Source organism: Granulicella paludicola (assembly GCF_025685545.1).
In the GTDB taxonomy this organism is placed as follows: Bacteria; Acidobacteriota; Terriglobia; order Terriglobales; family Acidobacteriaceae; genus Granulicella; species Granulicella paludicola.
Window position 1 is genome coordinate 1 of sequence record NZ_JAGSYC010000021.1, and the last position, 115343, is coordinate 115343.

The 115343-nt window shown below is 57.7% G+C and carries 90 protein-coding genes and 2 tRNA genes (1 of these 92 running past the window's edge); 52 read left to right on the forward strand and 40 right to left on the reverse strand.

Translation table 11 applies throughout. The features are described from left to right. Positions 1 to 843 precede the first annotated feature (843 nt). The 5 genes from OHL14_RS04560 to OHL14_RS04580 form a co-directional block, all read right to left on the reverse strand. Positions 844 to 918 (reverse strand) — tRNA-Glu (locus OHL14_RS04560). Positions 919 to 1012: 94 nt separating this feature from the next. Further along, positions 1013 to 2185: a deoxyguanosinetriphosphate triphosphohydrolase family protein gene (locus tag OHL14_RS04565; protein ID WP_263378141.1), complete on the reverse strand. Its 1173-nt coding sequence runs from the start codon at positions 2183 to 2185 to the stop codon at positions 1013 to 1015. A gap of 38 nt (positions 2186 to 2223) precedes the next feature. Then, positions 2224 to 4341 (reverse strand): tetratricopeptide repeat protein, encoded by a 2118-nt coding sequence (locus tag OHL14_RS04570; protein WP_263378142.1) that lies wholly within the window; start codon positions 4339 to 4341, stop codon positions 2224 to 2226. Positions 4342 to 4459: 118 nt separating this feature from the next. Further along, positions 4460 to 6019: a bifunctional phosphoribosylaminoimidazolecarboxamide formyltransferase/IMP cyclohydrolase gene (purH, locus tag OHL14_RS04575; protein ID WP_263378143.1), complete on the reverse strand. Its 1560-nt coding sequence runs from the start codon at positions 6017 to 6019 to the stop codon at positions 4460 to 4462. A 38-nt stretch (positions 6020 to 6057) separates the two neighbouring features. After that, complete coding sequence (locus tag OHL14_RS04580) at positions 6058 to 7716, reverse strand: alkaline phosphatase family protein (protein ID WP_263378144.1); 1659 nt, start codon at positions 7714 to 7716, stop codon at positions 6058 to 6060. 64 nt (positions 7717 to 7780) lie between these two features. Between OHL14_RS04580 and serS the strand changes: the two genes are divergently transcribed. Genes serS through OHL14_RS04595 form a run of 3 tightly spaced genes read left to right on the forward strand, consistent with a single transcriptional unit; the run spans position 7781 to position 10192 of the window. Then, positions 7781 to 9109: a serine--tRNA ligase gene (serS, locus tag OHL14_RS04585; protein WP_263378145.1), complete on the forward strand. Its 1329-nt coding sequence runs from the start codon at positions 7781 to 7783 to the stop codon at positions 9107 to 9109. Further along, on the forward strand, positions 9106 to 9480 hold the full coding sequence (locus OHL14_RS04590; protein ID WP_263378146.1) for a hypothetical protein: 375 nt from the start codon (positions 9106 to 9108) through the stop codon (positions 9478 to 9480). The genes serS and OHL14_RS04590 overlap by 4 nt, the downstream gene beginning before the upstream one ends. 25 nt (positions 9481 to 9505) lie before the next feature. Further along, positions 9506 to 10192 (forward strand): LolA family protein, encoded by a 687-nt coding sequence (locus OHL14_RS04595; protein WP_263378147.1) that lies wholly within the window; start codon positions 9506 to 9508, stop codon positions 10190 to 10192. A gap of 295 nt (positions 10193 to 10487) precedes the next feature. Here the strand turns inward: OHL14_RS04595 and OHL14_RS04600 are convergent, their stop codons facing one another. Then, complete coding sequence (locus OHL14_RS04600) at positions 10488 to 12017, reverse strand: ArnT family glycosyltransferase (RefSeq protein ID WP_263378148.1); 1530 nt, start codon at positions 12015 to 12017, stop codon at positions 10488 to 10490. Between the two features lie 310 nt (positions 12018 to 12327). Here OHL14_RS04600 and OHL14_RS04605 point away from each other — a divergent pair, with 310 nt between their 5' ends. Together OHL14_RS04605 and pruA are read left to right on the forward strand one after the other, a co-directional pair. Continuing rightward, on the forward strand, positions 12328 to 15873 hold the full coding sequence (locus tag OHL14_RS04605) for a polysaccharide deacetylase family protein (RefSeq protein ID WP_263378149.1): 3546 nt from the start codon (positions 12328 to 12330) through the stop codon (positions 15871 to 15873). Between the two features lie 131 nt (positions 15874 to 16004). Then, the gene (pruA, locus tag OHL14_RS04610) at positions 16005 to 17564 is read left to right on the forward strand and encodes an L-glutamate gamma-semialdehyde dehydrogenase (RefSeq protein ID WP_263378150.1); all 1560 of its coding nucleotides are present in this window, start codon (positions 16005 to 16007) and stop codon (positions 17562 to 17564) included. A gap of 190 nt (positions 17565 to 17754) precedes the next feature. On the opposite strand, the gene OHL14_RS04615 is transcribed toward pruA, so the two are convergent. Further along, the gene (locus tag OHL14_RS04615) at positions 17755 to 18414 is read right to left on the reverse strand and encodes a response regulator transcription factor (protein ID WP_263378151.1); all 660 of its coding nucleotides are present in this window, start codon (positions 18412 to 18414) and stop codon (positions 17755 to 17757) included. A 251-nt stretch (positions 18415 to 18665) separates the two neighbouring features. Between OHL14_RS04615 and OHL14_RS04620 the strand changes: the two genes are divergently transcribed. Then, positions 18666 to 19091: a VOC family protein gene (locus OHL14_RS04620; protein ID WP_263378152.1), complete on the forward strand. Its 426-nt coding sequence runs from the start codon at positions 18666 to 18668 to the stop codon at positions 19089 to 19091. 163 nt (positions 19092 to 19254) lie between these two features. Here OHL14_RS04620 and OHL14_RS04625 read toward each other — a convergent pair whose 3' ends face one another. Then, positions 19255 to 19944 (reverse strand): FadR/GntR family transcriptional regulator, encoded by a 690-nt coding sequence (locus OHL14_RS04625; protein ID WP_263378153.1) that lies wholly within the window; start codon positions 19942 to 19944, stop codon positions 19255 to 19257. Between the two features lie 191 nt (positions 19945 to 20135). Here OHL14_RS04625 and OHL14_RS04630 point away from each other — a divergent pair, with 191 nt between their 5' ends. From OHL14_RS04630 to OHL14_RS04700, 15 genes are all read left to right on the forward strand, one after another. Next, on the forward strand, positions 20136 to 20504 hold the full coding sequence (locus tag OHL14_RS04630) for an NADH-quinone oxidoreductase subunit A (protein ID WP_263378154.1): 369 nt from the start codon (positions 20136 to 20138) through the stop codon (positions 20502 to 20504). Between the two features lie 57 nt (positions 20505 to 20561). Continuing rightward, on the forward strand, positions 20562 to 21209 hold the full coding sequence (locus OHL14_RS04635; RefSeq protein ID WP_263378155.1) for an NADH-quinone oxidoreductase subunit B: 648 nt from the start codon (positions 20562 to 20564) through the stop codon (positions 21207 to 21209). Beyond that, positions 21206 to 21841, forward strand: coding sequence for an NADH-quinone oxidoreductase subunit C (locus OHL14_RS04640; RefSeq protein ID WP_263378156.1), 636 nt, complete (start codon positions 21206 to 21208; stop codon positions 21839 to 21841). Before OHL14_RS04635 ends, OHL14_RS04640 begins: the two co-directional genes overlap by 4 nt. Then, positions 21838 to 22998 (forward strand): NADH-quinone oxidoreductase subunit D, encoded by a 1161-nt coding sequence (locus OHL14_RS04645; protein ID WP_263378157.1) that lies wholly within the window; start codon positions 21838 to 21840, stop codon positions 22996 to 22998. The genes OHL14_RS04640 and OHL14_RS04645 overlap by 4 nt, the downstream gene beginning before the upstream one ends. A 63-nt stretch (positions 22999 to 23061) precedes the next feature. Then, positions 23062 to 23655 carry a 4Fe-4S dicluster domain-containing protein gene (locus OHL14_RS04650; RefSeq protein ID WP_263378158.1) on the forward strand — a complete coding sequence of 198 codons (594 nt, stop codon included), beginning with the start codon at positions 23062 to 23064 and terminating at the stop codon, positions 23653 to 23655. Further along, positions 23655 to 24833 (forward strand): NADH-quinone oxidoreductase subunit NuoH, encoded by a 1179-nt coding sequence (nuoH, locus tag OHL14_RS04655; protein ID WP_263378159.1) that lies wholly within the window; start codon positions 23655 to 23657, stop codon positions 24831 to 24833. Before OHL14_RS04650 ends, nuoH begins: the two co-directional genes overlap by 1 nt. A gap of 27 nt (positions 24834 to 24860) precedes the next feature. After that, entirely contained in the window at positions 24861 to 25373 is a 513-nt protein-coding gene (locus OHL14_RS04660) for an NADH-quinone oxidoreductase subunit J family protein (RefSeq protein ID WP_263378160.1), read from the forward strand. Continuing rightward, complete coding sequence (gene nuoK, locus OHL14_RS04665) at positions 25370 to 25681, forward strand: NADH-quinone oxidoreductase subunit NuoK (RefSeq protein ID WP_263378161.1); 312 nt, start codon at positions 25370 to 25372, stop codon at positions 25679 to 25681. The genes OHL14_RS04660 and nuoK overlap by 4 nt, the downstream gene beginning before the upstream one ends. Positions 25682 to 25693: 12 nt before the next feature. Beyond that, positions 25694 to 27751, forward strand: a complete 2058-nt coding sequence (gene nuoL / locus OHL14_RS04670; protein ID WP_263378162.1) for an NADH-quinone oxidoreductase subunit L — start codon at positions 25694 to 25696, stop codon at positions 27749 to 27751. After that, positions 27748 to 29304, forward strand: a complete 1557-nt coding sequence (locus OHL14_RS04675) for a complex I subunit 4 family protein (RefSeq protein ID WP_263378163.1) — start codon at positions 27748 to 27750, stop codon at positions 29302 to 29304. The genes nuoL and OHL14_RS04675 overlap by 4 nt, the downstream gene beginning before the upstream one ends. A gap of 25 nt (positions 29305 to 29329) precedes the next feature. After that, positions 29330 to 30832 carry a complex I subunit 4 family protein gene (locus OHL14_RS04680; RefSeq protein ID WP_263378164.1) on the forward strand — a complete coding sequence of 501 codons (1503 nt, stop codon included), beginning with the start codon at positions 29330 to 29332 and terminating at the stop codon, positions 30830 to 30832. Further along, entirely contained in the window at positions 30832 to 32307 is a 1476-nt protein-coding gene (locus OHL14_RS04685) for an NADH-quinone oxidoreductase subunit N (RefSeq protein ID WP_263378165.1), read from the forward strand. The genes OHL14_RS04680 and OHL14_RS04685 overlap by 1 nt, the downstream gene beginning before the upstream one ends. Positions 32308 to 32615: 308 nt before the next feature. Further along, positions 32616 to 33791, forward strand: coding sequence for a tyrosine-type recombinase/integrase (locus OHL14_RS04690; RefSeq protein ID WP_263378166.1), 1176 nt, complete (start codon positions 32616 to 32618; stop codon positions 33789 to 33791). 217 nt (positions 33792 to 34008) lie between these two features. After that, a complete protein-coding gene (locus tag OHL14_RS04695) occupies positions 34009 to 34386 on the forward strand; it encodes a type II toxin-antitoxin system RelE/ParE family toxin (RefSeq protein ID WP_263378167.1) in 378 nt (125 codons plus the stop codon). Beyond that, on the forward strand, positions 34376 to 34699 hold the full coding sequence (locus tag OHL14_RS04700) for a helix-turn-helix domain-containing protein (protein WP_263378168.1): 324 nt from the start codon (positions 34376 to 34378) through the stop codon (positions 34697 to 34699). The genes OHL14_RS04695 and OHL14_RS04700 overlap by 11 nt, the downstream gene beginning before the upstream one ends. Positions 34700 to 34728: 29 nt before the next feature. Here the strand turns inward: OHL14_RS04700 and OHL14_RS20180 are convergent, their stop codons facing one another. The 6 genes from OHL14_RS20180 to OHL14_RS04725 all read right to left on the reverse strand — a co-directional run bounded on the left by OHL14_RS20180 (position 34729) and on the right by OHL14_RS04725 (position 43197). Further along, positions 34729 to 35058, reverse strand: a complete 330-nt coding sequence (locus tag OHL14_RS20180; protein ID WP_396270896.1) for a helix-turn-helix domain-containing protein — start codon at positions 35056 to 35058, stop codon at positions 34729 to 34731. A gap of 102 nt (positions 35059 to 35160) precedes the next feature. Beyond that, positions 35161 to 37917, reverse strand: a complete 2757-nt coding sequence (gene mobF / locus OHL14_RS04705) for a MobF family relaxase (RefSeq protein ID WP_263378169.1) — start codon at positions 37915 to 37917, stop codon at positions 35161 to 35163. Positions 37918 to 38374: 457 nt separating this feature from the next. Then, positions 38375 to 39280 (reverse strand): hypothetical protein, encoded by a 906-nt coding sequence (locus OHL14_RS04710; RefSeq protein WP_263378170.1) that lies wholly within the window; start codon positions 39278 to 39280, stop codon positions 38375 to 38377. Beyond that, positions 39280 to 39699 (reverse strand): hypothetical protein, encoded by a 420-nt coding sequence (locus OHL14_RS04715; protein WP_263378171.1) that lies wholly within the window; start codon positions 39697 to 39699, stop codon positions 39280 to 39282. Before OHL14_RS04715 ends, OHL14_RS04710 begins: the two co-directional genes overlap by 1 nt. Positions 39700 to 40950: 1251 nt before the next feature. After that, entirely contained in the window at positions 40951 to 42000 is a 1050-nt protein-coding gene (locus OHL14_RS04720) for a Fic family protein (RefSeq protein ID WP_263378172.1), read from the reverse strand. A gap of 612 nt (positions 42001 to 42612) precedes the next feature. Next, positions 42613 to 43197, reverse strand: a complete 585-nt coding sequence (locus tag OHL14_RS04725) for a carboxymuconolactone decarboxylase family protein (protein WP_263378173.1) — start codon at positions 43195 to 43197, stop codon at positions 42613 to 42615. Positions 43198 to 43405: 208 nt separating this feature from the next. On the opposite strand from OHL14_RS04725, the gene OHL14_RS04730 reads away from it, so the two are divergent. From OHL14_RS04730 to OHL14_RS04745, 4 genes are read left to right on the forward strand one after another with little or no spacing between them, the layout of a single operon-like run. Then, positions 43406 to 46633, forward strand: coding sequence for a TonB-dependent receptor (locus tag OHL14_RS04730; RefSeq protein WP_263378174.1), 3228 nt, complete (start codon positions 43406 to 43408; stop codon positions 46631 to 46633). 12 nt (positions 46634 to 46645) lie between these two features. Continuing rightward, entirely contained in the window at positions 46646 to 47221 is a 576-nt protein-coding gene (locus OHL14_RS04735) for a peroxidase-related enzyme (protein WP_263378175.1), read from the forward strand. Then, positions 47218 to 48495 carry an MFS transporter gene (locus tag OHL14_RS04740; protein ID WP_263378176.1) on the forward strand — a complete coding sequence of 426 codons (1278 nt, stop codon included), beginning with the start codon at positions 47218 to 47220 and terminating at the stop codon, positions 48493 to 48495. Before OHL14_RS04735 ends, OHL14_RS04740 begins: the two co-directional genes overlap by 4 nt. Position 48496: 1 nt before the next feature. Further along, positions 48497 to 49054 (forward strand): carboxymuconolactone decarboxylase family protein, encoded by a 558-nt coding sequence (locus OHL14_RS04745; protein WP_263378177.1) that lies wholly within the window; start codon positions 48497 to 48499, stop codon positions 49052 to 49054. A 337-nt stretch (positions 49055 to 49391) separates the two neighbouring features. On the opposite strand, the gene OHL14_RS04750 is transcribed toward OHL14_RS04745, so the two are convergent. From OHL14_RS04750 to OHL14_RS04770, 5 genes are read right to left on the reverse strand one after another with little or no spacing between them, the layout of a single operon-like run. After that, positions 49392 to 49973, reverse strand: coding sequence for a beta-class carbonic anhydrase (locus OHL14_RS04750; protein WP_263378178.1), 582 nt, complete (start codon positions 49971 to 49973; stop codon positions 49392 to 49394). Positions 49974 to 50000: 27 nt separating this feature from the next. After that, complete coding sequence (locus tag OHL14_RS04755) at positions 50001 to 50486, reverse strand: hypothetical protein (protein WP_263378179.1); 486 nt, start codon at positions 50484 to 50486, stop codon at positions 50001 to 50003. A gap of 58 nt (positions 50487 to 50544) precedes the next feature. After that, complete coding sequence (locus tag OHL14_RS04760; protein WP_263378180.1) at positions 50545 to 51027, reverse strand: DUF6644 family protein; 483 nt, start codon at positions 51025 to 51027, stop codon at positions 50545 to 50547. Between the two features lie 21 nt (positions 51028 to 51048). Next, a complete protein-coding gene (locus tag OHL14_RS04765) occupies positions 51049 to 51546 on the reverse strand; it encodes a DUF6644 family protein (RefSeq protein WP_263378181.1) in 498 nt (165 codons plus the stop codon). A gap of 44 nt (positions 51547 to 51590) precedes the next feature. Then, positions 51591 to 52040, reverse strand: coding sequence for a DUF6152 family protein (locus OHL14_RS04770; protein WP_263378182.1), 450 nt, complete (start codon positions 52038 to 52040; stop codon positions 51591 to 51593). A 593-nt stretch (positions 52041 to 52633) separates the two neighbouring features. Between OHL14_RS04770 and OHL14_RS04775 the strand changes: the two genes are divergently transcribed. Then, positions 52634 to 53494 (forward strand): hypothetical protein, encoded by an 861-nt coding sequence (locus OHL14_RS04775; RefSeq protein ID WP_263378183.1) that lies wholly within the window; start codon positions 52634 to 52636, stop codon positions 53492 to 53494. 107 nt (positions 53495 to 53601) lie between these two features. Beyond that, positions 53602 to 54351 (forward strand): OmpA family protein, encoded by a 750-nt coding sequence (locus OHL14_RS04780; protein WP_263378184.1) that lies wholly within the window; start codon positions 53602 to 53604, stop codon positions 54349 to 54351. Between the two features lie 63 nt (positions 54352 to 54414). Here the strand turns inward: OHL14_RS04780 and OHL14_RS04785 are convergent, their stop codons facing one another. The 5 genes from OHL14_RS04785 to OHL14_RS04805 form a co-directional block, all read right to left on the reverse strand. Further along, positions 54415 to 54855, reverse strand: coding sequence for a protein-disulfide reductase DsbD N-terminal domain-containing protein (locus OHL14_RS04785; protein WP_263378185.1), 441 nt, complete (start codon positions 54853 to 54855; stop codon positions 54415 to 54417). 44 nt (positions 54856 to 54899) lie between these two features. Then, entirely contained in the window at positions 54900 to 55337 is a 438-nt protein-coding gene (locus OHL14_RS04790) for a c-type cytochrome (protein ID WP_263378186.1), read from the reverse strand. Then, complete coding sequence (locus OHL14_RS04795; protein WP_263378187.1) at positions 55327 to 55767, reverse strand: CHRD domain-containing protein; 441 nt, start codon at positions 55765 to 55767, stop codon at positions 55327 to 55329. Before OHL14_RS04795 ends, OHL14_RS04790 begins: the two co-directional genes overlap by 11 nt. Before the next feature lie 123 nt (positions 55768 to 55890). Further along, entirely contained in the window at positions 55891 to 57258 is a 1368-nt protein-coding gene (locus OHL14_RS04800; RefSeq protein ID WP_263378188.1) for a TlpA family protein disulfide reductase, read from the reverse strand. 37 nt (positions 57259 to 57295) lie between these two features. After that, positions 57296 to 58756: a hypothetical protein gene (locus OHL14_RS04805; protein WP_263378189.1), complete on the reverse strand. Its 1461-nt coding sequence runs from the start codon at positions 58754 to 58756 to the stop codon at positions 57296 to 57298. A gap of 775 nt (positions 58757 to 59531) precedes the next feature. Here OHL14_RS04805 and OHL14_RS04810 point away from each other — a divergent pair. Together OHL14_RS04810 and OHL14_RS04815 are read left to right on the forward strand one after the other, a co-directional pair. Beyond that, a complete protein-coding gene (locus tag OHL14_RS04810) occupies positions 59532 to 62801 on the forward strand; it encodes a TonB-dependent receptor (protein WP_263378190.1) in 3270 nt (1089 codons plus the stop codon). Positions 62802 to 62982: 181 nt separating this feature from the next. After that, a complete protein-coding gene (locus OHL14_RS04815; RefSeq protein WP_263378191.1) occupies positions 62983 to 66393 on the forward strand; it encodes a TonB-dependent receptor in 3411 nt (1136 codons plus the stop codon). 94 nt (positions 66394 to 66487) lie between these two features. Here OHL14_RS04815 and OHL14_RS04820 read toward each other — a convergent pair whose 3' ends face one another. Both OHL14_RS04820 and OHL14_RS04825 read right to left on the reverse strand, forming a co-directional pair. Then, a complete protein-coding gene (locus OHL14_RS04820; protein WP_317890393.1) occupies positions 66488 to 70165 on the reverse strand; it encodes a TonB-dependent receptor in 3678 nt (1225 codons plus the stop codon). Between the two features lie 347 nt (positions 70166 to 70512). After that, positions 70513 to 71508, reverse strand: coding sequence for a hypothetical protein (locus tag OHL14_RS04825; RefSeq protein WP_263378193.1), 996 nt, complete (start codon positions 71506 to 71508; stop codon positions 70513 to 70515). 580 nt (positions 71509 to 72088) lie between these two features. On the opposite strand from OHL14_RS04825, the gene OHL14_RS04830 reads away from it, so the two are divergent. The 3 genes from OHL14_RS04830 (at position 72089) to OHL14_RS04840 (ending at position 76577) form a co-directional block, all read left to right on the forward strand. Then, positions 72089 to 73207 carry a methionine ABC transporter ATP-binding protein gene (locus OHL14_RS04830; protein WP_263378194.1) on the forward strand — a complete coding sequence of 373 codons (1119 nt, stop codon included), beginning with the start codon at positions 72089 to 72091 and terminating at the stop codon, positions 73205 to 73207. Then, on the forward strand, positions 73204 to 74718 hold the full coding sequence (locus OHL14_RS04835; RefSeq protein WP_263378195.1) for a MetQ/NlpA family ABC transporter substrate-binding protein: 1515 nt from the start codon (positions 73204 to 73206) through the stop codon (positions 74716 to 74718). Before OHL14_RS04830 ends, OHL14_RS04835 begins: the two co-directional genes overlap by 4 nt. Before the next feature lie 566 nt (positions 74719 to 75284). Then, complete coding sequence (locus OHL14_RS04840; RefSeq protein WP_263378196.1) at positions 75285 to 76577, forward strand: TlpA family protein disulfide reductase; 1293 nt, start codon at positions 75285 to 75287, stop codon at positions 76575 to 76577. Between the two features lie 92 nt (positions 76578 to 76669). Here OHL14_RS04840 and OHL14_RS04845 read toward each other — a convergent pair whose 3' ends face one another. From OHL14_RS04845 to OHL14_RS04860, 4 genes are all read right to left on the reverse strand, one after another. After that, positions 76670 to 76828: a hypothetical protein gene (locus tag OHL14_RS04845; protein ID WP_263378197.1), complete on the reverse strand. Its 159-nt coding sequence runs from the start codon at positions 76826 to 76828 to the stop codon at positions 76670 to 76672. Between the two features lie 256 nt (positions 76829 to 77084). Next, positions 77085 to 77161: transfer RNA gene (locus OHL14_RS04850), tRNA-Glu, on the reverse strand. 120 nt (positions 77162 to 77281) lie between these two features. Further along, on the reverse strand, positions 77282 to 77557 hold the full coding sequence (locus OHL14_RS04855; protein WP_263378439.1) for a DUF507 family protein: 276 nt from the start codon (positions 77555 to 77557) through the stop codon (positions 77282 to 77284). A 41-nt stretch (positions 77558 to 77598) separates the two neighbouring features. After that, positions 77599 to 77877 carry a DUF507 family protein gene (locus tag OHL14_RS04860; RefSeq protein ID WP_263378198.1) on the reverse strand — a complete coding sequence of 93 codons (279 nt, stop codon included), beginning with the start codon at positions 77875 to 77877 and terminating at the stop codon, positions 77599 to 77601. A gap of 120 nt (positions 77878 to 77997) precedes the next feature. Here OHL14_RS04860 and OHL14_RS04865 point away from each other — a divergent pair, with 120 nt between their 5' ends. From OHL14_RS04865 to OHL14_RS04900, 8 genes are all read left to right on the forward strand, one after another. After that, positions 77998 to 78459 (forward strand): hypothetical protein, encoded by a 462-nt coding sequence (locus OHL14_RS04865; protein WP_263378199.1) that lies wholly within the window; start codon positions 77998 to 78000, stop codon positions 78457 to 78459. Between the two features lie 12 nt (positions 78460 to 78471). After that, positions 78472 to 80295: a single-stranded-DNA-specific exonuclease RecJ gene (gene recJ, locus OHL14_RS04870; protein ID WP_263378200.1), complete on the forward strand. Its 1824-nt coding sequence runs from the start codon at positions 78472 to 78474 to the stop codon at positions 80293 to 80295. Between the two features lie 233 nt (positions 80296 to 80528). Further along, positions 80529 to 81722, forward strand: a complete 1194-nt coding sequence (locus OHL14_RS04875; RefSeq protein ID WP_263378201.1) for an efflux RND transporter periplasmic adaptor subunit — start codon at positions 80529 to 80531, stop codon at positions 81720 to 81722. 44 nt (positions 81723 to 81766) lie between these two features. Continuing rightward, positions 81767 to 82696 carry a tetratricopeptide repeat protein gene (locus OHL14_RS04880; protein WP_263378202.1) on the forward strand — a complete coding sequence of 310 codons (930 nt, stop codon included), beginning with the start codon at positions 81767 to 81769 and terminating at the stop codon, positions 82694 to 82696. A 17-nt stretch (positions 82697 to 82713) separates the two neighbouring features. Continuing rightward, positions 82714 to 84081: a TolC family protein gene (locus tag OHL14_RS04885; RefSeq protein WP_263378203.1), complete on the forward strand. Its 1368-nt coding sequence runs from the start codon at positions 82714 to 82716 to the stop codon at positions 84079 to 84081. A gap of 124 nt (positions 84082 to 84205) precedes the next feature. Further along, a complete protein-coding gene (gene hpnJ / locus OHL14_RS04890; protein ID WP_263378204.1) occupies positions 84206 to 85684 on the forward strand; it encodes a hopanoid biosynthesis associated radical SAM protein HpnJ in 1479 nt (492 codons plus the stop codon). Positions 85685 to 85870: 186 nt separating this feature from the next. Next, positions 85871 to 86314 (forward strand): DMT family transporter, encoded by a 444-nt coding sequence (locus tag OHL14_RS04895; RefSeq protein ID WP_263378205.1) that lies wholly within the window; start codon positions 85871 to 85873, stop codon positions 86312 to 86314. After that, positions 86311 to 86715 carry an EamA family transporter gene (locus tag OHL14_RS04900; protein WP_263378206.1) on the forward strand — a complete coding sequence of 135 codons (405 nt, stop codon included), beginning with the start codon at positions 86311 to 86313 and terminating at the stop codon, positions 86713 to 86715. The genes OHL14_RS04895 and OHL14_RS04900 overlap by 4 nt, the downstream gene beginning before the upstream one ends. An 8-nt stretch (positions 86716 to 86723) precedes the next feature. Here the strand turns inward: OHL14_RS04900 and OHL14_RS04905 are convergent, their stop codons facing one another. The 6 genes from OHL14_RS04905 to OHL14_RS04930 all read right to left on the reverse strand — a co-directional run bounded on the left by OHL14_RS04905 (position 86724) and on the right by OHL14_RS04930 (position 94879). Further along, on the reverse strand, positions 86724 to 88067 hold the full coding sequence (locus OHL14_RS04905) for a DUF1501 domain-containing protein (protein ID WP_263378207.1): 1344 nt from the start codon (positions 88065 to 88067) through the stop codon (positions 86724 to 86726). A 41-nt stretch (positions 88068 to 88108) separates the two neighbouring features. Further along, positions 88109 to 90265, reverse strand: coding sequence for a DUF1800 domain-containing protein (locus OHL14_RS04910; protein WP_263378208.1), 2157 nt, complete (start codon positions 90263 to 90265; stop codon positions 88109 to 88111). Positions 90266 to 90412: 147 nt separating this feature from the next. Then, positions 90413 to 91831 (reverse strand): hydroxysqualene dehydroxylase HpnE, encoded by a 1419-nt coding sequence (hpnE, locus tag OHL14_RS04915; protein WP_263378209.1) that lies wholly within the window; start codon positions 91829 to 91831, stop codon positions 90413 to 90415. Further along, the gene (locus OHL14_RS04920; protein ID WP_263378210.1) at positions 91828 to 92781 is read right to left on the reverse strand and encodes a phytoene/squalene synthase family protein; all 954 of its coding nucleotides are present in this window, start codon (positions 92779 to 92781) and stop codon (positions 91828 to 91830) included. The genes hpnE and OHL14_RS04920 overlap by 4 nt, the downstream gene beginning before the upstream one ends. Beyond that, a complete protein-coding gene (gene hpnC / locus OHL14_RS04925; protein WP_263378211.1) occupies positions 92778 to 93734 on the reverse strand; it encodes a squalene synthase HpnC in 957 nt (318 codons plus the stop codon). The genes OHL14_RS04920 and hpnC overlap by 4 nt, the downstream gene beginning before the upstream one ends. Then, the gene (locus tag OHL14_RS04930) at positions 93731 to 94879 is read right to left on the reverse strand and encodes a zinc-dependent alcohol dehydrogenase (RefSeq protein ID WP_263378212.1); all 1149 of its coding nucleotides are present in this window, start codon (positions 94877 to 94879) and stop codon (positions 93731 to 93733) included. The genes hpnC and OHL14_RS04930 overlap by 4 nt, the downstream gene beginning before the upstream one ends. Before the next feature lie 82 nt (positions 94880 to 94961). Between OHL14_RS04930 and OHL14_RS04935 the strand changes: the two genes are divergently transcribed. Both OHL14_RS04935 and OHL14_RS04940 read left to right on the forward strand, forming a co-directional pair. After that, positions 94962 to 95741 (forward strand): MlaE family ABC transporter permease, encoded by a 780-nt coding sequence (locus OHL14_RS04935; RefSeq protein ID WP_263378213.1) that lies wholly within the window; start codon positions 94962 to 94964, stop codon positions 95739 to 95741. After that, positions 95738 to 96541 carry an ABC transporter ATP-binding protein gene (locus OHL14_RS04940; RefSeq protein ID WP_263378214.1) on the forward strand — a complete coding sequence of 268 codons (804 nt, stop codon included), beginning with the start codon at positions 95738 to 95740 and terminating at the stop codon, positions 96539 to 96541. Before OHL14_RS04935 ends, OHL14_RS04940 begins: the two co-directional genes overlap by 4 nt. 231 nt (positions 96542 to 96772) lie before the next feature. On the opposite strand, the gene OHL14_RS04945 is transcribed toward OHL14_RS04940, so the two are convergent. The 4 genes from OHL14_RS04945 to OHL14_RS04960 all read right to left on the reverse strand — a co-directional run bounded on the left by OHL14_RS04945 (position 96773) and on the right by OHL14_RS04960 (position 103169). Continuing rightward, the gene (locus OHL14_RS04945) at positions 96773 to 97519 is read right to left on the reverse strand and encodes a dienelactone hydrolase family protein (RefSeq protein WP_263378215.1); all 747 of its coding nucleotides are present in this window, start codon (positions 97517 to 97519) and stop codon (positions 96773 to 96775) included. 95 nt (positions 97520 to 97614) lie between these two features. Next, on the reverse strand, positions 97615 to 99864 hold the full coding sequence (gene katG / locus OHL14_RS04950) for a catalase/peroxidase HPI (protein WP_263378216.1): 2250 nt from the start codon (positions 99862 to 99864) through the stop codon (positions 97615 to 97617). A 759-nt stretch (positions 99865 to 100623) separates the two neighbouring features. Further along, positions 100624 to 101385, reverse strand: a complete 762-nt coding sequence (locus OHL14_RS04955) for a PP2C family protein-serine/threonine phosphatase (protein WP_263378217.1) — start codon at positions 101383 to 101385, stop codon at positions 100624 to 100626. 257 nt (positions 101386 to 101642) lie between these two features. Next, entirely contained in the window at positions 101643 to 103169 is a 1527-nt protein-coding gene (locus OHL14_RS04960) for a sensor histidine kinase (RefSeq protein WP_263378218.1), read from the reverse strand. Between the two features lie 18 nt (positions 103170 to 103187). Here OHL14_RS04960 and OHL14_RS04965 point away from each other — a divergent pair, with 18 nt between their 5' ends. The 10 genes from OHL14_RS04965 to OHL14_RS05005 all read left to right on the forward strand — a co-directional run. Then, the gene (locus OHL14_RS04965) at positions 103188 to 104327 is read left to right on the forward strand and encodes a histidine kinase (RefSeq protein ID WP_263378219.1); all 1140 of its coding nucleotides are present in this window, start codon (positions 103188 to 103190) and stop codon (positions 104325 to 104327) included. Positions 104328 to 104346: 19 nt separating this feature from the next. After that, on the forward strand, positions 104347 to 105033 hold the full coding sequence (locus OHL14_RS04970; RefSeq protein WP_263378220.1) for a response regulator transcription factor: 687 nt from the start codon (positions 104347 to 104349) through the stop codon (positions 105031 to 105033). A 326-nt stretch (positions 105034 to 105359) separates the two neighbouring features. Next, positions 105360 to 107048 carry a porin gene (locus tag OHL14_RS04975; RefSeq protein ID WP_263378221.1) on the forward strand — a complete coding sequence of 563 codons (1689 nt, stop codon included), beginning with the start codon at positions 105360 to 105362 and terminating at the stop codon, positions 107046 to 107048. A gap of 151 nt (positions 107049 to 107199) precedes the next feature. Next, positions 107200 to 107286, forward strand: a complete 87-nt coding sequence (kdpF, locus tag OHL14_RS20185) for a K(+)-transporting ATPase subunit F (protein WP_396270978.1) — start codon at positions 107200 to 107202, stop codon at positions 107284 to 107286. Beyond that, a complete protein-coding gene (gene kdpA, locus OHL14_RS04980) occupies positions 107287 to 109077 on the forward strand; it encodes a potassium-transporting ATPase subunit KdpA (protein ID WP_263378222.1) in 1791 nt (596 codons plus the stop codon). Positions 109078 to 109095: 18 nt separating this feature from the next. Further along, positions 109096 to 111147: a potassium-transporting ATPase subunit KdpB gene (gene kdpB, locus OHL14_RS04985; protein ID WP_263378223.1), complete on the forward strand. Its 2052-nt coding sequence runs from the start codon at positions 109096 to 109098 to the stop codon at positions 111145 to 111147. 135 nt (positions 111148 to 111282) lie between these two features. Beyond that, positions 111283 to 111846, forward strand: coding sequence for a potassium-transporting ATPase subunit KdpC (gene kdpC / locus OHL14_RS04990; protein ID WP_263378224.1), 564 nt, complete (start codon positions 111283 to 111285; stop codon positions 111844 to 111846). A gap of 103 nt (positions 111847 to 111949) precedes the next feature. Then, positions 111950 to 112618 carry a (2Fe-2S)-binding protein gene (locus tag OHL14_RS04995; protein ID WP_263378225.1) on the forward strand — a complete coding sequence of 223 codons (669 nt, stop codon included), beginning with the start codon at positions 111950 to 111952 and terminating at the stop codon, positions 112616 to 112618. 85 nt (positions 112619 to 112703) lie between these two features. Further along, complete coding sequence (locus OHL14_RS05000) at positions 112704 to 113696, forward strand: FAD binding domain-containing protein (RefSeq protein ID WP_263378226.1); 993 nt, start codon at positions 112704 to 112706, stop codon at positions 113694 to 113696. Positions 113697 to 113805: 109 nt separating this feature from the next. Beyond that, positions 113806 to 115343, forward strand: the 5' portion of a protein-coding gene (locus tag OHL14_RS05005) for a xanthine dehydrogenase family protein molybdopterin-binding subunit (RefSeq protein WP_263378227.1). The gene runs 769 nt beyond the window's last position; the window shows 1538 of its 2307 coding nt (coding positions 1-1538); it begins with the start codon at positions 113806 to 113808; its stop codon lies beyond the right edge, outside the window.

The following is a 115343-nucleotide window of genomic DNA, read 5'->3' on the forward strand; positions in this document are numbered from 1 at the left end:
CACTTCTATCTGCCGCAGCAGGTTCACTACCTGCTCAGGCGTATGCTTCTTCCGCCGTGCCATCGTTCGCTCCTTGATTGCCAGTTTCTATCAAAGCAACTGGTTCAAAAAACGCCGGGCACTCCAATATGAATTGAACTCGGCTTTCCACTGAGTCTCATTGATGAGCTGCCCATGTCCCAGCTTTGCCTTTAGGTGCTCGATGTCTTTATCAACGTCGCCCCTAATGTTGGCAATCTCAGTGGCGTGATCGTTCGTCCTACTGGTGTTCCATAGTGTGAATCCACCGGAAACCACTGCCACGATCAATGATGCGCTTGCAGCTATTCCTGCGTCCGTCATATCCGAGCCTCGAACCTGATCATGCTCTACTCCATTCATTCTTGATGATCTTCGGCCTAGATGATTACCTTCGAAGGTTGTCATACCTTGAAGATGATCATGCTAAGTCCTTTATTTATCGAAGATCATCATTATATGAAGAGTAGAGAAGGTTCGGATGATTTCCTTCTGAAGATGATCATTGGGGATCGCAAAAATTCCAACGCACCTGATCGTTGGCCGGGCCTAAAAAGCTGCTGGAATGGGCAAACATCACCTGCATTGATGGCGCACGCATTGCATTGTTGCTGACATTGACGCACAGCGAGAGCAGCGATTGATCCAGGCAGCTAAGATATTGCAACCACACATAGTTAGATGGGAAGACAACGAATCGAGCTGCTTTGCGCGCACCATCGAGCGTTGTCAGATGAAAGCGCCGATCTCACAAGCTCTATGACGTGCCTATGACGTGTGAACATCTGTAACGTGTCACCATTTGCGCTAAGTTGTTGATTTGATTGGCGTCCCCGACGGGATTCGAACCCGTGTTACCGCCGTGAAAGGGCGATGTCCTGACCACTGGACGACGGGGACGCTGGTGTGGAAGCCGCATGGCTGCGACTCTTCTAAGGTTATCCTCTGCGAGCCATGATGTCAAAGACCCGGACAACGCAATGGAGCGGCGAACTTAACGCGGTATAGAACGCATAGGCAAACGTCCGGAGCGCACGCGTCGACGAACGTCTGCGTACTGCAGCAGGATGAAGCTGTCCGTCATACCTGCAATGTAGTCAGCTATCACTCGAGCCAGCCCTTCGGACTCGACCTCAGGTTGGTAGGCTTCAGGCAGTTCGTCCGGTTCCGCAATCCAGAAATCGAAGAGCTCCGTTACAACCTCCTCAGCCTTGGAGTGCTCCAGTTCGAGCGCCGGGCAGGTGTACAGCGTGTCGTAGAGATACTTCTTTTCCTGCAGCCGCTCAGACTCAGCCTGCTGCGAGAAGACCGCGACGCGATAGTCCAGGACTCGGATATCCGCGAGTGTCGCAGCAGCGGCAGTCGCGACGTTTTGCGCAGTCGTCTGGATCAAGTCGAGCGTCAACGCCTTCTGCATGCCCTGCAGTGCGTCGTGGAAGATATACTTCTCCTCAGCTCCCGGATTCAGCGCTGCGACGGCCTCGAAGCTGCGACGAAGGATATCGACATGCGCGCAGATGTGACGGATGTCGAGCAGGCCTGACTCGACGCCATCGTCCAGATCAGCCGTCAGATAAGCAATCTCATCGGCGAGATCAATGATCTGAGCCTCCAACGGTGGGCGCTCGCCGAGGAAGTACTCGGACAGCCACGGATAGTCTGCGGGACGGTAGTCGCGTGAGTGCTTGATAATCCCCTCTCGCGTGCCGAGCGTGAGGTTGAGGCCACGATGCCCTGCATAGCGCTGCTCAAAACGCTCGACGATACGGAGGGCGTGCAGGTTGTGATCGAAGCGCAGACCGTGAGCCTGGAGACAGCGATCAAGAGCTCGCTCACCGGCGTGACCAAAGGGGGGATGACCTATGTCGTGTACCAGCGCGAGGGTCTCGGCGAGGTCCTCGTTGAGACCAAGCGCAGAGGCGACATGGCGAGCCACCTGAGCAACCTCGATGGTGTGCGTCAGGCGACTGCGAAAATGGTCGGAAGCTCTGCTTGTGAAAACCTGGGTTTTACCCGCGAGGCGCCGAAATGCGCGCGATTGCACAACGCGATCGCGGTCTCGCTCGAAGGCAAGTCGATCGTCCCCAGATGGCGCTGGATAGGCACGCACTGCGAGGAGATGCTGCTCTTCGCCAAAGACACCGCAGGCATGAAGATCAAGGTTCATTGCCTTCGAGTGTAGCGTGACTCGATCAGAATTATGCACTACGGCTTCGCGGTAGAGGTTGGAGCGGTAGGTCCATGCGCAAGCCGTACGCGCGTCGTTTCGAGCTTGCGCTGCACCTTGGCCACGTCTGCCGGGTCAGCCTCAGGCAGAAGCGATGTCTGATACGAAGCAAGCGACTTTTGCCACTCCTCCACGGCCTGCTGCAGCTTGCCGTTGCGCGCGAAGATCTCCCCGCTATGGTCCAGCACCGCTGGATCGTTGGGCATACGAAGAACAGCCTTACGTGAATAGTCATCAGCAAGCGCATACTGTCCCTGTTTGTAGTAAGCCCAGGCGAGCGAATCTAGGTAAGCACCATTCTGCGGATCAAAGGCAACGGCCTTCTTCAACAGAGTTACGGCCTCATCGAGATGCGTTCCACGGTCCGCGAAGAGATAGCCCATGTAATTCTGCAGCGCAGCATTGTCAGGCTCGAGAGCAAGCCCCTTGCGGAGCAGCGCTTCAGCCTGATCGTAAAGTTTCTGGCTTTCAGCAAGCGTTGCGCGCGAGTAATAAACGAAGACCTTCTGCTCAGGCTTGGTCGAGATCGCCTCAGCCTTATCGAGCGTCAGAGCTGCATCCTTCCAGCGCTTAGCTCGGACCTGGATGTCAGAGATGGTGAAGAGAGCATCGCGATCATCAGCGGTCCCCTTTAGCTGCGCATTCGCAATCTTTAGGCCTTCGTCCACCTTGCCATTATCGGCTAGTTGACTGGCGTAGCTTAACTGCACATCATGGTTGGCAGGCATTGCCTTCGCAGCATCTGTGGCGACCTGTAACGCAGCCTTCCAATTGTGCGCATCACGGTAGGACTGCACCTGGCCATCGATACCGCGGTAGGCATAGTCTCCACCAAGAGCGGCGAGTTGCTTGTACGCTTCAACGGCCTCGTCGGTGCGACCCGCCTCGCGGCAAACGATGCCGAGGCGATCGAGGAAGATCGAACGGTTGGTGAGTTCGCCGTCGGAATACTTGCCATCGGTGGATGCGGTTGCTGTGAGGATTGCGCGCAACGTCTGAATGGAGTCGTTGTAACGGCCAAGCGCGTCGTAATCGAGCGCTTGGTTGAAGCTCAACTCAGGATTTTCTGCCACAAGCGATTGAGCAACCTTCAAGGTCGCGAGCGACTTCTCGTAATCGCCCTGCTGACGCTGAATCTCAGCCTGATGAATAAGTGCCTGCGGGTCTTGCGGATCGGTGCCCAGAATCTGCGTGTAGATCTTCGACGCTGCATCCATCTGTCCGGCAGCTGCCAGTGCAGCAGCTAAGCCACGCTTGGCGTCCGTGTTATCGGGATCGACGTTGAGCGTTGCCTGATAGGCAGCAGCGGCTTCCTTCGGCGACTTCAGCGTGTCATACAGACCAGCCAGCGCAAAACTCTCGCGTGCGGTGCGGTCCGATTCCGGTACACCGGTAATCACATCGACCGCATGGTGCAATTCACCCTGCTCAGAGTACAGACGAGCCATGCTGAGCACGACTTCCTCAGAGTTTGGATCGATCTTCTGCGCTTCCTTGAACTGGCCTTCCGCCTTGAGCGTGTCGTGGTTCAAGCCATATAGCTGGCCGAGCAGTAGACGTGTCTCTAGATCCTTCGGCTTGAGCGCGACGATCTTCTCGTACTCTTTGATCGAAGCCTGCAGCATGTCATTGGACTGAGGTCCCTGTCCGTCGCCAAGCGAGCGGAGATAGACGCGGCCGAGCAGCTCGTGCGCTTCCACATCGTTCGGATGCTTCGTGACCTGATCCTGTGCGGCGGAGACGGCCTCGCGAATACGACCAAGGCGGAAGTACAGCTGCGCGATACCATCCTGCAGCGGAGCCGAGTTTGGGTCAGCATCCATCGCCAGCTTGTACTGCTCGATGGCCTGGGTCGCGAGATCCTGGCGACCGTTCGAGACAGCCTGATTCTCGTACATCTTCGCCAGCCCGTAGTGGTAGTAAGCGGCAGCGCGGTCGGTTGTAGCGGACTTGGTCGCAGTAGGCGCAGGAGTTGCGGCTGCCGGCGTAATGCGCTGCTTCAAAACCTGGGCCGAGAGGTACGGTGAAGCGACGGCGGAACCCAGAAGAGCGACGGATGCTAACGACAGCAGAGGGGCGCGGAAGGTTCCAGACATACGGTAAAGGTCCTCGAGAAGCGTAAAAGCCGGGCATCCCGGCTTTTACGCAACGTACTTATTAGTTTAGACGTACTTTACAGCCTAAAGATGCCGTCTGCCCATTCCTCTTTTCGCCTCATCCATGGCGGAAGTGACGGATGCCGGTGAAGACCATCGCGATGCCCAGCTCGTCGGCCTTCGCGATAACGTCTGCATCCTTCACCGAACCGCCGGGCTGGATGATCGCCGTGGCGCCTGCTTTGGCGATGGTCTCGAGGCCGTCCGGGAACGGGAAGAAGGCATCGGAAGCGGCAACCGTACCAGTGAGCGGCAGCACAGCCTTCATCGCGCCGAACTTCGCGGCATCGACACGGCTCATCTGGCCTGCACCCATGCCGACAGACTGACCGAAGCCGTCCTGTTCGCGGGCGTAGACGATGGCGTTGGACTTGACGTGCTTGCAGACCTTCCAGGCGAAGAGCAGCGTGGACAACTCCTCGGGTGTCGGCTGACGCTTGGTGGGGACGGTGATGTTCTCGGCCGTGACCGGAGCATGGTCCTCGTCCTGAACCAGGAAGCCGCCGGAGATCTGCTTGACGACCTTTGATGGCGCGGCAGGTTCGATGACCAGCACTCGCAGGTTCTTCTTGGCTGCAAGCACGGCGAGCGCCTCTGGCGTGAAGCCGGGAGCGACGATGGCTTCGACGAAGAGCTTCGCCATCTCGACAGCGGTCGGCTCGTCGACGACACGATTGACGCCGATGACGCCACCAAAGGCCGAAAGCGGATCGGCCTCGAGTGCTCGCAGATATGCCTCGACCGGAGTTGAGCCCTGACCGACACCGCAGGGATTCGTGTGCTTGATAATGGCAACCGCACACTCTTCAAACTCGCTGGTGAGGTTCCAGCAGGCGTCGAGATCGACGAGGTTGTTGTAGCTGAGTTCCTTGCCCTGCAGCTGCTTCGCATTCGCGATACCCAGCGCCGAGCCGTCGGAGTAAAGCGCAGCCTTCTGGTGCGGGTTCTCGCCGTAGCGCAGCGGGTTCTTCAATGTCGAGACGATGCGCAGCGTCGGAGCCGGAGCTGTTGACTCCTTTGCGAGGGCCTCCAGCGTGTTGGCGATCGCGGTGTCATAGGCAGCGGTGGTGGCAAAGGCTCCGCGAGCAAGACGAGCGCGGGTTTCGAGGCTGAGCTTGCCGTCGTTGGCCTTGAGCTCTTCGATCAGCGCTGTGTAATCCTCAACGTTCGTGACAACGGCTACGTCTTCGAAGTTCTTTGCGCCGGAGCGCAGCATCGAGGGGCCGCCGATGTCGATGTTTTCGATGATTTCGTGGAACGCAACGCCTGGCTTGGCGGCTGTCTTCTCGAAGGCGTACAGGTTCACCACGACCATGTCGATGGGCAGGATGTTGTGCTCGTTCACTGCTGCGACATGTGCAGGGTCTTCACGACGATGCAGCAGACCGCCGTGCACCTTGGGGTGCAGCGTCTTTACTCGGCCATCGAGCATCTCCGGGAAGCCGGTGAGGTCCGAGATGTCGGAGACCTTCAAACCGGCATCGCGAAGGGCCTTGGAGGTGCCGCCCGTGGAGACGAGGTCCACGCCGTGTGAGGCGAGGGCGGTAGCGAAGTCTACAAGTCCGGACTTATCGGTAACGGAAAGAAGGGCGCGGCGAACAGGCTTAAATCCACTCATTGCCTTCTATTTTAGAGCAGCCGCTGAGGCTGAAATCCTCAGCGGCGCGACGAAGTTGGCTCGGCAACCGGCTTCAGGGCCTCGGTATGCACCTTGCCCACGGCAGCAGACGGCATGTTCACCCGCAGCAGCGCTGCAAAGGTTGCGGCGATATCGACCGGCTGGGCCGGATCGAGATACGTTCCCGGCTTGAACAGAGAGCCGTAAAAGGCAAGCGGAACGTGACGATCGTACGAGTAGGGCGTGTAGTGGTTTGTGCCGGTTCCGCCGTGTCCGCCGGACATCTGGAATATGCCGGGAGTGACCATGATCCACCAGCCGCCGTTGGTGGTATAGCTGTGCTGGATGAGGTTGCCCTCTTCGGTGTTTGGCACCTGACCCGCGGCGATCTGGGTCTTGGTGTAGATGTGGCGAAGGATTGCGGGACGCGGACCGTGGCTGTCTGGTGCGGCCTTTAGAACGTCTTGCTGCGCCTTGTCGAGAGCGGATGAGGCGAGATCAGCGACCATCTGTTCGGCCTCCGCTTCGCTGATCTTCAACTTCTCAAAGGTCTGCCAGTCGAGTTGGATGTAGGGCAGATCGCCGCCGAGGATGAACCGCTGGTGCTCCTTCGGTGAGAGCTTCGCGTTCAGTTCCTTGTCGATCTCCTTATTCATGTCTCCGGGCGAGAAGGTAGCTGCGGGCATTCCCTCTTTCCAGGCCATAGCGGGCGATGGCGAGACGCCGTGATCGCCGGTGACGGCAATCCAGACATTCTGCATTCCGCCCTGAATGTGCGCTTGAAGGAAAGCGACGAAGTCGTTGAGCTGCGGGTCAATGGCGTCAATCAGAGCGCGCTGCCGCGGGTCGTCGGGGCCAACCTGATGACCGAGGATGTCGGTGGAGGAGATGCTGAGTGTAAGGACGTCCGTAGTGTCGTGCTGACCAAGCTTCTCGTTCGCGATGAGAGCCTCGGCGAAGTCGAGTTCGTACTGAACGCCTTCGGGCGTCGCACCGACCTTCTCGTAGAAGTCTCCCGTGGTGTTGCCCGACTGCTTGCGGGCGTCGGCAATGCGTGGGCTGCCATTGAAGTCTACGACCCATTGCGGTAGTTTCTTACGCCAGTAGGTCGAGGTGACAAAGCGACCGTTGGCATGGTCGATCCAGTACGCGCCTTCGCTGGCGTGGCCTGAAGTGAGGATCGCGGCGCGGTCCTTGAGCGAAACGCCAAACAGGTGCGCCTTACCACCGGTTCCCAGAACCACCTCATCACCTAATGTCGAGGCAAGCTCGTTACGGGGCGAGGCTCCGCTGGAGGCATCGCCTGCCGCACCGACGAGCGGGTAATCGGCATCGTCGACTGACGAAAACATGTGCGTGGTCGAGCGGTTCAGGTCCCACCAGTCGTTCACGGCGATGTTGTGGCCGTTGGTGTACGCCCCTGTGCCGATGGAGGAGTGGCCGGGAGCGGTCATCGTGTTGGCGTAGCCGTAGTAGCACTCGGGAAAGTACGCGCCCTGCTTTAGGAAGAGGTTGAAGCCGTTGGGCGTCTTGAAGTCGTCGCGAAAACGGTCGAGGTAGTCGCCACGGAACTGATCGAAGACCAAAACGATGACGAGTTTTGGCTTCCCATCGTAGGCGCTGGCGCGAGCGATCGGTGCAAACGCGGGGGCAAGGATCGACAGGAGCGAGACGGCTGCGGCTAGGCTCTTCTTCATAAGCCTTCGAGTATATCTCGACACGAACGTCCATCCTCAAGCTGACCAGCTAGAATGACTAGGTATGTTAGATCTGGCATTTGTGCGGGCAAACCTCCCGCTGGTTGAAGAGAAGCTGCGCCTGCGTGGTGCGGATACGGACCTGCTTGCAGGGTTTACGGCGATTGATGCCGAACGGCGCACCGCGATCACCGAGGTGGAAACGCTGAAGGCACAGCGCAATGCCCTGTCGGCGGAGTTCGGCAAGCTGAAGCGCGAGGGCAAGGATGTTGCCGCGATCAGCGCACAGACCGGCGAGCTTAAGGCAAAGACCGAGCAACTGGAAGCAACTGCGAGTGCTGTTGATACAAAGCTGCGCGAGCTGATGCAGGGTATCCCGAACCTGCCGCACGACAGCGTTCCCGCCGGCAAGAGCGAGCACGACAACGTCTGCGAGAAGATTTGGGGCGAGCCGACGAAGTTCGATTTCGAAGCCAAGGACCACATCGAGCTCGGCGAAGCGCTGGGTATGGTCGACTTCGAGCGCGGAGCGAAGATCTCCGGGTCACGGTTTGTCGTTCATTTTGGCGCGGGCGCTCGGCTGGAGCGCGCACTAGCGAACTTCATGCTCGACCTGCACACGCGCGAGCATGGTTATGCCGAGGTTTTGCCGCCTTTCATGGTGAACTCCAAGAGCCTGTTCGGGACCGGCCAGCTGCCAAAGTTTGCGGAGGACCTGTTCCACTGCGATGACAAGCTGTATGAGCCGGGCGTGTCGCAGGACAGCGATCACTGGCTGATTCCGACGGCGGAGGTGCCGGTGACGAATCTCTTCCGCGACGAGACGATCGATGTGAGCAACGGCGCGATCAGCTTTGTGGCTTACACGCCGTGCTTCCGCAGCGAGGCGGGGAGCTACGGACGGGACGTACGCGGCATGATTCGCCAGCATCAGTTCCAGAAGGTGGAGCTGGTGAAGTTCTGCAAGCCCGAGGACAGCTACGACGAGCATGAAAAGCTGACTCGCCACGCGGAGACTGTGCTGGAAAAGCTGGGACTTCCCTATCGCCGGATGCTGCTGTGCACGGGCGATATGGGCTTCAGTTCGGCGAAGACGTATGACCTGGAGGTCTGGGTTCCGGGGCAGCAGACGTATCGCGAGATCAGTTCGTGCTCGAACTTCGAGAGCTTCCAGGCGCGGCGGGCGAACATTCGCTACAAAGCTGCGGGCGAGAAGAAGAGCGAGTTCGTGCATACGCTGAACGGCAGCGGATTGGCTGTCGGACGGACGTATCTGGCGATTCTTGAGAACTATCAGCAGGCCGATGGGTCTGTACGAGTGCCCGAGGTGCTAGTGCCTTACATGGGTGGCGAGACGGTGATTACGAAGCAGGTGTTAGGACGGGCCATATGAACATCTTCAAGCGGTACATCTTCTGGACAGAGCCTCGCGGGAACCTGCACTACGACGTGATGGTGACGGTGATTCTGCTGTTCCTGTTCGTCTCGCCGCATTACATCAACTTCAAGGCGAAGCCGGTTCCAGATGCGCCGCTGGCGGAGAATTCGGTGCTGGTAAAGCCGCTGGGCAAGAGCCAGTTTCTGTACGAGATTCCGATTGCGCAGCTGCAGGGGGCGACGAACGACGACGCGCGGCAGCAAGCGATTCTGAATGTGGTCGAGTCGATGTCGGGGCCGACGAAGGTAGAGCAGTTCTCTGCCGTGCATAACGGTAAAGGCAGCGTTGTGGCGTATGACGCGGTGGTGCGCCGCACAAACCCTTAGAGCTTTTGGAGCGTCTGAAGTGAAGATGAAGAGCTTACGTGTACTGGCGATCTCGGGACTGATGATGGCGATGAGCGGTGTTGCGAGCGCGCAGAACTCGCCGCAACTGACAGCGCTGCTTGCAAAGATGGATGCTGCGAGTAAGACGTTCAGGAGCGCGCAGGCCGACTTCAAGTGGGAAAACTATCAGCGCGTGGTGCATGACACGTCGACGCAGACGGGAACGATCTACTTTCAGCGCGATGGCGCAGCGACCGATATGGGCGCGGCAATCAAGGATCCTGGTGCGAAGCTGATTGAATACAAAGGCGGTCTGCTGAAGGTTTACGATCCAGGTCCGGATCAGCTGACGGTGATTCACGCGGGCAATAATCAGGCCGAGTATGAAAGCTTTCTGACGCTTGGCTTTGGTGGAAGCGGCAGCGATCTGGAGAAGACCTGGAACATTACCGATCAAGGTGCGGAGACGATCGATGGAGTGCAGACTGAGAAGTTGGGTCTCGTTGCGAAGGATCCGGCAGCGCAGAAAAACTTCAAGTCTGTGACGATCTGGGTTGATCCTGCGCGTGCGATCAGTTTGAAGCAGTTGTTTGTTACGCCTTCAAACGATACGCGGACGAGTTATTTCACTAATGTTCGCCTGAATGGCTCGATCGACAAGGGCAAGTATGCGATCAAGACGACCAAGAAGACGCAGGTCGTGAACCACTAAAGGGGGACCCCCATACTTTTGGCCTAAAGTCTTGATCTACGCCGACTTAGCTGTGCATAAGGTCTGCCGTGCTGTGTTCTATCGAAGCTCTGATTACGTCCAAAAGATGTCACGCCTGCTGCGAAAAAAGCAGATTCCCTGCGGGAATGACAAGGAGAGAAGTTTGGCTGGAAGGTGACCGGGCTTAGTCAGAAGTTTGCTAGTTCGAAAGACTCACAAACCCGGTCAGTTCCCTTCCTTCTATTTCTATTTTAGCAGGTGGAGCGGAGTAAACATCCAACTAGATTCTGGGCGCTTAGTGCCCTGTTTGCATAGGGTTAGGGCTGATCGCGTCGCCTCTGGGGCTTGACAGGAAACTGGCGGCAGCGAAGAGGAAGACGACGGGGAAACACTCGAGGACGTAACGGGGTTCGGAGTTGTCGAGGGTGAGCAAGAGAGCGGCCCGGAGCAGGAAGAACGTCGCGATTGCCAGCAGGATGGTGGATCGGTGGCGAGCCAAAGCCTTGAACCAGCGCAGGAGGCCGATAAGGGCCGCGATCAGGTAGGCGGCATCGAGGAGCGCGTAGAGCAGAGCGAAGGTGGAGGCATCCGGATGAGGTGGGAAGTTCCACCAGTCCATGGGGAGCGCGAGGAGTTCGGTGCGGGGGCGTAACCACATGTCGGCGAGGCGGGCGACGGGCATGGTGATGTAGTAGTTGAAGGGATGGGCTGCAATGCGCTGTTCTGCAAGCCGTTCAAAGGCGGCGTCAAAGGCTGGGGTTTCGGACTGGCTGGCGTTGTAGCGGTCGAGGAGAGCGACGGTTTCTGCGCGCTGGGCGGGGGTGTCGAAGGCGCGGGGGGGGACGCTGGCGAGGGTGATGGGGGCGCCGTCGTAGTTCCAGTAGACATCGTAGGTGGATTTGAAATCGATGCCCCAGGTGCGGAACCAGCGTTGGAAGCTGAGGTCGACGGTCTCGTCGGGGTCGTTGGCGTAGCGCGGGGCGAGGGGCTGGATGACGTGGAAGACGCGGTAGTTGCGGACTCCCCAGATGAGCAGGGGAAGCACAATGACCAGGCTTGCGGTGAAGGCTGGGGCAAGGCGTTGGGTCAGGGTGCGGTTTGGGGTGCGGAAGGTGAGCCAGAGCATGGCGGGGATGATGGCGGCGGCGAGCAGACCCTGGTCGGGACGCACGAGGACGGCGAAGGCGCAGGCCAGGCCGATGAGGAGGGACCAAGGAGAGTGGGAAGTGAGGAGTGAGAAGTGGTAAGGAGAGGAGCCAATGCGGGGGGCTCTCCGCTCCGCTTTGCTGCGGTCGAGAGGACGGGGATCCTGCGAACCTACCCTCGATGAATGCGTCTGTGGGCGGCGGTAGGTGGTGGCGAAGCGTTCCAGGGCGAAGAGGGCTGCGGAGACGCAGAAGATGCTGACGGTTTCGGTGAGGGCGGCGGCGGTGTAGTTGGCGGTGAAGGGGCAGAGGGCGGCGAGCCAGAGAGTGATGAAGCCTGCTCGGGGATGAAAGAGGCGGGCGGCGAGGAGGCCGAGCAGAGCGCAACCGAAGAGGTCGAGGGCGATCTGGATAAGGACGACGGCGAGGTAGTTGTTGTGGCCGAAGAGGAGGAAGCAGGCGGCGAGGAAGAGCGGATAGCCGGGCAGGCGGATGAGGGTGGGTTGCAGTGTCTGGCTGAAGCCGAAGACGTGATGGCGGAGCATGTTTTCGGCGAGGTCGCCGTAGATGAGGGTGTCGCCTACCCACATGGGGTGGAAGCGCAGGAAGACGAGGCGCAGAAGCAGGCCGGAGAGGAGCGCTGCGGCGGCGATGAGCTGGGTCTTCTTACGCACAGGCATTAGAGAGCATCATATAAGGCAAGTGGGAAGTGGTTAGTGGGAAGTGGTTAGTGAGAAGTGGTTAGGTGCAAGAGCAGGTCTCCACTTCGCATCGCTGAAGCCGCGATGCTTCGGTCGAGATGACATGGTTTGGGTGGTTTCGAGATGCAGATTCCTCCGCTGCGCTGCGGAATGGCAAAAGAAGGCAAGAGCAGATTCCCTTCGGGAATGACAAACAAAAAATAGTTATGAAGAGGAAGTAGACGTAAAGAAACTTTGATCCGTTGACTCCACCAGTTTAGGTACCTACCATGGCAATACAGCATCTCTCATGACGAAACCAGTTTTCTACGATCCGCAACGTAAACGATGGAAGCGGCTGCGGCGTATTTTTGACTCGGTGGCCCTGGTGGCGACCGTGGTCGGCATCCTGTTTATTGTTGGCCTGTTGCGGATGAAGCCCATGCGCGGGCTGGATCTGCGCTCGGCGACGAAGCGGTACCGCGCGTTGTATCAGCCGAAGCTGGAGCTAAAGTCGAAGGAGAAGCTAAACCATTCTTCGCATCGGCGAACGGACCTGAAGCCTTCGGATGTGGTGCTGAACAAGGGTGAGGGTCTGCGGGCTGCGTTCTATTCGGATACGGACCCGGCAAGCTTTGCGTCGTTCAAGGCGCACGTGAAGCAGATCGATCTTCTGTTTCCGGAGTGGCTGCACGTGGTGACGCCGGACGGTTCGGTCGTGGGGTACACGTCGGACAATATTCCGTTCGCGGTGGTGGACAAGGCGGGCGTGCATAGCGTCGACCGCGAGAACAAGATTGGCAAGGCCATCGCAGCAGCGAAGGAAGATACCGAAATCTTCCCGATGGTGAACAACTACAGCCCGGTCGATGGCGTGTTCGAGGCCACGGCTGAGCCGTTTTTGCAGAGTGCGTCGGCGCGCGACAACTTTCTGCAGCAGATCGATGCCTTTATGGCAGCGAATACGGGGTATCGCGGTATCACGCTGGACTTCCAGGCGCTGCCGGCGGATGCGAAGCCCGGATATAACGCGCTGATTCAGTCGATCTATGCGGACTTCCATAAGCGGAACCTGCGGCTGTATGTGAACGTGCCGGTGTCGACGACGCCTGCCGACATGAGCGTGTACGCTGCGAACTCGGATGGACTGATCCTGATGAACTATGGGGAGCATCAGGATGGGACTCCGCCGGGTGCGGTGGCCGGACAGGACTGGTTCGAAGACAACCTGAAGAATGCGATGAAGGTGGTGCCGGTAGAGAAGATCATCTGCTCTATTGGCAGCTATGGGTATGACTGGACGACGCCGATGGTGGAGGCGCCGGTCGCGGTGAAGGGCAAGAAGACGAAGAAGCCTGCGGCTCCGGTGGACAACACGGATGCGACGAATTTGTCGACGCAGGAGGTGTGGCAGGAGGCGTCGGATTCGGGCGCGCAGATTGTGCTGGACGACAGCTCGCTAAACCCGCACTTTGCGTATGACGATGAAGACGCGAAGATGCGCCACGAGGTGTGGTTTCTGGATGCGGTGACGGCGTTGAACCAGATGCGTGTGGCACGGGCGCTGGGTCTGCAGACGTTTGCGCTGTGGCGGCTGGGCAGCGAGGACGACTCGCTGTGGAAGATTTGGGACGGGCCGCTTCATGCGAATCCGGCGAAGGACCTGGCGGATGTGACGCCTGGCAACGATATCGATACCGAGGGCGATGGCGACATCATCCGCGTGACGGGGCTGCCGCAGAACGGGCACCGCACGCTGGAGATGGATGATGACCCAACGATTCCGAAGGAGTATCTGAGTGTTATTTCGGAGTCGATGACGTCGTATCCCCTGCCCTACACGGTGACGCAGTATGGGTATCAGCCGAAGAAGGTAGCGATCAGCTTCGACGATGGGCCGGACCCGACGTGGACGCCGAAGATTTTGGATATTTTGAAGCGGGAGAATGTGAAGGGCACGTTCTTCATGATCGGCGAGGTGGCGCAGGAGAATGTCGGCGTGATGCAGCGCGTGTTCCGCGAGGGACATGAGATTGGCAACCACACGTTTACGCATCCGGATATTTCGGAGATTTCGACGCGGCAGGTAGACCTGCAGCTGAACCTGACGGAGAGTCTGTTTGCGGCGAAGCTTGGTGTGCGGCCGGTGTACTTCCGACCGCCGTACTCGATCGACCAGGAACCGGACACGAATGATCAGGCGGCGCCGGTGGCGCATATTCAGAACCTTGGATATGTGATCGTCGGCAACAAGATCGATACGGACGACTGGGACGAGAACCCGCGGAAGACGCCGACGCAGATCATCAACAGCGTGTTCGAGCAGATCGACGCGGCGAATACGAAGACGTGGATGCGTGGGTCGGTGATCCTGATGCATGACGGCGGCGGCGATCGCCAGCCGACGGTAGATGCGCTGCCGAAGCTGATCGAAGCGCTGCGGGCGCGCGGATATGAGATTGTGCCGGTGAGCGAGTTGCTGGGCATGACGCGCGACCAGGTGATGGTGCCGCTGACGCAGCGGCAGAAGTACACGGCGGCGGTGGATTCGATCGCGTTCTTCTTCATTGGGTTCTTCAATCACTTTGTGATTGGGGTGTTTTTTGTCGGCGATGTACTGATGAGTGCTCGGTTGATTGTGATTGGGATCTTTGCGATCATCGACCGATTCCGGAAGCGGAAGAGCTTTGCGGGGCCTGAGTATCAGCCGAGGGTGGCGGTGCTGATTCCGGCGTACAACGAGGAGAAGGTCATCGCGCGGACGATCCGGTCGGTGATGATGTCGAACTACAAGAACATCAATGTGATTGTGATCGACGATGGATCGAAGGATGCAACCTATAAGGTGGCGACCGAGACGTATGCCAAGGAGATCGCTGAAGGCCGCGTGACGGTGCTGACGAAGCCGAATGGCGGCAAGGCGGAGGCGTTGAACTTTGCGCTGGAACACATGGAGGAAGAGATCTATGTGGGCATCGATGCGGATGGCGTGATCGCGCACGATGCGATTTCGCGGCTGGTGTGCCACTTTGCGAATCCGCATATTGGAGCGGTGGCGGGCAATGCGAAGGTGGGCAACCGGGTGAATCTGTGGACTCGGTGGCAGGCGCTGGAGTACATCACGAGCCAGAACTTCGAGCGGCGCGCGCTGGATCTCTTTGATGTGGTGATGGTGGTCCCGGGAGCGATTGGAGCGTGGCGGACGGCGGCTGTGCGGGCCGGTGGCGGATATCACCCGGACACTGTGGCCGAGGATGCTGACCTGACGATGAACCTGCTGGAGCAGGGCTATGCGGTGATCTATGAGGACCAAGCACTGGCGTTCACGGAGGCTCCGGTGGATGCGAACGGGCTGGCGCGGCAGCGGTTCCGGTGGTCGTTCGGGATTCTGCAAGCGGTGTTCAAGCATCGGGCGGCGATTCGGAATCGGCGAGCGATGGGACTTTTTGCGCTGCCGAATATCGTGATCTTCCAGATTATTCTGCCGTTGGTTTCACCGCTGATCGACTTCATGTTTGTGGCGGGCGTGATCCATTATTTCATCGACCGCTACTATCACCCGGAGACGACGAACCCGGCGGACCTGGTGAAGCTGCTGACGTTCTTCCTGGCGTTCATGGCGATCGATTTTGCGGCTTCGGCGCTGGCGTTCCTGCTTGAGCGGAAGCATCCGGCAAGCAAGGGCGATGCGTGGCTGCTGGTACACATCTGGGTGCAGCGGTTTACATACCGGCAGCTGTTCTCGTGGGTGCTGTTCCGCACAGTGAAGCGCGCGATCGACGGAAAGAGCTTCAGCTGGGACAAGCTGGAGCGGACGGCGACGATGTCGAAGGCGACGGACGAAACGCAGGGGTAGGCGGAGCCACGAAAATCCTGCGAAGAGAAGCGGGTTCGCTGCGGAAGGACAAACAAGATGCAGATTCCTCCGCTGCGCTGCGGAATGACAAAAGGGAAAGAGCTAGTAGTCTTGAGGGTGAGGAGTTTTTCATGAGCGCTGTTGGTTCCCTTTCCCCCTTCGTCAATGAGCCGTTTCTTGATTTCACCGTGCCTGCGAATGCCGAGGCGATGCGTGCGGCGATTGCTGCGGTGCGAGGTCAGCTGGGCGTTAGCTACGAGCTGCTGATTGGCGGCAAGGCTGTGGCTACGGGCAAGACGTTTGCTTCGACGAATCCGGCGAAGCCCGCCGAGGTGATCGGCGTCCATGCAGAGGCCAGCGAGGCCGATGCGCTGGCGGCTATTGAGGCTGCGGAGACGGCGTTTGCGACCTGGGGCAAGACGTCGGTAGCGGAGCGGGTGGAGCTGCTGCTGAAGACCTCGAAGTTGTTGCAGGAGCGGCACTTTGAGTTCTGCGCGTGGTTGACGGTCGAGGTGGGTAAGAACTGGGCCGAGGCGGATGCTGATGTTGGCGAATGCATCGACTTCCTGGAGTTTTATGCGCGTGAGGCGCTGAAGCTGGACGGGGCGACGACGCCGATCCAGTATCCTGGCGAGAAAAACATGCTGCGCTATGTACCGCTGGGCTTAGGCGCGGTGATTCCGCCATGGAACTTTCCGCTGGCGATCATGGCCGGGATGACGATGGCGGCAGTGGTGACGGGCAATACGGTGGTGCTGAAGCCTTCGCCGGATGCCCCGACGATTGCTGCGCAGTTTGTGAAGCTGCTGCAGGAGGCCGGGCTGCCGGCTGGTGTGGTGAACCTGGTGCAGGGTGGACCTGCCGTGGGCAATGCACTGGTGGAGAGCACGAAGGTGCGGTTCATTGCGTTCACCGGGTCAATGAAGGTCGGGCTGGAGATCCACGAGAAGGCGGCGAAGACGCCGAAGGGTCAACGGTTCCTGAAGCGGACTATTCTCGAGCTGGGCGGCAAGGATTCGATCGTGGTGGATGCGGATGCGAATGTGGACGATGCGGTGGCTGGTGTAGTCGCTTCGGCGTTCGGGTTCAATGGGCAGAAGTGCTCGGCGTGTTCGCGTGCGATTGTGGAAGATTCGATTTATGAAGAGTTCACCGAGAAGTTGAAGGTAAAGGTTGAAGCTCTAAAGAGTGGGGATCCTGCGGAGAACTTTGCGCTCGGACCGCTGGTGAACGGTGTCGCGAAGAAGCGTGTTCTGAGCTACATCGAGACAGGCAAGGGCGAAGGCAAGCTGCTGACGGGCGGCGCGGTGATCGAGCAGGACGGCGGGTTCTTTGTGGAGCCGACGGTGTTCACGGAGATTCCGGCGACGGCGCGGCTGGCGCAGGAGGAGATCTTTGGACCGGTGCTGGCGGTGATCCGGGCGAAGGACTTTGAAGATGCTTTGGCGATTGCGAACGATACGGAGTACGGGCTGACGGGCGCGATCTATACGAGCTCGGCGGAGAAGCTGGAGCGGGCGCGGCGGGAGTTCCACGTCGGCAACCTGTACCTGAACCGTAAATGCACGGGCGCGATGGTGGGGGCACATCCGTTTGGCGGATTCAATCTGAGCGGCACGGACTCGAAGGCGGGTGGCCCGGATTATCTGTTGTTGTTTACGCAGGCGAAGTCGATTGCCGAGCGGTTGTAGAGGCAGTTTAGCGAAGAGATGGCTAGCTCGCGCCTTCGGCTATCGCTACTGCAAATACAGGGGTCTTTCCACCGCGCCTCGCGATAAAGCTCCGCGGCTGCGGTCGAGATGACGAGCTTTATGGGAGAAGCAGACATAGCCAAGGGCCGCGCTGATGGCGCGGCCCTTGGCTAGAGAGAGCTAACTGGTTTTATGCGGTGCGAGCGGTCTTGGCGGCGCGGACGTTTTCGACGGCCTCTGCCAGGGCACGATGGTGGATCGTGAAGAGAGCGAGTTCGAGACGGTCGGAGACGCCTGTCTTGTCGTAGATGGAGCAGAGGTAGTTCTTTACGACCTGCTCCTTGGTGCCGAGCTGATTGGCGATGTCCTTGTTCTTGCAGCCTTCGGCGACGAGAGCGACGATCTGAAGCTCCTTCGGGGTGAGGCGCTGGAGGACCATGACGCCGACGCGGTCGGGCGAGGGCATGGACTTGACCTTGGCGCGCTGCACGGAGCGCTCTCCGGCGGCGACGCGGTGCAGGCAGTCAACCAGTTGGGGGCCAGCGACGGAGCGGAGGACGATGCCTTCGATGCGCAGGGCGACCGACTCTTCGAGGACGGTGTCATGCTCGAGGATGATGACGGAACGGCTGCCGGCCTGCTCGATCCAGTCGAGGAGGGAGTGAAGGTCGGTGGTGATGCTGGAGGGGAAGATCACGATGGACTTGCGAAGGCTGCCAACGGCGTCCTGAAGACGCTCGAGGTCGGCGCACTGAGCAGCCAACTGGATATCGGACTCAAGCGCGAGAACACGCGCGACGCCCGTACGGAAGATAACCTGGTTATCAGCCAAAATAACTTGCAGTGCCACAGGGAGTTCCTCCTAAGTATGGAACCATATGAAATCAGTAGAGCCAAGCCGCCTATACCCCTTTGGAGGTACGACGGTAACGTACTACAGTCATGCGTGCCCACGTGGCTTTCTTCGGAAGAAGTGACCGAAGTCGACTACTCACTCTATTATCTGTTGCTTCAGGCGGCGAAGCAAGGTGGCGAGAAACGGGCCGAACGTACTGAGCAACAAGAGGAGAAGGGTCTGTTCGCTGCGTTTATGATGAGGGCATGGCTACTTTGCGACCTTTTCATATTGCCTTCCCTGTTGACGATCTGGCTGCGGCTCGCCATTTTTATGGCACAGTGCTGGGGTGTCCGGAGGGGCGAAGCTCGGAGCAGTGGATCGATTTCAGCCTTTTTGGACACCAGATTGTGGCCCATCAGAAGCCCAAGGTGGCTGCGGCGAGCGACCACAGCAACCCTGTGGACGGTCACGATGTGCCAGTGCCTCACTTTGGCGTGGTGCTGGAGAAGCAGCAGTGGAAGGAGCTGGCGGAGCGTGTGAAGACCGCAGGGGTGAGCTTCATCATCGAGCCGTATACAAGGTTCGAGGGGCAGGTCGGGGAGCAGTCGACGATGTTCTTTCTGGATCCGGCCGGGAATGCGCTGGAGTTCAAGGCTTTTGAGGACCTGGGGCAGCTGTTCGCGAAGTAGGTGGTGTGAAGTATCCTGCGAACTCATGTCCCAAAAGCGGGACATGGGGCACCCAGCAGCCGTGCTGGTGCGAATGCAGATTCCTTCGCTGGGCTACGTAATGACAAAAGCGCTGCGCGAAGGAATGACAAAAAACCTGCGCTGCGGAATGACAAACTGACGGCTACTTGGCGAGGGTGGGGGTTTCGTCGCTAGTGAGGTGCTCTTCTACGTGTTGGAGGTGGCGGCGCATCGCGCGGCGGGCCTCGTTGGGATCGCGCTGGGCGATGGCGGCGAAGATGGCCTCGTGGTCTTCAAGCGCGGCAGCCTGATGCTGGTCGAGACCTGCGCGCTGCGAAAGACGGTGGTACATGGGGGCGAACATGCCGGCCCAGAGGCCGTCGACGATGCTGGTGAGCACGCTGTTGCGGGCGGCTTCGCCGATGGCGACGTGGAACTGGCGATCGGAGACCTGGGCGTTGGTCTTGGACTGGACGAGCTTGCGCATCTGCTGGAGGGTCTTTTCGATCTTGGAGAGGTCGCTGGCGGAGGCGTAGAGCGCGGCGTCGGCGGCGATTTCGCCTTCGATGAGGATGCGGGCGCGGAGGAGTTCGAAGGGACCGGGGCCGGAGTCGAGCACGAGGGACATGGGATTGATGGCTTCGCGGACGTAGGCGCCGGAGCCGGAGCGGATTTCAAGCTCGCCTGCGATTTCGAGGGAGACCATGGCTTCGCGGATGGTGGGGCGGCTGACGCCGCAGACCTTGGCGAGATCGATCTCGCCGGGGAGACGGTCGCCGGGCTGCAGGCCTTTTTCAGCGATGTAGCGGGAGATGCGCGCGGCAACCTCTTGATAGCGGCGGTGGGTCTTCACGGGGGGCGGTGTGCTCCTCAAAGCTATACCTCTATTTATTTGGCAGATCAAAGTGTGTGACAAATGCAATCGGCTGCAAGAGTAACACCGGCGGATGGGCTTTGGCAGCTTTGCACAGGGGCTTGACGAGGGTCTAAAAAAATCTGATACCGTTGTTGGCACCTTATGAGAAGCGATTCTCATCGACGGCTATGAGCGATTCGTATCTACCTGTTCTGGTTTTGATGATCGGCGCGGTTGGCTTTGCGGTGGCACCATTGCTGCTGGCGTGGCTGTGGGCGAAGACGTTTTCTCCGCGCAAGCCGGGCAAAGACAAGAACGCGATCTACGAGTGCGGACTCGAGACGAAGAGCGACTTTTCTATCCATTTCAAATCCGGCTACTACCTGTACGCCATTGTATTTCTAGTCTTCGATGTGGAGGCGGTGTTTTTGCTTCCGTTCGCGACGGCGTTCAGCGGGTTTGGCGTGGGCGAGTGCGTGGCGATGCTGGTGTTTTTGCTGCTGCTGATTGAAGGACTGGTGTGGGCTTACCAGAAGAACGTGTTGACCTGGACGTAGGGTGTTTGCGGGAACGATCAACCGGGCGGTTATACGAAAAGCAAAGGGCTGTCGCGCATGATGGATGAAGCACTGAAACAGGAGCTGCGCAAACAAGGTATTGTCGCGACGACTCTGCAAGAGCTCTACAACTGGGGACGCAGAAACTCACTGTGGCCGCTGAACTTCGGCTTAGCTTGTTGTGCGATTGAGATGATTGCCACGACCATGGCGCGGTATGATTTGGCACGGTTTGGGGCAGAGGTCTTTCGGCCTTCGCCACGGCAGGCCGACCTGATGATCGTGGCAGGGACGATCACGAAAAAGATGGCGCCGCAGGTGGTGCGGCTGTACAACCAGATGCCTGAGCCGAAGTATGTGATCGCCATGGGGGCGTGTGCGATCTCGGGTGGACCGTTCAAGCAGGGATACAACGTGCTGAAAGGGATCGATCGATATATCCCTGTCGACATCTATATTCCGGGATGTCCTCCCCGGCCGGAGGCGCTGATCGATGGCTTTATGGCGCTGCAGCGAAAGATCGAGGGGCAGACGATTACGGGCGAGGGTCGTCCAGACTTTATGAAGGATGAGCCAAGCTGCGACTTCGTGGTGCCGGAGTTTGCAGCGCATGACCTGTTGCCGACGAGCAATCAGGGGGTGTGGGAGGCTCCGCAGCTGGTGAACATCACGACCGCTGAGAAACCAGGGACGGTGAAGGCATGAGCCTGGAGAGTTTGAAGGAGCGGCTGGAGGCCAAGACTGGCTGCAAGCTGGAGATCGTGGAGAATCCGAGCGTGTCTGCACAGCACTCTCTGCTGGTGCAGGCGAAGGATGCGGTCGCTGTAGCGACGTTGCTGCGCGATGACGAGGGATACAACTACTGCTCGAATGTGACGGGGGTGGACCGGCCGGCTCGCGAGGTGAGCGAGAAGGTGAAGGTGATGAAGCTCGTCGAAGGCGTGGAGACTGAGGTTGAGGAGACGCAGAAGCGGATGACGGCTGCGTATCTCGAGGTGGTGTATCACCTGTTCTCAATGACGAAGCATAAGTACATGGTGGTGCTGCGGATGCGCACGCTGGATCGCGAGGCGCGGGTGCATCTGCCTTCGCTGACGCCGGTGTGGCGGAGCGCGGAGTTTCAGGAGCGCGAGGTCTATGACCTGTATGGCGTGCTGTTCAATGGGCATCCTGACCTGCGACGCATTTTGATGTGGGATGAGTTCGAAGATTTTCCGATGCGGCGTGACTATGTGGAGCCGGACGACTACGAGTACGAGCCGACCGCGCATGATGCGGTGCTGCGGAAGACGAATGCGCATTGGGCCGAGGCGGGCGAGGGCGAGGTAGGTCAATGAGCACATTCTCTGCACCCGCGATGGAACTGACGCCGAAGCCTAGCTATGCGGCTGATGGTGCGCAGCTGCTTGAGGTGTCGATGGGGCCGCAGCATCCGTCGACCCATGGTGTGTTTCGCATGGATGTGGCTCTCGATGGCGAGACGGTGGTGAAGCTGAAGCCGATCTTTGGGTATCTGCATCGCAACCACGAGAAGCTTGGCGAGGATCAGAGCTATATTGCGTCGATGCCGTATACGGATCGGCTCGACTACTTCTGCTCGATGACGAACAACTGGGCGTATGCGCTGGCGGTGGAGAAGCTGGCGGGGATCGTAGTGCCGGAGCGAGCGGAGTATCTGCGGGTGATTACTGCTGAGTTGACGCGGCTGCAGAACCATACGTCGCTGGTTGGATTTTTGATGCAGGACATGGGCGCGAGCGGCACGCCGCTGATGTATGCGTTCCGCGAGCGCGAGAAGATTCTCGATCTGTTTGAGTCGCTGTCGGGGGCACGGATGATGTGCAACTACATGCGGTTTGGCGGCTGCCGTGTGGACCTGCCGAAGGGTTGGCAGCAGCAGGCGCAGAGCGTAGTGGATGCGTATCCAAAGTTTCTCGATGAGTTTGAGGCGCTGCTGACGAGCAACGAGATTTTGATGGCTCGGACGCAGGGAGTGGGTGCGCTGAGTTCGGAGCTGGCGATTGCGGCGGGGATCACCGGGCCGATGCTGCGGGCTTCGGGTGTGAACTACGATCTGCGTAAGGTGGATGCGTATGGCATCTATGATCGGTTCCAGTTCCGCGTGCCGCTTGGCGATCATGGCGATGTGTACGACCGCTGCATGGTGCGACTGCTGGAGATGCGCGAATCGCTGGAGATTCTGAAGCAGGCACTGCGCGATCTGCCTGAGGGACCGATCCAGGATCCGAAGACGAAGGTACGTAACTTCAAGCCCAAGCCGGGCGAGGCGTATGGGCGCATCGAGGCACCGAAGGGTGAGCTTGGTTTCTATTTGATCAGCGATGGGTCGGCGAATCCGTATCGCTTTCGCGTGCGACCGCCGAGCCTGATCAACCTGACGATACTTGAAGATCTATGCCTGGGACGCAACATTGCGGACGTGGTGATCATCCTGGGGAGCGTGGATATTGTGATGGGCGAAGTGGACCGTTAAAGCTGCAAGAGATGCGTTACAGTGGTGGCAATTAAATCGAACGTGTTCTGAGGATTTGAAACGATGCTTGGTGTCGGTGTTCTAAAGGGCCTGGTGGAGACAGCACGCAACTTCTTTGGCAGCTATGTCAGCGAAGAGCGGCTGACGACGCTGCAATACCCGGAAGAGACATCGCCACGCATCGAGGCTTCGCGGAGCTTTCCGTTTCTGGTGTATGACGGCAGCGACTGGCAGCAAGGCATGCGTTGCGTGTCGTGCCAGATCTGCGAGAAGGAGTGTCCGCCGAAGTGCATCTTCATCGAGAAGAGTCCGGACAAGAAGCCTGATGCGGTGGGCAAGATGCAGTTCTATCCTGCGAAGTTCGATATTGATATTTCGGTTTGCATGAGCTGCCAGATCTGCGTCGAGGTGTGTCCGTTCGATGCGATCAAGATGGATGTCGACTACAACCTGAGCGCGACGAACCGGTTCAGCGACCTGCTGCTGGATAAGGAGAGGCTCTCGAAGTCGAACGAGTATTACCACGAGATTCATCCGACAGAGGCAGCGAGTGTTGATGCGGATCTTGCGGCGGCGCGCGAGAAAGCTGCTCCGAAGCCTGCGGCTCCAGCGACAGCTGCGGTTCAGACTGCAGGTACAGGAGGAGCGGCTTCGTAATGACTCCTGTTGCGGTGGACCAGATCTTTGTCACAACGAAACATCTGCTGATGGGCTACGTGCCTGCGTTCTGGCAGCCGTTGGCATCAGCGATCCTTTCGGTGGTGCCGGTGCTGGTGGTCTTCCCTGCTCTATTTGCGGTAACGACGGTGCTGGAGCGCAAGGGATTGGGACGCATCCAGAATCGACTGGGACCGAATCGCGTGGGGCCGTTCGGATTTCTGCAGCCTGCTGCCGATGGGATCAAGTCGCTGACGAAGGAAGATGTAGTTCCGCGGGATGCGGATAAGGTGGTGCATTTTTTGGCACCGATCCTGCTGGTGCTAGCTTCGTTCATCGTGTATGCGGTGCTGCCGATTGGCAGGAACATGGTGATCGCGGATCTGAATAGCGGCCTGCTGTTTTTCTTCGCTGTGGGGTCGATGGTGGAACTCGCCGTATTCATGGCAGGATGGTCAAGCCGCAGTAAGTATTCGCTGCTGGGCGCAATGCGAGCGGTGGCCCAGATGATCAGCTACGAGATTCCGCTGGTGCTGGCGGCGGTGGTGGTGATCATGGCGGCGGGTTCGCTTTCGCTGCCGGCGATTGCGGAGATGCAGAGCGGGTACACATGGATATGGCCGCACTGGTATGTGCTGACGCCGTGGGGGTTTGCTGGGTTTGTGCTGTTTATGATCTCGGCTACTGCCGAGTCTAACCGCTCGCCGTTCGATCTGCCGGAGGGTGAGTCCGAGATCATCGCGGGTTACTACATTGAGTATTCGGGCTTCAAGTTTGCGCTGTTCTTTCTGGGCGAATACCTGGGCATGTTCGCTACGAGCGGGCTTGCGATCACGCTGTTTCTGGGCGGTTGGTCGGCACCGTTTTCGTTTCTTACGTGGGTGCCTTCGTATCTGTGGTTCTTCGCGAAGCTGCTGGTGTTGATTGCGGCCTTCATCTGGGTGCGCGGCACGTTTCCGCGACTGCGCATGGATCAGCTGATGGGCTTTGCATGGAAGTTCATGTTGCCGATGACGCTGGTGAATGTGGTTGACGCTGGCCTGTGGCATTTTATGCCGAGCGGCGTGGTGCGAGGGGTTGTATGCGCGGCGGTGATCGTTATTCCGTTCGCTCTGTTCTCGCGCCGGGCGCAAGAAGGAAAGAAGCTGCAGATAAGGACGTACCGCTATGCCGAATAAGTGCGAGCGAAAGGAGCGAACAGCGCGATGAGTCTCTTCTTTCTGATCACGGCGGCGATTGCTATCGGCGGCACGCTGGCAGCGATGACGCGGCGCAATCCGATCCACTGCATTCTTTCGCTGGCGCTGGGACTGGTGGGCGTTGCGGGCGTGTACCTGGCACTGGGCGCGCAGTTTGTGGGCTTTACGCAAATCCTGGTATATGTGGGCGCGGTCGCGATCCTTGCTACGTTCGCGCTGATGATGACGCAAGGACATATTGTGAGTGCGCTGATCGAACCGCGACGGGCGTTTTCGCGGTCGAGCGTGTCGGGGTTTGTGACTGCGGCGGGTGTGTTCTCAGTGCTTGGATGGGCCGCGCAGTCTTATCGTCCGCTGACACCTTCCACACAGCAGGCACCGGCGGCTGGGGCGAAAGAGGTTGGAGTCGCGTTGATGCACACGTATGTGTTGCCGCTTGAGGTGATTGGCGTGCTGCTGACGGCTGCGCTGATCGGCGCTGTGGTGATCGCGCTGCCAAGCGAGGAGGAACGCTCATGACTCCTCTGAATCTCTTCCTTCTGCTTTCTGCGCTGTTGTTTTCGATTGGACTGGCAGGAGCACTGACGCGGCGCAATGCGATTCTTGTACTGATCGGCATTGAGCTGATGTTGAATGCTGCGAACATCAACCTCATCGCGTTCTGGAGATTTGGACCGAACCCCGAAGCCTTGACTGGGGTGATGTTTGCGATCTTCTCCATCAGTGTGGCAGCGGCAGAGGCGGCGGTGGGACTGGCGATTATCCTCGCGGTGTATCGACACAACAAGACAACGAACCTGAACCAGATCGACACCTTGAAGGGGTAGGCGCACGGAACGATGAGCTGGATCGTACACAACCTATGGCTCGTGGCTGCGCTGCCCTTTGCGGCCGGCGGAGTGATCTCTGTGATGAAGCAGAGGCAGCGAACGCTGGCAGCGGGACTGGCCGTGGGCTCGATGGCTTTGTCGTTTGTGCTGGCGCTGATGGCGTTTGTGCAGGTGCTCACGAGCCATGGGGAGGCGACGCGACAGTTTTCAAACTTCGCGTGGTTTCAGTTTGGAGCAGAGTGGGTTCGGTTGGGATGGCTGCTCGATCCACTGACGGCCGTGATGCTGGTGATGGTGACGTTCGTGGGCCTGCTGATCTTCATCTACAGCATCGGCTACATGGCTGAGGATGAAAACTTCAAGCGCTTCTTCTGCTTTCTGGCACTGTTTGCGGGCGCGATGCTCGGCGTGCTGATTGCGAATAATCTGCTGCTGCTGTTTATGTGCTGGGAGATCGTCGGGCTAACGTCGTATCTGCTGATCGGCTTCTGGTATGAGAAGCCGAGTGCGGCTGCCGCTGCAAAGAAGGCGTTCATTGTTACGAGGATTGGCGACCTGGGACTTTTTCTCGGAATGGCTTGGCTTTATGCGCAGACAGGGACGCTGCTGTTTTATGACGCAGGACGTGGCTGCCTTGAAGCGAATGCGCTGACCACGCTGGCGATGCATACGACGGTGTTCGGGCTGACGCTATCGTCGGCCATCGGGATTCTGATTTTTTGCGGATCGGCCGGGAAGTCTGGACAGGTGCCTCTGCATGTTTGGCTGCCGGATGCGATGGAAGGACCCACGCCAGTGAGCGCGCTGATCCATGCAGCGACGATGGTGGCAGCGGGTGTCTTTCTGTTGGCGCGGGTGTATCCGCTGCTGTCGGCGGGCGTCACGCATGGTATGACCACAACGGTGGCGCTGCAGGTGGTGACGTGGGTGGGAGCGATCACCGCGCTGTTCGGTGCGTTGGTGGCCGTGGCGCAGTGGGACATCAAGCGCATCCTTGCGTACTCGACTATGTCGCAGTTGGGGTACATGATGATTGGGCTGGGGACCGGGGGCGTGTCCGTCGGAATGTTCCATTTGATTACGCATGCGTTCTTCAAGGCGCTGCTTTTCCTTGGCGCGGGGTCTGTAATTCATGGCTGCCATGGCGAGCAGGACATCCGCTTTATGGGCGGGCTGCGCAAAGCGATGCCCGTTACGTTTGCGGCGTATAGCTGCGGTATGCTGGCGCTGTGCGGAGTGCCACTGTTTTCGGGCTTTTGGAGCAAGGACGAGATTCTGCACTCGGCGTTTGTTTGGAACCTGTCGCGTGGGCCTTTTTATATCGGAGCGATTGGAGCGCTGCTGACTGCGTTCTACATGACGCGGCAGATGATCTATGTGTATGCCGGGACGACTCGACTGGCTGCGGAGTCGACCCATGGAGAGCACGGCCACAGCGGGGCGCATGAGAGCCCGAAGGTGATGACGGTGCCTTTGCTGATTCTCGCAGTGCCTGCGGTGGTGCTGGGCTTTTTTGGAACGCCGGTGTGGCCCTGGTTCCAATCGTTTCTCGAAGGCGATACGGCCAACGTAAGCTTCGGTGCGCTTGGTGGTGCTTTCCCATTGATGATCGTCTCTTCGCTGATTGTGTTTGTGGGCCTCGGGCTGGGATGGTTGCTATATGGCCGCAAGCTTATCGTCGATGTCGGCGCGCTCGATCGGATTGAGAGTGCGCAGCCGGGCCTCTTCCACCTGCTTAGTGGCGCCTTCTACATCAATGAACTGTATGCGGCGACGGTGGTGAGGTTCACGCTGGTGGCTGCGAGTGTCTCTGCGTGGCTTGATCGTTGGATCTTTGGCGGCGTGGTGCGAGCGATCTCGACCATATTTGTGTTGTTCGCCAAGGTGGACAGCTTTGCGGATACGCATGTGGTGAATCGTGGTTTCGATGCGGGCTGTGGCTCGGTGTCTTATGGAGGGAGTTTCCTATCGAAGCTGCAAGCTGGAAAGGTTCAGCGCTACCTGAAGTTTGTGGGCGTTGCACTCTTCGTGGCGGTGGCACTGCTGTTCTGGGGAGGCAAGGCATGAACGCTTTCCCCTGGTTGAGTCTGCTTACCGCGTTGCCTGTCGTTGGAGCGGGGGTTGTGCTGGTGGCTGGCGCGAGGAGCGACCGCGCCGCTCGCTTCCTCAGTGTGGGCTTTGCTGTGGGCGCGCTTTGCATCGCGTTGCTACTGTGGCATGGGTTTGATGTAAATGTGGGCGGCATGCAGTTAGTTGAACAGCATGCGTGGGTGCCGGCACTGCATATTCAGTACCACCTCGGTATCGATGGACTGGGCCTGTCGATGCTGTTGCTTTCGGCCATCGTTACGCTGATCAGCCTTGGGGCTTCGTGGAAGATTGAAGACCGCGTTCCTCTGTACTTTGCGTTGATTCTGCTTGTAGAGGCATGTCTGTTTGGAGCGTTCACGGCTCTGAACTTTATTCACTGGTTTACATTCTGGGAGCTTTGCCTGATCCCGGCATTCTTCCTGATCAAGATATGGGGAGGTCCGCGACGAACCCCTGCAGCCACGCAGTTTCTGGTGTATACGATGGCCGGAAGCGTGGCGATGCTGCTGTCGTTCCTGGCGATGTACCTGGCGGCGAACACATTCGAGTTTGAGGAGCTGGCCACGATTGCGCAGAGTGGGCGACTCCTGCCGAGCCTTGCGGCGAGTTCCAGCTGGATGCACCTGACGCCAGAGCATCTTGGTCTGGTGATCTTTGCGGGGGTCTTTCTCGGCTTCGCGGTGAAGGTGCCGGTGATTCCCTTCCACACCTGGCTGCCGGATACGTATGCGGAAGCGCCAACAGGCACGACGATCCTGCTGACCGGCGCTATGTCGAAGATGGGGCTCTACGGATTTCTGCGCATTCTGGTTCCGATCTTTGCTCCACAGATGCAAAGTGTGCTGACTCCGCTGCTCTGGATGGCTGTGGCAACGGTGGTGCTGGGGTCGCTTTCAGCGATGGCGCAGACGGACCTGAAGCGCATCTTTGCGTACTCGTCGATCAATCACCTCGGGTACTGCCTTCTCGGGATCTTTGCTGCAGTTCGTTACGCTGGAAGCGACGCTCAGCTTTTGACACAGCGAGCAGCAGCGCTGAGTGGAACGATGCTGCAGATGTTCAATCACGGGATCACGGCGGCTACGATCTTCTGGTTCGTGGCGATTCTTGAGACGCGATCAGGGGGAGCAAGAGAGCTTTCGGATTTCGGGGGGCTTCGCAGGAATGCGCCTGTGCTGGCAGGAATGATGGGGATCGCACTGTTCTCTTCGCTGGGGCTCCCGGGGCTGAACGGATTCATCAGCGAGTTCCTGATCTTCAAGGGAGCGTTTCCGCTCGCGACGTGGGCGACTGCGCTGTGCACGATCGGGCTGCTTATTACAGCGGTCTTCATCCTTAACGTGATTCAGCGGGTGTTTAGCGGACCGCTTCAGGAACGTCACAGCAACTTCTTGGACCTTAGCGGCAAGGAGCAGATGCTGTTGGCTCCCGCGATCGCCCTGATGTTTTTGCTTGGTCTCGATCCGCAGATTCTGCTCAGCCACCTCAACGCAACCGTACTTCAACTGACAAACACGATTAAGTTCTGATCGAAGGACAGCAGACGCCCTGACCATGCTCGCGTACACGATCTACATCTCGTTCTTCGGCGCTCTTGTTGTGCTGCTGATGCCCAAGGGAAGCCGCATGGCAATCCGCACCGTGGCGTTGCTGTGCGCTATCGCTGGGTTCGCGCTGGCGCTTACGGCCTTTGTGCAGCATGGCACCGGAGAGTTGACGACGGTAGCGCTTGCACCATGGATACCCTCGCTCGGCATCCACTATCATCTTGCAGCTGACGGGATCACGCTGTGCCTGGTGCTGTTGACAGGCGTGGTCGCGATTGCGGGCGTTCTGTTTTCGTGGAACATCGAGCAGAGGGTCAACGAATTTTTCGCTTTCTACCTACTGCTGATCGGGTCGGTGTATGGAGTGTTCCTCAGTTACGATCTCTTTCTGCTGTTTGTATTTTACGAGATCGTGATTGTACCGAAGTACTTCCTGATTGCGATCTGGGGATCGACGCGGCGGGAGTATGGCGCGATGAAGCTGGCGATCTATTCGTTCGTTGGCAGCGCCATGGTGCTGGTGGGACTGATCGCAGCGTATGTGGTAGCGGGATCGCATTCGATGGACCTGGCTGCACTGGCAAGCTACCGCTATCCCCTGCACTTTCAGATGTGGGCGTTCCCACTGGTGTTTACGGGGTTCGCGATTCTTGCTGGCTTGTGGCCGTTTCATACGTGGGCACCGACGGGGCACGTGGCGGCACCTACAGCTGCGTCGATGCTGCTGGCTGGTGTGGTGATGAAGCTCGGAGCGTACGGGTGCCTCCGCGTGGCGATGACGCTGTTTCCGCTGGGACTTAGCTCCTGGGGATTTCATGTGCTTGGCTTCGGTTCATGGCGGGATGTGTTTGCGGTGCTGGCCGTGATCGGCATTTTGTATGGCGCCCTGGTGGCGCTGGTGCAGAGCGACTTCAAGTTCGTGATCGGCTACTCGAGCGTGAGCCACATGGGTTTCATTCTGCTCGGACTGATGACGTTGAACCAGATCGGCATCACCGGCGCCGTAGTGCAGATGATCTCTCATGGACTGCTGGCGGGACTGCTGTTCGGAGTTGTGGGCAGAATGCTGTACGACCGCACCCATACGCGCGAGCTAGGCAAGCTCGGTCCGATGAACCTGAGTCGTGCGCTGCCCTTTGCGACGGTAACGTTTGTGCTGGCCGGGATGGCGAGTATGGGGCTGCCCGGGTTCAGCGGGTTTGTTGCGGAGTTGATGATCCTGATTGGAGCGTGGCGTGTGTCGCCGCTGTTGGCGATCGGCGTTGGGTTGGGCATCGTGACCGGTGTTGCGTATGTATGGCGAGCGATGCAGAAGGCCTTCTTTGCAGAAGCGACAACGATCATCGATCCGCATCCACCAGCACCGATCACGCTGCCGGAGAAGCTTGGCACCGGATTATTGCTGGCCTCGAGTATTGCTGTGGGTTTGTACCCGCAGATGGTGCTTCGGCTGATCGCACCCGCACTCAACACGCCGCTGTTTAGCGGGCTGCACGGGGGAGGCTGGTAATGACACCACTCCCTTATCTGCAGTTTCTGCATGCCTCGCTGCCGCAGGTAGCGCTCGATGTAGCGGCACTGATCGTGCTGTTTACGGACCTTGCGATTCGTAAGAAGTCACTAAGACTTCGTTTCAGCGTGGCGACGGCAATCGCATCGGCCGGGTGCATTGTGGCCATCGTGCTGTTGCTGACCGCACATTCGCAGGTGAACCTGTTTGATGGCATGTTCGTCACGACTATTTTGTCGGCCCATGTTCAAGTGGCGATCCTCGCACTAACGATCGTGACGTTGGTGCTGTCGATCGATTCGAGCTTTACGGAGCATGTGGGCGAGTTTGTCGTGCTGGTTTTGCTGGCAGTGACTGGCATGATGTTTCTCGTGAGTGCGCGGAATATCCTGATCACGTTTGTGTCGCTTGAATTGCTGAGTCTTGCGCTGTACTCACTGACGGGGTTCGACAAGCGTAGACCGCAGAGCGCAGAGGCTGCGTTGAAGTATTTCCTTTTCGGCGGCATCTCTGCGGCTTTCCTGCTTTACGGATTCACTCTGCTCTACGGCATCGCGAACTCGACGAACTATGCGCAGATCGGAGCGGCTGTCGGAGCCAGTGGATTGACGCCGCTGGTGGTTGTGGCGATGGTTACGAGCATCATCGGCTTCGGGTTCAAGGTGGCTGCCGCGCCCCTGCAGTTCTGGGCGCCGGATGTGTATCAGGCCGCGCCGAATCCGGTGGCCGGATTTATTGGTTCGAGTTCAAAGGTAGCCAGCTTCTTTGCATTTTTTGTCTTGATGACCTCTTGTTATGGGGCCGTCGGAGGCAGCGCTGCGTGGGAGAATGTCCATGCAGGATGGGTGCCGGTGGTTGCTGTTGTCGCGGCGCTGTCGATGATCGTCGGCAATCTTGGGGCGCTGGCACAGAGTGGACTGCGCCGCTTACTGGCGTACTCAGCGATCGCTCATGCAGGTTACATGCTAGTCGCGGTGGTCGCACACGGTGCAGATAGCCTGGGCACACTGCTCTATTACGTGACGACGTATAGTGTTTCCGTGCTGGGCAGCTTCGCGGTCATTCATGTTGTGGAAGAGAGCGAAGGTAGCGATCAGCTTATCCACTTCAATGGATTGAGTCGGCGAGCACCACTGCTTTCCATGTGCCTGTTTGTATTTCTTCTCTCGCAGGCAGGGATTCCACCGCTGGCCGGATTCTTTGGAAAGTTTTTCTTATTTGCCGCTGCACTCCGTGGAGCAGATGGGTCAGGACTTGTGTGGCTGGTGGTGCTGGCGCTCGCCATGAGCGCGGTCTCGCTGTACTACTATCTGCAGGTGCTGAAGCGGGTGTACGTGTCAGAGCCTCCAGAGATTCGGGGCAGGTTGCGCACACCTCGACAGATGCTGACGGTCATCGTACTTCTGGCCGTGGTTGTGGTGCTGGCGGGTGCGCTGCCAGAGACTCTGGTTCGCTGGTTTGGCATGATCGTATAGCCCGCGAGGCGCGCCATTCGGGGGCACTGCACGGCAGAAATGAACCGTGCACAGCTTCCGATCAGATTTTGAGAGGGGCTTTGGTAGCGTTACCGGGGCTCGAACCCGGACTCTTCGCCTTGAGAGGGCGATTTTTGAGGTTTGCAGAGGCTTGCAGGGAGTCGCATCAAATAGTGCAAAATGTTCATTTATATGCACTTCTAGCCATATAGAGTCTTGCAATGGCCTGCACGCGAGTGCAGGATTATCGGTACAAAAGTGCCACCAAAGTGCCACCAAGAATTTTATGATGGTGGTGGAGGTGCGCGATGGCAAGGAAGCCGAAAGAGGTTCGAGGCATTAAGTTCCGTCCTGATCGGGGTACGTGGGAGGCTCAATACAAGGCCGATGGAAGCCGCGTTCGCAAGAACTTCTTGGACCACGAAGCTGCGGTTGTCTGGCTGGAAACAGCCAAAGGGCTACGTCACAAAGAGGGTGTCGCTTCTCTTCCCTCCAGCGCAGCGGAACCTCTCCTGACATTGGCTGAAAAGAAAGAGTTGAAGGAACACAGAGCTAACAGCCTCCTGATTGAAGAACTATGCGATCAATACCTTGCCCATATCCAGAACCCAAACAACCCCGAACGTCCGAAGGACCAGGTGAACCCTCCACAACGTCTCGGAGCCATCAAGGAGGCGTTTGGCGACCGTTCGGCAGTTTCCTTGGAGCCTCACGAAATTAAGGATTGGCTTATCTCCCTCGGTCTGGCCGCTGCAACGCTAAACCGCTACAAGTCCACCCTGTCGGCGGTGTATACGTACGCGAAAGAGCGGAAGCTGGTGGAATCCAATCCCTGCCGCGACGTCTCCCACTTTGCTGTGACTCTCGGCTATCCACGTTGGATGAGTGATGCCGAAGAGGACAAGCTCCGTGCTGTCTTAGCACGGTGGATTGAGAAAACACCCGTAGACTACGAGATGACCCGCCTGGAACTGCGGGAGCATCCGAATGAAATCACTGTCGGCTCTCAAACAGGTATGCGGAAAGGTAATCAGTACGCACTCACTTGGCCCGACATCAACTTCAAGCTACGCCTGATCACCTTGCCGGATACAAAGACGGGCGTACCGCATACAGTCCCAATGACGAATGACGTGCATGCGGCCCTCAAGGATCAGCAGGAAATTCAAGATCGGATGCGGGAACTCAGAGGCGACAGAGAAACGACGCGCATGAAACTCGACGGCAGGGTTTTCACCATCCGGGAGAATCGCGAGTGGTTTGAGAAAGCCAAGCGCGAGGCGGGTATCAATGATCTTGGATGGCATCAACTCAGCCGACACACCGCCGGTTCACGACTTGCTGCCAACAACGCGAATCAGAAGGTGATCCAAGAGGTGCTAGGACACAAGACAATTGCGATGAGCGCTCGGTACACACACCTGAGCAAAGCGCATGTATCGAGTGAAATGAACGCGGCTCTATCACGATCTCGCAATGTATAGGTAATTCATGAACCCTAGCTTCTCTTCGAGAAGAGAGGAGCAGATATGCTCCTCATATCGGGCGTATTCCCGTCGCGCAGGCGGCAGTCAGGGCCGTGCATAGCACGCCGCACAGAGGGCGCAGCGCCTTGACGGACGCTACAGCGACGGGTATCCCTGGCAACGAGAAATGATTTATTCCTGGGATGAGGTTGCACCCAGTGCTACACTGCTTGTAATGAAAACTCCGGTTATAGATCCCGTGAGAACTTTCAAGACTTCATGGTTTGCGAAAGCGGCTCGAAAAGCGCACATCGGGGACGATGAGCTTTGCGCCGCGATTTTACAAGTCATGCAGGGGCAGGCGGACGACCTGGGAGGTGGCGTCTATAAGAAGCGCCTGCGAAAGAACCAGTACCGCTCCATCATCCTGGCGAGGGCAGGCTCATTTTGGATTTACGAATATCTGTTCGCCAAGCAAGATCGGGCGAATATTGACAACGATGAGCTGGTCGAGTTTCGCAAGCTCACGAAGGTTTACGGGAGCCTCACACCGAAGCAAGTGAATCGGCTCTTACAAGATCAAGACTGGATGGAGATTTGCAATGACAACTAAGCGTAAGTTCAAGAGCGAGGCTTTTGAAGCAATCCATTCTTCCGCGGCGGCCCTGCATAGGGTTGGAGCGATCGACAAGACCACGATGAAAGGCTTTGACGACGCCTGTTTGACGACACCCCCGGCCCTGAAGCCCGCACAAATCAAGAAGCTGCGACTACGGCATCGCGTCAGCCAACCTGTTTTTGCCCGTTATCTGAACACCAGTGAGTCCACCGTTGAAAAATGGGAGACGGGAGCCAAGCAGCCGAGCGGAATGGCATTAAGGCTTTTGTTTGTCGTAGATAAGCACGGTCTGGAAGCTCTGGTCTAGCAGAACACTAACTCGGGGCGCGAACGATTTCATCCTGTGCGGTCAGATGGATAAGTCACGATGTTCTCGGGATGGTCGCAACCGGCATACCTTCGTAGGTCCATTACAGGGATTAGGACTCGACCACCAATCCGTCGCGTAGGCAAACGCTTTGAGGCAATTAAGTAGTCGAGCGCACGTTGACTAATAGATAGAAGTTGAGCAGCCTCTTCGCGCCCTACCAACAACTTATTTTCAGGAGCCACCGTGACCCTCTGTGGAGGCTTTCTGCGGTTAGGCTTGAACGACAGCTCAGTGTTCTCCTGTCGCGACGGCTTCGATCCGCCTCGGTCGAAATCAATGACTCTCTCTGCCGACATATGCCCATCCCCTGTTATAGAAGTTGTGGTTCTATGCGAAACTGCCCTGCCCCTCTACGATCCCCTTGCAATAACGCCTTCATCTCTCCAGTACTGATGCCTTCAAAGGCCTAAACCGAATCCCATACTCAACTCCACGTCGTGCTTCGGCGTTACGATCTTCGGTTGATGTAAATTAACAGCCTGTTCCGGCTTGTAGGCGCTCTGGTGCGAAACATCATGCCCTAATACCTTTGGCAACTTCTCCAAACTATCAGTAAATATTTGTGCGTCGAATTGGCCGCGCGAGATCGAGACATATGCCATGCGGCTGTTGAGCAAATCCTTTGCAGCAAGCTCCGTGTCTACATTGACCAGCACACGCTCCGCAGTCTGGCCCTGGCTGGAGTAGCTGGTTACGGCGTAGCCGTGGTCAAGATGCGGATGGTGTTGCGGATTGAAATCGATGTGGCGCTCATCGTCCAGCCTCAACCGCATCAGTCCATCCCGTCCGATACTCTCCACGGTTCCCAAGTCACGATTCGCAATCTTCAGCTCACGGCTGGGCGCAGTGAACTGTACTCGATCACCCACCGAAAACTTCCTCTCCTGCTCCCGGTAGACGGAGACTCCAACTTGGCGGCGCGGGTCATAGGTAGTCTGATCCCCATTCGCCCGTGCCACGGTCAGAGTATTCTCCTGGGCATTCACAGCGAGGACGCGTGTGTATTCACCCTTCTCGATACCGGTCTCTTTCGATGAGCGCGAGTACCGCAAGATGTCATCGACCTGGTATCGCTGCGCCCAACTGCGGTCCGCACCAGTCATCTCCTGACGCGGAACAAGCGTCCGCACGGAATGCTCTTGCTTGCTCACAGCACCACGCGATTGCAGCTCATCGTGTATCCGCTGATTGATCTCACTGCGGGAACGATTGTCCGGCGAAACAACCAATGTTCCGGCGGGAGACTTTGCATACTCTCGCGCAATGGCCGCGATACGTTCATCATGTCCCTTTACCTGATGCACACGGCCCTGCTGGTCAAGGCTTTCGACGGCGGCTCCGACCTGGCCGCGAGCCAACTGTTCGACGACCTGTTTCAACTCTGGATCGGGCTGGCGAACGATGTCATTCAAAGTGGCCGTCCGCATCCCGGCTTCCTGTAACTGAGCGAACGGACGCCCCGCTTCAACGGCCTCATGTTGGCGGCTGTCTCCAACCAACAGCACGCGATCGTTCCGATGGAGACGTTCGATGAATTCGTGCATCTGGCGCGTAGACGCAAGCGAGGATTCGTCGAGCACATATAAGCGCTTCTCTCCTGTGTCCGGTTGCGCCCCTTTGGCAAGATGACGCTGGAGAGTTGAGGTCTCCATGCCGGCCTCGGCCAGCTTGTGTGCAGCGCGAGAGGTCGGCGCAAATCCTTCCACCCTGTAGCCCTGCGCTTCAGCACCCTCGCGGACAACGGAGAGCGTCGTTGTCTTGCCTGCACCGGCAACGCCATCTAAGCCGACAATCTTCTCGCGACTGATGAAGATCTCATCGACCGCCTTGCGTTGGGAACGGTTCAACTCAGGATGACGATCTTCTGTCCAGATTCGTAACTGTGACGACACCAACATCGGATCGCTATAGCTCCACTGATTGCCGCGCTGCATATGGCCAACGATCTCTCGCTCCATCCGCATCATCTCTGCAGTCGTATACAACGGTGCTGCTCGGCCATCTGTTCTAGCAATCTCCCGAAACTCCCCACGCGCTACCCGCTGTTCAAACTCCTGTCGCACCTGGCTGTAGGAAGCCTGTCCCATACTGCGGTCTATAGCCGCTTGCAGGATCGCGCGTTCGTCCTGAACAGCGGAGCGTTCAAAGACATGGTTGCGCGAATACGTCACTGACTGTTGCGCCGTCTTCTCCGGCTGCACAACATGCCGCTGTTCGTGTGCCTTTGCGACGACACGATCCGCTTGATTGCCGAACCTAGCAGCAAGCTCACGGTGCTGTTCCAAGACTTCTTCAGGCGAATGGAGTTCCTTGCTATCGCGGGTACGATGAGCGGCAACCTGCGCCGCGCCCGCACCTTCTCTTCCAGTCTCCTGCAGGTGTTCTTTGATCTGCACACGACGCGGACTCGACGCCTCCAGATACTCTTGCGAATATCCTTTGATTTCAGGCTGCCCATGCTTGCCGCGTTCGATCTCGTAGCCGAGGCCCTGTAGCTTCAGCGCAAGCTCGGATCGGTAAACGGTAGTCGCATACTGTTGCGACTGGAATAAGCTGCGCTCTTGCAACGCGCGCGTCTGCCCATTCTCCCGTTCGGTCACGTTGAAAACGACCGCATGTGTGTGAAGCTGTGGTGCAGCATAGCCGTCTACGGGACGCGCGGTGTCATGCTCGAAGGTTGCGGCAACGAACTTGCCTGTTGTCTCTGGCGCATGGACGTTACCAATGCGAGCCTGTGTATACCGTTCCAACTCCTGCAATGCCACGCGGACACTTTCGCGGTGCGCTTCACGCACGCGATCATCGCCACCCACAAGGGCCGTAAGCGAAACAGACTTGGGTGCGGAGAACGTCGCATCCCACCCTGCTCGATGTTCCGAACTGGTGATCTGCTTGCCGTACTGATTCTCGTAGGTCCTTGCGGGCTGATGCTTGACGAGCTGCACGTCATTCGCTGGATGCCGTCCTTCGCTCAATCGAGCAAACTCTTCAGCGCCTACATTGCCATGCAAGCCCCACTCCTTGGCGAGGCTCCCCTGCCACTCGCTATGCCCCTGCTGGTCTCTGCTCCAGTAGTTCTGTCGTTCGGAGGTGAACTCGCGCGCGTGGTACGTTCGTGCTTGTCCAGCAGATAGCGATTTAGAGATAGTCAACATACCTTGGCCCGTGAGACAGCAGATAGTTACTGTCTTGATTCCCATCGTAGCCGAGATTTGTGGATAAGTGGGTCCTTATTGCAAACTATTTTTCTGTTTATGCTCGCTAAAACCCCTATGGATATTGGTTATTTCTATCTTATCCAAACCCATTAGTGGAGTAATCGACAAGTAATTCGAGTGGCAATTACTCGATCAAAAGAAGAGTTATAGCTAACTCAATAGAGGCTTGAGAACAGTCTCAAAGAAGACATTCGTCGTGAGTCCCAACTGCTGTATTCAATGCTCGATGCGGGACGTTCAGCCTCTCAAATAGCTTCTCGTCAAGCAGCCCTTTGAAGCGAGTTAGAGGGAGACTAGCAGGAAGGCTGTCTATGCTGTTTCAAGCTGAGTAAAGAGATGCGAAGTTGGTCGGCGATATGACCGCGATGACTCCGGGACATCAGAGGTTTATTTGCTACTCAATCCACTTCGATTCGTCCCACGGTTCTGACGGCGCCTGTGCCGCATCCGATGCTGACAATCCAGGGAAGATAGTCCGTCGCTGGGACGGTGGTTTTGCAGGGTTCGAAGTGAGTGGAGTTGCCGGTTGCCGTGCAGTGGGAACCTGGTCTCGAACTTCCTTCGATACTGGTTGCGAACTCCAGCGAAGACTCTGTGCATTTGAGGACTTGTTGAGACTGGATCGACGGCTAATTGCAGCACTTAAGTTCGACCATGTGAGCTGAGTTTTTCTCTCATTGATCCAACGGGTAATTTGCGACCGAATTCGAGCGACAATCCCATCTCGATTGGCTGGCCAATCTTCTCCATATTCCGATGACCACTTTGGCTCCGAAACCTCTCGTCGAAGTCGTCTCCACTCTTCCCCAATCTCGTCCTTCATCATGAACGCCAGATACGCAACGACTACCCAGGTCGCAACACCATAGACCAACGGTTCATTCATCAGTTGACGAAACGTTTTGCCATCGTAGAAATCTTCGCGCAGGAGCATTTCGAGTTCGGAGGAATCCATGCTCTCCGGGGGAGTTCTCTCTATACCCGTCCATCCTTGTTCAGCAGCCGCAAACGTGAGTGCCAAAGGGAGATCATTTTGGCTTCCTTCGGTGACATCGAAGGCGAACAGCCAATGTCTTTTACGGCCCGGAGCCGTCTCCATGAGCCATCGGATTTGAGTCAGAGCATTGGGTTGATTTGCAGTCTCGGAGCTGTGCCAATATGCCGCCAAGTAGTACCGTTGAAGTGGCTGGACTTCCCACTGAACCCATGCCCAGAAGCCGAGCAATGGCAGGCATGGAAGAAGAGTCAAGATCAACGCGATCCGCCAAGGAAATGCAAACCGAATGCGGGATAGTTTCATTACGGCTTGTCCGTGGGTTTGGGACTCTTCCGGCGACGCCTTTCGGCCATGTAATCTTGCGCTCTTTGCTCCTTAATGGAATCCGAATAGGCTGACATCTTACGCAAGTCTTCGGTAGTCAATGGGCCTTCTGATGCTCCTGCGAACAGATTCAACATGAGGGAGCGCATCCCCATCATTTCAGCAAGGAGTATCTGGTCGGTCTGTTCGTCGTGATGGGTGCCACGGGCCTGCGCCAAAGCTGCCTCACGCAGCCATTCCCCAACCTTCTTCCCGGCGATTCCAGCCGCCGCTTCCACCTCACCGAATTCAGCTTCGGTCAGACGAGTAGCGATCGACCTTCCCCTGGCAGTTTCGTTACCAGATCGACCAGGGGCAGGTTGAGCGTTTGTTTGCGTCTTGTCGATAGAAGAGGCCATTGGTATACCGTGCCGCCATGCGCGTACTGCAACTTTGGATGCGGTCGCATCTTCCAGCGGTATCCACTCGATCCGCGACGCTTTCCCTCGTACTACCCCCGGCAATTTGGGCCGTTTACAAATGAAAACGCCAGAAAGCTGTTTTATTGAAAACAAAGGAGTTCCCGCACGTAAACGAATCGGTGCTTTGCAGTTCCCTATTGGGGATGACGTGTCAGCCTTACACCCGCTGCGCAGCAGCGTGCCTTTCGCATTTAGCTATACGGGCGCGGACGAGACCGACAGGAGAAGTTCGCTCCGCTATTGTGCGGGGGTGGACTAGTCACATTACGCCAAGAATCCACCCCTCGATCTGAGCAAACAGGCGGTCTGCTTCAGATAGAGGCGGACTGGCAAAGGTCGCTAGCGATCCGTTGCTGTCTGCCTGTCTCATCCATGCTGCGATGGAGTAGGCGTCGTGTTGATGACTGTCGCGGCTCCCCTGGGCAAAGCTCCTACTCCAAAGCGCTGGATAGACCTCCGCCACAACCGACTTCCCCACTGGCAACTGCCATCCTTCGAAGGGCCAGAAGTGATACGACCGTCTGCTTTCAAATCGATATATCGCAGCCAAGGGAGACCGCTGTGAGTAGACTTCGCAACTGACCCTTGCACGTCAAAATGAAAGACCGACTTCGCACCCCGAGCACGGATTTCGGTAACGCGCCTCCACCTCGCATTACCGGATCGAGCAGTTGCATCATCGCATACTCCATCGCGAACAAAATCGACATAGGTATGGTCATCATCTGTCGGCCAATGACGTTGAAAGTCTTTCAGAAAGGCTCTCCAATCGAGCGGCAAACCATGCTCTGTGAAGTACCTGAGCGGGAAAGAAAAGCCGTGGTCGATGCCGACAAGCGTCGGGACATCTTCGGACAAAACCTCCGTCAACCATTCTGCGATCCCGCGCCGTGTCCAATACTTCCTCGCACTAGGGGCGGCTGGACTTCAACCGGCGGCGAGTTTCTGTCCGCGACATATACATGCAAGCCTTTGAGGCTTGCCACAGGGGTTTCCGCACCGGAATAGTCCACCCCGACATACCTCTCTCGAATGCCAATGGCGCATCCAATCAATCACCTCTGACAACTCTGTGTGGGCTTCACCATAGATCAAATCTCCAGGTCAACGGAGCCCCTACAATCTGCAGTATCAACTTCCTCTTCTCGTCGTGCTGTTTCATGACCGTTAAGGCCAGCCACGCGTCAGCTACTTGATTGTGTAGCGTGCCCCGCGCCCCTGCCCGACCTGATGCAGATATTGTTGTTCCGCCAGCTTCTTGACGTGCACCTTGATGGTGTTGCGGTTTGCGCCGGTCGAGTCCTCAATTTCCTTGACGGTGACTTCGCCGCGCGTCTTCGCCAGCTCCAGTATCTGGCGAGAAAGCGCGGGCAGGGATGAGCGAAGAGCCTGCTCCTCCTTTACCTTCGCCGCGAGATTGTTTTTCTGCTTTGCCATCGTCTTCAGGAAAAAGACCAGCCACGCTTCCCAGTTCTGCTCTTCTTTGCGGATCGTTTGTTGAGTCCTGCGGAGGGCCAGGTAATAGCTGTCCTTGTTCTGCTCAACCACGCCTTCCATAGAGCTGTAGGGGACGTAGCTGTACCCGGCCCGCAGCAGCAGCAGGGTCGTTAGCGCACGCGATAGCCTTCCATTGCCGTCCTTGAACGGATGAATGGCGAGGAACACCACAATGAAGATCCCAATCAGGATCAGAGGGTGATGGCTCTCCTCTTCCACGGCACGGTTGAACCAATCGACAAGGTCCTTCATCCATCCCGGCGTTTCAAACGGCGACGCCGTCTCGAAGACAACGCCCAGACTCTTGCCGTCAGGTCCGAATGCCTCGACGTGGTTCGTGACGGTCTTGTACTGGCCGCGATGATCCTGATCCTTGGAACTGTATTTGAGGAGGACGCCGTGGAGCTGTTTTATGTGATTCTCGGTCGAAGCGATAGCCGCGTAGCCCTCGAAAATCATGTCCATCGCATCGGCGTAGCCCGCGACTTCCTCCTCGTCGCGGCTGGCAAATGACTTGGTATGGAGCCCGGAGAGCAGCTTCTCCACCTCCGCATCGCTGAGCTTCGACCCCTCAATACGGGTGGACGACCCCACGCTCTCAATGGTGGCAATACGCCGAAGCGTAGTAAGTTTCTCAGGGGCGAGGGTTTCAATGACCGTCCAGCGCCCCTTGAATTCGTCGATCTCGGCGATGAGCTTAAGGATTTCCGGGGTGATCGTAATGTTAGTGATGCGGTGCATGGCTGATATCCATTTTTACCCATTTATAGCCGTTTTGCACCCGATCATAGCAAATATCCGTTTCTACCCATTTTCACCCATTCGGCACAAGGGGCGGGGTGTGGCTCGTCGGCTTTGCTGCCTTCACCAGTCCTATCGCCCTCCCGCTGTTTCTTTTCCATGTGTTCTTCGGACACATGAGAAGAAGACATTCTTCTCATATTCAGCGCCTCACCCGGAGCGGAGGCGTCGGTCAAGGCTGCGCGATTTTGCGCGCCGCGCAGCGGGCGAAGCGCCTTGACGGACGCTGATGCACGCAGTCATCATCGAACCCGTCTCCTGTGGGATTTCCCTGCTAACAGGGAATAAATCGGTCGTATCGAAAAAACATTATCAGGGGAACAGGGATTCACAAAGCGTTATCAGGGAATGTTTCTCGGAGCTTTTGGTTCCTCTATCTCGACGGCTTGGGGGGAGATGATGATTAGCGGCCATCCTGACGGTGACATTTCCCTGCCCTAATTGTTTTACCTGGACAGATCTCTCTTTAACAATAATGTTGAGCAAAAGGGGCGAAGACCCGCGGGAGCCCAAGCGAAAAGACACCCCAAACGGTCGGAAGCGGGAATTGCGCTATTTTGTCACCGGCTCGGGCTCTGCCTGCGATGGCAAATACTCCCGGCTCATTGTGACGTAGCCTTCGCGTGCTGTCTTCTTGCCACGCTCGCGATAGAGTTCTTCCTCCTGCGGCTGCCATGTGTCGAGGCCGTCCACATAACGGTTGTACATGCAGAAAGCCGCTGCGATCAGGACTGTGTCGTGGATCTCCGTGTCCGTTGCGCCTTGCGCCCTTGCGGCGGTAACGTCTCCGGTCGTCACTTGCTTGCCGCCCATCTGCACCTTGGCAGCGATCACCAGCAGCGTCTTCAGCTTGTCGGAGATTTCTGCCGATTGGAAGTCAGCTTTCACGCGCTTCACGAGATCGTAATCGTCGTTCAGGCAGGCTGCGGCGATGGAGCCGTGAACCGTCTGGCAAAAATAGCAGTCGTTCAGGTAAGAGACGTAGGTCGCGATGAGTTCGCGGTCGCCCTGAGGTAGCGAGTTCGGCGCGTGCAGCAAAGCTTCTGCAAGTTCGTTGAGTGGCTTCGCTGTCTCCGGCCTAAATGCCATTGCGCTGCGGATGCCCTGTAGTCCTTGCGGCAAGTTGATATGAGGCACGGCGTCTCCTTTGGTTGCAGATGCGCGTCAAGCATACCTGAGGCGAGGCTTCCATGAGTAGGTGGAACTTCCTCTCCACCTTCCGATGGATGACAGCCTTCTTCGTCGTCCGTAGGATTTCGCAGAACTTCAAACAACTCATCTCCTGCTGCCAAGTTTCTCCGCAGGTCTCAGTGTTGTGAAGTTCCACCTTTTCTGGAGTCATCCTGTGAAGCGTCTGTTTCGTATCCTTCTAGTCGCCGTCTGTCTTGGCTCCTCTGCCCTCGCAGTAAAGGCTCAACTGCCCACGGGCTCAATAGATGGCGTCAGCAAAGACCCGAGCGGAAGGGTTATTCAGGGCGCAAAGATCTTGGCAACGGACGATCGGCAGGGTACGGTGCGCGAAGTCCGAACGAATGTGGATGGGTCTTTCACACTCCCGAACCTAGCGCCCGGAAGCTACACGCTTGTGCTGACTTCGAGTGGCTTTGCCGATGTCAGTTATATCCACATACAGGTCGAACCCGGCAAGGCCACAACGCTCGACACGACCTTCCAGATGGCTTCGCAGGCGAGCGCGGTCACCGTCGGCGCGGTCACCAGTCATGAGATTGATCTGACGCAGTCGATGCTGCAAGGGCAGATCACCTCGGCAACAATCCAGAGCATCCCTCTGAATGGACGCAACTTTCTCGAGCTTGCCTTCTTGATTCCGGGCAATCGCCCCGCCCCCACTTTCGACCCCACAAAGACGAACACGCTGGAGATTTCTTCAGCTGGTGGCTTCGGTCGTGGCGGCAACATCCTCGTGGACGGCGCCGACAATAACGATGAGGTAGTGGGCGGAACGTTATCGAACTTCCCGCAGGATTCGATTGCACAGTTTCAGATTGCGACCGCGCGTTTCACCGCGGAGGTAGGCCGCTCGGGTAACAGCATCATCAACATCGTAACGAAGTCTGGCGGAAACCAAACGCATGGCTCGGCATTCCTGTTCGAGCGCAATCGGCACCTGCAGGGACTGCCCGCCACCTTCGATCGCTCGCAACCGGTGCCGCGCTTCGACCGTGAGCAGGCCGGTGGATCTATCGGTGGCCCGTTCCAGCGGTACAAGGCCTTCTACTTCTTGTCCTTCGAGTTCCGCGATCAGAACGCGGCGATCCAGACAGGCACACGCGTCTTCTCGACGACGCCATATGGCGGAACGCCGTACTACGGACACATCATCAACACCGCAGCACCTGCACCGCTGCGTGACCTGCTGCTGTCGAACCGCGTCGACTACCACCTCGATAACAACGATAGTTTCAGTCTGCGCTACAGCTATAACCATTCAACCGACACGGCGCAGGCCTCGGCTGCGCAGGCCACTCCATACTCTACAGCGGCTGAACGGCAGAACGCCTTGAACCGCTTTCACTCAGCGGTGGCTACATGGACACGCCTTATCGGGTCGAAGATGACGAATGATTTCTCCGTCCATTACGACAACTTCTACAACAATCTTCCGCCGTTCCCGCAGAATGCCTCGACGACGAACCCAGCGCTGGGTCTGACAAACGAGCTTTTATTCCCTGATCTTGCAGATGGTGCAAACTTCAACCTTCCGCAGGCCACAAGGATGAAGCGTTTTCAGTTTCGCGACGCCTTCACGGCTGCTATCGGCAACCATACGCTTCATGCTGGTGCGGAGTTCCAGCATTACCACGTCAACGGCCTCATCAATGTCTTCGGCACCGGCTCCGTTATCCTTGTCTCCGACTTTGCGTTTCAGGATTTGAACGGCGATGGCGTCGTGAACGATCGCGACATCCCGGTTGCTGTCGGTATTCACAGCACGGCTCCGATCATCCCCGTTCCGATTCCCAGCATCACCAACAACTACACGGGCCTGTATGCGCAGGACGACTGGCGCGTCTCGCGCAGGCTTACGCTGAACCTCGGTCTGCGGTGGGAGTATGACTCCGATGCCACAGGACAGGACGCCGCGCATCAGCCGTGCGCTTCGCTTAACTCCGCACCAACGACACCCTGCACATGGATGGCGAATATCCTTCCTCTGCACAAGTATCCTGATACAAAGGACTTCGGGCCGCGCGTTGGATTCGTCCTCGATCCGTTCGGCAAAGGCAAGACGGTTGTACGTGGCGGCTATGGCATGTACTACGACCGCGTGATTCTGGAAGCCGGTTCGAAGGAACTCGTGCAGAACGACCGTGCGCTCACCGTCACACAGTACGGCGGTTCGAGCTGCATCATCCCGGGCACGCCTGCGCCAGCAGCGCTAGGAAACTGCTTTGCGCCGGGCGCGCGCTTCGCGACTGGAAGCCCGATGATCAACTCGGCGTTTACCGGTCCTCACCAGACAGGCGGCGTTGGTATCGTTGCGCTCGGACCGGACTCGCATCATCCTCTGTTCGAACAATTCTCGCTCGGTGTGCAGCAGCAGTTGCAGAACAACTGGCTCGTCAGCGCGGATGGTCTCCACGTCTTTGGCACGCGCGAGTTGATTGGCCACCTGCTCCGCAACACGACCTCTACCTCGCCCTATGTCCAATGCCCAGGCAGCAATGCGCTTTGTGTCATTACCGATCCGCTCTCGGGTATCAGCGACAGCGTAACTATTCTCGATTCGTCAGCGAAGAGCTGGTACGACGGTCTGCTGGTTAGTGTCGGCCGTCGCTCCGGGCACATTGGGCACGTAGGCTACGACTTCAACTTGAGCTATACGCTCTCCAAGACCTTTGACTACTCTGACGACGATCAGCTGGAGAACGGCAACGCCGACGAGCAGGTGAACCTGGTAGAAAGCGCGTCGGGCCTTCGCAAAGAAAAGGGCTATGCATTGACCGATGAGCGCCATCGGCTGACGCTGTATGGCGAAGCGAAGCTGCCCTTCGGATTCAGCCTCGCGCCGCTTTACACCTTCGGCTCTGGTGTTGCAGCAGATACGTTCTTGCCGAGTACCGATGGGGTGAATGGTTCGACAGGATCGCGGCTTCCGCTGTTGCCGCGCAATGCGCTGGGTCGTCAGATCAGGAACAGCGACCAGCTCAACGCCGTGATCGATCGTTGGAACACACTGCCTGCCTGCCCTGCGGCGAACCCCTGCAATGTCGGCGGTACCATTGATCATGTTCCAAGTGGCATCAACTTCTTCAGCCCGTTCAGCTCACTGGATATGCGCTTGCGCAAGGACATCCATCTTCACGACGCACTTACGCTGAGCCTGATCGGCGAAGGGTTCAACCTCTTCAACGAGGTCAACATCCGCGGAACGAACAACGCGAACTTCGCGGGTCGCAACATTTCCATCAATCAGTCGCCCACCGCCCCTCCCCCCTTATCGCCGGTACCAACGCAGGGCAGCTTCTTTCAGGCGGATACAGTCGCCGGAGGCTTCTTTGGCTCCGGCGGTGCGCGCGCATTTCAATTAGCCGCACGATTGGAGTTCTGATTGAATCCACCGATGAAAGAACTCAACCTGCCGGTGATCAGCGAAGCAGACGCCTCGCCTGAGGTCGCACAGCTCTACGCACAGTTCCGCGAGAGCTCTGGTCGAACACGTGTCCCGGGCATCCTGCAATGCTTCGCTACGCATCCGCCGCTGCTCCAACACATGATGGGTTTGGCTAAGTCCATGCTATTTAGCGAGGGGGCTCTCGGTCGGGCGAACAAGGAGATGCTTGCTACCTTCGTCTCGGCACACAACCAATGCGAGTACTGCGCGGACAGCCATGGCTACGCTCTACGCATAAACGGCGGCTCCGTCGAGATGCTCGACGCTGCCATGCGTTGCGATGTTCAGGCGAAAACGATTGAGCCTGCACAGGCAGCGTTGCTGCAATTTGCGCAGAAAGTCACGGATGACTCAAAATCCATCACGCCTGAAGATGCGGAAGCTCTTCGCGTCGTAGGATGGTCGGACCTGCAGATCGCCGAGACGATCCATACGGCCGCTCTCTTTGCATGCTTCAACCGTGTGGTGAACGCGTTCGGCCTCCCTTCGCAAGAGATGATCGCCGCACTTGGGGGGGCGAGATGACCACACAAGTCGCGCCGCTGTCGCACGAGGAAAGTTCACTGCGATATCCCGGATGGAAGGTTGCCGCCGCCGCGTTCGTTGGTGTCGGCACAAGCTTTTCTCCGATTGTGCCTTATACCTTCAGCCTGTTCCTGAACCCCCTCCATACGGAGTTCGGCTGGCAGCGGGAGGCGATCTCCGGTACCTTTGCACTGGCGGCGATCACGGTGGCGTTGGTATCTCCGGGCATTGGGGTGCTGTTCGATCGATTCGCGCCGCGTCGCATCATCCTGCCGTCGATTCTGATCTTTGCGATGGCACTTGCCTCGCTGAGCCTTCTTGGCCCGAGCATCAAGCGCTTCTACCTGACGTTCTTCATTCTGGGTCTCGTTGCAAACGGCACCGCCCAATTCGCTTACACGCGCACTATTCTGACATGGTTCAGCAAGCGTCGCGGCATTGCGCTCGCCATCATTCTCACGGGTAGTGGAGTGGGGTCGATTCTGATCCCTCCAGCTACACAGTGGGTAATTGATCACCATGGGTGGCGCAACGCTTATTTGCTGCTGGGAGGCATTGCGCTCTGCGGCCTGCCACTGACAGCGCTGCTCGTACGAAACCGCCCACTGCCAGCAACTCGCGAAGACGAAAGCGCAATCGCAGGCGTGACTGTTGCCGTTGCCCTTCGTCGTGCGCCCTTCTGGATCATGGCCTTCATCATTATGCTGTCGGCGTTTAATGAAAATGGTCTTGTGACGAACATGGCGGCGATGCTGACAGAGCATGGCATCTCACCGCAATCCGCGGCGCTTGCGTTGTCCGTTCGCGGCGGCGCAGGAATTATCGGCAGGCTTTGTACCGGCTTTCTCATCGACAGATTTTCCGCGCAGCGAATTCAGACCTTCATCCTCATGCTCTCGGCCGCAGGAACGCTGATTCTGGCATTTTCAGGAACGTCAGCCCTGGCCCTACTGGGCGCAGCCTTATTGGGCATAGGGCTTGGAAGCGAAGCTGACATCATCCCTTATTTGCTTGCCAACTATTTTGGCCGTAAACACTTCTCGGTACTCTACGGACTCACCTGGACAGCCTACGCGATCGGCGGCGCCACCGGCCCTATAGTGGTTGGCCATCTTTACGACCGCTGGGGCTCCTACCAGCCTCGCTTTATCGTCGGTCTTGCCTGCGTTGCGTTGCTGGCAACGCTCATAAGCCTTTTGCTGCGCAGCGAACGCGCTGACGACCGCGTCATACTTCAAGAACTCATCCCAGCAGACATCTCCACGGAGGAATAGCATGCCGCACATCGCTTTGCCTGAAGATATGCCGGGCATCACAGCCGGTTTCGCCTTCTGCCCCGACACCGCCAAGCCCATGCGTGAGCTTGCGCACATCCTCTTGCATACATCCGGAACGGACGGCTTCAGCTCACGCGATCGCGAACTGATTGCTGCATTCGTTTCTTCGCGCAACACCTGCTACTTCTGCCAGACGAGCCACGGCGCTGCCGCAAGCCATCTGAACGGTGGCGATCAAACGCTCGTGGAAGCCGTCTGTCGCGACTACAGAACAGCCCCGGTCTCTGAAAAGCTGTGCGCCTTACTCGCAATCGCTGAACAGGTTCAGATCGATGGCAAGCGCGTCACAAGCCAACTCGTCGAAAACGCGCGCCAGAGCGGAGCTACAGATTTTGAAATCCACGACACAGTCCTTATTGCCGCGGCTTTCTGCATGTTCAACCGCTACGTCGATGGCCTCGCGACAGTCCAGCCGCGCAATAGTGAGATGTATGTGGAGATGGGAAAGCGGATGGCCGAAAAGGGCTACGCCGCCGCTCCTCAACCAGCGCCTTAAGTTAATTCCCCTTACGCGGCGGGCGTGCGGTAGCTCGTAATTTCACACTGACAGCTGGTGTGATCCATCTTTCGATGGAGACGTCATTTGAGAGGGGCTTCACTTGCCCTAAATCGCAAAACGCGACGCTAAGCGAAGTTGGGCCAACAAGAGCACGTCATTCGCCAGGAAAGCCTCTTATCACGTAGTTGCTCTTGCGAGAGGGTAAGGAAATTTAATCTCTGAGGGGAAACGCGCTCCCATGCCGCGGCTCCATGGCTGGCACCTGGTTGCACGGTCAAAAGGACCTCTCAGGCTTGCCTGAGGGCTCACACTTTAGATAAGGAATCTCGGACAGTTAGCTCGCAGCACCAATCTTTGTGGCTTCTTCAACTTCGATGAGCCTGCCGGATTTTACGTCATAAACGTAGCCATAGATCGGAATAGATGCGGGGACGAGCGGATGCTTACGGATACGCTCAACGTCGTCGATCACAGCTTGCTTTTGGTCAGGGATCGTAAGGAACTCGACAAACTGGGCGGCCCGACTACCGGGTCCTTTGCCCACGTCTCTAAAGCCTTCGGCTGTGAGTGCTGCGGTTTCAAGAGAACTGGCGAGGAGACCGCGGATGACATCATTAGTGAAGAACTCCATGCCACAATCCGTATGGTGGATGACAAAGAACTCCTTAGTCCCGAGGAGCTTATAGCTGATGACGAGAGAGCGGATGGCATCATCCGAGGCACGACCGCCGGCGTTTCGTATGACGTGTGCGTCGCCCTCTGCGAGCCCCGCATATTTGGCAGGGTCCAGACGCGCATCCATGCAGGTGAGAATGGCGAAGCCACGTGCGGGTGGAAGAGCGAGGCCGCCTTTGTCGCCAAAGGTATTTACGTACTGCTGATTGGAAGAGAGGATTTCCTTGAGGATTTTGCTCATGATGAAGTTCCTTGAACTGCGCCTGCGTTAGTTGGAAGCGTCGGGATTGACAACGTGAATGGGGAGATCCCAGTGGTTGGTGGTCAACTCCCATCGGCGATTCTCTTCACGCTTGAAAGTGGCCTGGTCGGGGAAGAGTTGCTTTGCGACCTCAGCCTCAGATTGGCCAGGAGGTGCATCAGCGGAGGCGCGAATGATAATGATGCGGTAGTCCCAGCGGACTTCCTCGCTGGTGTGGAGGCTGGGTGCGTAGACGGTGAAATCCTTGACGTATCCAAGTTGTTTTTGCCGCTCGAGGATTGCGATCTGATACTTCTTGAAGAGTGCCCACCATTCATCTTTGAAACCGTATTTTGTGCGGTAAACCCACTCCTCGATCACGGGTTTAGTTGCCGGAGCCGCCGTCATCACCTGCTGAGCGGCGGTTGCCCGAGATGGCGTGATCAATGTAGCGAGTGAGAACAATGCAAGAACGAGACTATTTCGTACTGCGAATCGGATGTTGAAATTCATCGAGAGTTCTCCTGGTGGGCAATTGCTTAGCTGCGAAGGTCTCATTGCGTTCCTTAAGTTAGATCAAACCAATAGCTCTACCTGCGACTCCGACGCCCAGCCAAAGTAGCATCGAGACAACGGCGACCGCTCTTTGAGCGAGCTCAGGAGGAGTATCTGTACCTGCGCGATTCAGAGCTCTACGGTGCAGCGTGAAATAGAAAAGGATTGAGCTGGCGAGAAGTGCCATCTTCCAACGGAACGCTGGGCTGAAGTAACACTTCATGGCTTCTTCCGAGAGAAGTCCGATGCCCGAAAGGATAAGGATCGTCAGGCTTACAAGCAAGACGCGGCCTAGATCATGGCCTATGTTCTTCGCCGACTCTCCTTTCAGGATCACGCCGAGAAGACGAAGGTCGATGAGCAGCACCGACCCGCCGAGCGCCGCAAGCGAGAGCAGGTGGACCATCTCGACGACTGCAAAGGCCCACCGACTCACCTGCATGAATTGACCGAGCGGTGACTGCGAAAGAGCAACGAATAGGTGGTGGGGAGATGGCACGCTTTTCTTTCCTTGTGTGCGTTAGAAGTAAGCAATGGCCCGACCCGCTATGACGACGCAGCTCCACAGCGTAAGTGAGGCGATGGCCGCAGCCCGGGCGCGCCATGGCGAGCGATGCTCAAGCTCCCATTCGGATACGCGGCGATAGACTGACGTGTGAAAGATCAAAGGGTTCAGCCCGACGAGCAGCAGTAAGATGAGCTTCACGCGGAAGGCGGGGTTTACGTAGTTCTTTGCGGCTTCAGCCCAGAAGAGCAGTAGTCCACTGGAGACCATGACGCCAAAGCCTGCCCAGGTGAGAGGAAAGACGGCGCGAGATAAACGTGTAACAGGAACCTCGCGAAGAACTACGCCGAGCATACGGAGATCAAGTAACGAAATGGTGCCGACAAGAAGCGTGATTGCCAAAACGTGGACCGATTCGATGATGGAGAAGGCATAGTCCGATTCGCGGATCGCGGTTCCGACCTGCGAATCGTAGATGACTTGGCAGAGATGTTGCAGGATAGGTTGGGTCATTGGGGAAGAGCCGGCACTTGTACAAGCGCCGGCCCTGGAACTCCTTAGCTCTTGCCCGTGCCTGAAAGATTGCCCTGTACGGTGCCGTTGTCTCCGGGACCGCCATCACCGGGGCTGCCACCATAAACCGAACGCCCGTCGGGCAGCGTCACACGTCGCGCATCGACCAAGTGTGAACCGTCCTTGGCGCGGTAGCCATCCACAACGATCTGGTCGCCGATCTTGAGGTCGCCCTTCTTCCATCCACGACGGCTGAGGGCACCAGGACCTGCGCCTTCACATCCCCAGTTGATGAGCTTTCCGCTCTTTGGGTCTGTGACATCGACGTAGAAGTAAGAATGTGGGTTTGTCCATTCCACACGCGTGATCTTGCCTACCAGCCGCGTGGGCTTGGTGCCATCGAATTCCGCGGCGAAGGAGTGATGCGCATAGGCAGGGACTGCCGCGATAGACGCCAGGACGAGGAGAGCTGATGCTGCGATTTTAGCTTTCATTCTGAATCCTTTTCGGTTTTGAGTTGAGATAAGCGGCAAGTCTTTGAATTGATCGCTCATGCGAAATAAAAGACCCGCTCCATCAGGAGCGGGTCTTCGGTCTCGTAGGGTCTAGCTAATCAACGGTTTTGCTCTCATTCAGAGCAAAACAAGCATCACAGCCGAACGCACGTCGAAGTCCACTCCACCGGGAAGGAACGACGACAACAGCGCGACGCTGTGAGCAAGAACATGGCTAAACTTTAGGGAACAAGCTGCCACATGTCAAGAGGCAGACTTGACGTAATTCGGATGTTCGTCTACTTTCGCTCTATGCCTAGCATTTTTACGATGCATTGTTCGCGCTGTTGTCGTTGCTCCTGCAACTGAGCACACTTGCGTGATCTGAGCCTGCAACCTCAGCGGGCCGGGCATATTCTTCCTAATCCAAAAGATACTTAGCCGTCGGTACTCCTGCGATATTGCAGCGATGGACAGTTGCTATGTCCATTGTTTTGCTAACAAGTCACAGCGCGTGCGTGTCGGAGAAATGGAGCACTCGTTTGAAGTTCAACCGTGTTAACGCTTCCTCTGTAATAGGAATTGCTGCCCTTGTGCTTATCTGGACCGCTAACACCTGCGCACAGGATGCCACGAAGCCAGTGGAAGACGCCACTGGGCGCGCTAACTCCCCTTTCTCTCGAAGTGAGTCTGAGCTGCCTAAGGGACCAGCTCCGCGGCTGGGCACGCATCCTGACCTATCCGGCTACTGGGTCCCTTCGCACGCTTCACAGGACAAGCCGATCGGCAATCTCGGCAAGGATTATCCGAAGTACAAATTGCCGTTCACACCTGCGGGAGAAGCAGCGCACAAATACAACGTCGAGCATACGGTCGATCCTGAAGCCCTTTGCATCGTCGGTGGATTGCCGCGCCACAATGCGAGCGGTCTGCCCTTTCAGCTTCTTCAGGGAGAAGATCACACCGTCTTTCTTTACTGGTACACCACTTATCGGCTAGTACCCGTCGATGGCCGCAAGCATGATCCCGATCCCGACCCGTCTTTCTTTGGCGAGGAGCTTGGGTCGTGGGACGGCGAGACGTTTGTGGTCGACTCCATCGGCTTCAAACAAGACCGCACCTGGGCCGACGAGAACGCCGATCCTCACAGCGATGCGCAGCATGTTATCGAGCGCTGGACGCGGCCCGACATTGGACATCTGCATCTCGAGATGACGGTGAATGATCCAAAGTTTTACACCGAGCCCGTTCACTATCAGCGCACCTGGTTGCTGGGTAAGCCAGGGGATGACGTACACGAATACTCCTGCGCCGAGGATAACGTCGATGCCCCACACCTCGGCCCAGGACCAGGCAAGATCGCGCCGAACGGCGAACGTGGATTCGACAAGCTGACACCGCTGCCTCCACCGCCCACGAAGGACCACCCCGCTGTAACTTCGATCCCCGACTAATGTGACCCAAGGAGGTGGCCGAGTGTTTGGTTTCTCGGTCACCTTTCTTCAAGAGGAAAGAGTACCGTATGTGCATAGCAGCCAGTTTGAAAAAGATACTAGGGACTTTGGCAATCGGAGTCCTGTGTGCGAGCGCTTATCCCTCACTGGCTCAGGCACACAGCAAGCCTAAGCCACCTAACGGAGTAGAAGAAGTGTGCTCCATCGCCTTCGATCAAGATGCGATTCGTCCTGCGCGTCTGGAGAATGGCGCGTTGCCCTGTCTGAAAGAGGCTGCCCGTAAGCTCAAGGAAAGAACGGATCGCAAGCTGGTACTCGTTGGGGTGAAAGATCCGTCGAAGGACCATGAACTGGCCGAGAACGGGTCGATGCGCGAAGAGGAAGACGCAACAGGTCTCGATGTTCGACTCGAAGATCTGTCAGCCTATCGCGCGGTCAATACAAAGTGGTATCTCGTGCGGTACCTGGGCGTGGACCCAACGCGTGTCATACCAGTTACAGATGAAAGCTACTTCGCGCAGACGGTTACTGCCTATCTCGTGCCTGCTTCGGCAGACTATAACCATAACTTCCTGGGCGCAACGAAGACCAATGAGAAGCCCTGCACGATCACACCTTGCTATTCTCCGGATGAAGAGACGCTGACTGCACAGCGACGCTCGCGCATTCCTGAGAACAGTGCTGGGCAGCCGTTGCCTGAGACGCATGCTGATCAACTGGAGCTTGCAGCCCTGCAACGCCGTCGCGCAGCATCCGCGAAACAAACGGCTAAGGAGAAGAACAGCGAGCCGCCACTCACGCCTCTGCCCGCTCGCCCAACGCCTGAACATCCAGCAACAACGTCCATCATCCCCTAAACCGAATTGAACTATGGGCGGAGACTTGAAATGGTCTCCGCCCATATTCAGCTTTCGAGTTGGCTACTGGATCGGCGTTGACAGATGTACTGTACGGGGCGGCAAGCAGATGCTGTCATTGCAGGCCTGATAGCGCACGGCTATTGTGATCGGCGATGCTGCGCTGTGGCCGGGTTTCAATCGCACTGGCACCAAAAGCGTGAAATCGCCGAGATAGAGTTCGGTCTCCATCTGAAAACTGGTGTCATTTCGCCGTGTAGGAGCCGTACCGCCGATTTTACCGGAGATCTCCGCCCGCCCTGCATCATCAAGCGTAACTCGAAGTGGTGTGGGACCACCTTCCGGTTCATGTAGAGCGTACACGTGCCAGCCGGCAGAAAGAGTTCCGCTTACTTCCACGGAAACGGCATCACGTACTTTAGCCGGATCGGCCTTTGCTGGCGTGATTGTCCACTGTACAGGCTGTGGCGCAGGGCCTTGCGCAAGCACGAACGCAGTGCTCATAGAAACGACGAACAGAGTTACGATCTTGCATCTAGATGTAGGACTCATTTTGCCTTGCCTTCAAATGCAGGTGGGTGGGGAGTGCCGAGATGACAGTTGCCGCAGGTGATGGGATCGGCGTAGCGACGATCGCCGATCTGTGTGAGATATTTCTCGTTGATGTCGCGCGTCATGACCATCATGGAGCGCGCCAGTTCTTTCATCGGATTCTCATCGGAGGCGAAGTCGATCTTGCCGCCTTCCGCTTCCGCATGGCAGTAACCGCAGGGGACACCGAGTGAGCGTTGGTACTGCTGCATCAGGCGATTCAGTTCAGGCGCGGAGATGTCCTTTGGGAGCACCTTCAGATTGTGTGGAACAGCTTCTAGTGGTGCTGCCGGATTCTGTGCGCCATATACAACATGGATGGGATGTCTCAGTACCGCTGCGGAAGCGATTGCAAGACATCCCAGCAATGTGAATACAACGAGCTTACTCGGCACTCTTCACTACCTGACCGCGAACTTCACCACTGGGGGTTGCGCTGGTGTGGATGTTGAAGTACCACTTGCCGTCTTCGAGGTCCTTCTCCTGTTCCGGCGTCAGTGTGGCGGTGCCTTCGATCGGAGTGGCGAGAGGGCTCGTCTTCACGGGAACGGTGGGACGAGCATTCGCTCCTGGAGCCGCAGGCCCGTGAAAGTGCGCGGCAACGGCAGGACCGGTGAGCCCGCTGTACTCGACGTGGTATCTGAACTCGTTGGTCGTCGTGTCGAGAGTGGCCGTAAGGGTACCGACGCCTGTCGTTTGGTTGGCAGGGACTTCAGTTGAGCCTTTGAGTTCTGCCTTAAAGTGCAGCACCTCAGCGTGTGCGGCGAAAGAGATCGCGAGCACAGCGCTCGACGCGATGGTGCGGAAGAGTGAATGAGCGGACATGGGAATCTCCTGATGAAGGTCTTAGATTGACAATACTTTTTGTAATGGTCCAGGAAGGGTAACCGACGAAAGCTGCTGCTAAACAGATTGCCGGTTACCCCAGATTGATCGATCTACTGCAGGTTATTCGCCTGACTTGGCTGGATCCTTTGCAGGGGTGATGAGGTTCACTGCGGCAGCCTTCTTGGGCGTTTCGGAGAGGAGCTGCTCGATCTGAGCCGTGAACTCCTTTTCCAGGTCCGCATTGAACTGGCCGCTGGCAGGTGAAGCGAAGCCCGAATGCGTAGCGCGCACGCGGCCGTCGCGGCCCACGAAGACAGTTGCCGGCCAGGTGTTGAGGTTTACCAACTGAGGCACCTTCTCCCACATATCGGAGGGAGCGCCTGCGATGAGGTAGGTGTAGTTCACGCCGTACTGCTTCACGAAGGCCTTCTCACGCTCGAGGCTGCCTTGCTGCTCCGGCTCCTCAAAGTCGAGGGCAACGATGGCAAGACCCTTGTCGCGGTACTTCTTGTCGAGCTGTACAAGGTACTGCGCCTCATCGTGGCAGTTTGGGCACCAGGTGCCAGTCACGATCGCGAGAACGACCTTGCCCTTGAATCGGGGATCGTCGCTCGATACAAGTTTGCCATCGACATCGGGAAATTTGAAAGCGAAGGGCTCATTCGGGTCGCGCACAGTTGTGTGCGTACGGTAGTCCTCTGGTTGAGGAAGTCCCTTAGCCTCAGCGACCTCAGAGCGATAGGCGACCAACTTTTCAGAATAACGACTGTCGGCTTCTTCCTGACCGTAGGAGGAATCTGTTTTCTTCGCGACATTCGGTTTGGCGCTCAGCTGTAAAACCTGCAGAGTGCCATCCGGGTTTGAGGAGACTTCGATGACGCCAGGACGTGAACCGTCATAGTGGCTCAACACCCACTTGCCGTCATGAAACGTTCCGCTGTAGGCACCGGTGTCTCCATCTACGCGCAGGATCGAAGCAGCCACTTCTGTTCCATGCTGCTCCACGATGAAGCGAAATGCCTTCTCTCCCTTGGCGGTAGGGTGATCGAGCGGAATGATCCATGAGCCCGCGATAGACGGAGCCTTCAACTCAACGTCCTTCGACTCCACATGGCGTGTTGCCGAAAAGCCGTAAGCGGAGTTGGCGGAACGAGACTGATAATTTACGTTGCCGACAAGTTTGCCGTCCTGCAGAGTGGCGTTGATTGTCGTGAGGTAGTGTTCTATGTTCAGCGTGAGCTTCCCGTCCTGGAAGGTCGCATCCGTGGTGCCGTCGTAAGGCTTGAAGCCGTTGTAGAGCACGCCATGAAGTGTCGGGCCATTGCCGACAATATCAAGACGGAATGGGACGGTGAGACCGTCGTGGGTGAGTGCTGCATCCCAGCGTCCGTCGACCGCTGTTGCGGGAGTCGATTGCGCGAGTGCAGCGCCAGCAAAGATCGCTGAACTCAGGAGTGTAAAGCCCGTGTTGCGTAAGAAGCCTCTCATGATGCTTTCCTTTCAGGTACGTTTGAGACGTTGGCGCTTACCCGCGGGGAATTTGCCCGAGGTGCGACTGCGCAAGGTGAACGCGGAGATGGTTGGTCTTCGCGTAGGTCTTCCATTCCTCTGGCAGACTAGGCTTGGTCGCGAGGAGAATCTCAAGGATGTTGCTGCGGTCCTGCTCGGTGAGCGCCGCAAAATCGGCACTGGTGTCCTGGCCAGTAAGCACCGCAAGCAAACGATGGTAGATGTATCCCTTGGCTGGCTCCGGGATGTTATCGAAGGCGTCCGAGTAGATGAGATAACTGCAGGGGTAACGGAAGATGCGATGGTGCAGGTCGAAATCTCGCAAGGAACGGCCGTGGCCGTCACGAGCTGCGTGCGCTGAAAATTCATGCGCGAATGCAGAATTGGTGTCGAAGGAAGCACTCTCCGCGGAGAGCGATGCCTCCTTTGCGAAGAGCAGATACCGAAGTAACTGCTCGGCGGGCCGCTGGAACTGTTCGCGATCTTCGTCGGTCAACTGCACGGCATTCGGGTCCGTCGCGTTTTGGCGTTTTGCTGCTTTATAGAGAGCAATGCGGGTGCGGTAATTCGTCAGGGTGATGAGGTTATGCATCTGGGTCTGGTGCGCCAACACCAAATGCGCGACCACATCACTTTCGTCGGAGAGATAGCTGGCATGATTGAAGGTGCCGAGGGCAAGCCTGGTCAAGTTGACGGATGTCGCACCCGGTTCGGTAGTGCTGGTCGCGGTTTGCTGTACTACGGCATTCGCCATGCCCGTGGCAGGCTGCTTCACACCCGTCAGGTACCATCCGCCCCAGCGTTCTGAGAGTGGACTTTCTTGATCGGTGATCGAGGTGCGTGAGTTCAGCGCCTGCGTCCCTGTCTCGGTGGGATAGATGGAGCGCAGCAGCACTCCAGGCACACCGCGGGTGCCAGCGGCTATATGGCATTGCGTGCAATCGAGCTCTGCGCGCTGAAACGCCGGATGCTCAACCTTGCTTTCATCGAGCAGATAGAAGATGGCGCCCTGCACAGGATCAAAGGAGACGATCTCGATTGCCTTGCCGTCATGGACCTTCCCGACATAGACGTCATCGTTGAAGTACAGCGCACGTGGATGCTCAGGAGAGATCTTCTTGTATTGAAAGCTTGTCTTGGAGAAAACGAGCGTCTGCGATTCCACAGGCACCTTCAGTTCCTTGAGCACAGACTTCAAGTATCCAAACTGGGGATCGTATGAAAGCTTGGCCTTACCTTCATTCAACCTTTGCTGGAGCAGCGCTACGGGGTCATGGAGATCTTCGGACCGGTAGTTGATCGGAGCATCGCTGAATGGCACATAGCCCTGGTTGCGCACGGCTATCTGAGCTGCTGCGTGCCAGGCCACCCATCCGCCAGATACAGCGGAGCCAAGCAGAAGGCAGAGGGCAGCAGAAAGCCTCTTGCGGTGTGCCCACGTTCGCTGCGCATCGCGATTTAGAAAGGAGTTCTTCATCGTCTTATCCCATTCCATTGGGTTGTAGAGCACGTTTGCATAGAAGCCATTGGCAAACTGAGTGTCTGGAGGCTGGATTTGCGTGTCAGGAAGAAAACGCCAGCAAAAGGAAAAGCCCGCTCAAGCCAAATTGGCGAGCGGGCGATGTTTACCGGTTCTTACCGATAGCTGTTCTTAGAAAGAACAGAGAGACACGACCCCGCGTCCGCCAGCGATGATGTGCTGGGAACAACAAAAGAGGCTTGAGCTGCGCGTCATAGGCATAAATGTATCCATGTTCCTTCCAGATGTCAACACGCTCTTGAAATTTTGACTTGATATCCAGAAGGAAATCGCAAGAGGTCGAAGCGGAATATCGTTGGCATCCTGCGAACGCTGACTGTAGCCAAAAGACTTAGCTACGCGGTTAGGTCAACTGTGCTACAGTTCCTCTATGCGACCACAGGCCACATCTATCTTGTATCTCGAAGGCGGATGTGTATGCGTGTCGGCTCGATGTCTCTGTTGATTCATTCCTGAGCATCCTCTGCTTTGTGGATCTCATGCTGTGCGCATTCTGCAGGCAATTCGCATATCTACTGCAAACCCTCTGCAATCGCTTGTGCCGTCTCATGCGGCCTTCGTTGTTGCAATGTCCTGAACAGGTAGTCACCTGCTCTGGAATTCACCAGGCCGCGCGTCTTTCTCACACTGACAGCTAGCAATGATCGTCTGGCCAAGGGTTGGAAAGAGCGCATCTATCTCGTCCCCGTCAGCGGGGTTCAAGGAACATCTCATGCCCAAAATATTTCGTCGAATCTTTCCGATTGCACTGCTTCTCCTTGTAAGTGCTTTGAATGCGATCCCTCTTAACGCGCAGACATTCCGAGGCGGCATTGCTGGCACGGTGCAGGATCCTTCGGGTGCTTCTGTGCCGAACGCCAAAATCACGTTGCTGGAGCAGCAGACAGGACTCACGCGCGAAACCACTGCTACGGCGAATGGCACTTACGCGTTTCAGGACCTCCCTCTGGGGCAGTACACCGTCACGATCGACGCTGCCGGCTTCTCCCAGTCGAAGATCAAAAACATCACCACACGTCCCGGCGAGGTCTACTCGCTGAGCCCCAGACTCGGCCTTGCTGGCTCAAGCATGAGCCTGGATGTCAATGCGAACGCACTCTCGCTGGATACGGAGAGTTCTACGAATACCGCAGTAGTCAGCGACAAAGCCGTTGCAAATGTGCCTCTAAATGGGCGTGACTTCCGCACGCTGCTCAACATCGTTCCTGGCTACAACGGGGCGGGTTCATTGAATGGCGCTCGCGCAAACCAGAACAACTACCAGATCGACGGCGCGGACAACAATGACATCTGGCAGAACGGCGCAGCCGCCAATCAGGGTGGTGTGGGCAACATCGCTGGAGTCACCATCCCACTGGATGCGATTGACCAATTCAGCGTGCAATCGCAGGGCAATGCGGAGATCGGTCGTAATGGCGGCGGCCTCGTATCCATGGCCATCAAGAGCGGAACGAACGCGATTCATGGCTCTGCTTACTACTACAACCGCAACGAATTCTTCGCGGCGCGCAATCCCTTCCTGCCCAGCACCACGCGCAAAGGAGCGCTGCGTAACCAGCAGTTCGGCGGATCTTTCGGCGGTCCCATCATTAAGAACCACCTCTTCTACTTCGTAAACTATGAACGGCAGCAGTACACCATCCAGAACGCAGCTCTTGCCGTTGAGCCCACTGCTCCGTACATCGCAGCAGCGACAAACTTGCTTACAGCTCATGGCATCACTGTCAGCCAGCTTTCGAAGAACTTGCTCGTGCTCTGGCCCGATGCAAATGGCCCTGGAGCGGTAAACGCATCTGGCAACTACTACGACCCCACACCGCAGCATGGTTACAGTGACAATGCTATCGGCAAGATGGACTGGCAGATCTCCGATCGTCAGTCGCTTTCTGTGCGTGCCTTCATCGGTACGGGTCGCCAGTTCGCGGCGGTCGGCACCAACGTCTACGACTACTACCAGGTGGCTCCGGACATCACGCAGAACTTCACCGCTGCGCATAACTACATCATCACACCGCACCTCAGCAATCAGCTTGTGGCCGGTGTCGGTGTCTTCAACCAGACCTTCAACGATGCAAACCACAGCTTCGACTTGCCGGCGTTAGGTCTCGCCGACGGTGTCACGAACCCCTCACTGTTCGGTGCCCCCACGATCACGATCAGCGGTGGACTCGACGTTACCGGAGAGACTCAACCCCTCGGTCGCAAAGACTACACTGGCCACCTTACCGATACCGCGACATGGGTCGTCGGAAAGCACCAGTTCCGCTTCGGTGGCGAGTTCCGCCGGAATTATATGGACTTGCAGTATCAGCGCAACGTTCGCGGCACCTTCACCTTCAATGGCACGGCGTCATCGAGTGTCACTCTGCCCGCAGGCGCAACACCATACTCCACGGATAGCACATACGGCGGCAGCGACGTCCGTTCGCTTGCCGACTATCTCGCAGGCTACGTCGCCAGCTCCACGTTTACTCAGGGCTATCTGCGCCGCAGCATCTACGAGAACACATACGCGCTCTTTGGCTCTGACGTCTTCAATTTGACCAACAAGTTCACGCTGAACTACGGTGTGCGCTACGAATACAACGGCCCCTTCAACTCCACCGGCACACTCTCTGATTTCCGCCCCGGCAACTCGCAGGCAGACGCCTTCGGTCTCGTGCAGCCGGGTAAGGGGATCAGCGGCATCTATCCCGGCGATTATGCCAACTTCGCTCCGCGCGTCGGGTTCGCATATCAAGCGGCACCGAAGCTCGCTATCCGTGGCACATACGGCATCTTCTTCGACGCCATCAACTTCAATGGCTTCTTTGACAACCGTCCAGGCAATGGCGCTGCTGCGGGCGTGCAGGCGAACCCAACCGGCACAACTCCAGTTCAAACCCTCACCTCCACGTTCTATGGTTGGCAGGTCGGCGTAAATCCTTTCGCTGGCGCGAGCACGCCTGCAGTGCTTGGTCTCGCGACCGTCGCTCCGAGCTTCCGCACGGCGTATATCCAGAACATCAACGCCAACATCGAGTATCAGCTCGGCAAGAACACGATCGCTCAGATCGGATATGTGGGCTCTGAAGGTCGCCGGCTTTTCCAGCTCGTCGATATCAACCAGGCCACGCTCAGCGCTACCGGCACGACCACAACGGCCAATGTGCAAACGCGCCGCCCGTATTACTCAGCGACGAACATCACCAACGCGAAGATCATCGCCGCGATCAACCAGATTCAAAGCGAAGGCACCTCCAACTACAACGGCCTCATCGCTACAATCCGCACCTCAAACTTCCATGGGTTGTCAGGACAGGCCTCGTGGACCTACGGCCACGCGCTCGATATCGTATCTGGCACACGCGGCTTCGCTCCGCAGAACTCTTTCAACACCGCTGGCGAGTATGGCAATTCAGACTTCGACGTCCGTCACACCGTCAGCGGCTACGTCGTGTACGAGTTTCCTCGCTTCACCGCCTTCGTTCCGCGTCTGACGCAGGGATGGCAGGTGAATGGCTTCGTGAGTGCATATACGGGTACGCCGTTCTCCGTGAAGTCAGGCATCGACAACAGCCGTACTGGCGAAAATCAGGACAGAGCCAATCAGGTAGCGGCGCCTGCCGCAGGCATTGCGCGTACGTTGGTGCGCGCTAGTACATCGGCAACGCCCTACTACACGTGGGACAACCCGACGTCCTGGGCGCAGAATACGGCCAACACCTTCGGTACCTCAGCGCGCAACGCGTACCGTGGGCCGGGATTTGCAACCGTGGATACGTCTCTTGTGAAAAACACGCCGATCTATGGGCGCGTTGACTTCCAATTCCGCGCTGAACTGTTCAACATCTTCAACCGCACCAATCTTGCTAATCCAAGTGCGACATTGAGCAGCTCATCCTTCGGTCGGATCTCGTCCACGCGTAATGCGGGTGGAGCGCCGGGCATCGGCTCCGGCGAGCCCTTCAACGTGCAGCTTGCTGGAAAGATCATCTTCTAAAAGAAGGCTGTCATCATCACGAACCGGCTGCGGAATTGATCCGCAGCCGGTTATTTTCCGAAAGAAACTAACTAGTTTCTAAAGAAACCTGTGAGACGTTTTGTTTAGATTGAACTCGAAAAGCTCAGACTGTGTAGTGCTGATCTGCCTTGTGTTTGTGCTGCTTATTTCCTCAGGATGCGTGTCATGGGCTGCGACTGGCGGCAGCATCTCAGGCTCTATCGCCGATTCGTCTGGTGCAGCCCTTCCCGGCACTTCTTTGCTCCTCATCAACGACGCCCACCATTCTGTATACAAGACCGCATCGGACAAGCAAGGCCTCTACTCTTTCCCGTACCTCCCTATTGGCCACTACACGCTTACGGTCTCGGCAGCGGGGTTTGCCTCTCAGCGGAAGCTCAATCTTTCCGTAGACGGTAACTCCGCTATTCGAGTCGACTTCACCATGCGGATTGCCGCACAAGCAGACGTTGTAACGGTGAGCAGCGACAGCGAAGCGCAAGTGGATACCGTCGCTACGCATCTTGGTGAACTTGTTTCCGGTGAGCAGATGATGGCCATTCCGCTCAACGGACGCAACTACACGGATTTATTGGCGATCCAGCCCGGTGTCGCTCCTGTTTCTACGCTGCTGCCTAGTTCTGTCATTATGGCCGGCGTAACCGGCAGCATCGATCCTTCAGGAGATGCGAACCCCGGCAATCTCTCGATCAACGGTCAACGCGAATCTTCCAATGGCTTCTTGGTCAACGGCGTTGACGTGCAGGAGCACATGAATGGAGGGACCTCGATTCTTCCGAACCTTGATTCCATCGATCAGCTCCGGGTCCTCACCAACAACTTTGATCCTGAATATGGCAACTACAATGGCGGCATAATCGCCGTCGTCAGCAAAGGCGGGGCGAATGCTCTACATGGCAATGCCTTTGAGTTCTTCCGCAATACTGCGCTCGATGCGCGTGGCTACTTCGATCCAACACGAGCCGCGTTCAACCAGAATCAGTTTGGCGGTACGATCAGCGGCCCCATCAAGCGGGATAAACTCTTCTTCTTCGCCGACTACCAAGGGACCCGCACCACCGAGGGTGTGTCCACAGGGAACGTCTCCGTACCTACGGTCGCCGAGCGTGCAGGCACGTTCAACCAGGGAGAGCTGACCGGTAGCGTAAGCGGTCCTTACTTCGCAAGTGTGCTCACCCGAGAGCTTGGCTACACGGTCAGCTCGGGCGAGGCTTACTCGGATGTGTTTCCCAACGGTGTCATCCCTCCGGCTGCCTGGTCTGCTCCCGCGCAACATCTCTTGCAATATATCCCTGCTCCTAACTTGGGACCCAGCCAGTTCGCCACCTCTGCCAACTCGGAGACAGTGCGCGACGACAAAGGCTCGGTGCGGATCGATGCGAACACTCGGCTGGGCCAGCTATCGGGCTATTACTTCGTCGACAACTACTCTCTGGATAATCCTTATCCAGGCTCCGTTGCGGGCGCCAGCATCCCGGGTTTTGATGCGCTCTATCTGGGCCGCACTCAGTTGTTCGCGTTCGGCGACACGAAGACAATCGGGGCAGATGCGGCGAATGAGCTGCACCTCGGCTATCTTCGCAACGCCAACGTGATCGGGAAGCCGCACGGTGGCCTCGGAGTTAGCCTCGCGTCTCAAGGCTTCTCCACCGGCTCCGACGGCATCTACCTGCAAGCGCCACAGTTTGAAGGCCTTGAAAACATCACGTTCCCAACTTTCACCATGGGCGTCCCCATCACGAACGAGACCCAGACTAATAACACCCTCTACGTCAGTGACGGTCTCTCTCGTGCCATCCATTCCCACACGTTGAAGGTAGGAGGGCAGTTTCACTACGACGAGGTCAACGAGCATCCGAACGCCACCTTCAATGGAACGTTCAACATTACTGGCACGGAGACAGGCTCGGCCTATGCAGATTTTCTTCTAGGAACCGCCAGCAACTTCACGCAGTCATCCGGGCAGCCCTTCTACCTGCGCAACCGCTATCTGGGCCTTTACGCGCAGGATAGTTGGCGTATGACGAGTCAACTCACTCTCAATGCGGGTCTGCGCTGGGACATCATCATGCCTTGGTGGGAGAGATATAACCAGTTGCAGACCTACGTCTCCGACGAGCAATCGGTTCTTTACCCCGGGGCACCTCAGGGTTTTGTAGTTGCAGGAGATCCCGGCATTCCGCGCACACTGGCATCGACGAGCTATAAAAATTTCGCTCCTCGCGTGGGACTTGCATACGCTCCTGCTTTCTCGAACGGCATCGGCCATAAGATTTTTGGTGGAACAGGCGAGAGCAGCATCCGCGTCAGCTATGGGCTCTTCTACACGGAGTTTCCGGGCCTCACAGCCGGCATCATGTATGCCGTGCCACCGTTTGGCTATAACTATCTAAGCCCCGGCCCGCCGTTGCTCGCTAAACCTCTCATTACTGCGGCGACCGGTGTCAATAACGGGCAACGTTTTCCGTTTCCATTCCCGTCGCACAGCGTGCCGGGAAGTCGCCCTGATACCTCTGTTGATTGGGCCAACTTTACCCCTATCTCGGCTGATCCCTTCTTCAATCACACCAATCGCGTGCCTTATCTAAATAGTTACATGCTGTCCTTTCAGCGCCAGATCATGCACGCTGCTGTGCTGACGGTCAGCTACGTTGGTAATCAGGGGCACAGGGAGTTGGCGCTTGTATCGGTCAATCCCGGCAACGCGGCACTCTGTCTGTCTCTTGCAAGTGTCGGCTGTGGCCCTTTCGGAGAAGATACGACCTACACCTCTGCGAGCGGCCAGGTCTATCAAGGCACGCGCGTCGGGCAGGGCTCAAACTACGGCGAGAATACCTCGGATAGCTCCATCGCGAACTCCAACTACAACGCACTGGAGACTACGCTGAAATACAACCAGCGAGGCTCACAATTCCTGCTCAGCTACACATACGCGAAATCCATCGATCAGGGGTCAAACCTAGGCGAGCAGCTCGACCCGATCGACGCTCGCCAGAGTCGGGCGATCTCCGCGTGGGATTTGAAGCATAACTTCGTGGCTAGCTACACGGCCGCGCTCCCTTTCAATCGTATTCCCGCCCCCTCGCAACTGACGCACGACTGGAGCATCTCTGGCACATCACGCTTCGCCACGGGCTTTCCCGTCACGCTGACGGATAATTCAGACAATTCCCTCTTGGGAACACTTGGCAACGGAGCGAACAATTACCTGCTAGATACACCGCAGTACATTCCTGGTCCACTGCACATCCACACGAACGGACGGAACGCAAAGCCTGCGTTCAATACTGGTCTTTTTTCAGAAGAAACTATCGGTCAACTTGGCAATGCCAAACGTCGTATGTTCTACGGACCTGGCATCGAGAACTTCGACCTGACGATCCAAAAGAGAGTCGACCTCGGTAGTGCGAGATCGCTGGTATTTCGTCTGGAGGGTTTCAACGCGTTCAACCATGCTCAGTTCTATGGACCCGCCGCAGTCGACGGCCAGATCGAAGATCCCAACTTTGGCAACACTGTAAGTGCAGCATCTCCTCGTCTTCTACAGTTGGCGGTCAAGTACAGCTTTTAGTATCTGCACTTCTATGCTTTCGTTTGGGTGGAGTTGAAGATTAGCGGCGGAGTACTCGATCTGATTCCACTCCGCCGCTAATCCGGATGCTCGGCTAAAAGCTTAGGCGTCCGCCAAGTTGAATGATGCGTGAGTAGTTGATCTGAGAGGTGATCTGGCCAAAGGTGGTATTGGCGATCACTGTTTGCGTCGCAGTGTTCACGGGCAGCACGGTTATAGGAGCAGCAAACTCAGGTGTATTGAAGGCGTTGAGGGCCTCTGCGCGGAACTGGAATTTGGTTCCACCGCTGATCAGGAAGCTCTTATTGATGGAGATGTCCGAATCGTTGTACCCCGGACCGTAGACGGGAAGCGTGCGAGGAGCATTGCCATAGGTGTAAGCAGGCGCCACTGAGAAGGCTGCCGTATTGAAATAGGTTTGCGTCCCATTCTGTTGAGGTCCAAGCCTATGTTGTGGACGACCGATACGAGCTATCGGGACGCCTGGAACAAGATTCGGGCGCTGCACACTGCCACCGACTCCGGTGGTACCGAACTGCGCCGAACTATTCAGATCGGTCTGTGTGATGGTAAGCGGACCTCCGTTCTCGATGATGGTTTCGTCATTGATCTGCCACCCTCCGACCAACGCATTTACCCAGCGATTATTGCTGCTTAGCAGGCTCTTACCGCGCCCGAATGGTAGATCGTAGGTGATGACGATCGTCGCGCGATTCGGAACATCGTCTGCTGCACGCGCATACTCAGCCTTCGGGTTGGTGTTGTCCTGTGGCCCGCTCGTCGCGTTTAGGTTGTCACTCGTCGCCGGTGCAGAGACTGAAGAGTAAATGTTGTCCCAGTTCGACGACCAGGTATACGTTCCGAGGATGGTTAGTCCATTGCGAAAGGCACGCTGGATCTTCACGTCGAAGGCGTTGTAGCGCGAATACCCATTGCTTTCGGAAAGCGTTACGGAGGTGAACTGAGGGAATGGTAGGAGCAGCTGGGCAGCTGGCAGGGTCTTCTGTGCGACCGTCCCAGTGGCAGGGTACCCGCCGACCTGGGTAGCGTAGTAAGGATTGGGCACAGCCGTAGCAAGTGAAGAGCCTGTCGCTATAGACAGAACACTGTTGGGTAGCTGATTGATGTTGACAGTGTTTTCGAAGTTGCGCGTATGCGCTCCTACATATCCGAGCTTCAGTGCGAGGTGCCACGGCAGCTCACGCTGAATGTCCAGCGAGAACTGCTGAACGAGCGGGTACCGCCGGTTGCGATCGATTGCCGTGATCGCCCCGCCCACGCCTGTCAAATAGCCGAGTGAGTTTCCACTTGGCGTAAGTAAGCCAGAGGGGAATGGGCTTGCGAGGAAGGCGGCGTTTCCGAGGCTTGCAGCTGGTACGGCGGCGGTGAGGTTCGAGGTGTTATAGGTGGTGGTCTGACTATAGCCGGGCGAATAGTTGGTGAGAGCCACTGGTGCGTAGAACAGTCCAAATCCGCCGCGGAGTACGGTCTTCTGGTCGATGGAGTAGGCGGCTCCAATGCGCGGTGAGTACTTCACCGCTCCGTAGTCGCAGCAGTGGGTTGGATAGCCATTGGTTCCTGCAAACTCAACGCCGCCATGCAGCGTAGGTCCTGTTGTAGCCAAGGGGTTCGCCGCCAAGGGGTCGAAACCTACAATATTGCGGTTGTTTGTCTCGCTCTGACCAGGCTCGACTTCGAACCTCAGGCCGAGGTTTAGGGTAAGGGCCGGTGTCAATCGAAGATCATCTTGCGCATAGAAAGCGTTATAGTTGGCCAGTTGTAGAGTGTATGGAGCGTTGATCGTGGCCGTAGCGCTAGAGACGCCTCCGATCAACAGATCAGCGATTGAATTACCCGTGGTCGTTGTGGCTGCAGAGCCGTTCTGCGAAGTGTATTCGCCGTTGAAGCTGTAGCTTCCGTTCCCGCCGGAGAAGCTCTGCGTATACAGGCGCAAACCTCGGTATACGTAGCCCACCTTCACGTTGTTTCTGCCGATCGTCTTTGAAATAACTACGACGAAATTCCGCGAATAATTGATAGTAGGACCGCTGTTCGCGCTGCCGAGACTTGCAACGCCACTCGGTGAGATTGTTGGAAACGTCGCAGATTGCAACTGGCTCACGAACCCTGCAGAGAAGCCTGCACCTCCAAAGCCGGTGGTCTGGTTGAAGCCGTTGCTATATTGCGGCGAGGTACTGTAGTAGCGGTTGAAGCCGTATGCGATGTTCAGCACCGTCGTGGGAGTCAGCAGGATCGTGTTGTTTACCGCCGTGGCATCGTTGTAGCGAGTCAGCACGCCGATGCCCTCCGCCTTTACATGCAGAACACTGCCGCTCGGCTCCTGCGTGGCTAGATGCACATAGGAAGCAGAGGCAGACCAGCGGTCAGTAAAGTGGTGATCCACCTTGCCACTGTACATGTCCGAACGAGTTTTCAGCGAATCCTGAGGTAATACTCGGTTCCCTGTCAGATACGCTTGCGATGCGGTCAAGGCCACGTTCGGTAGCGGATAGGAGTTTGCAATAAATTGGCCGATTGTATTGAGAGGTACATCGCTGCCAGGGATGTAGTTCGGTGTTGGAATGCCGTTTTTCAAGCCGGTGATGACTGCGGTTCGCTTGCCGTTGGTCAGCGGCTGCGTTGGATCATAAAGTGTTGGCTCTAGCGGACCTGGGTTGCCGGCTACGGTGAAATCACCTAGCCTCTCAGCTGCTGACGGTACGTAAACAGCTGTACTACTTGACGCATACGGTTGCTGCTGACGGTAGCCATCCTCCGTGATCCAGAAGAAGTACTTACCGCGAAGCAAAGGCAGTTTATCGAGTCCAGGAATTTTATCCAGCGGCAGCGGACCGCCAATCGCTCCCGTCCACAGAAATGTGGCCTGCCCAGGACGCGGAGCGTGTTGCAGGTTGCTGTAGAAACTATTCGCGCTCCATGATGTCTGCCTGGTCTCGCCATACAGAACACCATGCAATCGCTCACTGCCCGACTTCAACGTTGCGTTGTAGAGTCCACCGCCGACTCTGCCCGCTTCGGCATCGTATGTATTTGCTTGCACCTTGACCTCGGAAACAGCCTCCAGCGAAGGTATGAAAGTGACAATGCCTGCGGATGTCGATGTGGGTATGCCGTCCACCACGTAGCCGTTCGTGCCGATCGGGGCTCCGGCGATGGATACCGACGAGGTCATATTCTGGTCCTCAGCTCGAGCTTGCTGCGGATTTCCTGTTGGGATCACGTTGGCATCCAACTTGTCCATGATGAATGGATTGCGTCCGAGATTTGGCAGGTCCTGTAGTTTGCGTTCGTCGAAGAGTTGCCCATTTGTTGCACTGGCACGATTAATCAGCTCTTCGGTTGCCACATTGACGTCAACCGTCTCGCTAGGAGAGCCAATCGAGAGCTTCAGGTCTACCGTCGTCGTAACGCCAAGTTCCACCAGGATACCTTTGGCTTCACCGGTCTTGAATCCAGTCTGGTCGACGGTCACGCTGTAGACACCTGGGTCTACAGCACCGAAGAAATAGACGCCTGAGCCATTCGTCGAAACTTTTCGGCTCTCGTGTGTGCGTGCTGAGGTTAGCGTTACCTCAGCGCCTGTCACAGCCGCGTTCTGAACGTCTGTTACGAGCCCGCGAACACTGCCGTAGTTGGTTTGTGCTTGGAGGCTTGCGTCCCCGAGCAAAAAGAGAACAGTTAGCAAGACACCTGGAAAAATCGCTGAGAGGACGCGTATTCCTGTAGTTCGCTGAAGCTTCAACATGAACATTCTCCCGCAGCTCGTAGAGCTGAACTAGACGCCTTGAAGGCGAAAGGGTGACTTCGACACGAGAGATTGCGCAACCACTCGTGCCCAATGGATTAGGGGATAAAGATTGGAAATGTAAGGATTTCGCTGGCTTGAAAGCTCAGCTTGACCGATGCACTCTGAAGCCCAGGTGCATCGGTCCTTAGCTGCCTGCAGGCGCGGACAAAACTAACAGCGTCGACAAAGCAGCGCGCATGAGGGATCGCTCGTCGGGGAGGCGGCGTCCACTGCGGATAAGGTGATGCTTCTACGTCTGAGCATAATCATGTTTCTTCGATCTCATACTGATACGCGCGTGGCTTTTGCAGTTAGTCAGGAATCGACGTCACAGCAGGCTTATCCTTGCTCGGCGGAGGAGGAAGAGGAATGAGTTTTTCATAACCACGCTGCCCGTCGGCACCGATCACGCCAGGCCCCGGCCCAAGATGAGGAGCATCTACGTTGTCTTCCGAGCAGGAGTACTCATGCACCTGATCGCCAGGTTTTCCGCGTAGCCATGTGCGTTGATAGTGAATCGGCTCGGTATAGAACTTCGAATCGTTGACAACCATCTCAAGGTGCACGTGACCTGCATCGGGTCGAGTCCAGCGCTCGACGACGTGCTGCTGGTCACTATGGGGATCGGCGTTCTCGTCAGCCCAGGTCCGCTCACCCTTGAAGCCGATCGAGTCGATCACGAAAGTGTCACCGTCCCACGAGCCGACCTCTTCTCCGAAGAAGGATGGATCGGGGTCTTCTGAATGCTTGCGGCCATCGAATGGAACCAGGCGATAGGTCGTATAGGCATAGAGAAAGGCAGCATGATCCTGCCCCTGCAGAAGCTGGAAGCCCAGGCCGCTTGCATTGTGACGAGGTAGGCCACCTACGATGCAAAGCGCTTCGGGGTCGACCGTATGCTCCACGTTGTATTTGTGAGCAGCCTCTCCTGCCGGCGTGAACGGAAGCTTGTATCCTGGTAGGTCTTTGCCGATATTGCCAATGGGCTTATCCTTTGCTGCTCGCGACGTTGTCCAGTAGCCCGATAGATCAGGGTGATTCCCAAGACGTGGCCCAGGCCCTTTAGGCAAATCTGCCTCGGTGCGAGCGCGCTTACCACCTCCACGTTCTTCCTGAGATTCACCTTTTGCCTGTTGAGCTTTGATCGTGCTCGTTGAGAGTATCCCGATTGACAGGCCTGCAACAACTGCGCAGGCCTGGATGAGCTTTTTGCTTTGCAAGACGTTCTCCTTTGGAAGGCCGGTATAACGGTCACACCAACCGCGCACGCACACCGGCGCTGTACCGCGCTGAATGATGAAGTTCAATTCTGGATTTGGGGTAAAAGAGATTCACGAGATAGCTCAGACGTGAAACTGACCTGAACGCGCATTCTCTCTTGGACTCAACTCTTTCGAGGGGTCAACAAGCGCACAGAGATTGCTTGAACTGTTTGTGCATCTCAAAACCTTATATGCTCGGTCTTATTCCGTCAAGGATCTCACAATATTTTGACTGTTGAGGGGGCTAGGCTATCTTTAGTTGAACTTCGGGAAGATGCCCGGCGCTGGCGTACCGTGACCAGCGCACTGACTGCGTGCGGATTGCAGCCTGTCGTCAGAAAGGTTATTGACCCTCCTCCGCAGCGTCGATAAACTATGGCTATGTTCGCGAGTTGCAAGCTTACGGGTTGTTGTTCCTCACAGTAATTACTGTCGAGTTGAGCAGGATCGCCCAATATTCTTCTCGCTTCTAATTTGAGCACTTTAGTCGTTTCCCGTTTCTAATTGCGGTCCCATTCGTCGACGATTCTTGTGCGATTGCTCTACAGACTTGCTGTTTCACAGCTTTTAGCAGAGGCCATCTGCGCTAGACAGCTATGTCAAGAAATGAGAATAAGGACAATGTATGCTTGAAGAAATAAGCGGTTCCGGCCCATCCGAGCTTCGAGCGGGGGAAGCTCAGACGCCTCCCGCCGTATTGCTCGAGAACCTTACGAAGCGGTATCGGCAGGATACGACCTGGTCGACTGTACTTTTGAATGTGAGCCTGAGCGTCCCACAAGGTACGATTCAAGGTGTGATTGGCTTCAGCGGCGCGGGTAAAACCACTTTGCTCAGATGCATCAGCCGCCTTGAGCTTCCCGATGAAGGGAAAGTGCTGATCGATGGAACTGACCTGGCGAGAATGAACGGTACGCAGCTTCGGTCTGCTCGACAGAGATTGGGCGTTGTATTCCAGCAGCTTCATCTGTTCCGTTCGCGAACCGTGGCGCAAAATATCGCTCTTCCCTTGGAACTGGCTGGGGCAAGAAAAAAGGACATTGACGAAAGAGTATTGGAGCTGCTCGCATGGTTTGGCCTGGAGGCAAAGGCGGACAGCTATCCATCGCAGCTTTCCGGAGGGCAACAACAGCGAGTCGCTATCGCTCGCGCTTTAGCAACGAAACCAGCCGTTCTTCTGAGCGATGAGCCAACATCTGCGCTTGACCCGGAAACAACCGCGTCCGTGCTCGCACTCCTGCGGCGAGTCCGCGATGAGCTTGGGGTAACGATTCTGCTCATTACCCATGAACTGATCGCAGTCCGTGCCATCTGCGATCGAGTCGCGGTGCTCGACCAAGGTGTCATCGTAGAGGAGGGTTCGGTAGAGCAGGTGCTGTTGCGGCCTGCGCACAAAACAACGCAGCGTCTGCTGGGACGCAACCTTGGTCTTGAACATCTGGCTGAATACCTAGGTGGAATGACCAAGAACCCTGCCTCTATTTTCCTTGAAGTGCAGTTTGTCGGCGAGAGCGCTACAAGGCAGGTGCTTTCAACCTTGGTTCGCACCTTCGAGATCACCGTGAATATTCTGCGGGCGGATATCGGAGAGCTGAATCGATCGGCTTATGGGTTCCTCGTCGTGGAGCTCGGTGGGACAACCGAAACCCTTGAGCAAAGCATTGGCTTCCTTGAAGCGCATGGTGCGATCGTGACACACATCGATCCATGGTCTGAAGCTGAAACAGAAGGGAGCCCGGCATGAGAGAGTTGTTGCAACTTCTCTGGGAGCCGACCTTACAGACGCTTGCGATGGTGGCCGTGTCTGTGTTGATCAGTGGAGTGGGCGGAGGTGTTCTAGGCGTTCTGCTCGTAGTTACTGAGCGAGGCGGCCTGTTACCAGTGGTCGGGCTAAACAGATTTTTGAATATACTGACGAACATCGGCCGCAGTATCCCTTTCATTATTCTGATGGTCGCCATCATCCCGTTCACGCGTTCGGTTGTAGGGACATCGATCGGGACAACTGCGGCGATGGTGCCGTTGGTCGTCGGAGCTATTCCCTACGTTGGGCGATTGGTGGAAGGTGCGCTTCGTGAAGTAAACCGTGGGGTAATTGAGTCGATCCTCACCATGGGAGCCACACCTTTCCAAGTCATACGGAAGGCCTACCTGCCGGAGGCTATTCCAGGTCTGATTCGAGCCCTGACCGTGGTCACGATTACGCTTGTCAGTTATTCTGCAATGGCCGGTACCGTTGGTGGTGGAGGGCTAGGGGATCTTGCTATCCGCTATGGATATCAGGGGTTTCGCCTCGATATCATGATCGCCACTGTCGTTGTGCTGATCGTGATGATCCAGGGGATTCAGTTTTTGGGGGATTGGCTCGCAAGTCACTTCGAACGCACCGAAAGAAGTAGCGCATTTAAGACATTGCCGCGCCCAGCCTGGTTGAAGATATCTCCTCGATACGTTCATGTCGTGCGCTGGGGGACTCTCGGTATCCTGCTGATTGCGATCTTTGCAACGGGCGTTCACATCCGATCAGGGGCAATCCACAAACCGTTGCGCGTCGGCGTGAACCCGATACCGCATGGAGAGATTCTTCAACAGGTGATGCCCATCCTGGAAAAGGAAGGCGTCCATGTCCAGATCATCTATTTCAGCGATTACATCCAGCCGAATCTGGCGTTAGCTGCAGGAGACATCGATGCGAATCTGTTTCAACATGTCCCTTTTATGGATCGGTTCAATCGAGACCACAAGACTGACATCATCGCGATCGCCAAAATCCACATCGAGCCGCTTGGGCTCTACCCGGGACGCACCAAAATCCTCAGTGCTTTGCGAGATGGTGCTATCATCGCCATTCCAAATGATCCGGTGAATTCGGGCCGAGGGCTGCTTCTTCTGCAATCCGCTGGGTTGATTCAACTGCGCACCGGAACGAACACTAACACGACACTCGAGGACATCTCTCAAAATCCAAAGCATCTAAAGATCAGCGAACTGGAAGCGGCGCAGTTGCCTCGTTCTCTTCGCGATGTCGACGCAGCCGTCATCAACACGAATTACGCGCTGGTGGCGAAGTTGAACCCTCTGAAAGACGCGATCTATCTAGAGAACTCTGCGTCCCCCTATGCCAATGTTTTGTCCACGGTACCGAGTAAAGCAAATGACCCACGGGTGAGCGCGTTGGTGAAGGCCCTGCAGAGCTCAACGGCGCGCAGGTTCATCGAACAAAAGTATCAGGGGGCTGTCCTTCCGGCGTTCTGAGCGCACCGGGCCGGACAGAAGACTGGCTTGCGCTCATCACGATTACATCGAGGGAAGGCAGCTTCTGGTTTGAATAACACCCTTGACAAGCCATAGCGGCAATAGTAGCTTCTGATTCATGCGATTCATTCCCAGCCCGTATTGTTGTTCGTCATGCGTCTCCGCTGGCGTACGGGAATATCGTGCTCAAACCTGCAGTATGTAATCGCACAGATTCATATACAGATTGACATGCCCGCCCAGTGAGCTTTCCTGGTGCGGGATTTCTTTTTAAGTCGCTCCCAAATCTCATCGCATTTGTAATTCCTGCCTGAAAATATCCGTGCCTGCAAATGCAGAACGGAGTTCGAGGGCACCATATTCCTTCGCGATCCATCGCCAGCTATGTCACGCAGATATATGCCGGTCAGTAGCTTCCGTCTATCGCGCCGACAAGAGCGTCGACAACTTTTATGCACTAGAAAGGGAATCAGCCGATGAGAATTTTAAATCGAAGCACTGGTCTTGCCTTCGTCCTTGCAACTTTCGGTTCGTCCGCAATGGTTGCGCAATTCAATACTGCTGCATTGCCCATAGATGGACGCTGGGACGCCAGTCTTACTAACAATGGGCCTGCTGTTCCGTTCAGACTCGATATCGCAGGATCGGGCCCTACTCTCAAGGGCACCTTCTACGACGGGTCCAAACCCTATGAAGAGACGACATCCGCGTCCTATCGAGATGGCGTGCTTGTGTTGAAGTCCGAACACTATCTCACGACGATCACTGCTACGTTGAAGAACGGTGCATTCACTGGAGACGTTGCGCTACGCGGGCCGGGATATCGTCTCAACTATGGTTTTGAGGCGACGCGCCACGTGGATGTGTCAGAGAAATCTGTAAATGTCCCCTCCATCGCGGGAACCTGGGAGCTGCCGCTTGACTCTCCGAGTGCGAAGGGTGAGAAGTCCTTCCATCTTGTGGTGCGGCAAAACGGCGCGGATGCCGAGGCTTCGATTCTGCGCATTGACGGCGATAACGGTGCTTATAGTGGCACGTATAAAGATGGCAAGTGGATACTGAGCCACTTCGACGGATCGCGCCCCGGCGTGATTGAAATAGCTGCGAGGCGGGATGGAACTCTGGAAGTCGTCCAGCATAACGAAGCTTTGAAGAAAGCTCTTGCTGGTGAGAACCCTGAGGCGAAGGCGGCGGAAGACAAGGCTCCTCAATACGGCTCGACTGAAGCCTATGCGGGCGACAAGCTGATTGCCTACCGTCCGGACGTGGCACGTGCCAAGGGCTTTCCTGAGCCGGACAACTTCGACACCCACACGACAGTCCGGAGTGCCAGTGAGAAGTTTTCATTCAACTTCCCCGATGAGAATGGCAAGCTTGTATCCAGCGATGATCCGCGATTCAAAGGGAAGGTGGTTCTTGCCATCGTTACGGGCACATGGTGCCCTAACTGCCACGATGAAGCTCGCTTTCTTGTAGAACTCGATAAAAAGTATCGCGACAAGGGTCTTGCTATTGTGGCGCTGGACTTTGAAGAGCCCGAAGAGCAGGACAAGCTTGCCCGCGAACGAGCTTTTATCAAGGAGTACGGCGTCAAATACACGTATTTGACTGCTGGCGCGCCTTCAGAGATGTGGGAGAAGGTCCCGCAGGCGGTCAATCTAAACACTTGGCCGGCCACGATCTTCGTCGGTCGTGACGGACTTGTGAAGGGTGTTCATTCCGGATTCGCTTCGCAGGCTAGCGGCGAATTCAACAGCCAGCTACAACAGGAGTTCACTGCGAAGATAGAGAAGCTACTCGCAGAAAACGCTGCTGCTCAGACAGCCTCTGTTGCAGAGCCGACACTAGGACAGAAGTAGTAGCCTCATTCGAGGAGTCAACAGAAAAAGAAGCTCGGTGCGGGCAATGCACCGGGCTTCTCTTCTTGAGGGAACACCGTAAGAGATATCTCTTATAGCGGTGCGTCAAGTGCGGCATAAAGTATGCCGACTTCCCGCAGGTAGCGCCCCTCAAATGCAGCGAGTTCGGCGCGCAGGATGGCGACTTCCTGCCGATTCCTGGCAAGTTCCTGCTCCTCCGGCGATAGATGACGGACAATTTCTGTAGGCATTGACTCGCGGTTATTCTACCGCCGAGTTGCCGGGTGGCTCCCATCTCAGCGCGGCGTCTCTGAACTGATTGTGTTCCGGCGACAGGTCTGAAGTTCTTGGAGGATACTTTACGCTCACACGGAGTGCAGCCTGCATCAGTGAATTTACACCACGCACGGCAACGACAATAGTGCCACCAAAGTGCCACCAGAACGAAAACGGCAAACGACGGGTCTTCCTCTTCTACCTTCAAACCGTTGATTTATAGGGGTATTTTGGTAGCGTTACCGGGGCTCGAACCCGGACTCTTCGCCTTGAGAGGGCGACGTGTTAACCAGTTACACCATAACGCCACAGAACGGTTGAGCAACCGCTGTAACTCTTCGAGTATAGCAAAGAGCCTTGTGTATATCAAAGACCGATGACAGCAAGACGACGCCAAACCGTTCGGCCACACGATGGCGAAGCTCGACCTACAGCCCGAGCTTCTTTACCTCGTCGTTGTAGTACTTGCGATACAGGATATCCCACTCCTGCGAGCCTTCCGGGATGATACGCTGCTGTGACGCGATCTTGCGACGCGCTGCCTGGTCGAGTTTGACCTCTTCGAGCAGCAACTTTTGCAGGGCCTTGCGGGCCTCCTGCCGAATCATGTTGCGCTCTTCGAGAAACTCCACCTCGTCGATTTCGGCAAGCGTGTCAGCCACCACGTGGGCGAGCTTGTTCACCTTGTCGTCAGAGATTCGCATCGTGTTGGACGACCGGACATCCGGAGCTCCGCGCATTACACTCATAGCACCGCCTTATACTTGCGCGCGAGTTCGTTCTTTACCTTCTTGAACATCTCTGGGTAGCTCGCGCCGGTCTTCAACATATCATCCTGGAAGGCCTCTAGAATGACGCGCACCTCTTCGTTGATGCGGTCTTCCAGTGCCAGCTCTTCGATCAAGGCGTTCGATACGCGCTCATCCACCAGCGCGGTCTTGTCGGTCTTAATCATCTTCGCAGCCACCAGATGCTTCTGGGTCTGCCGTGCAAGGTAAGCGACGTAATCCTTCGAGAAAATCATAGGCTCTCCGAGTTTAGCACCTGCCAAGGGGCTGAGAGCAAAGGGCGCGAAACTCGACGCGCAGTGCCGCATCTCCGCCCCGAATCTGCGAGAATGGGAGTCTATCTGGATAGAGGTTTTATGGCATTTGACGATCTGACAGCAGTTAAAGACGACATGATCGCGTTTATTGCGGGGCACGGTCTGCGCCGCATGAATAGCTTTGTGCCCGAAGACATCCCCACCGTCCTATTTGAGGAGGATGACGTCGACGGCTGGAAAGACTTTGTAGAGCATGCCAAGGCGGCCAACGCTCCGTTCCTCACCATGAGCGATGTGCTGCTCGAGCCCGAAGATGTCTCGACCTTGATCGCGCAGGCGCGTGACCAGCGCTTTGCCACCGATGCTCCCGAACTGGCGTCTGAGGCGCAGGCGTTGATGCAGCACGTCGGCAAGATCGGCTATCTTCAGCTTGGCTTCGCGCACGGCGGCGTGATCTTTCTGTATGAGACCGCAACCGAGTGGTATGACCAGTTCCAGGAGCTGATGGACTCCGTAGCCGACTTCGGCCACCTGCTCGTCGACGATAGCGACGAAGACTAGTCTGCCGCCGAAATGCACCCAGCATCAGTGCCCGTTGACACATGGATATTGCGACAGGAGCCAGCGGGTTCGGCCGAGACTCTTGCAAGAGAGCTTGACCTTCCTGAGGCAGTCGCGCGGCTGCTGGTCACGCGGGGATTCTCCCATGCGGATGCGGCCCGAGAGTTTCTGCATCCTTCGCTACGTCAACTGCACGATCCTCTGTTGATGCTCGGGATGCCCGCTGCCGTGGCGCGGCTGAGGTCCGCGCTAACGGTGCGTGAGCCGATCCTGATCTATGGCGACTACGACGTAGACGGTACGGTCGCGACTGTTCTGCTTAAGACCGCAATAGAACGTGCGGCCGCAGCGCTCGGCGTCACGGCTGACGTTCGCTATCACATTCCCCACCGCATCCGTGAAGGCTACGGAATGCAGGAGACGCGCATCGAAGAGGCCGCGGCCGAGGGTGTCCGGCTGGTTATCAGTGTCGACACCGGCATCCGTGCGTTCCGCGCCGCGGAGGAAGTGAGACGGGTCGGCCTCGATCTAATCGTCACCGACCACCATCTTCCGGACAACCATGCTGGAGTTCCCGACGCCATCGCCGTCGTCAACCCCAACCAGCCCGGCTGCACTTACCCCTACAAGGATCTTTGCGGGGCGGCAGTGGCCTTCAAGCTGGCGCAGGCGCTGCTGGAAAGCGTGACTCCTGAGGCTGACCGAGCCCGCCTTCGCGAGAAGACACTTCCCTCTTTCCTCAAGCTGCTTGCCGTAGCGACCATCGCTGACTCCGTGCCACTGACCGGAGAGAACCGCGCCATCGCAGCCATGGGGCTTATCGAGTTGCGGAAGCCCTCGCAGCATGGCGTGCGCGCGCTGCTGGGGCTCGCACAGATCGACACCGCGCGCCCAATCTCTGCCGGAGATGTGGGCTTTCGGCTCGCGCCACGGATTAACGCAGCTGGTCGCATGGACATCGCCTCCGATGTCGTCGAACTCTTCCTTACCAAAGATCCCGTGCTGGCCGAGACACTCGCCCAGAAGCTGCATCGCCTGAACGACGACCGCCGCGCCTCCGAGGCCGAGGCCCTGCGCGCGATAGAGGCCCAGATTGATATTCTGGCTTCTGCCAGCGAATTGCCTCCGTGCCTCGTACTCGACGATGGCGATAGAGAGAGCCAGGCATGGCATCGAGGGGTCATTGGCATCCTCGCGTCGCGCGTCGTCGACCGTACCGGCAGGCCGGCTCTGGTGATGACGCACGAAGACGGCGTCGCGTATGGCTCAGGGAGATCGATCCACGGCTTTCACCTGCTCGATGCACTCACCGTGGCGCATGGCGCGGACTCGCTGCTGACACGGTTCGGTGGACATGCGCATGCTGTCGGCTTCGCGCTTCCTTCTAACCGCGTGCCACTGCTGCGTGAACGCATGATCGCCTGCTCTGCCGCAGGCATGGCGATTATGGCAACACCGATAGAGATTGAATACGACGCAGAGATTCGACTAGGTGAGATCACCGCCGACTTCCTCGGAGGCCTGGAGCAGCTCGGCCCCTTCGGCATGGATAACCCCGAGCCTTTGTTTGTCAGCCGCGGCGTACGTCTCTGCAAGCCACCACGCGCGGTGAAGGAGCGCCATCTGCGCGTCTCAGTGGAAGATCCCGACGACGGTTCGAGCCTCGGTGGTATGGCGTGGGGACGTAGAACCAACTGGGTCGAACTTGCGCAGCTTGAAGGCTGGAAACAAGGCGACCATATGGACATCGCCTTCCGTCTGCGTGAGAATCTGCATCCGGACTTCGGCGGTTGGGAGATGGAAATTCTCGGCCTGAGACGCTCCAAGATCGCCTGAGCCGTGCCGAAGGATGCACCATCCGTGACACCTGTAAATTGTTTGCTTCGATCCACGACTCTCGCGCGTCTTATCCTTTTGACAGCAGGTTTTCTGCCTCTTCAATCGCTGCCCGCGAGCACTTGTGCGCCCTGTTGTGTGCTCGGGCAGTTAAAGGGCTCGTCTTATATAGTTAAGTTCTGATTATGGCTCAGCAAGATACAGTTCGATCAAGATCAAGAGTGTGGCTCTGGGTGACACTGGCGCTGGTGGTAGTCGCCGTCCTGTTCTACATTCGCAACAGCAGCCAGCGGTTGCCGGTCCGCGTCGCCTCGGTGGAGCGCCGCGATATCACGCGCACGGTCTCGACCAACGGTAAAGTCGTACCCTCCGTGGACTTTCAGGCTCATGCGCCGGTGGGCGGCGAGATTAGAGACCTGTTTGTCTCTCTCAACCAGAACGTCAAAGCTGGCGAATCGCTGATACGTATGAGCGACTCGGTCGCCCGCAAAGATATTGCAGCTGCGGAGGCGGTACTTGCCTCCGCGCAGTCGCAACTGAATGCGATGCGCCGAGGCGGAACGCAGGACGAGCGTCTTTCCTCCAAAAGCGATCTCGACGCCGCGCTGCAGCAGCAGCGACAGGCTGCGGCCACGCTGGAGACGACAAAGCGGCTTCACGCGCAGGGGGCGGCATCTCAAAACGAGGTGGCTAACGCCCAGCAGCGATTGACGGACGCCGACATGAAGGTGAACCAGTTGCAGACGCGACGCGTCAGCCGCTACAACGCCGAGGATCTGAGCACGCAGCAGGCACAGGTCGCGCAAGCCGAGGCTGGACTCGCCGCCGCGCGAGCAGAGCTCGCAGCGGTTGATGTGAAAGCACCCTTCGACGGCACAGTGTATGCCATTCCGGTATCGAAGTACGACTTCGTTCAGGGAGGCGAGGCGCTGCTCGATGTGGCCGACCTCTCCAAATTGGAGGTGCTCGCCTACTTCGACGAGCCGGATGTAGGCCGTCTCGCTATCGGTCAGCCCGTGGAGATCGTCTGGGATGCCAAGCCGAATCTCATGTGGCACGGACATATCATTGAAGCACCGACCACCATCATCACCTACGGCACGCGCAACGTCGGCGAATGTCTGATTACGGTCGACGATGCGCACGGCGATCTATTGCCGAATACGAACGTGACCATCAAGGTGACCACCCTGCTGCACAAGAACGTGCTGTTGTTGCCGCATGAGGCGCTACACACCGACAGCGGCAGCAACTACGTCTACCGTGTGATTGGAGATCGACTGGTGAAGACCCCTGTGCAGGTCGGCGTCGTCAACCCGGTCAGCGCAGAGATCACAGGCGGGCTGAAAGAGGGTGACAAGGTCGCCCTGAATCCGACAACCGAAGGGGACCTCAGCGACGGCCTCCACATAAAGGCTGAAAACTGATCACTCATTTCCATCGATTCGCTTGCTCTGTTGTGCTGGCTGGAATGACCTCGACCGGCTGCTACGCTGCCACCGCTGCGCCGTCAGCGAACGCTGAACGCATCCTTGTCGATGGCCGCGTAGACGATGCCATCCATTTATTGCAAGGCGAGCTTTCTGCCAACCCGAATGACGGAGACGCTCACCTTCTGCTTTGCCGCGCCTATCTCGCCGAGCGAGCACTGGACGAGGCTGTACGCGAGTGCGAGTCTGCTGTCAGGCTTAATCCCCGCAGCGCTGTCGTGCAGGACTGGCTGGGTCGGGCTTATGGCGTAAAAGCCGATAATGCTGGGCCGCTCACAGGCATCAAGCTGGCCCTTCGGGTGCGAGATGCCTTTCAGTCAGCGGTGAACCTTGACCCCCACAATCGAGAGGCGATCAACGATCTCGCCGAGTACTACACTGGCGCGCCGTCCGTTGTAGGCGGCGGGTTCGATAAGGCGTTGGCTCTGGCAGGCACGGTCGAAGGAGAGTATCCACAGCTCGCGCACCGTATTCGTGGTCGGGCTGCCGAGAAGCAGAAGGACTACGGCACCGCAGAGCGAGAGTACCGTGCCGCGATTGCGGTCAAGAATGCACCTGATGCCTGGGTCGATCTCGGTGGCATGTTCAAGCGCCGGAAGCAGACCAACCCAGCGATTGACGCCATTCAACATGCATTTGCTGCGGATAAGGCTAAGGATGACGCTCTCGTCGATGGCGCAAGCTTTCTAATCGATATGAACGTACAGCCTGACGCCGCCTTAAAGGCCCTGCAGCAGTACCTTGCCAGCAACGCGAAGACTGATCAAGCGCCAGTCATCCAGGTCCACGTGCTCATCGCCAAGATCCTGGATAGGAATGGCGACAAGACAGGCGCCACCAACGAACTCAACAAGGCCCTCGCTCTCGCATCAAATTATGCTCCCGCCAGGCGGGCGCTACAGGAACTCTGAGACACTTGAAACTGAGTATGACATCGCAACCTACAAGCTCGACGCGGCGTTCAATCACACGGCTGGCCTTCGGGGCTGCGTTTCTAGCCGTCTCGGCGACTGCGTGTTCTGCCCAGATGTCGCTGACCGCCGCCGTCGATCTGGCATTGAAGGCCGATCCCCGGGTCCGCATGGCACGCGCAAGCGTCGCCAAAGCTGAGGCCGTCGTCTCTGAGGCACGCGACGTGTATATCCCGAGTGTCGGTATCAAAGGCGGCTATGGCGCCTCCACCGGCGTGCCGCTCAGTGTCCCTGTCGTCTTCAGTCTTGCCAGTAACTCGTTAATTTTCGACTTCTCGCAGAAGGACAACGTGCGTGCGGCCAATGATGGTCTAAAGGCAGCGCAGCTGGCCTTACTCGACGCGCAGGCGGTGACCTCAGAGGACACCGTTGTCACCTATCTGAACCTGAACAATGCCGAGCGCCGCCACGCCGCTATGCTGGACGAATCTCTCTACGCAAACCGCCTGGCTACGATCGTGCAACAGCGTCTCGACGCCGGGCAGGACAACCGCATGGACCTGCTCAAGGCCAAACGCGCCGCTGCCCAGATTCGCCTGGCCACGCTAAACAACGAGGACGAGATCGCCAACCTCACACAGCATCTGAGCCAGTTGCTTGGGCTGCCCGGAACCGCCGTTGCGACGGTCAGCGAGTCGGTGCCACCCCTTCCCGATCCATCCAGTATTCAACTTGCCAGCGATGACAGTTATGGCGTCCAGTCCGCCTTTGCCGTCGCGAAAAGCAAGCAGGAATCCGCCTTTGGCGAAGCACGTTACCGCTACCATCCGCAGGTTGCTTTCGGCGCGAACTATAGCCGTATTTCTACGTCGCACACCAGCTACTCGCTCTATTACCCGGGATTCGTCAATCAGCACTCGGACAACGCGCTTTCCGCCGGCATAGAGATTACGATCCCTATCTTCGACTACGAGCACCGGGCCCACGCCCGCGAGTCGCAGGCGGAGGCTATCCGCGCCATGGCCGAGGCTGAAAACAATCGCGTCCAGTTTCTCGAGGGTCGTGCAAAGACTCAGCGTTCTCTCGCCGAGCTCTCCGCCAAGGGCGAGATCGCGCACCTCGACCGCTCCATTGCGCAAGAGCAGCTTGATGCGATTCTCATCCAGCTCAACAGCAGCAGCTCGTCCGAAGGCAGCGGCCCGATGATGACCCCCAAAGACGAGCAAAACGCTCGACTGCAGGAGCGCCAGAAGACCGTCGACATGCTCACCTCCGAGCAGGAGCTGCAGCAGGCGGAAATCGGACTGCTACGCCAGAATGGCCAATTGGGAGACTGGCTCAAACAGGCGCTCCGTGCACAGGATGCTCTGCCCGTAACTCATTGATTCGCAGTGCGCGTCCCTCCTGATCAAACACTCTCAAACCTATTCCGGTGTTCTACTCCCCAGCCGATTCCTCCACCCCAAAACCCGGCGTTGACCGGCAGAAAATGGTAAACTAGGTGTTGATATGCCACTCAAGACACTCTTCCTAAACCCGCCTTCTTTTGAAAACTTTGATGGTGGCGCCAGCTCCCGCTGGCCCGCGACCCGTGAGATCGAGTCCTATTGGTACCCCGTCTGGCTGGCTTACCCTGCCGGCATGCTCGAGGGTTCCAAGCTCCTCGACGCCCCGCCCCACCACGTGAGCGCGGAAGAGACCATCGAGATGGCCAAGAGCTACGAGTTCCTCGTCCTCTTTACCTCCACCGTCGGCTGGTCGGGCGATCACGCTCTGGCACGCGCTATCAAAAAGGCGAACCCGACCATCAAGATCTGTTTCGTCGGTCCCCCGGTGACCACCGACCCCGACCGCGCGCTCAACGAGTGCGAAGCCCTTGACTTCATCTGCCGCCGCGAGTTCGACTACACCGTCGTCGAGTACGCCAACGGCAAGCCGCGCCACGAGATTCTCGGCATCTCCTATAAAGACGAGAACGGCGTTATCCAGCACACACCCGATCGCCCGCAGGTCGAAGACCTCGACGCAATGCCCTGGGCGACTAAGATTTACAAGCGCGACATGGACGTCACCAACTACAACGTGCCGTTCCTGCTCCACCCTTACATCTCGCTCTACTCCACTCGCGGCTGCCCGGCACAGTGCACCTTCTGCCTATGGCCGCAGACGCTTTCGGGTCACGCGTGGCGCAAGCGCTCCACTGATGACGTGGCAGCCGAACTCGCCTGGGCCAAGGAGAACTTCCCGCACGTCAAGGAGTTCTTCTTCGATGACGACACCTTTAATATCCAGAAGGACCGCACCATCGAGCTCTGCGCAAAGCTCAAGCCGCTGAACATCACCTGGTCCTGCACCTCGCGTACCACTACCCACCGCGACACACTGAAGGCCATGAAGGATGCGGGCTGCCGCCTGCTCATCGTCGGCTTTGAGTCTGGCGATCCGCAGATCTTGAAGAACATCAAGAAGGGCTCCACCGTCGAGCGCGCTCGCGAGTTCGTCAAGGACTGCCATGACCTCGGACTCATCATCCACGCCGACTTCATCCTTGGCCTGCCCGGTGAGACGAAGGAGTCGATCCGCAACACGATCAACTTCGCCAAGCAGCTCGATTGCGAGACCATCCAGGTCTCCGTCGCGCACGCCTACCCTGGCACCGAGTTCTACGACTACGCGAAGAAGAACGACTTCATCACCAACGAAAAGATGGAGGATGGCGGCGGTCACCAGATGGCACACATCGAGTACCCCGGCCTGCCCACCGAGTACGTCATGGAGATGGTGCACAAGTTCTACGACGAGTATTACTTCCGCCCGAAGGCTGCAGCCCGCGTTGTGTGGAAGGCCATCGTGAACCGCGATGTTCCCCGTCTCTACGTCGAAGCCAAAGCCTTCATGAAGCTCCGCTCGCAGCGCAATAAGGCTGCTCGCGCGAAGGCTGAAGAGAATGCGTTGAAGGCTCAGGAATCCGTGAGCATGAACGCTTAAGAGTTGAAAGCACTCGAATGAAAGCGGCGGGCTGCGGCCTGCCGCTTTTGTTTGTCTTCCCCGGTAGATCGGACCGCAGACCTATAAGAGTTATAGCTGATGCCAGGCCAAGACTCTGATTTACGATAAAAGTTCCAGTCCAGGCCCTGCGCCTACTGCGGCCCAGCCATCATCTAAATCCTATTCATGAAGCATTCTTTATCCTCGTCGCAGTATGGAATTCTCGCAGCCATCGTGCTAAGCGCCTCTATCGGAGACACTCTGCTCTCCAAAGGCATGTCGCAGATAGGCGCTGTTGACCCGCATCATCTCGGGCTACTCTTTCACGCGCTCTTCAATCCCTACATCGTGATCGGCATCATTCTGCTCATCGGCTTCTTCGCCTGCTACACACAGGCTCTAAGCTGGGCAGATCTCACCTTCCTGATGCCCGCCACCTCGCTGAACTATGTTGTCATTGCCCTGCTGGGCCGCTTCTGGCTGCATGAGACTCTTTCTTGGTCTCGCTGGCTCGGTATCCTCATCATTGTGTGCGCAGTCGGCTTCGTTGCTGGGGGCCCGGCACGCACCGAGCATGGCGACCCCAAACATCCCGGCCTCGACCAGATGGACTCCGGGGTGGCTCTGTGAGCCCGACTGTGCAAACGACCGCGCATCTCTTCCACGTCTGGGGAGCGATTACCTTTGTTGCTGCGCTCGCAGTCGCCGGCGAGGTCCTCATCGCCGCTGGCATGCGCTCGATCGGAGACCTGGACGTCATCCGCGCGGACAGTGGCCTGCCCGGAGCGATCCGTGCGGTCCTCACCAACGGCAGCTTCGTGATCGGTGCGCTCTGCATGGCTTTGAACTTCTTCGCCATGCTCTACGCTCTCAGTAATGCAGACCTCACCCTCGCAGCCCCGGCCATCGCATCGCTCACCTATATCGGCAACGCCATCGCTGCAAAGATGTTCTTGCGTGAAGCGGTCGATCACCGTCGCTGGCTTGCGGTCGTCTTCGTCATCGTCGGCGTCATACTCATCTCGCGTTAGGCTGGAGCCTATACGAAGCCGAGATTTGCTGTAGCGAACGTGCCGATATTTGGAAACACCGTAGCGAGTTGGTTTGCCGGAACACCGAACCAGCTTGCCAGTGTCGCTGCGTACTGAACGCTGCCTGTTGAGGGGATCCAGCGACCGTTCGTTCCTGAGTCGTCTGTCCCGCCCAGTACTAGTGACGGGAAGGTTCCGTACAGGCTTCCGCCTTTGACCGCGCCACCGAAAACAATGTGGTGCGATCCCCACGCATGATCGGTTCCAGTGTTCGAATTTGGCTGGAAGGTGCGCGCAAAGTCTGACATCGTGAATGATGTAACTTGGTTCGCAATGCCCATCTCCGTGGTCGAGTTGTAGAACGCCAGCATCGCCGGGCTGATCTGCGACAGCAGTGAAGCCTGCAGCGCTACTTGATTCGAGTGCGTGTCGAAGTTTCCGATGCCGCAGAAGAAAATCTGCCTTTGAACTCCCAAGGCAGCACGCACCTGGATGATCTGCGAGATTTGCTTTAGCTGCGCCCCAAGCCCCGTTGCTGGAAACACTGTTGTCAACGGTGTCACCGACTTCGTCGCTGCCGTCAATGTCGCCGCGTAGCTGTACGCATTGCTGGTGATGTGGTCGTCCGCAGTAATGAGAGACACGCCGGAGTTGAAGGTGATGAGCGACTGGGCTGCGGTCTGCCGTGCGCTGCACTCCGAACCCTCCGAGCACGATGCACCTCCGAGATTTCCCGGCGACACAGACACAGGCGTCGTTGAAACGCCATTGCAGAAAAGCGTATCGCCTGCTACCGAGGTCACCATAGGGATTGTCGCGCTGGTGTTGTAGCTGCCGCTCAATACGTCCGAGACTCTGCCCGCCCATCCGGTCGTGGTAACCCCACTCGCCGCTGCATTCTGCCACTCCTCCTGCTGATCAGGATGCGAATAGAGGTTCGACGGATTCGCCGTACCAGCCTGATACTGCGCCTTCGTCAATGGCTGGGTCAGTGTGCCGACGTTGGTAATCAGCGCAGCCGCTCCGCTGTTATAAAGCGACTGAATTTCAGGCAGGCTTGGATGCAAACCGTAGTTGACACCATTCAGCCCAAGCAGCGTGTTCTGCGCAAGCGCGATCGAACTGCCGCCAGCCGTTCTCACCGACGAATAGCGGCCGTATCCGGCAGTATCTGTCGGGATGACCATATTGTTTGCGTCATTGCCGCCGTATAAAAAGATGCAAACCAGCGCCTTGTAGTCCGGCGTGGTAGCCGCTAGCGCGTTCAGCGCTCCGAACGGACGCATCCCGGCAAGATTGCCCGCTGCTGCGAGTGAAGCGTACTTGATAAAGCTGCGGCGACGAAGTTGCATAAGCCCTGCTTCCTTTCGCTTCGAAGATAGCTTCGAGCGAGCTAGTGAATGATCTTGTACTGCGAGGACGTGATGACGAGATACACAGCAACCCGAACACGCTGGGCGTTCGAGGTCAGCGGCGTGATGGCATTGATGATGGTCGTTCGCATGTTTGCCGGCATCTGCGAGTGCATGAAAACCTTGCCCAGATAGTCCGTCAAGTTCGCTGGATTCGTAGCCATCACACCCAGTGCGCTTGTGTTCGAAAGATCGACTGTGAAGCTCGCGATCTTATTGTTCACGATGGAGTCTGCCAGCGACAGCTGCAGGATCGAGGTTGCCGAGTTTTCATTGCCAAACTCCGGCGCATTCAAGGTGGTACCCGGAATCACATAGTCCGGCGGGAAGAAGTTGAAGACCGAGTTGGCGCGATAGGGACGTTCGCCAAGAGTCGTAGTGTAGTTGGAAAGGTTGTAGTAGGCGCCATTCGGATCGGCGTTTGTGAAGTTGAGTGCCCGCATCATCGCAGTCATAAACAAGATGGGTTCACGCAAATGACCGCCGTTATAACTGGCATTCGTATCACCGGCTCTTGCTTCGGTGTCCATAAGAATCGCTCGAAGCACGGCCTGCATGTCGCCACGAACTCCGTTGCCGTTGTTTGCAAAGATCGCCGCTACGCGTGAGACATACGCCGGGCTTGGCGTGCTGGTGACGAGATGCTGAATCAGCTGAGTACAAACGAACGGCCCGACATTCGAGTCAGCAAAGATGTTCCCCAGAGCTCCGTCAAGGTCCTGCTCAGCCGTACCGCCAGCATTCAACACTGTGCCATTCAGGAGTGTCTTCGCCGTGGTGTCGTGATACTTCGCCACTGCCACCATCGGATCGTTGTAATCGCCAGAGTTGTTGGGAAATTTCGTCACTGCTGCGCCACCCGGATTTGCAAGTGTCCATCCGGTATAAGCGCGAGCAAAGGCCTGCACCTGCGCCTGCGTATAGCTTGGGATCGGCGCGCCCATACTATCCAATTGATGCGTGCCGTCCTGATTCAATGCATACAGGCCAATCGTAAACAGCTGCATGTTCTCACGTGCGTAGTTCTCATTCGCAATCTGTCCTGCTGCCGGCGCTGCACTGTTCATCATGTTGAGGTAGCCGCCCATCGCAGGCGAAAGCGTGACGTCCTTCATGATCGTTGCAAAGTTACCGAAAGCGTCATTTGCCAGAGCGTTGTGGAACTGCGGAATCGCCTGCCCGGGAATCGACTGCGTCGAGACGACAAACATCTCCGACAGGGCGAACGCCACACGTTGACGCAACTGGTCCGGCCCTGTGATCGCCGTCGTCCACCATTCTGACTCGGCGCAGGGATACGCTGTGTTGCTGGAAAGGCAGACCGCTGGAAACGGGCTTACCGGTATCGATGCGAGCACTGTTGTCGGCATGTTGAACTGCTGCATCAGGTACGCATTCATGCCGACGGATTGCACCTGCGCAATACTCGCTGCCGTGGGACCGAAGCTGGTCTGATCGAGGAACCGTGCGGCCTCGGTTGGGGTCGCTGCCACATAGCTGAGGTTCGCCGTCAACGCAGAGGAGTTGACCGCGCCGGGATTCGGATTACTCACCATGACGGTGAGAGTCGTCGTGCCGCTTGGAACGTTCACAGTCGCCTGCAGCTCCGTCGACGAAACATACGTAGTCGTTAAGGCCGTTCCATTAGCGAGGATCACCGCGCCGGATACGAAATTGCTTCCGATTACATCGATGCTGTAGCTGAGAGTGCTGCCAACCTGCGTGACCGTTGTGCTGCTCAGCACAGCAATTGGATTCAGCAGGCTTTCCGTTACCGTAGCTGTCGCGGTAGCCGATGCCGCGCTGACAACTGAAACCGTCACCGAGGTCGTACCAGGCATGGCGGCAGGCGCCGTGTACAAACCGCTAGACGAGATTGTGCCTGTAGCGTTCGATCCCCCGGCAACGCCGTTCACCTCCCATACAACCGCAGTATTTGCACTGCCGCTGACGATCGCGGCGAATTGCGTCGTTTCACTAAGGCGCACCGTTGTCGCGCCGCTCAGCGCAACCGTCACGGAGGGCGTGCTGCCGGAGCCGGTCGATCCCCCCGAACAACCTGCAAGAAACGCCAGGGCAAGAAGTGCGGTCGCCGATGGGGTCTTCGGTGACGCACGAAACAAACGCAAATGCAGCATAGAGCAGCCTCCACATTTCGCAACGCGACACAAAACGAGATCGGTTGGCAGAAAGGGTCGTTAGCAACACTAAACCCAGTCTTCCAACTTAGTTTTGAATATTCTCTGTTTTATTTCGAGGCGAGTTCCAGCGCAGCACGAGGGGGCTTACAGCAGTCGCATCAGTCCACTTCCGGGAAGGTCAGCCGTTACGAACGAACGACCGCTGATCTTCTCTGCCGCAAGCCGTCCGCTGCGAACCGCGCCCTCCATCGTCGAAGGCCAACCTGTCTGCGTCCAGTCACCCGCAAGATAGAGGCCATCCCCAGCAACATCCTGCGCCGGGCGATAGCGATCGAGTCCCGGCACCACAGAGAAGGTAGCCCGCGCCTCCTTCAAGATGCCTGACTTCAACAGTGTCGCTTGCTTCACCGCCGGAAAGAATCGTGCCAGTTCCTCGAGCGAAGATGCGAGGAGCTGCTCACGCGTATCGTGCAACTCGGCAAAGGAAGCACTGATACAGAGCTCAAGATATTGCCCGGGCAACGAATCAGCCGGCGCCGGCTCAAAGCGACGAATCAGCGTTTTATTGAAGACCCACTGAATCCGCGTCTCGAGCAGCGCTGCATGTTCCAGCTCTGTCACCTCGCGATCGAACCACAGGTGCAGCGTCGTGATCGGAGCATGAATAAAGTGCTGCATCAGCGGCAGCGTTCTCTCGCGCTGCGGCGACGACTCGTCAAGCGTCACCAGCAGCCGCTGCACCTGCTCGAACGGCAGCGCCAGCAGCAACTTCGGTGCCTGCATCCGCGTGCCATCGGAGGCCGTCGTCTGCCATAGGCCATTGCTCAGCCGCTCGATGCGGTCGACGCTTGTACGCAGATGCATCTCGGTTCCCTGTTGTTCTGCAAGATCGGCCACCGCCGCATAGAACTCCGAGAGAGGCTGCGCAGGAATACCGAGCCGACCACCCTGCGCGGACTTCAGGAAGGATTCGTAGAAAACCTGCCCTGCGTAACGAGTTGAGCATCGATCGAAGGTGTCATTGAGAGCACCCACGATGATCGGTTCCCAGAAGTGAAGGATCGCGTTCTGCGTTTGCTTCGTTCGCTTCAGCCAGGCGGCGAACGACTCGTCGTCGGTCGCAGGATAGCCGCGCATAAACTCCAGCAGCCCTAGCGCGATGCGACTCTTGTCTGCAAGAGAAAGCATCGAAGCCCGCAGAAAACTCAGCGACGAATGTCCTGGCGAAGGTAGACCGCTCGGGCCAATCACGCTCCTGCGCGCGGGCCCACCAGCAGTGCCTGGCTCTAGAAAATTGTAGTGGTCATACCAGCGGATATGCTTGTCCGCTCCCGAAAGCTGGCAGAGGTCTATGAGGTTGGTGCAGCATCCAAGCAGTACATGCTGCGAGTCGATGACTTCCTCGAGAGCTGGATGCGCGTACGAGTAGGCGCGACCTCCGACATAGGGCTTACGCTCCAGTAAGGCAATGCGAGTGCCCTGCTTCGACAGCGCCACCGCTGCCGCGAGTCCAGCGAGTCCAGCTCCTACGATCAGCACCTCGGGTTGATTCGCGCTCGTCATCCCAGTACTCGCGTCAGCAGAGACTGTGCAACACCCACGCCGAGAATCGACAGCTTCTGCGACGTCGGAACCGACACACGCTCACGAAAGATGGCCGCAGGATCAGCAGCAATGCGATCAAGCAGACGGTGATAGATGCGAACCAATACCAGCATCGCTGGCCGTGAATCCGCATCGAGCAGCGGGATCAAACGATCGGCGCTCAGGTATAACGTCTGCGCCGTCAGCTCAAAGCCACGCAGCAGAGCCAGTTCGTTCGGCTGAATGGTCGCGCCATTCGCCAACTCTAGGATGCGCGAAGGATCGACCGCGTTCTCACGCAGCTGATCTGCTGAAAGATAGATACGCCCGCGCTCGGCATCTTCCTTCACATCGCGCAGAATGTTGGTCAGCTGGAACGCTACGCCGGTGTCGATGGCGAGCTGCTCGGCTTTCCTGTCGGTATAGCCGAAGATACGGATGCAGACGAGTCCCACGACCGAAGCCACAAGATAGCAGTAATGATGCAACGCCGCAAAGCTCTCGTAGACCTGCAGGGTCTTGCCATCCATCTCGTACAGCACGACGCCCTCTGGTTGTGACTGCAGGTCGAGCGTAGTTCCAGCAACGAGCTGCTCCAGCAACTCATCGGTGATGCCAAACCGCTTCTGCGAATCGTTCACTGCGAGAAAGACGGGATCGCTGGTCGGCGCAGACCGCGAGGCGCGCCAGTCTGCCGTCCATGCGGCCATTGCTGCTCGCCGCTGGTCGAGCGACATCGATTCATCATCGCTCAGGTCGTCGGCCTTGCGCATGAACGCGTAGATCGCACACATCGCATCTGACTTGTGCTGCGGCAACACGCGAAAGGAGTAGTAAAAATTCTTAGCTTCGCGCTTGGCGATCGCACGGCACTCTGCGTACGCTGCGACCAGCGAAGGACTCTGGGGTTCGGTCATCGTCGCACTCATGCAGCCTTCCTTCGACTTGACGGTTGCAGACTCGCCGTCAGCTTCCCCAGCAGCGCGCCGCCGAGGAGCTTCAACTTCGCTACCTTCGTCACAACGGGGCGCGCCTTCAGCGTGTTGTAATCCTGAGCCGCAATTGCATCGAGGATCGCAAGACCACCCTTGACGAAGAGCGATAGCGTTGCGGCGAGCTCGGCATCGACAAGGGTGACAATGCGCTGACCACTAATGAGCCGGGCTCGAGCGTCGTCGACGAGGAACTGCATCATGGCGCGAACATTGGCGTCAAAGTATCGCGTAAGGAGCTGCTCATTCGACACACCAAAACGCTCCATCGCATCCGCTGGAATGTAGCGCCGACCACGCTCGGCATCTTCCACGATGTCCTGGTAGAAGTTGGCAAGTTGCAGGCCCGTACAAATCTCGTCGGACAGCCGCATCAACTCATCGGAGGTATACCCGCAAACCAGAAGCACAAGTCGCCCAACAGGATTTGCAGAATAACGGGAATATTCTTCGAGCGTCGCGAGCGAGGCATGATGCGTGTAAACCTGATCCTGTTCGAAGGCGGAGATCAGATCGTCGAAGGGTTGTATCGGCAGGTTGCGCTGAGCGATGGTCGGCTGCAAGGCGACGAAGACTGGATGCCTGGAAAGTGCCGGTGTTGCGAAGCATTCGTGCAGCATCGCACGCCACTCGCTCAACAAGCGCGTGGCCGTCGCAGTGTCCGCGACCTCGTCTCCCAAGTCATCCGACGTGCGGCAGAAGGCATAGACGCTGTGGAAGTGGGGTCTCAACTGCGTTGGTAGAAAAAACGTTGCCACGTGGAAGTTCTCGTAGTGCGTGGTCGCAAGTGTCTTGCACCAGGCCTGCGCTTCCTCCAGCGAGGGACGCTGCGTCGGCGTGCGATAGAGCTCCGGTGCACCGAGCAACTGAGTATCGACTACAGCGCTCATGCGACCTCCACGGCCACTGCCTCGGCGGCTGGGACACCGGCATGCGGATGCGGATAGATCGCGATCTTGATCTCCGGTGCTGTGCCTTCGGCTGGTCGCGTCAACATACCGCGGAAGACCTCAGGTAATTCTTCAAGCGTGGACGAACCTGTAAGGAAGTCTTCACACAAGAAACGTCCAGAGCAGAGCAGATCGAACGCCGCGCGCGCAGTGGAAGGTGTGTGGTGAAAGCTGGCCTTGATATTCAAATCGGAGTAATGGATCAGGTTAGTGTCGAACGCTGCAATGGTTCCTGCGGGCGGCCCACCGAAAAGGTTTACCAGACCGCCCTTGCGCGCCAATTGCACGGCCCACTGCCAGGCCTCCGGCGTGGCTACGGCTTCGAAGACGACATCTGCACCGCGACCCTCCGGCGTCAGCGCGCGGGCTGCCGCGATGGGGTCTTCGACATCTGCGAGCCGAACGACTTGCTTAGCTCCAAAGTGCTCGGCCGTAGCGATCTGATCCTTACGCTTAACCACCGCGATCACGTTTAGGCCCTGAAGCGAGGCCGCATGAATGAAGAGCAGCCCAATAGGTCCGGCACCCAGGACAATCGCTGTCTGTCCAGCCGTTACGTCCGACTGCTCAAGTCCCCTCATTACGCAGGCCAGCGGCTCCGTCAGCGCGGCATGTTGAAACGGCATCGACTCCGGGAGAGTCAGCGTATTCTTCTCGACGATCCGCGCGGGGATACGGATGTACTCGGCGTAGGCTCCGTTGTTGAAGAGCAGGTCGTCGCAGAGGTTTTGCTGACCTGCCTTGCAGAAGAAGCAGATGTCGCAGGGCGCGGAGTTCAGCGGCACCACACGATCTCCGACGGCAAAGCGCGTGACGCCTTCTCCTGTTGACACCACAGTTCCAGCGAGTTCGTGGCCGAACAGGCGATCGAGCGTCAGCATCTTGGCGTGATAGCCGCGGCGATAGACCTTCAAATCGGTTCCGCAGGTCAGCGCAGCACCTACGCGGAGTACGAGTTCGCCGGGTCCTGCAACAGGAACCGCGACCTGCTCTATCGCAAGATCTTCCTTGCCACGCAGAACAGCGGCTGTCATCGTCTTGCCTGGTACATCGATCTGACCGGAGTATGAGACTTGGTTGGCCATCTCTCTATTTTCTCATCCATGGGATGCTTTGTGACGCGATCCACAGGATGCTGCATCTGATAACCTGAGCCTTAATCGACCCATGCCATTCGCCTCCCCAGAAGCGCTCGCAAAAAAGATCATCGGTTCGGTGCAAGAGTACTCGCTGCTCTCTGCCCGCGCTGTCGGAAATCTGTTCAGCAAGCCGCGCTACATCGCGGACACTTTTACACAGATGGACTCGATCGGCTTTGGATCGGTGCCGATTGTGGTGCTGACGGGCTTTTTTACCGGCTGCGTGCTGGCGTTGCAGGCCGCCGTTTCGCTGAAGGAGTTTGGCGCGGTCAATATGACCGGGCGGCTTGTTTCCCTGTCGATGGTGAAGGAGCTCGGGCCGGTTTTGACTGGACTGATGGTCTCCGGTCGAAATACTTCCGGTATGGCAAGCGAGCTAGGCTCGATGAAGGTCTCGGAACAGATTGACGCGATGCGCGCGCTGGGCACAGACCCTATTCGCAAGCTGGTGGCGCCAAGACTTGTGGCTTCTGTGGTGATGCTATTCTTCCTGACGATCATCGCGGATGCCTGCGGTACCGCCGGCGGCGCTGCGGTTTCAGTGCTGCTGCTGCGTCTGAACGCTGGCGAATTTCTGCATACCTCTTACATGGCTCTGCAGTATGGCGATGTGGTGGAAGGCCTGGTGAAGCCGCTCTTTTCGGGGTTCATCATCGCGACGGTGGGTTGTTATTACGGTCTGAAGACGACGGGCGGAACGCGAGGCGTCGGTCAATCGACGACGCAGGCGGTTGTGGTCGCTTCGGTGTCCATCATTCTTTGCGATTTTCTGGTGACGCAGCTGATGATCGGGATCTTCGGCCGATGAGTGAGCCTGTTTCGCAGCCTATCGTCGAGTTCCGTCACGTCTCGATCCACTTTGACGAGAACAAGGTTCTCAACGATGTGAGTTTCACCGTTGCTCACGGTGAGACGCGCATTCTTCTTGGGCCTGCAGGCGGCGGCAAAAGCGTTCTGATGAAGATCGCCAATGGTCTGATGATGCCTGATGAGGGCGAGGTGTTCATCTTCGGACAGGAGCTGAGCAAGCTGACTGAAAACGAGATGTTTGCCATGCGAGCGCATGTAGGGATGGTGTTCCAGGAGAGCGCGCTGTTTGATTCGCTCAGCGTCGAAGACAACGTTGCGTACCGACTGCAGGAGGAGCATTGCCCTGTGCAGGAGACGCATGATCGCGTGGTCGAGGCGTTGCGGTTTGTCGAACTGGAGAAGGCGATCGACAAATTTCCTTCGGAGTTGAGCGGCGGAATGCGACGACGCGTTTCGATTGCTCGGGCGATTGTGAGCAAGCCCGATTTGATTCTTTACGACTCGCCGACTGGTGGTTTGGACCCGATTACTTCGAACACGATCATTGAGCTGGTCGTGAAGCAGCGCGATGTGTCGAAGACGACATCCCTGTTGATTACGCATCGTTTGCAGGATGCGTTTACGCTGGCGACGCATCGGTTCAATCAGGAAACTGGACACATGGAGCCGATTCCGGATGGCGGAATCGATCCGAGCACGCAGTTTCTGGTGCTGAATGAAGGGCATGTCGTGTTCGATGGATCGACTGAAGAGCTGGTTCGGACTGACGATCCGTGGTTGCGATCGTTCATCAGCTAGGGACCCCCTCCCCCCCATACTTTCAGTGCTAAAGTATTGATCCGGTTCAGGTTAAGTGTGTTTTTTGCTCATTGAAGTCTAGAAAGAAAAGCAGCACGGGAGCGGATCCCGAGCTGCTCTTTTGGTTTAACTCTCTATCTCAATTATAGAAGATTGGGAGTAGTGAATGTGCAACTCTATTTGCCTTTGAATCAGGCGGTTGCAGGATTTGGGGGTTGACAGGATTCGGGCTTAACCGACCGCTAAGGTGCGGTGGAAGAGATCGGTCGCGAGGCCGAACATGGAGCGGGCGAGTTCGGGGTCGTAGCGGACGCCCTGGTCGCGGAGGAAGGCGTGGGCTCCGTTGACTTCGTGCCAGTTCAGTTTGGCTTCGACCTCGTTGAGACGGTGGAGGACGGCCATGCGGCCTTCGGTGGGGATGTGGGGGTCCTGGCGGCCCCAGACCATGAGAAGTTCGCCCTTGATATCTCCGGCGCGGGCCATGGAATCGTCCTTCATGCCTTCGCCGAGACCGCCCTTGTGGATGTCGGTGGCGTAGAAGCAGACGGCGCCGCGGACTTCGGGGTTCATGGCGGCGCGGAAGGCGAGGTGGCCGCCCATGCAGATGCCCATGACGCCCAGACGGCCGTTGCAGTCGGGGCGGGTGGGCAGGTAGTCGAGGACGGCGCGGGCGTCGGAATCGTAGCTGGCGAGGGGCTTGGTGGTCTTGAGGGCGTTACCGCGGTCGGAACCAGCCTGATCGTAGCCGAGAACTGTACCGAGCGGTTCGTACTCGTGATATACCTCGGGAACGGCGACAATGTAGCCGTAGCTGGCGAGCTGGACGGCGGTGCGGTGGATGGGAGCTGTAACTTGAAATATCTCGGAGTAGAGGATGATTCCGGGATAGTTACCGGGAGCCGCTGGGCGGACGATGTGGGTGCGCATGACCCCGGTGGGGGTGTCGAGGTCGATGTGCTCGGTGTCGATGACGATCATGCGGACAAGTGTACGCCAAGTCCAATTTTCTCAAGATAACAGGGGCAGGCATGATGAGTCATCGGCGCAGCCAGAGCCGGCTGCGCCGATGGTTCTTACTGGTGAACGTCGAAGCGGTCCAGCATCATAACCTTGTTCCAAACTTTGACGAAGTCTGTCACAAAGCGCTGCAGCCCGTCGCTGCTGGCATACACCTCGGCGACGGCGCGGAGCTGGCTGTTTGAGCCGAAGACGAGGTCGTTCCGTAACGCCTTGAAGTGGGGCTTGCCCGTGGCGCGATCTTCAAGTGTGAAGGTCATACCCGATCCGTCCTGCTTCTTCCACTCGTAGTCCGGGCTGGTAAGAACGCTGAAGAAGTCATTCGTGAGTGTTCCTACCCTATCGGTAAAGACGCCGAAGTCCGATCCATCGTGATTGGCTCCCATCACTCGCAGGCCACCTGCCAGCGCTACCCATTCGGGTGCACTGAGAGTCAGCAGTTGGGCCTTATCAAGAAAGAGTTCCTCGGGGGCGACCCCTCTGGAGATCTCGGCGAAGTTCTCGTCGGTATAGTTGCGGAAGCCATCGACAACCGGTTTGAGCCAGTTGGTCATCTCGATATCGGTCAGCTCCTGGGTCGTGTCGCGGCGACCGGGTGTGAAGGGGACAGAAGCTGAAACTCCGGCATCCGCGGCAGCCTTCTCAACCGCCGTGCAGCCTGCGAGGACGATGAGATCGGCGAGTGAGACCTTCGCCTTCCCTGTCGACTTGCTGTTGAAGTCATCCTGTACCTTACGCAAGGCGGCGATGACGGGGACGGTACGGCGGTTGATGGACCAGTCTTTCTGCGGTGCGAGTGCGAGACGGGCACCGTTGGCACCACCACGCTTGTCACTATTGCGATAGGTGGAGGCTGCCGAGAACGCGGTAAAAACCAAATCCGAGGTCGATACGCCAGCCGCCAAGATCGATTGCTTGAGAGAGGCGATATCAGTGTCGCTGATCGTGTCGTGATCGAGTGGCGGAATAGGATCCTGCCAAAGAAGGCCGTTTTCGAGCCTCTTCTCCGAACCGAGATAGCGCTCTCGTGGGCCCATATCGCGGTGGGTGAGTTTGTACCAGGCCTTGGAGAAGGCCTGCGTAAAGGCATCGAAGTCGTTGAGGAACTTCTCGCAGACTTTCTTGTACTCGGGATCGGTCTTGAGAGCGATATCGCTGGTCATCATCATCAGTGAGTTCATCTGGCCGGGGATGTGGGCGTCAGGCGTTTTTGGAGCCTCTGCACTGACGGGAGTCCACTGCAAGGCACCCGCGGGGCTTTTGATTTGTTTCCATTCGAACTTGAAGAGGTTTTCCAGATAGCTGTTGTCCCATTGGGTGGGGTTGGGGGTCCAGCTGCCTTCGATACCGTTGGTCATGGTGTCGGCACCAGAACCGGTGCCTTTGGGATTGTGCCAGCCGAGTCCCATGGCCTCAATGGGCGACATCTCCGGCGGAGCACCGATCTTGTCGGCGGGGACCATGCCGTGGCTCTTGCCAAAGGCGTGACCACCAGCGATGAGTGCCACCGTCTCTTCATCGTTCATAGCCATCCGGGTGAAGGTGATACGAATGTCCCGGGCCGATCCCATCGGATCGCCGTTGGCATAGGGACCTTCCGGGTTCACGTAGATGAGAGCCTGGTGGGAGGCAGCGAGGGGATTCTCAAGGTCATAGTCTGGATCACCGTTCTGACCGCGCCAGCGCTTGTCTCGGTTGACCATGCTGTCAAAGGATGAGATGTGGTTGGGATCCCAGACCTCAGGTCCCCAATACGTGGAGGTGTCTGCCTCCCACGCATCACGGCGACCGCCGGCAAAGCCATAGGTCGGGAAGCCCATGATTTCGAGGGCGCAGTTGCCGGTGAGGATCATCAGGTCCCCCCAGGAAAGAGAGGCACCGTACTTCTGCTTGATCGGCCAGATGAGACGGCGCGACTTGTCAGTGTTGCCGTTATCCCACCAGCTATTGATCGGAGCGAAGCGCTGGAGGGCTTCGCCAGCGCCACCGCGACCGTCAGCGATGCGATAGGTTCCTGCCGCGTGCCAGGCCATGCGAATCATCTGCGGACCGTAGTTGCCGTAGTCGGACGGCCACCAGGCGACAGAGGAGGTGAGGAACTGCTTGATCTCCTGCTTGAGCGCCTCAAGGTCGATCTTGCTGAAGGCCTCGGCATAATCGAAGTCCGTTCCTAGTGGGTTAGCCTGAGGACCATCTCGATGGAGAAGCTCCACCTTCAGGCGGTTCGGGTACCAGTCTGGCAGCTGAGGCGGCGTACCTGCGGCACCGCCGATACGGTCACCGCCAAACGGACACTTTCCTGTCATGGAATGAGATTGTGTGTTGGTCTTGTCGTCTTTTATCTGAAGCACGTGTGTGTCCTTCTCCGATCACTCGGAACACAGGTTAGAGGGAGGGAGAAAGCATCTGTGCTGACCAGGTGCCGTGCTGGGATCGTTCTGAATTTGGTGACTTGGAGCGGCGGACCGACTCGTCGAAATTGGACAGCCGATTGTTAGATTTTCTGCGTACGGTTGTATGGATGCCGCAGGTTGCCTGCGGGGTAGCCTTGCTGCGCAATGGACTTTTGCGGCGATGGTCAACGATGCTCATCAACGAGTATCGGGTCGAAACTTCTTTTCTTTATGGAGTTTCGGACTTCTGGGTGTTCTCTCTTCGTCAGGTCTTGCAGGGGGTGACTTGTTACGAGAGATGGGGCGTTGATTTTGGATGTTCTGCCTGAGGAGAGAAGGCATAACCCAGGGGCTGAAGCCCGATTTCGGAGTGATTCGAAGTGTCTGGGCTAAAGCCCAGGACCTATCCGGAAGCAAGATCAACGGCAAGAGCAAAGAAGCAGAGGCAGAGCAAAGAAACGACAGCAAATGCGAGGGCGAGCACGGCCGATTCGTTGGACATGGATCGGTTATGCCTTCAGAATCCGGTGAGACCCGGCCCTGGAGGGTCGGGTTACCTGAGTTGAGGCCATGCATAGAAAAGCAGGTGCTTCGCTTGCACCCCAACGAATAAAGAACGTTCGTCGGGGACCCGCCTGCGCTCAGGATGACAAGGTTTCCCGACTCGTCTCTCTAGGCGGGGTTGGCGCGGAGGAGGAGGCAGGTGATGTTGTCGGAGCCGCCTCGGGATTTGGCTAGCTGAATCATGCGGTCGCAGGCGAGTTCTACGGGGAGGTGCGCGGTATCGGCGATGAGGGTGGCGAGTTCTGCGCTGCTGACGTGGCGGGTAAGGCCGTCGGAACAGAGGAGAAGCGAGTCGCCGGGGTTCAGGGTAGCGTCGAAGAGGTCGGGGGCGACGTCGGGGTCGGCGCCAATGGCGCGGGTGATGACGGACTGGTAGACGGAGCGCTCGGCTTCGAGGGGGGTCATGAGGCCGCGGCGGACCTGCTCGGCGACGAAGGAGTGGTCGTGGGTGAGTTGGTCGGCGGTATCGGCGTGGAAGAGGTAGGCGCGGCTGTCGCCGACGTTGAGGACGGTGGCGAGGTCGCCGACGATGCGGGCGGCGACGAGGGTGGAGCCCATGCCGCGAAGCTTCATGTCAAAGGCGGCGTGCGCGAGGACGGCGCGGTTGGCGGCAGCGGCAGCGCGGAGCATAGAGCAGCGGGTACATTCGGGGTTAGCGTCGCGGAGGCTGAGGAGTTCCTGGCGGGCGACGTCGAGGAAGGTGTCGACGGCGATGCGGCTGGCGACCTCGCCACCGGCGGCTCCACCCATGCCGTCGCAGACGACGTAGAGGCCAAGCTCGTTGTCGATGCCGAAGCTGTCCTGATTATTGCGGCGGACGAGACCTACGTCGGTCTGGGCGGCAGCGTCGATCTTCGGTGCGACGATCATGCTTGGAGTCCTTACAACTTTGCAGGGAACGCTGGGGCCAGAGAAACAGTCCGCACGCCAGTATAGCCGATGAGATGGCGTAGTGCGAGGCGGTTCGCAGGAGAGGGGCGTGAGGACAGGGCCAGATGCGGATTCCTGCGCTTCGCTACGGAATGACAAAAAGAGGGGCGGGAGAAGCACAGCCCCGGGGGCTAAAGCCCCAAATTTCACTGAGCTTCGAACGGACGGGCTGAAGCCCGTCCCCTTCAAAACAGCATCTAATCCGACCTTCCCGAAGACGCGGGGGGTTCCCTGAGCGGCTGGTGGGCGATGGGGAGCGAGAAGGTGAAGACGGAGCCTTCACCCAGCTGGCTGGTGACGGCGAGGGTGCCGTGGTGGGCTTCGAGGATGGCTCGGCTGATGGCAAGGCCCATGCCGGTGCCGGAGGTGAGACCAGTTTGGGTGCTGGCGCGGTAGAAGCGCTCGAAGATGAGTTCCTGCTCGGAGGTGTCGATGCCCTGCCCGTGGTCGGCGACGGAGACGAGGACGGCGTTGGGGCGGGTTTCGGCGGAGAGGAAGATGGGCGAGGCGGAGGGTGAGTACTTGGCGGCGTTTTCGAGGAGGTTGGCGAGAACTTTTTCGATGTAGCCGGCGTCGGCGAGAACGGGGGGCAGCGCGGGGACCTGTTGATGGAGTTCGTGGCCAGTGAGAGCGGTGGCGCAGGCGCGCAGTGTCGAGGTGATGACGTCGGCGAGGTCGGTGGGCACGAAGGTCATGTGAACCTCCTGCGCGTCGAGCTGGGCCATCTCGACGGCCTGGGAGACGAGGCGGTCGAGGCGGTCGGTCTCTTCGTCGATGACGGTGAGGAGGTCGCGCTGGGATTCGAGATCGAGGGCGTTCGCGCCGCAGGGGTCGTGAAAGAGGAGCGTCGTGGCTGAGGCTTTGATCGCGGTGAGCGGGGTGCGGAGCTCGTGGGTGATGGAGTCGATCATGAGTGCGCGGAGGCGTTCGCTCTCCTTGGCGGCGTCGGCGCGGGAGACGTCTTCGAGGGCCTGGGCACGGTCGATGGAGACGCTGATGAGGCCGCCGATAGCTTCGAGGGTTTCAGGAGAGAGATGCACGGACTTGAGGATGAGCAGACCGCGGGGACGAACGCCGACGTGGAGCGGGATGCGGGCTTCGCGCTGGCCGAAGTGCGTGGCAGTGGTGCTGTCGGTGGTGGTGTCCGCTGAGGGCAGGGTGAGGGCGAGCTGGCGCATGCCGATTTCGTCCATGGGTATGGCTGCGGGGTCGCCGGCGAGGTAGCGACGGTCGCCGTCGAGGAGATAGAGCACGACGGCGTCGGCGTGGGTGACGAGGAGGATGGCGGGAGCAATGGAGTTGAGCAGGCCGGCTACGTTTTCTGTCTGGAGGAGCTCGCGGCTGAGGGTGTAGAGGACTTCAAGCTCACGTTGGCGAAGGCGGGCGTCGGCTGCTTCCTCGCGAACACGTTCGGATAGACGGGCTCCGACGACCGAGGTGGCGAGGAACGCGAAGAGGGCGAGCCAGTTCTGAGGGTCGTTGATGATGAGCGTGCCGATGGGCGGCAGGAAGTAGTAGTTGTAGAGAAAGGTGGCGGCAATGGAGGTGACGACGGCGTAGCGCAGACCCCAGCGCGCGGCGAGAAAGAGGATGAAGAGAAGCAGCGTGAGAGCGACGGTGGTCTGATTGACATGGAGCCAGCGACGATCTACGACTACAATTCCGGCAAGGACCAAGGCTGCGGTTGCCCACTTGACGACGGCGATGACACGCTGAGAGTTCACAAAGGAGATACTACGACGTTGGCGACGAGTGAGGCACCAAGGAAACGTCCGGAAGACTGGTTGCCTGCCGCCGAGCCGGAGAAGACGCGCGGTCGCTTGAAGGTATTCCTTGGCTATGCGCCGGGGGTGGGCAAGACGTTCAGCATGCTGAGCGAGGGGATACGGCGCAAGGCCCGCGGTGAGGATGTGGTGATCGGCGTGGTGGAGACGCACGGTCGCAAAGGGACGGCGGAGCTGGCCGTGCAGCTGGAACAGGTACCGCAGCGGGAGATCGACTACAAGGGCACGATGTTTACGGAGATGGACCTTGAAGGGATTCTGGCGAGGCGACCGCAGATCGTGCTGGTGGATGAGCTGGCCCACACGAATATCGAGGGCAGCCGCTTTGCGAAGCGGTATGAGGATGTGCTGCTGCTGCTTGAGAACAACATCGATGTGCTGAGCACGATCAATGTGCAGCACGTGGAGAGCCTGACGCCTCGGATACAGAGCCTGACAGGAGTGGCGGTGCGCGAGGCAGTGCCGGACTGGGTGCTGGATAGAGCTGATGAGATTGTGATCAGCGATCTGACGCCGGAGGCACTGGCAACTCGGATGCGGCGAGGGGATATCTATCCGCTGGAACGTGCGGAGAGAGCTCTGCAGAACTTCTTTCGTCGCGGCAACCTGATTGCGTTGCGCGAGATGGCGCTGCATCGGGTGACGCGAGCGGTGGATCGGACGCTGGATGACTATGTGAAGCGCAAGCAGCTGGGTGCGCACTGGTCGGTGACGGAGAAGGTGGCGGTGTGCATCAGCGCGAGTGCGCAGGCGAAGGACTTGATTGCGCGTGGGGCTCGCCTGGCGGAGGGCCTAGGCGGCGAGTTTTACGTGGTGCATGTGGCGAGTGCAAAGGATGAGAGCGTCGAGCGAAAGCGGGTGCTGGAGACGAGTCTGCAGTTCGCGCGGAACCTGGGAGCGCAGGTGGTGCAGCTGACGGGCAAGAATATTCCATCGACGACGGCGGCTTTTGTGACCGAGAACCGCATCACGCAGACGATCTTTGGGCGCTCGGCGCTACATGGGATGAAGAAGTGGATGTATTACCTGGCGATCCAGCGGTTCATGTCGGAGGCTCCGCATGTGGATCTGCACATCGTGACACATGAGGAACGGTAAGGCCGTATAGGATTCAAGTATGCGCATCCTGATTGTTGACGATGAACGGCAGATTACCCGAGTGCTGCGGACCTCGCTGCAAAGCAGCGGGTACGAGGTGTCTGTCGCGAACAATGGGATGGAGGCATTCAACCTGTTCAAGAGCGTTGCGCCGGACCTGATCATCACCGATCTGTCGATGCCGGAGATGGATGGGCTGGAGCTGACGCGGGCGATTCGCAGCATCTCCGAGGTGCCGATCATCGTGTTGTCAGTGCGAGGCCAGGAGCCGATCAAGGTGGCGGCGCTCGATGAAGGCGCGGATGATTATGTGACCAAGCCTTTCAGCATGCAGGAGCTGCTGGCGCGGGTACGCGCAAACCTACGCAAAGGCATGCGAGCGGAGCCTGAGCAGGTGGCGATCACGGTAGGCGGACTGACGATCGATACGGCGACGCGGCGGGTGAAGGTTCAGGGGGTGGAGACACATCTGACGCCGAAGGAGTTCGACTTGCTGCTGTTGCTCGCGGGCAGTCCTGATCGGGTGCTGACGCATCGGCATCTGCTTCGGAGCGTGTGGGGGCCTGCGGGCGAGGACCAGCCGGAGTATCTGCGGGTGCTGGTGGCACAGCTGCGGAAGAAGCTGGATGCGACCGACAGCTCGCGGTATATCGAGAGCGAACCCTGGGTGGGGTATCGGTTGAAGGGTCAACCCGAAGGTTTATAGGAAGCTCGTCTTCACAACTTCTTAATGCCTTCTCTACGAAATCTCAACGCCGTCCCTACGGACTTCCTACGGGGACACATCGTTCACTAGATACATGGAAATGTACGCCATGTCTCGCAGTGTCCAGTATCTGAGTTCTTCTGCAGCGCCCGGTCCGGGACGAATCCGGCGGACTCCCATGACAACCCCTCGTGCAGCGACTGCGGGCTGATCCCTGCAATGCGGTGACGCGTCCGCGACGCGATCTCTGCGACGCGGATGGAGTTCGGCACGGTGATCCACTCTTCAAAAAATCCAAGAGCACTTTGTAAAGGAAAGGCCAATTGATGTTCAGCAAGAAAGCAATGATGATGGCGGCACTATGGATGCTGACCGCACCGTTCGCGGTGGCACAGAGCAGCAGCACGAGTAGCAGCAGCGACATTAGCAGCAGCAACGGTCCCTCGGCGAGTGAGCCGCAAGCGGACGGGCAGACGGCGCAGACGGCGGCACCGACGCCTGCCGTACCGCTCGATCAGAGCTTCTTCCACCGACTGGGTCGCGCCTATGCGGCAGACTGGGCAGGCAATGGTCCCGGTACCGCAGTGCCGCAGGAGCCTCGCCGCGGCACGCCAGCGCCGCTTCCCTCCCCTCCGTACCCAGCGAGCGATTGGCCGATCGGCGGCACAGTCGTCGTTGGAGCGCCGGATGGACAGACGTATCCGCTGATGCAGGCCATCGATGCCAATAAAGATGTGAACAAGATCTACGGCTGGATCGAGGTCGGAGCAAACGGTTCTACGAATAATAAGACCAACGCAAGCAAAGGCATCGCGGCGAATGCGCCAGCGGCATATGACGTGTACTCGAATACGGTGCAGCTGGATCAGCTGGCGCTGTACTTCGAGCGGCTGGAGAACACGGCGCAGAACGACCACTTCGACTGGGGCTATCGGGTAACGGCGTTGTACGGCACCGACTACCGGTTTACGACGTCGCACGGTTTGTTGAGTCAGCAACTGCTGGTGAAGAACTCTCAGTACGGCTTTGATCCCGTGATGTTTTATTTCGATATGTACCTGCCGCATGTGGGCGAGGGCACAGTGGTGCGCGTTGGCCGCTATATTTCGCTGCCCGATATCGAAGCGCAGCTGGCGCCGAACAACTACACGTATTCCCATTCGATTCTGTACACGTACGATTGCTACACGCAGGTGGGCGTGAACGTAACAACGAAGATCAACAGAAACTGGACGGTACAGGGCGGCCTTTCGGCCAGCTGCGACACGATGCCGTGGACGACGGACGCCAAGCCGACGGGCAACGTATGCGTCGTGTTTACCTGGCACAATGGCGGCGATGCGCTGAACACCTGCGACAACACAATCAATGACGGAAAGTACGCATACAACAATCTGACTGCGTTCTACGAGACGTGGTATCACCGCATCAGCCCGACGTGGCACACCGATACCGAGGTCTGGTATCAGTACATGAAAGACGTGCCGAATATGTATTGGTACAACGGCGGCTATGCGAAGACGGCCGCGCATCCGTGGCCGGAGACAAATGGCGCAGGCGTGAACCTGAACTTCGGTGCCGTGTGTCAGGACCCGCGGCTGGCTGCGTCCAAACAGTCTTCGACCTGCTTTGCGCCGGAGTGGGCGATCACGAACTACGTGGAGCACAACTTCTGGCACAACACTGCGTCGTTGAACATCCGCAATGAGTATGTGGACGACATCAAGGGCCAGCGCACCGGCACTCCAGCGGCCTATGAGGAGCATATGGTCGGCTTCGACTTCTGGTCAGGTTCAACGATCACGTTCCGTCCTGAAGTGAGCTATACGAAGTGCTACAGCAAGTTCACCACGCTCGATGGCAAGCCGGTATCGTGCACGGACATTAGCGCAGGCAGTTCGGTTGCGAGCGACACGCAGGAGTGGCAGGCAGGTTCGCCAAGCGCGGCGTTGGCAACAGGACGCGGCAAAACATCGTCGCTTACCGTCGCTGCCGATCTGATCTGGCATTTCTAAACAAGATGGGAGCGGGTGCGCTTCACCCGCTCCCCTAACAAAGGTACGGAGGCAGTATGTACGACGTTCTGGCACTGCTGATAACAGGTGCATTGTTTGCGCTGGGGCTGGCCTACATGGCTGGCTGCCAGCGCTTGAAAGGCGGCCCTCGATGATCGAAGAGATCGTATCGCTCGTGCTGGCTGGGTTGTTACTGATTTACCTTGTGTACGCGTTGTTGCGTCCGGAGAAGTTCTAGATGTCACTGAATGGCTGGTTACAGATCTCCCTGTTCATCGCGCTGATTTTACTGCTAGCAAAGCCGATGGGCAGTTACCTTACGAGTGTGTTTGACGTCGATAGCAAGACGAGGCGCAGGACGTGGCTTGACCCTGTGCTTGGGCCCATTGAGCGACTGCTGTACCGGTTGACGGGTGTCGATCGCGAACACGAGATGCGATGGACCGAGTATGCGTTCGCGATGTTCGCGTTCAGCGCGGTCACGCTGGTGTTGACGTATGGCGTGGAACGGTTGCAGGGCTTCCTGCCGTGGAACACACAACATCTGCCGGGCGTTGCTTCGGACACGGCGCTGAATACGGCGATCTCGTTTACAACAAATACAAACTGGCAGAGCTATGTGCCCGAGACCACGATGAGTTATCTGACACAGATGCTCGGGCTGGCTACACATAACTTCTGGTCGGCGGCGGTGGGACTGGCTCTGGCTGTGGCGTTTGTGCGCGGTATTGCGCGGCGCGAGAGCAAGACGCTGGGCAACTTCTGGGTCGATCTGACGCGCGGAACGCTGTGGATACTGGTGCCGATCTCGGTGGTGTTTGCGCTGGCGCTGGTATCGCAGGGCGTGGTGCAGAATTTGCGACCGTACGATCACGCAAAACTCGTCGAGCCGCAGACGCTGACGACAACGGGTGCAGATGGCAAGAGTGTTTCGACGACGGTGACGACGCAGACGATTGCGCAGGGACCGGTCGCCTCGCAGGAGGCGATCAAGATGCTCGGCACGAACGGTGGCGGGTTCTTCAACGCCAATAGTGCGCATCCGTTCGAGAATCCGACGCCGCTGACGAACTTCCTGCAGATGCTTTCGATCTTCCTGATACCGGCTGGCTTGACGGTGATGCTGGGCAAGATGGTGGGCTCACCGAAGCATGGCTGGGCGGTGCTGGCGGCGATGACGATCCTGTGGTTCGTGGCAACGTTCGCTTGCTACTGGGCGGAGTCGCAGGCGAATCCGCTGATGCATAACGTGGACCAACGAGCCTCGTTGACGATGGCTGGCGGGAACATGGAGGGCAAGGAGGTACGTTTCGGCATTGCGAACTCTGCGCTGTTTGCCGCGGTGACCACGGACGCAAGTTGCGGTGCGGTGAACTCGATGCATGACTCGTTCACGCCGCTGGGCGGCATGGTGCCGATGGTGAACATCCTTCTGGGCGAGATCGTGTTCGGCGGAGTGGGTGCGGGCCTTTACGGCATGCTGGTGTTCGTGGTGGTGGCGGTGTTCATCGCAGGGTTGATGGTGGGTCGAACGCCGGAATACCTGGGCAAAAAGATCGAAGCCTACGACGTGCAGATGGCGATGCTATACCTGCTGATCTTTCCGCTGCTGATCCTTGGCTTTGCTGCCGTTGCGGTGATGATGCCGACGAACGGAGTGAGCGTGCTCGCCAACAAGGGACCGCATGGGTTGAGCGAGGTGCTGTATGCGTATGCGTCAGCGACGGGTAACAACGGGTCGGCGTTTGCGGGTTCGAACTGGAACACGCACTGGTACAACTACTCGCTTGGCTTCGCGATGTTCTTTGGGCGCTTCATGATGATCGTTCCGATGTTGGCGATTGCGGGCAACCTGGCGGGCAAGAAGATCGTGCCGGAGTCGGCGGGAACGTTCCCGGTGACGACGCCGCTGTTCACGGTGCTGCTGGTGTCGGTGATTGTGATCGTCGGCGCGCTTACGTTCTTCCCTGTGATCAGCCTGGGCCCGATTCTCGAGCACCTGCTGCTGCACGCTGGACACATGTTTTAGAGAGCTACTGGAGAGAGTATGTCAACGGCAAGTGAGTTGAAGGGACGCAAGTCCTTATTTGATGGGGCAATTGTGCGACGCGCGGGTGTGGATGCTCTGCGCAAGCTGTCGCCGCAGTTGATGATGAAGAACCCGGTGATGTTCGTGGTGGAAGTCGGTAGCGTGCTTACGAGCGTGCTGTTGATCGCGGACACGATGCGCGGGGTTGGACATTTCCGGTTCGATCTGCAGATCACGTTGTGGTTGTGGTTCACGGTGCTGTTCGCGAACTTTGCCGAGGCGATGGCTGAGGGCCGTGGCAAAGCGCAGGCGGACGCGCTGCGGCTGGCGAAGTCGGAGACAACCGCGTATCGCTTGAACAAGGCTGGCGTGGTGGAAGAGGTTCCGAGTTCGGATCTACGGGTGGATGACAAGGTGAAGGTGGTCGCCGGGCAGATGATTCCGGGCGATGGCGAGATCATCGATGGCGTCGCTTCTGTTGATGAGTCCGCGATTACGGGTGAGTCCGCGCCGGTGATTCGCGAGGCAGGTGGCGATCGATCGGCGGTGACGGGCGGAACCCGGGTGCTGAGCGATGCGATCACGATTCGCATCACTTCGAATCCGGGCGAGACGTTCCTTGACCGCATGATTGCGTTGGTAGAAGGAGCCGAGCGGCAGAAGACGCCGAACGAGATTGCGTTGAATATTCTGCTGGCCGGGCTGACGATCATCTTTCTGCTCGCGGTGGTGACGCTGCAGCCGTTTGCGATGTACTCCGGCGCGCCGCAGACGATCTTCGTGCTGATCTCGCTGCTGGTGTGCTTGATCCCGACGACGATTGGCGGACTGCTGTCGGCGATCGGTATCGCAGGTATGGACCGCCTGGTGCAGCACAACGTGCTCGCAACGTCTGGACGTGCGGTTGAGGCGGCTGGCGACGTGAACACGCTGCTGCTGGATAAGACGGGCACGATCACCATTGGCAATCGGCAGGCTGCAGAGTTTCTGGCGGCGCCGGGAGTGAGTGGCGAGCAGTTGGCCGATGCGGCGCAGTTGTCGTCGCTGTCGGATGAGACGCCGGAGGGCCGGTCGATTGTGGTGCTGGCGAAGCAGCTGTATTCTCTGCGCGGGAGAGAGCTGGCGAAGCTGAATGCCGAGTTCATTCCCTTCTCTGCGCAGACGCGCATGAGCGGTATCGAGGTGGAGGGGCGCAGCATTCGCAAGGGTGCTGTCGACGCGATTGGGCGATACCTCGAAGAGCATGGAGTGAAGATGCCGAACGAGGTGCGTGATGCCGTAGAGACAGTGGCACGCAGCGGAGGCACGCCGTTGGTGGTGGCAGAGAATGGACGGGCGCTGGGCGTGATTCACCTGAAGGACGTGGTGAAGGGCGGCATGCGCGAGCGGTTCGAGCAACTGCGGGCGATGGGGATTCGGACGGTGATGATCACCGGCGATAACCCACTGACGGCGGCGGCGATTGCTCGCGAGGCAGGCGTGGATGACTTTCTTGCCGAGGCCAAGCCAAAGGACAAGATGGACCTGATCAAACGCGAGCAGGCCGAGGGCAAGCTGGTGGCGATGACGGGAGATGGGACGAACGATGCTCCGGCACTGGCGCAGGCCGACGTAGGCGTGGCGATGAACAGCGGCACGCAGGCTGCGAAGGAGGCCGGAAACATGGTCGATCTCGACAGCAATCCGACGAAGCTGATCGAGATTGTGGCTATCGGCAAGCAGTTGCTGATGACGCGCGGAGCGCTGACGACGTTCTCCATCTCGAACGATATCGCCAAGTATTTTGCGATCATTCCTGCGATGTTTGCGGGCGTGTTCCCGGTGCTGAACGCTCTGAATGTGATGCATCTGCATAATGCGGAGTCGGCGGTGCTGTCGGCGATCATCTTCAACGCGCTGATTATCGTGGCGTTGATCCCGCTGGCGCTGCGTGGTGTGAAGTACCGGCCGATGTCTGCGGCGGCGCTGCTGCAGCGCAACCTGCTGGTGTATGGCCTGGGTGGCGTGATCGTGCCGTTTGTCGGCATCAAGCTGATCGACATGCTGATTGTTGCTGTCGGATTGGCGTAAGGATCGTCGCCGCTTCAAGCAAGAAGCAGGTCCTTCGCTTGCGCCCCAACGAACAAAGAACGTTCGTCGGGGACCCCGCCTACGCTCAGGATGATAAGGCCTGAGAGAGCATGAAAGGTTTTAGGAGAGATAGAGATGAAGAAGCATATTGTGACGGCGGTTCTATATACGGTGGTGACGGGTGTGTTGCTTGGGATTGTGTATCCGTTGGCGATCACGGGGGTGGCGCAGCTGCTGTTTCCTAAGCAGGCGGATGGAGAGCTGCTGACGAAGAATGGTGAGGTAATCGGGTCGCGGTTGATCGGGCAGACGTTCACGGGGGCCAGCTACTTTCACGGTCGGCCTTCGAATGCCGGAACTGGATACGATGCAGGGTCTTCGTCGGGGTCGAATCTTGGGCCTACGAGCAAGGCGCTGATCGATCGCGTGCAGGCGAGTGTGACGACGGAACAGGCGAATGGGGCGGTGCCGGTAGATCTGGTGACGGCTTCGGGTTCTGGGCTTGATCCAGATATCTCGCCTGCGGCAGCGCTGTATCAGGTGCCGCGCATCGCAGAGCAGCGCAAGATGTCGTCCCAGATGGTGGAGGCGCTGGTGCGAGGGCATATCACGCAACGGCAGTTCGGGTTGCTGGGGGAGCCGAGGGTGAATGTGCTCGAGTTGAACCTGGCGCTGGATGAGATGGCGCGAAAGGAATAAGTTTGGCGCGAAAGGAATAGCCTGTACCGAAATTATTTATTGGATGACAGTTATTTCATCGATGCACATGGCGTAGTTAAGGTCTGTCGAGTCATAATTCGATATGGCTGAGAAGACCAACGAGACTGAGTTGATACCGGATGAGGCCTTGCGGCCGGAGGAGAGCGAGAAGACTCCTGCGAGCCGCCTGAGCCGCCGGTCGTTCCTATCGCATCTGGGTGCTGCAGGTATTGCTGTAACGGCTCCTCCGTTGCTGGCGGCTGCTGCTCCTGCGCTGGCAGAGACGCAGGCAACCCCTGCTGTCGCTGCCGGAACTGTGGCAGTGACGCTGAAGGTGAATGGGCAAGCGCATCCGATGCAGCTCGATCCGCGGACGACCTTGCTGGATTGCCTGCGGGACAACCTTGAACTTTCGGGCACGAAGAAGGGCTGCGACCATGGCCAGTGCGGTGCCTGCACTGTGCATGTGAATGATCGCCGTGTGAACAGCTGCCTGTCGTTGGCGGTGATGCACGAGGGTGATGAGATCACCACCGTCGAAGGACTGGGGCAACCGGACCATCTGCATCCGGTGCAGGCTGCGTTCATTGAGCATGATGCTTACCAGTGCGGCTATTGCACGTCGGGGCAGATCATGTCGGCGGCGGCGGTACTGAAAGAGGGCGTGGGGCCTACTGATGATGACGTGAAGCATGCGATGTACGGCAATATCTGCCGATGCGGCGCGTATCCAAATATTGTTGCGGCGGTCCAGGCGGCTCGGCGGGCTTAGGCGCTGGTTGGCATCCTGCATAAATGCTGATCCCTACGGGATGACAAACGAAACGGAATGACGAACGGTTGGGCAGGAGTTCACGATGGATGCGTTCAAGTTCAGTAGAGCGGCGACGGTAGATCAGGCGACGGTGTCGGGTGCCGGTCCGGTCAAGCCGATTGCGGATGTGCGGTTCGTGGCAGGCGGGACGAACCTGATCGACATGATGAAGCTGAATGTCGAGCGTCCGAAGGTGGTGGTGGACATCAACGGGCTGCCGCTGGATAAGGTTGAGGCGACGCCGCAGGGTGGACTTAAGCTGGGTGCGCTGACGCGAAACTCGGATGTGGCGAAGCATCCTGTGGTGGTGCGGGACTACGCGGTGCTCTCGGAGGCGATCCTTTCAGGAGCTTCGCCGCAGTTGCGGAACATGGCTTCGACGGGCGGGAACCTGCTGCAACGGACGAGGTGTCCTTACTTCCGCGATACGGCCCATGCGTGCAACAAGCGCGAGCCGGGTTCGGGGTGCTCTGCGATTGGCGGACATAATCGCATGTTAGCGATCCTGGGAACGAGCAAGGATTGCATTGCGACGAATCCTTCCGATCAAAACGTGGCTTTAGCCGCGCTGGAGGCGATGGTCGAGGTTCAGGGGCCGAAGGGCAAACGCAGCGTGCCGATGCACGAGTTCCATGTGGTGCCGGGGGCGACTCCGCACCGCGAGACAGTGCTGGGGGCAGGCGAGATCATTACGGCAGTGACGCTGCCGGCTCCGTTAGCGGGATCGAAGCAGGTGTACCTGAAGCTGCGGGACCGGGCGGCGTATGAGTTTGCGCTTGCCTCGGCTGCGGTGGTGATGAAGGTGGATTCCGGCAAGGTCTCGCATGTGCGTGTCGCACTGGGCGGCGTGGGTACGAAGCCGTGGCGGTCGTTCGAGGCCGAACATGAGCTGATGGGTAAGAGCGTCGATGCGGCGAACTTCCGCAAGGCCGCTGAAGTTGCTCTCAGGGATGCGAAGGCCAGTAGTGAGAATGGCTACAAGATTGAGCTCTCGAAGCGGTGCCTTGTGCGCGCATTGACCATGGCGAGTGTTTAAGCGGTTGTCCCTCAGGGGCTAAAGCCCCATTTTCAATGAAGCATCTATAGCGGGGCTGAAGCCCCGCCCCTACAAAGCAAGATGAGATGGCAGGCGGAGATTTCGACTTATGGATTTCAGCGAGTTTCTCGATTTTATTCAGGGCGATCAGAGCGCACCTTCGGGCAAGCCCGCTCCGGCCGCACCGCCCTCGGCGATCATTGGCGCTTCCCTGTCGCGTGTGGACGGGCCGCTGAAGACGACGGGCACGGCGAAGTATGCCGCAGACTTTCACCCGAAGAATCTGGCGTATGCCGTGCCGGTGTGCGCGACGATTGCCAGCGGCAAGATTGGCAGCCTCGATGCCAGCGCGGCAGAGAAGATGCCGGGCGTGGTGCTGGTGCTGCACCATGGCAACATTGGGCCCCTGTTTCGAAGCGGGTCGGGTGGGCGCAATAGCGAGGCGCGGCCTCCTTTTGAGGACGAGGTCATCAGCTATTGGGGTCAGTATGTGGCAGTGGTCGTGGCGGATACGTTTGCGCAGGCGCAGGCCGGAGCAGCGGCGGTGAAGGTGACGTATGTCGCTGACAAGTTCAATGTTTCGCCGAAGCTGGATGATGCGATCCCGGCGATAGGCGAGCCGGGTGGGCCGCGTGTGGCGAGCCATCGCGGGGACTTCGAAGCGGCGTTTGCCTCGGCTCCAGTGAAGGTGGATGCGGTGTACAGCACTCCGGTCGAGACGCATAACCCGATGGAGATGCATGCCACGACCGCAGTGTGGGATGGCAAGAAGGTCACGCTGTACGAGAGCTCGCAGGGCGTGATGAACCACTTGGGCGTGATGGCCCAGGTGCTGGGCGTGCCGAAGGAAAATATCGAGGTAGTCTCGCTGTTCATCGGATCGGGATTCGGCGGAAAGCTGTTTCCCTGGCCTCACTCGGCGATGACGGCTGTGGCGGCGCGCAAGCTGAATCGGCCGGTAAAGCTGATGGTGAGCCGGAAGATGATGTTCTCGAACGTGGGACACAGGCCGAGGACGGAGCAACGGATGCGGCTGGGTGCCACGCAGGACGGCAAGCTGCTGGCGCTGGGGCAGGACTATCGGAACCACACCTCGTTCGGAGATGAGATTCGCGAGAACTGCGGCGAGGCGACACCGTTTATCTACAGCACGGCGAACCTCCGCGTGAGCTCGGCGTTAGTGAAGAGAAATGTAGGGACACCGACTCCAATGCGCGGACCGGGCGCTGTTCCCGGCCTGTTCGCGGTGGAATCGGCTATGGATGAGCTGGCGATTGCGCTGAAGATGGACCCCGTGGCTTTGCGGATGGGCCTCGATACGCAGACGGACGAGAGCACAGGTAAGCCTTTTTCTTCTCGCCATTTGAAGGAATGTCTTCAAGTTGGATCCGAGAAGTTTGGCTGGTCGAAGTACACGCCTGCCGTGGGCTCAATGCGCAAAGGCGACCTGGTGCTGGGTTGGGGTGTCGCGTGTGCAAGCTGGAGTGCGGGACGCGGTGTGAGCCAGGCGAGTCTGAGTCTGCTGCAGAACGGGCGGATTCGGGTGAGCTCGGGCACGCAGGATATCGGAACCGGAACTTATACGGTGGTCGCGCAGATTGTGAGCGATAAGACGGGTGTGCCGCTGGACCGCATCGACGTGAAGCT

What these genes read in the sequence shown, in the direction of transcription:
- OHL14_RS04565 (WP_263378141.1), bottom strand. Translation starts at nt 2,185, where the DNA reads ATGAACCTTGATCTTCATGCCTGCGGTGTCTTTGGCGAAGAGCAGCAT.
- OHL14_RS04570 (WP_263378142.1), bottom strand. Translation starts at nt 4,341, where the DNA reads ATGTCTGGAACCTTCCGCGCCCCTCTGCTGTCGTTAGCATCCGTCGCT.
- purH (WP_263378143.1), bottom strand. Translation starts at nt 6,019, where the DNA reads ATGAGTGGATTTAAGCCTGTTCGCCGCGCCCTTCTTTCCGTTACCGAT.
- OHL14_RS04580 (WP_263378144.1), bottom strand. Translation starts at nt 7,716, where the DNA reads ATGAAGAAGAGCCTAGCCGCAGCCGTCTCGCTCCTGTCGATCCTTGCC.
- serS (WP_263378145.1), top strand. Translation starts at nt 7,781, where the DNA reads ATGTTAGATCTGGCATTTGTGCGGGCAAACCTCCCGCTGGTTGAAGAG.
- OHL14_RS04590 (WP_263378146.1), top strand. Translation starts at nt 9,106, where the DNA reads ATGAACATCTTCAAGCGGTACATCTTCTGGACAGAGCCTCGCGGGAAC.
- OHL14_RS04595 (WP_263378147.1), top strand. Translation starts at nt 9,506, where the DNA reads ATGAAGAGCTTACGTGTACTGGCGATCTCGGGACTGATGATGGCGATG.
- OHL14_RS04600 (WP_263378148.1), bottom strand. Translation starts at nt 12,017, where the DNA reads ATGCCTGTGCGTAAGAAGACCCAGCTCATCGCCGCCGCAGCGCTCCTC.
- OHL14_RS04605 (WP_263378149.1), top strand. Translation starts at nt 12,328, where the DNA reads ATGACGAAACCAGTTTTCTACGATCCGCAACGTAAACGATGGAAGCGG.
- pruA (WP_263378150.1), top strand. Translation starts at nt 16,005, where the DNA reads ATGAGCGCTGTTGGTTCCCTTTCCCCCTTCGTCAATGAGCCGTTTCTT.
- OHL14_RS04620 (WP_263378152.1), top strand. Translation starts at nt 18,666, where the DNA reads ATGGCTACTTTGCGACCTTTTCATATTGCCTTCCCTGTTGACGATCTG.
- OHL14_RS04630 (WP_263378154.1), top strand. Translation starts at nt 20,136, where the DNA reads ATGAGCGATTCGTATCTACCTGTTCTGGTTTTGATGATCGGCGCGGTT.
- OHL14_RS04635 (WP_263378155.1), top strand. Translation starts at nt 20,562, where the DNA reads ATGATGGATGAAGCACTGAAACAGGAGCTGCGCAAACAAGGTATTGTC.
- OHL14_RS04640 (WP_263378156.1), top strand. Translation starts at nt 21,206, where the DNA reads ATGAGCCTGGAGAGTTTGAAGGAGCGGCTGGAGGCCAAGACTGGCTGC.
- OHL14_RS04645 (WP_263378157.1), top strand. Translation starts at nt 21,838, where the DNA reads ATGAGCACATTCTCTGCACCCGCGATGGAACTGACGCCGAAGCCTAGC.
- OHL14_RS04650 (WP_263378158.1), top strand. Translation starts at nt 23,062, where the DNA reads ATGCTTGGTGTCGGTGTTCTAAAGGGCCTGGTGGAGACAGCACGCAAC.
- nuoH (WP_263378159.1), top strand. Translation starts at nt 23,655, where the DNA reads ATGACTCCTGTTGCGGTGGACCAGATCTTTGTCACAACGAAACATCTG.
- OHL14_RS04660 (WP_263378160.1), top strand. Translation starts at nt 24,861, where the DNA reads ATGAGTCTCTTCTTTCTGATCACGGCGGCGATTGCTATCGGCGGCACG.
- nuoK (WP_263378161.1), top strand. Translation starts at nt 25,370, where the DNA reads ATGACTCCTCTGAATCTCTTCCTTCTGCTTTCTGCGCTGTTGTTTTCG.
- nuoL (WP_263378162.1), top strand. Translation starts at nt 25,694, where the DNA reads ATGAGCTGGATCGTACACAACCTATGGCTCGTGGCTGCGCTGCCCTTT.
- OHL14_RS04675 (WP_263378163.1), top strand. Translation starts at nt 27,748, where the DNA reads ATGAACGCTTTCCCCTGGTTGAGTCTGCTTACCGCGTTGCCTGTCGTT.
- OHL14_RS04680 (WP_263378164.1), top strand. Translation starts at nt 29,330, where the DNA reads ATGCTCGCGTACACGATCTACATCTCGTTCTTCGGCGCTCTTGTTGTG.
- OHL14_RS04685 (WP_263378165.1), top strand. Translation starts at nt 30,832, where the DNA reads ATGACACCACTCCCTTATCTGCAGTTTCTGCATGCCTCGCTGCCGCAG.
- OHL14_RS04690 (WP_263378166.1), top strand. Translation starts at nt 32,616, where the DNA reads ATGGCAAGGAAGCCGAAAGAGGTTCGAGGCATTAAGTTCCGTCCTGAT.
- OHL14_RS04695 (WP_263378167.1), top strand. Translation starts at nt 34,009, where the DNA reads ATGAAAACTCCGGTTATAGATCCCGTGAGAACTTTCAAGACTTCATGG.
- OHL14_RS04700 (WP_263378168.1), top strand. Translation starts at nt 34,376, where the DNA reads ATGACAACTAAGCGTAAGTTCAAGAGCGAGGCTTTTGAAGCAATCCAT.
- OHL14_RS20180 (WP_396270896.1), bottom strand. Translation starts at nt 35,058, where the DNA reads ATGTCGGCAGAGAGAGTCATTGATTTCGACCGAGGCGGATCGAAGCCG.
- mobF (WP_263378169.1), bottom strand. Translation starts at nt 37,917, where the DNA reads ATGTTGACTATCTCTAAATCGCTATCTGCTGGACAAGCACGAACGTAC.
- OHL14_RS04710 (WP_263378170.1), bottom strand. Translation starts at nt 39,280, where the DNA reads ATGAAACTATCCCGCATTCGGTTTGCATTTCCTTGGCGGATCGCGTTG.
- OHL14_RS04715 (WP_263378171.1), bottom strand. Translation starts at nt 39,699, where the DNA reads ATGGCCTCTTCTATCGACAAGACGCAAACAAACGCTCAACCTGCCCCT.
- OHL14_RS04720 (WP_263378172.1), bottom strand. Translation starts at nt 42,000, where the DNA reads ATGCACCGCATCACTAACATTACGATCACCCCGGAAATCCTTAAGCTC.
- OHL14_RS04735 (WP_263378175.1), top strand. Translation starts at nt 46,646, where the DNA reads ATGAAAGAACTCAACCTGCCGGTGATCAGCGAAGCAGACGCCTCGCCT.
- OHL14_RS04740 (WP_263378176.1), top strand. Translation starts at nt 47,218, where the DNA reads ATGACCACACAAGTCGCGCCGCTGTCGCACGAGGAAAGTTCACTGCGA.
- OHL14_RS04745 (WP_263378177.1), top strand. Translation starts at nt 48,497, where the DNA reads ATGCCGCACATCGCTTTGCCTGAAGATATGCCGGGCATCACAGCCGGT.
- OHL14_RS04750 (WP_263378178.1), bottom strand. Translation starts at nt 49,973, where the DNA reads ATGAGCAAAATCCTCAAGGAAATCCTCTCTTCCAATCAGCAGTACGTA.
- OHL14_RS04755 (WP_263378179.1), bottom strand. Translation starts at nt 50,486, where the DNA reads ATGAATTTCAACATCCGATTCGCAGTACGAAATAGTCTCGTTCTTGCA.
- OHL14_RS04765 (WP_263378181.1), bottom strand. Translation starts at nt 51,546, where the DNA reads ATGACCCAACCTATCCTGCAACATCTCTGCCAAGTCATCTACGATTCG.
- OHL14_RS04770 (WP_263378182.1), bottom strand. Translation starts at nt 52,040, where the DNA reads ATGAAAGCTAAAATCGCAGCATCAGCTCTCCTCGTCCTGGCGTCTATC.
- OHL14_RS04785 (WP_263378185.1), bottom strand. Translation starts at nt 54,855, where the DNA reads ATGAGCACTGCGTTCGTGCTTGCGCAAGGCCCTGCGCCACAGCCTGTA.
- OHL14_RS04795 (WP_263378187.1), bottom strand. Translation starts at nt 55,767, where the DNA reads ATGTCCGCTCATTCACTCTTCCGCACCATCGCGTCGAGCGCTGTGCTC.
- OHL14_RS04800 (WP_263378188.1), bottom strand. Translation starts at nt 57,258, where the DNA reads ATGAGAGGCTTCTTACGCAACACGGGCTTTACACTCCTGAGTTCAGCG.
- OHL14_RS04805 (WP_263378189.1), bottom strand. Translation starts at nt 58,756, where the DNA reads ATGAAGAACTCCTTTCTAAATCGCGATGCGCAGCGAACGTGGGCACAC.
- OHL14_RS04810 (WP_263378190.1), top strand. Translation starts at nt 59,532, where the DNA reads ATGCCCAAAATATTTCGTCGAATCTTTCCGATTGCACTGCTTCTCCTT.
- OHL14_RS04820 (WP_317890393.1), bottom strand. Translation starts at nt 70,165, where the DNA reads ATGTTCATGTTGAAGCTTCAGCGAACTACAGGAATACGCGTCCTCTCA.
- OHL14_RS04830 (WP_263378194.1), top strand. Translation starts at nt 72,089, where the DNA reads ATGCTTGAAGAAATAAGCGGTTCCGGCCCATCCGAGCTTCGAGCGGGG.
- OHL14_RS04835 (WP_263378195.1), top strand. Translation starts at nt 73,204, where the DNA reads ATGAGAGAGTTGTTGCAACTTCTCTGGGAGCCGACCTTACAGACGCTT.
- OHL14_RS04845 (WP_263378197.1), bottom strand. Translation starts at nt 76,828, where the DNA reads ATGCCTACAGAAATTGTCCGTCATCTATCGCCGGAGGAGCAGGAACTT.
- OHL14_RS04855 (WP_263378439.1), bottom strand. Translation starts at nt 77,557, where the DNA reads ATGCGAATCTCTGACGACAAGGTGAACAAGCTCGCCCACGTGGTGGCT.
- OHL14_RS04860 (WP_263378198.1), bottom strand. Translation starts at nt 77,877, where the DNA reads ATGATTTTCTCGAAGGATTACGTCGCTTACCTTGCACGGCAGACCCAG.
- OHL14_RS04865 (WP_263378199.1), top strand. Translation starts at nt 77,998, where the DNA reads ATGGCATTTGACGATCTGACAGCAGTTAAAGACGACATGATCGCGTTT.
- recJ (WP_263378200.1), top strand. Translation starts at nt 78,472, where the DNA reads ATGCACCCAGCATCAGTGCCCGTTGACACATGGATATTGCGACAGGAG.
- OHL14_RS04880 (WP_263378202.1), top strand. Translation starts at nt 81,767, where the DNA reads ATGACCTCGACCGGCTGCTACGCTGCCACCGCTGCGCCGTCAGCGAAC.
- OHL14_RS04885 (WP_263378203.1), top strand. Translation starts at nt 82,714, where the DNA reads ATGACATCGCAACCTACAAGCTCGACGCGGCGTTCAATCACACGGCTG.
- hpnJ (WP_263378204.1), top strand. Translation starts at nt 84,206, where the DNA reads ATGCCACTCAAGACACTCTTCCTAAACCCGCCTTCTTTTGAAAACTTT.
- OHL14_RS04895 (WP_263378205.1), top strand. Translation starts at nt 85,871, where the DNA reads ATGAAGCATTCTTTATCCTCGTCGCAGTATGGAATTCTCGCAGCCATC.
- OHL14_RS04905 (WP_263378207.1), bottom strand. Translation starts at nt 88,067, where the DNA reads ATGCAACTTCGTCGCCGCAGCTTTATCAAGTACGCTTCACTCGCAGCA.
- OHL14_RS04910 (WP_263378208.1), bottom strand. Translation starts at nt 90,265, where the DNA reads ATGCTGCATTTGCGTTTGTTTCGTGCGTCACCGAAGACCCCATCGGCG.
- hpnE (WP_263378209.1), bottom strand. Translation starts at nt 91,831, where the DNA reads ATGACGAGCGCGAATCAACCCGAGGTGCTGATCGTAGGAGCTGGACTC.
- OHL14_RS04920 (WP_263378210.1), bottom strand. Translation starts at nt 92,781, where the DNA reads ATGAGTGCGACGATGACCGAACCCCAGAGTCCTTCGCTGGTCGCAGCG.
- hpnC (WP_263378211.1), bottom strand. Translation starts at nt 93,734, where the DNA reads ATGAGCGCTGTAGTCGATACTCAGTTGCTCGGTGCACCGGAGCTCTAT.
- OHL14_RS04930 (WP_263378212.1), bottom strand. Translation starts at nt 94,879, where the DNA reads ATGGCCAACCAAGTCTCATACTCCGGTCAGATCGATGTACCAGGCAAG.
- OHL14_RS04935 (WP_263378213.1), top strand. Translation starts at nt 94,962, where the DNA reads ATGCCATTCGCCTCCCCAGAAGCGCTCGCAAAAAAGATCATCGGTTCG.
- OHL14_RS04940 (WP_263378214.1), top strand. Translation starts at nt 95,738, where the DNA reads ATGAGTGAGCCTGTTTCGCAGCCTATCGTCGAGTTCCGTCACGTCTCG.
- OHL14_RS04945 (WP_263378215.1), bottom strand. Translation starts at nt 97,519, where the DNA reads ATGATCGTCATCGACACCGAGCACATCGACCTCGACACCCCCACCGGG.
- katG (WP_263378216.1), bottom strand. Translation starts at nt 99,864, where the DNA reads ATGACAGGAAAGTGTCCGTTTGGCGGTGACCGTATCGGCGGTGCCGCA.
- OHL14_RS04955 (WP_263378217.1), bottom strand. Translation starts at nt 101,385, where the DNA reads ATGATCGTCGCACCGAAGATCGACGCTGCCGCCCAGACCGACGTAGGT.
- OHL14_RS04970 (WP_263378220.1), top strand. Translation starts at nt 104,347, where the DNA reads ATGCGCATCCTGATTGTTGACGATGAACGGCAGATTACCCGAGTGCTG.
- OHL14_RS04975 (WP_263378221.1), top strand. Translation starts at nt 105,360, where the DNA reads ATGTTCAGCAAGAAAGCAATGATGATGGCGGCACTATGGATGCTGACC.
- kdpF (WP_396270978.1), top strand. Translation starts at nt 107,200, where the DNA reads ATGATCGAAGAGATCGTATCGCTCGTGCTGGCTGGGTTGTTACTGATT.
- kdpA (WP_263378222.1), top strand. Translation starts at nt 107,287, where the DNA reads ATGTCACTGAATGGCTGGTTACAGATCTCCCTGTTCATCGCGCTGATT.
- kdpB (WP_263378223.1), top strand. Translation starts at nt 109,096, where the DNA reads ATGTCAACGGCAAGTGAGTTGAAGGGACGCAAGTCCTTATTTGATGGG.
- kdpC (WP_263378224.1), top strand. Translation starts at nt 111,283, where the DNA reads ATGAAGAAGCATATTGTGACGGCGGTTCTATATACGGTGGTGACGGGT.
- OHL14_RS04995 (WP_263378225.1), top strand. Translation starts at nt 111,950, where the DNA reads ATGGCTGAGAAGACCAACGAGACTGAGTTGATACCGGATGAGGCCTTG.
- OHL14_RS05000 (WP_263378226.1), top strand. Translation starts at nt 112,704, where the DNA reads ATGGATGCGTTCAAGTTCAGTAGAGCGGCGACGGTAGATCAGGCGACG.